Source organism: Diaphorobacter sp. JS3050, from assembly GCF_013154915.1.
GTDB classification, from domain to species: Bacteria; Pseudomonadota; Gammaproteobacteria; order Burkholderiales; family Burkholderiaceae_C; genus Diaphorobacter; species Diaphorobacter nitroreducens.
This window is the reverse complement of sequence record NZ_CP053553.1, coordinates 837,897-950,002: the sequence shown is the minus strand read 5'-3', so window position 1 is coordinate 950,002 and position 112,106 is coordinate 837,897. Positions and strand designations below refer to the sequence as shown.

The following is a 112,106-nucleotide window of genomic DNA, read 5'->3' as shown; positions in this document are numbered from 1 at the left end:
CGTTGAAGCTCAACACGAAGAGCCTGTAGGTCTTGGCCGGATCGATCGGCCCCCAGGTGCCGGTGGCGGCGTTGCGCACTTCGAGTCCGGAGGCGCGCTGGCCGAAGGCGGCCGAGGCGTTCACGTCGAAGCGCAGGCCGCCGGTATAGGGATAGGGCCCGGTCGAGCCGCCCGCCTTGAACACGGCCTCCAGACCGTCTTCGAGCATGGATTTCACCTCCGCGCCGGTCACGTCCAGACGGAACAGCATGTTGCCGAAGGGCAGCACCTGGATCACCTGCGCTGCTGTCACCGTGCCGTCCAGCGCAATGCGCACACCGCCGCCGCTTTGCAGCGAGATGTCGGCGCCGCCGTACTTGGCATTGCCCTCGTCCACGTAGGCCTGCGCCACCAGCTGCTGGATGTCGCCACCGCGCAGATGCACGCTGCCCTCGGCGTTGCATGTGGGGCTGGAGCCGCCCGAGCCGGGATTGCCCGGCACGCGGCGGAAGCACAACTCCTTCGGCACCACCGCCACGTTGGTCTTGTTGAAAACGGCCACGCGGTCCTTGAACGGCTGCAGCGCCGTGGTGGCGGCGGCGGCTGGTTGCGTCACGCGCAGAAAGCCCTTGGCTGCCACGTCCGCATCGATGGCCTTCTTTTCGGCATCGGTCGGGGGCAATTTGTTGATGGTGAAGTCGCTACCGATCAGCACATGCGGCGTGCCGCTGCACTGCGTGACCTCACCCTTGCCGTCAAAACGCACCTTCAGCTCGCCCACCACCTGCGCGTATTCCCAGGCCTGCACCACGCAGACGTTCTTGCCGTCCTTGTCGGTCACGCGCGTGGGATAGGCGCCACTGGGCGTGCCCACGCCCGTGGTCTTGAGCGCGTCGGGGCCCAGCAGCGTGTGCGAATCGCCGCCCACGATCACGTCCACGCCGCTGAGCTTGGCGGCGATTTCCTTGTCGTAGCCATAGCCCACGTGGCTCATGACGATGATCTTGTTGATGCTCTGGGCGCGCAGCTTGTCGATCTCACGCTGCGCCGCCGTGACTTCGTCCTCGAAGGTGGTGTCCGCGTCGGGGCTGGACGAGGCCTTGGTCTTGCCCGCAATCGTCAGGCCGACGATGCCGATCTTCTGGCCGCTGCGCTCCACCACGGTGGAAGGCTGCACGTAACCGGGCGCCTTGGTGGCGTTGAGCGCCGAGCCGGCACCGAACTTCACGTTGGCGCTGAGCACCGCCGTCTTGCAGGACCCCTTCTTGAGCAGGTCCAGGAATCCCTTGAGGCCCGCGTCACCCTTGTCGAACTCGTGGTTGCCCAGCGTGAAGGCGTCGAAGCACACGGTGTTCATCAGCGCGGCATCGGCCTCGCCGTCCGCGCCCGCGCGGTTGAAGTACAGCGTGCCGGTGAGCGCGTCGCCCGCATGCAGCTTGAGCACGTTGGCGCCCGCGGCCTTGGCCAGGCTGTCGAAGGCCGCGGTGACGCGCGCAAAGCCACCGGCTTCGACGGCCACGTCCACAGGCGCGGCGCCGCCCGTGGACAGCTTCAGCGTCTTGGACTTGGCGTCCAGCGTGGAGTGGTGGTCGTTGATGTGCAGGACGGTCAGCTCCAGCGGCTGGGCCTCGTCGTCATCGTTGCCACCGCATGCCGCCAGCACGCCACACGCCGCCAGCGCCACCGCGCCCATCCGCACCCGCCGCCCGTAGGGCTTGTTGGCCCATTGCATCCACGAACCCATGTTCTCGCTCCCTGTTGAATCGTTACAGAGTGGAGATGGTGGGAAGCAAGGATGACAGCGCCGTGAAAGCCCCACACGCGCGCCCGTAGAACAGGGGGCTCGGCCCTTTTTTGCTCACATAAAAAGAGCATCTACCGCTTGCTGCACAAGCGTTAGGGCCGTTTTTTCTATCGAACCCTCATACCGCCAACTCCGCCAACGGGATGCGTTTTTCCTGCACGCCGTGGCAGGCCACGCGCGTGCCGCCGTCATCGATGAGCTGGGGGCGCTCGGTGCGGCAGCGGTCGTTGGCGTAGGGGCAGCGTGGGTTGAACGCGCAGCCCGGCGGCGGGTTGAGCGGGTTGGGCACCTCCCCTTGCACGGGCGTGCGCGCGCGGCCGGTGTCGTGCATCTTGGGGATGGCCTCCAGCAACATGCGCGTGTAAGGGTGGCGCGGGTTCTCGAACAGCACCTTCTTGTCGGCCAGCTCCACCAGCCGGCCCAGGTACATCACGCCCACCTGGTCGCTCACGTGGCGCACCACGGCCAGGTTGTGGCTGATGAACAGGTAGGTGAGCTGCCGCTGGCGCTGCAGGTCCTTCATGATGTTGAGCACCTGCGCCTGCACCGACACGTCCAGCGCGCTGGTGGGTTCGTCGCACACCAGGAACTCGGGCTCGGTGGCCAGGGCACGCGCAATCGAGATGCGCTGGCGCTGCCCGCCCGAGAACTGGTGCGGGTACTTGGCCATGTCCAGCGGCGACAGGCCCACGGACTGCAGCAGTTCGCCCACGCGCTTCTTGAGCTGTGCAGCGTCGGTGATGAGACCATGCTCGCGCAGGGGCTCGCCGATGATGTCCTCCACCAGCCAGCGCGGGTTCAGGCTGGCATAGGGGTCCTGGAAGATCATCTGGATGCGCCGGCGCATGGCGCGCGCATCCTTGCCCTTGAAAGCGGCGTGCGCGTCCTGCCCGTCGAAGGTGAGGCCGCCGCGCGTGGGCTCGTACAGCCCCACCAGCAGGCGCGCCACGGTGCTCTTGCCGCAGCCGGACTCGCCCACCAGGGCCAGCGTCTTGCCGCGCTCGATCGTGAATCCCACGCCGTCCACCGCATGCAGCAGCGCGCGCGGCTTGCGCTCGATGACGCGGTTGAGCCAGGGCGCGGAGACGTCGAACGTCTTGGCGAGGTCATGCGCCTGCACCAGCGGTGCGGTGGTGGTCGTCGTGGAGCTCATGCGGCCACCTCGCTCGTCACGTCGTGCAGCCAGCATGCGGCCTGCGTAGCGCCGGCGGGCATGAGGTCGGGGCGCGCCTGGCGGCAGCGGTCGAAGGCGCGCGGGCAGCGCGGATTGAAGGCACAGCCCTCGGGAATGGCGTTCAGGCGGGGCATGGCTCCGTCGATCTGGTTGAGGCGCTCGCGGTCCTGATCCATGTCGGGAATGGACGCCATGAGGCCGGCGGTGTAGGGGTGGGCGGGCTGGTTGATGACCTCGTGCACGGGGCCGATTTCGGCCACGCGGCCGGCGTACATCACGGCCACGCGGTCGCAGGTCTCGGCGATCACGCCCATGTCGTGGGTGATCAGCATCACGGCCGCGCCGCGCGTCTTGCAGATGCTCTTGAGCAACTGGATGATCTGCGCCTGGATGGACACGTCCAGCGCCGTGGTGGGCTCGTCCGCCACGATGAGCTGCGGCTCGGCCGCCAGCGCCAGGGCAATCACCACGCGCTGGCGCATGCCGCCCGAGAACTGGTGCGGGTAGTGGTCGATGCGCTGCTCGGCCGCGGGAATGCCGGTGTCCTTGAGCAGGTCGATGGCCCGCTGGCGCGCCTGCGCGGCGCTCATGGGCAGGTGGGTGAGGATGGTCTCCACCAGTTGCTGGCCCACGGTGTACAGCGGGTTGAGCGAAGTCAGCGGGTCCTGGAAGATCGCGCCGATCTTGCGCCCGCGGATGTGGCGCATCTGCTCGTGCGGCAGGTTGTCGATGCGCTGGCCCTGCAGCACGATCTGGCCCGAGGCCACGCGCCCCGGCGGCTCCAGCAGACCGATGATGGACGCGCCCGTGAGCGACTTGCCCGCGCCGGACTCGCCCACCACACCCAGGATCTCGCCCGGTGCGATGGAGAACGACACGTTGTCCAGCGCGCGCAGCGTGCCGCGGCGGCCAGGGAATTCGACGACGAGGTTGTGGACTTCGAGAAGTGACATATCAGTTATCCAGTGCGGTGCGCGCCGCCTGCATCGCATGAAACGGGCGCCCCCATAACGAGGGCAGCCGAGCAAGGGTCCGGGCCGGCCGCGCCGCAGCGAGGGCTGCGCCCCCCTGCCCGCATGGCGCAGCCATGCGAGAGCGGGGAGAAGGCGCAAAGCGACTCAGGAGGTGTTCCATTTCAGCGCAGGCGCGGGTTGAGTGCATCGCGCAGCCAGTCGCCCAGCAGGTTCACGGACAGCGCGATCAGCACCAGCATCACGCCGGGGAAGACAGTGATCCACCACTCGCCGGAGAACAGGTAGTCGTTGCCGATGCGGATCAGCGTGCCCAGCGAGGGCGACGTGGGCGGCGCGCCCACTCCCAGGAAGGACAGCGTGGCTTCGGTAATGATGGCCGTGGCCACCTGGATGGTGGCCAGCACCATGACCGGCCCCAGCACATTGGGCAGCACATGCTTGCGCATGATGCGCAGCGGCGAAACGCCGGTGACGCGCGCGGCCTGCACGTATTCCTTGTTGCGCTCCACCAGCGTGGAGCCGCGCACGGTGCGCGCGTACTGCACCCAGCCCGTGAGCGAGATCGACAGGATCAGCACGCCGAAGGCCAGCGAATCGGGCGCGTTGGGGAACACCGCACGCCCCACGCCGGCAATCAGCAGCGCGATCAGGATGGCGGGGAACGACAGCATCACGTCGCACAGGCGCATGAGCACGCCGTCCACCCATCCGCCGCGAAAGCCCGCCACCAACCCCAGCGCCACGCCCACGACGACCGACAGCGCCACGGAGGCCAGGCCCACCACCAGCGAGATGCGCGCGCCGTAGATCAGCGCCGAAAGGATGTCGCGGCCCTGGTCGTCGGTGCCCAGGGCGTACTTCCAGGTGCCTTCGGCCTGCCACACGGGCGGCAAGCGCGCGTCCGACAGCTCCAGCGTGCTCAGGTCGAACGGGTTGTGTGGCGCCACCCAGCCGGCAAAGATGGAGCAGAACACGCACACGGCGGCAATCAGCGCCGCGATGATGGCCACGGGCGAGGTGCGAAAGCTGTGGGCCACGTCGCTGTCGTACCAGCGCAAGAGCGTTTGTTTCATGGGCGAAGGGTCAGGGCAAAAAAGGGAGAAGGCGGCAAGGTCGTACGGTCAGGGGCCCACGCCCATCCACTTGAAAGGCATGGTGTTGTCGGCCATCTGCACCAGGCGGATCTTCTTGGACACGCCCCAGGCCAGGGCCTGCTGGTGCAGCGGGATGTAGGCAATGTCGGCGGCCTGCAGCAGCAAAGCCTCGCGCAGCAGCACATCGCGCCGGGTCTTGTCGGTCTGCGTCTGGACCTGCAGCAGCAGCGCGTCCAGCCGCGGGTTGCAATAGCCCCCCAGGTTGAAGTGGCCCGCGCCTTCGCCGCGCGGGCAGGCCGCCAGCGCGTTCAGCGCTCCGTGTGCGTCGTAGGTGGAGGGCGTCCAGCCCATCAGGTAGAAGCCCGCGTCGCGTCGCAGGATGCGCGGGTAGTACTGCGCCTTGGGCTCCGCGCGCACCGTCACGCGCACCTGCAGGGTCGCCAGCTGTGCAGCGATGGCGGTGCACAGTGCCGCGTCGTTCACATAGCGGTCGCTGGGGCAGTCCAGCGTGAGCGCGAAGCCCTCGCCATAGCCGGCCTGCGCCATGAGCGCGCGCGCGGCCGCCACGTCGTGCGGCAGCCGCTTGACGTCGGGCTGAAAGCCATTGACGCCCGGTCCCACGATGAGCGCGGCGGGCGTGGCAGCGCCGCGCATCACGTTCTTGATGAGCGCATCGATGTCGATGGCCTGGTAGAAGGCCTGGCGCACGCGCCGGTCCTTGAAGGGGTTGGCGCCGCGCACGCTGGCGTACGGCAGCTCGTCGCTGTGCTGGTCCATGCCCAGGAACAGCGAGCGCAACTCGGGCCCCGTGACCACGCGGACCAGTCCGGCGGCGCTCACGCGTTCGATGTCCTGTACCGGCACGGGCTCCATCACGTCCACGCGGCCGGCCAGCAGCGCGGCCACGCGCGCCTCGTTGTCCGGAATGGGCAGGAAGACGATTTGGCGTGCGTTGCTCTCGATGGTGCCCCAGTAGCGCATGTTGCGCTCGAACACGGTGCGCTGCTGCGGGCGGCGCTCGGCCAGGCGGAACGGCCCCGTGCCATTGGCGCGCAGCGCGGCGGCGTGCCCCGCGGCCCCGCGCGCCTCGCCTACCTGCGCGAGACCCTGCGCCTCGCTCCAGCGCTGGTTCATCAGGTAGACGTGCGACAGCAGGGCCGGCAGCAGCGGCGTGGGCTCGCGGGTTTCGATCTCGATGGTGTGCGCGTCCAGCTTGCGCACCTCGCGCACGCCGCTCAGGTAACTGCGCATGTCCGAGCCGTCGGACTGCGCGCGCCGCAGCGAAAACACCGCATCGTCGGCCGTGAAAAGCGCACCGTCGTGGAAGGACACGCCGCGGCGCAACTCGAAGCGCCACACGGTGGGGGTGGTCGCACGCCAGGCCAGCGCCAGCGCAGGCACCAGGCTCAGATCCTTGTTGCGTCCCACCAGAGGCTCGTACACATTGCCGGTCAGGCTGAGCTGCAGCGATTCATTGAGCGCATGGGGGTCCATCGACAGCGCATCGCCCTGGTTGGCCACACGGATGGTTTGCGCATTAGCTACCAAAAATATAGCTGCTAGCGCTTGCAGTACAAGCGCCAGGGCCATATTTCGCATCCAGATCGTGCTCCGCATCATGCTGCTGTACCGTGCGGTCTCACTGCGCTTGCCCCAGGGGCATGGCCTGCTCGACCAGGCCGGCATGCAGGGCCGCGCCCAGGGGCAGCACGTCGTCATTGAAGTCGTAGCGGCTGTTGTGCAAGGTGCTGTTGCCAGCGCCCATGCCCTGCCCCAGGCGCAGGTAGGCGCCGGGGCGGGCCTGCAGCATGAAGGAGAAGTCCTCCGCGCCCATGCTCGGCTCCAGGTCGCGGTCCACGTTTTCTTCGCCCACCAACGACGCAGCCACGTCGCCTGCGAAGCGCGCATCGCTCTCGGTGTTGATGGTGGCAGGGTAGATGCGCTCGTAGCGAACGGTGGCGGTAGCGCCAAAGCCCAGTGCGATGGCGTTGCACAGCTCCTTGATGCGGCGCTCCACCATCTCCTGCACGGCAGGGTCGAACGTGCGCACCGTACCCACCAGCGTGGCCGTGCCCGGCAGCACGCTGAACGCGCCCAGGTCGCCCGCCTGCACCGCGCACAGGCTGATGACTGCGCTCTCCAGCGGCCGCACGTTGCGCGAGACGATCCCCTGCACGGCGGTGACGATGTGCGCGGCTACCAGCACCACGTCCACCGTCTGGTACGCATGCGCACCGTGGCCGCCGCGCCCGGTCACTTCGATCGTGACGCGGTCGGCCGCCGCCATCATGGCGCCGCTGTTGATACCCACGGTGCCGGGCCGCATGGCCGGCCAGTTGTGCATGGCGTACACCGACTGCACGGGAAAGCGCTCGAAGAGCCCGTCCTCGATCATCACGCGCGCACCGCCCAGGCCTTCCTCGCCGGGCTGGAAGATCAGCACCGCCGTGCCGTCGAAATGGCGCGTGGCCGCCAGGTAGCGCGCTGCACCCACGAGCATGGCCGTGTGCCCATCATGGCCGCAGCCATGCATCAGGCCGCTCTTGCAGGACTTCCAGGCGAAATCGTTGTGCTCGGCCATGGGCAGCGCGTCCATGTCGGCCCGCAGACCGATCATGCTGCCGCTGCTGCGTCCCTGGCCGTGGATGATGCCCACCACGCCGGTACGGCCGATGCCTTCGTGCACCTCGTCCACGCCTGCGTGCCGCAGCGCCTCGCGCACACGGGCGCTGGTGTAGACCTCTTCAAAGCCCAGCTCGGGGTGGGCATGCAGGTCGCGGCGGAATGCGGTGAGCTCCGGGTGGTACTGCGCGATGTGCGCGAAAGCGCGTCCGCCTGCCTTCAAGCGCTGCTGCACGGCCTGCATGTCAGTGCCCTCCCGCCTTGCCACCCACGCGCAGGCGCGGGTCCACGGCGAAGTACAGCAGGTCCACCACCAGGTTGATGACCACGAAGATCAGCGCGATCAGGCAGAGGTAAGCGGCCATCACGGGGATGTCGGCAAAGGTCACGGCCTGGATGAACAGCAGGCCCATGCCGGGCCACTGGAACACCGTCTCGGTGATGATGGCAAACGCAATCAGGCCGCCCAGTTGCAGGCCGGTGATGGTCATCACCGGCACCAGCGTGTTCTTGAGCGCATGGCCAAAATGGATGGCGCGGTCGGTCAGGCCACGCGCACGGGCGAACTTGATGTAGTCGGTGCGCAGCACTTCCAGCATCTCGGCGCGCACCAGGCGCATGATCAGCGTGAGCTGGAAGATGGCGAGCGTGATGGCCGGCAGCGTGATGTGGTGCCAACCCTTGGCCGTGAGCAAACCCGTGCTCCACCAGCCCAGCTGCGTGACATCACCGCGCCCAAAGCTCGGGAACCACCCGAGCGTGACCGAGAACACCAGGATCAGCAAAATGCCGATCAGGAACGTAGGCAGCGACACACCCAGCAACGACAGCGTCATGAACACCTGGCTGGTGAAGGTGCCGCGCTTGAGCGCCGCATACACCCCCATGGGCATGCCCACCGCGAGGGCGATGAAGGCGGCCACCAGCGCCAGCTCCAGCGTGGCCGGGAAGCGCTCGGCGATCAGCCGCGAGACCTTGGCCCCCTGGCGCAGGGACAGCCCGAATTCGCCCTGCGCCGCATTCACCAGAAAGTGCCAGAACTGCACGATGAATGGCTGGTCCAACCCCAGGGCAGCACGCATCTCGGTGATCTGCTCGGGCGTGGCGTCCTGCCCCAGCAGGAAGACCACGGGGTCGCCCACGAACTGGAACAGCATGAACGAGATGAAGGCCACGGCGACCATGACGATCACGGCCTGGATAAGTCGACGCAGGATGAAGGCAAGCATTCTCGGGCTTTTGCAAGATGTCGGGCCATGCTAGCAGGCATCGGGGCGCGGCCAAGGCTCGTCCCCGCAGCGGCCGGGTGCTTAGCCTGGCCGTGGTTCGCCTGCGCGGGTGCTTTCCGCACGCAGGCGGTACGTTATGGCACGGCCGCTCACTGGACCTTGACGGTGCGCATGTCGATGCGGTTGTCGGCGCGATGCACCAGCTCCACATTCTTCTTCATGGCCCAGGGGATGACCTGGTCGTACAGCGGCAGATGCGAGACCGTGTCGTTGGAGAGCTGCAGCGCCTCGGTCAGCATGCGCGCGCGCACCGGAGCGTCCGTCTCGGCCTTGATACGGTCCACCAGGTAGTCCATGCGCTCATTGCGGTAGCGGCCCACGTTGTAGTTGCCATCGCCACCAGTGCCCACGCTGCGCACCAGCGATTGCAGGCTGTACAGCGCGTCAAAGGTCGGCACGCCCCAACCCAGCATGTAGATGCTCGCTTCGCTGCGCTGGATCATGGGAAAGTAGGTCACCAGCGGCAGCGTACGCAGCTTGGCTTTCACACCGATGCGCGCCCACATGGCGGTGACCGCCTGGCAGATGGCCTCGTCGTTGATGTAGCGGTTGTTGGGGCAGGCGAAGTCCACCTCGAAGCCGTCGGCATAGCCGGCCTCGGCCAGCAGCTTCTTCGCGGCCTCGACGTCGTAGGGCATGCGCTTGCCCACGGCCTCCGACCAGCCTGCGACCTGCGGCGCCACCAGGGTACCGGTCGGCTTGCCCAGGCCGCGCAGGATGTTGCGCGTGAGGGCATTGGCGTCGATGGACTGGTACAGCGCCTTGCGCACGCGCAGGTCCTTCAAGGGGTTCTTGCCCTTGATGTTGGAGCCCACGAGTTCATCCCGGAACTGGTCCATGCCCAGGAAGATGGTACGGTTCTCCAGCCCGTCCACCACCTTGATGGTGCCCGACGAGCGCAGGCGGGGCAGATCCTGCGGCGAGGGGTCCAGCACCAGGTCCACCTCACCCGACAGCAGGGCGGCAATGCGCGTGGCGGCCGACTTGATGGGGGTGTAGACGATCTCGGTCACGTTGCCTTCCATCTGGCCCCACCAGTTCGGATTGCGCTTGAAGACCATCTTCACGTCGGGCTGCCATGTCTCCAGCGTGTAGGGGCCCGTGCCCATGGCGTTGCGATGGGCAAAGTTCTCATCGGTGCCCTTGATGTCCTTGGGCTCCACCGATCGGTTCTTCTCGGCCCAGGCCTTGCTCATCATGCGCAACTCGGTCATCTGCCGCAGCAGCACGGGGTTGGGCGACTTGAGGAAGATGTCGATGGTCTGCGCATCCACCTTCACCACCTTGTCGATGCCTTGCACATACGGCGTGTAGTTCGAGGTCTTGGACATGGCGCGCTGCAGCGAGTACACGGCGTCATCGGCGGTGAAGGCGGAACCATCGTGGAACTTCACGCCCTGGCGCAGCGTGAAACGCACTTGTGTGGGGCTGACCTCTCGCCACGCCGTCGCCAGCATGGGCTCGACCTCGAAGGTACGGCTGTTGTAGTAGACCAGGCTTTCGTACACATACGAATGGATGGCGTTTTGCAGCGCGTTGTTTTGGGAGTGGATATCCCAGGTGGCGATTTCGCCCTGGCTGGCCCACTTGAAGGTCTTGGCATGCGCCGCTGGAACCACAGCCGCCGCGCAGACCGCCGCAAGAGAAAGGATCAAGGCATTGATTCGCATGGGAACCCTCTTTTATAGAAAGGAGCGACTATGGCAGCGTGGCCGTGGCCACTGGCAAAGGGAAATCCCTGAAATGGTGCATCGCAGATGCGCCGCCATTCATCCGCAGTGCTGATGCAAAACCAATGCCCGGACTGCGTATCTACGCTCGGCGGGGCAAGAACCGTACTTCGGGAAAAAAACAACCTCCCGAAGGAGGTTGTTTGAAATCGGGGCGGGCCCACAAGGGCCCTTCCCCTCCCCACTCAATGTGCCTTAGAAGCGATGGCGGACACCCACGGTGATGCCGGTACGGCTGCGTGCGCCGCTCGCCGCATCCAGCACGACCGCGCTGCCGCCGCTGATGCTGGTGTGGTCCACGCCAAAATAGGCATCGGTGCGCTTGCTGAAGGCATAGTCCGCCACGGCCACGTAGAAGTTGACATTGCCGTTGGAAGCACCCGTGGCCGAGCCCGATTGCTTACCGCGGAAGTAGTGCGCACCCAGGTTCAACTGAGGAGTCAGCTGATAGCCCACGCCCAGCTTGAACAGCTGGCGCTTGTTGGCGTCGCCCGGCTGGAAGCCGCCATTGGTCTGGCCGGCCCAGAATTGCCCCAGGATCGCTCCGTCTACGAGGTTACGGAAACCCTGGATCGGGTTGGTCACCGTAGCGTATTTCGCCTTGTTCAGGCCATAGCCTGCACTGAAGTACCACGGACCCGTGCGGTACGAACCGCCCAGAGTCCAGGCGTCTACGTCGGTGCCGCCTGGCAGCGTCGTGCGCATGTAGCCGCCGCCGACGGCAAACCCGCTCGCGGAGTAGCGCAGGTAGCCGCCAGCCGTCTTCCAGGCGCCACCGCCCAGGGTGCCTGCAACGTAGGCAGGCACTTGCGCCGCCGAGGCAGGCAGGCCAGCTTCCAATGCCTTGGTGTCGTTGTTCTCGTCAAACGAATATTGCAGCGAGCCTACGAAGCTGCGGTCCGGCGTTGCGAAGGTGTACTTCAGCATGTTGCTGGTACGCGCGCCCATGGCCATTCCCAACTCAGGCTTGTAGGCTTCCATGTAGGGGGAGTACGGGAACGAAGCGTAGGTGCTGGTCACCACGTCGAACAGGACGTTCCACTGACGTCCGGCAGTCAGGCGGCCATAAGGGCCTTGCAGACCCAGATAGGACCGTTGGAAGAAGGGGGTGGAAACACTGCCGTCATCGGCATTGAGACGGTTTTCCAGCACCACCAGGGCCTTGGACCCGCCACCCAGGTCCTCCTCCACATTGATGCCCCAGCGGCTTTGCGACATGCCGCCACCGATCATCTTCGTCAGGCCATCCTTGCCGGCACCTTCGTTGTTGGTGTGGCGCACGGCGGCATCCACGATACCCCACAGCTCACCTTGCTGGTACCGGCGGACTGGGCCATTGCCACGCCCGCGCCGCACAGCGCCAGGGCAGCCACAATTTTCTTTTGCATACAACAGACTCCTCTTGGATTGATAACCGGCTCACGATTCGCAGCCACGCCTTGATGAACTCGCTCACTGGACGTGCGCCACTCCCTTCACAACACTCGACTTCTCCTCCACCAGGGGCCCTGCGGCCAAATCGTGTTCTTGGCAGGAAGCGAGGAGGCTTCATTGTTGAAAACCCGCCGAGCAGGGGCAAGGGCCCATCGCTTTACAGCCACAGGGGTTAACCCGAAAAATCGTCGCACAAGAGACACCAAACCGCAGACGAAAAAAAACCGCTGCCCGAAGGCAGCGGTTTTGTCTTCTTTATCCAAGCTGGCCTCACGCCAGCCCGAGATTAGAAGGAGTGGCGGATACCCACTTGCACGCCAGTCTGGTTGTCGCCAACGGCGATGCCGGTGTTGCCCAGACCCTTGGCAACCAGACCCAGGCTGGAAGCGTCCTTGTTATTGATGTATGCCACGGTGCCGTACAGCGAGGTGCGCTTGGACAGGTTGTGGATATAGCCCAGGCTGATCTGGTGAGCCTTGGAGTCGATGACCTTCTGGTCGTACAGAGCGTACTGCAGCTTGACTTCGCCAGCGCCCACGGGAGCGGATGCGCCCAGCATGTAGGCGTTGTTCTTGCCCTTGGACAGGCCAGGACGGTCATCCTTGGTCTGCTGTGCAATACCGACCAGCTTCACTACGTTCAGGTTGTAGGAAGCGCCCAGCGTCAGGACATTACGATCCACGCCCTTCAGGCCATTCACGGTCAGGGCGCTCTTCTCGTCATAGGCCAGGGTCACGCTCAGAGGGCCATTGTCATAGGCCACGAAGCCACCAACGTAACGGCCCTTCTTGTCGTTGACCGCGTCAGACTTCTCGTCAAAGCCATAGCCCAGGCCGGCGGTGAAGCCGCTGAAGTTGGGGGTGTAGTAGCTGACCATGTTGCTCGAACGCACGCCGTTGGCGTCGTTGTTGCTGTTGGCGGCCGTCTGGTTGCTGCCGCCCCAGGCGCTCCAGCCCATGAACTGGCCAATGCCGGCCTGGTTGAACAGGTCGTACGAGCTAGCCTTGGTGTAGCTGGGAACCTGGTCACGGCCCAGGCGCACTTCACCGAAGCTGCCGGCCAGTTGCACCGTGCTGCGACGCTTGAAGTTGAAGCCGGACGCATTGCCGTCGTCGCCGAAGATTTCGCCTTCCAGCCAGAAGCCGGCCTTCAGACCGCCACCCAGGTCTTCCACGCCGCGGAAGCCCAGACGGCTCGTAGAAGCGCCGCTGGTGCCCAGGCCATACTTGTTGGTGTCGCCGCCGCCAGCGGTGGCGACGTTGTTCACGTAACCGACGTTCGTGTCGATGATACCGAACAGCGTCACGGAGGATTGGGCCATTGCGGCGCCGGAAGCAGCCAGCACTGCCAGGGCAATCAGGGATTTTTTCATTGCGAGTTACTCCAAGGTTAAACAGAGGGCCCCGGATCGTAGAGGACTTGGATGTGCGGCTCACGCACAGCCCCGCCGGTTCCCCGGGCCAACCTCCTGGTGGGGAAGTTGGCCCTATTGCAACAGAGCCCGCCAGGTTTCGCAAAGGAAATCCCTCAGAATCGGGCCAAAAGCGGGTTTTCGTTGCTGTACCGCAACATGGCCAAAACGGCAGCAAAACCGTCTTATTGTTGCTCCGAGTAAGCACTTACCGTACGGTTTTTGCGTTACCTGCGCCATTACGTGCGCGTAAACAACGTTTTTGTTACCCATGGACACACTCCTCGTTGCCGCAGATAGTGCCCTGCGAACCTTGTTCGCTCGTCCGAGAGCGGGAGAACCCTCACCGGCACGCTCTCTGCCTGCGGTGGACCTGTCCGTCGAGCAAAGGCGTCTCTCCAGCGCGTTGATGCGCGTCAACCATGTCGGGGAGGTGTGTGCCCAGGGCTTGTACATGGCCCAGTCGTGCGTGACCCGCGACCCCCAGTTGCGCAGCGATCTCCTGGCCGCGGCGCGCGAGGAGACCGACCACCTGGCCTGGACCCGCGAGCGGCTCGACGCCCTGGGGAGCCGGCCCAGTCTCCTCAACCCCTTGTGGTTCGCTGGCGCCTTCGCCATCGGCCTGGTGGCGGCCCGGGTCAGCGACCAGGCCAGTCTGGGTTTCGTGGTGGAGACGGAGCGGCAGGTATCCGCCCATCTGCAAGGGCACCTGCGCCGCCTGCCGGAGGCGGACCTGCCCTCGCGCGCCATCGTCGACCGCATGCAGCGGGATGAGGAACGCCACGCAGCCCAGGCGCAGGCGGCGGGCGCCCTTCCTCTACCGCCCGCGGCGCGTTGGCTGATGAAAGCCGCCGCCAAGGTCATGACGACGACTGCACATTACATCTAGGGCCTGTTCACACTATTTTTGCCAGTGCGAATGGCGTGAAAACCGCGCCAATCTAGGCGCGTGACGACGCCAAGGCCGGGGCCTTGGCTAGGAGGGCAACGACGAATGGCGCGGTTTTCACTCCGTTCCCTCCGGGTTGCGATCAAAAAGGGCCATTCGCGGCGTTGCCAAGCCTCGCTGGGGTAGCACCCCAGCTTCGTTTGGCGCCTTGCGCCTGGCCCTTTTTGATCGCAACGCATCTGGCAAAAATAGTGTGAACAGGCCCTAGTACGTCCCGCCGCGCCTCAGGCCTCGACGATCTCAAAGCCCGTCGTGATCTGCGCGGTCTTGCCCAGCATGATGCTGGCCGAGCAGTATTTCTCATGGCTCATGGCGATGGCACGCTCCACGGCCGCCGGCGGAATGCCGCGCCCGGTCACCGTGAACTGCATGTGGATCTTGGTGAACACCTTGGGATCGACCTGCGCCCGCTCGGAGGTGAGCTTCACGCTGCAGCCGCGCACATCGTGCCGGCCGCGCTTGAGGATCAGCACCACGTCGTAGGCCGTGCAGCCGCCCGTGCCGGCCAGCACGGTCTCCATGGGACGCGGGGCCAGGTTCTGGCCGCCGTTCTCGGGACGGTCGGCGTCGGGCGCCCCGTCCATGGCCAGCACATGGCCGCTGCCGGTCTCCGCAACAAAGCCCATGCCGGAGCGCGTGCCGGCGTTGCCGGTCCAGCTGACGGTGCATTCCATGTTGTTTTTCTCCAAAAAATCAGGGTGAATCTGTAGCAAATGATGAACGCAGGTGCGATTTTGCTGCAACGCAACAACCGCAGCGCTACAATGCGCCCATGCGTTACCCGCTTTGCACTGTTCGCACAGCGGGGTTCGCACCGATTGTCTCCTCCATCTCCTCAAAGGATGGATTCAGCCCCAGGCTTTACCGCTTGGGGCTTTTTTTTTGCCCTGCGGTGAGCCGTCCCTAACCCTGCGGGCGCGCCGTCCTATGATGTGCGCCCGGCTGAGCGCGCCCTGGACGCCCCGTCCACACCGCAGCGCCGCCCGCCGGTTTGCACCATGACCCAGCCTCTCACCCCGTTCGATTACCTGACAAAGATCCTCACCGCGCGTGTCTATGACGTGGCGGTGGAGTCCGACCTGCAGCCCGCCCGCGCGCTGTCGCGGCGGCTGCACAACAAGGTGCTGCTCAAGCGCGAGGACCAGCAGCCCGTCTTCAGCTTCAAGCTGCGCGGCGCCTACAACAAGATGGCGCAGCTCTCGCCCGAGCAGCTGGCGCGCGGCGTGATCTGCGCCTCGGCCGGCAACCACGCGCAGGGCGTGGCGATGAGCGCCAGCAAGCTGGGCACGCGCGCCGTGATCGTGATGCCCACCACCACGCCGCAGCTCAAGATCGATGCGGTGAAGACGCTGGGCGGCGAAGTGGTGCTGAGCGGCGAGAGCTATTCCGACGCCTACGAGCACGCCGCGCAGCTGCAAAAGGAAGAAGGCCTGACCTTCGTGCACCCCTTCGACGACCCGGACGTGATCGCCGGCCAGGGCACGATCGCCATGGAGATCCTGCGGCAGGTGCAGCAGCTGGGCGGCAAGCTGGATGCCGTGTTCGTCGCCATCGGCGGCGGCGGGCTGATCGCCGGCGTGTCCAACTACATCAAGGCCGTGTGCCCTGGCATCAAGGTCATCGGCGTGCAGATGAACGACTCGGACGCCATGGCGCAATCGGTCAAGGCGCATCAGCGCGTCACGCTGCCGGACGTGGGCCTGTTCTCCGACGGCACGGCCGTGAAACTGGTGGGCGAGGAAACCTTCCGCGTCGCGCAGAACCTGGTGGACGACTACGTGATCGTCGACACCGATGCCGTCTGCGCCGCGATCAAGGACATCTTCGTGGACACACGCAGCATCGTGGAGCCCGCGGGCGCCCTGGCCGTGGCCGCCATCAAGCAGTACGTGGCCAAGCACAAGACCAAGGGCGAAACCTACGCCGCCATCCTGTGCGGCGCCAACATGAACTTCGACCGGCTGCGCTTCGTGGCCGAGCGCGCCGAGGTGGGCGAGGAACGCGAAGCCCTGTTCGCCGTCACCATCCCCGAGGAGCGCGGCAGCTTCAAGCGCTTTTGCGAGGTGGTGGGGGCCCTGCCCGGCGGACCGCGCAACGTGACCGAGTTCAACTACCGCATCAGCCACGAGCGGCGCGCCCATGTGTTCGTGGGCCTGTCCACCACGGGCCGCGGCGAGTCCGAGAAGATCGCGCGCAACTTCCACAAGCATGGATTCGAGGCGCTGGACCTCACGCACGACGAGCTGGCCAAGGAGCACCTGCGCCACCTCGTCGGCGGCCATTCGGCGCTGGCGCGCGACGAGCGGCTGATGCGCTTCACCTTCCCCGAGCGCCCCGGCGCGCTGTTCAAGTTCCTGAGCCTGATGCAGCCCACCTGGAACATCTCGCTGTTCCACTACCGCAACCAGGGCGCGGACTATGGGCGCATCCTCGTGGGCATGCAGGTGCCGGCCGACGACGCAGCGCAGTTCGATGCCTTCCTGCAGACGCTGGGCTACCCCTATGTCGAGGAAACGCAGAACCCGGCCTACCGCCTGTTCCTGCAGGCCAACGGCGCATGATGCAAGCCATTTTGGCCTCCAGCGCCCACCCATCAAGCGCGAGCAGCTATTGATTCGATAGTATTCATGCAGACCCTGCGCCACTATCTGCTGGCCGTGCAGTTCTTCACGCGCATCCCCGTCACGGGCCGGCTGGCCACGTGGGTGGGCTACAGCCCTGCGATGCTGCGCGCCAGCAGTGCACATTTCCCCGGTGTGGGCTGGCTGGTGGCCGCCGTGGCGGTGGGCAGCTATGCGGCACTGTGGCTGGGGCTGGGCGGCGCGGGCTTTGCACCGCTGGCGGCGGCGGTGGGCTGCACCATCGCCACGGTGCTGGTGACCGGGGGCTTCCACGAGGACGGCCTGGCCGACGTGGCCGACGGACTGGGCGGCGCCTACCAGCCCGAGCGCGCGCTGGAGATCATGAAGGACTCGCGCATCGGCGCCTTCGGGGCCATGGCGCTGGTGCTGGCGCTGCAGGCCAAGGTGGCCCTGCTGGCGCAGCTCGGCCACCTCGGCTTGTCCAGCGCGCTGGCGGCATTGGCCGGGGGGCATGTGCTGTCGCGCCTGTGGCCGCTCGTCATCGTGCGCGCGCTGCCGCATGTGGGCGACACGGCCACGTCCAAGAGCAAGCCGCTGGCGGACCAGATCTCCGTACGCGCACTGGCAGCCGCGGCCTTGTGGTGTTTTCCGGCGCTAGCGCTTGTATATCAAGCGCTGGGCGCTTTGGTATTGATAGCAAGCCTGCTGGCCAGCGCCGCCGGTGCGGCCTGGATGCTGTGGCGCTTTGCGCGTCGACTGCAGGGCTTTACCGGCGACTGCCTGGGCGCCACGCAGCAGGTGGGCGAGATCGGCTTCTATCTGGGCGCGGCCATCGCGCTGGCGCAACGGGCGGCATGAGCGCGCCGCGCCTGTGGCTGGTGCGCCATGCGCGCCCCGAGGTGGCACCCGGCCTGTGCTACGGCCGCCTGGACGTTGCCGCCAACGTGCGCCATAGCCGCGAGAGCGCACGCCTGCTGGCACAGGCGCTGCCACCCCGTCTGGCCGCCCTGCACCACTCTCCGCTACAAAGATGTGAGCTGCTTGCGCAGGACCTGCTTGCCCTGCGGGCCGATTTGGCTTCAAAGGCTGAGCCCCGCATCACCGAGATGGACTTCGGCCAGTGGGAGGGCCGCGCGTGGAACGACATCGCCCGTGCGGACATCGACGCCTGGACCACGCGCTTCGGCCACCATGCGCCCGGCGGCGGCGAGCCCCTGGCGGCCATGCTCACACGCGTGTCCGCCGCGCTGGACGAGGCCGCGGCCCAGGCACACGCCGGCGGTGGCGATGTGGTCTGGATCACGCATGCCGGGGTGGCCCGCTGCGTGCACTGGCTGCTGACGCACGGCGCCGCGCGCATGCCGCTGTCCCATGAATGGCCGCAATCGGCTCCGGGCTACGGCGCCTGGACCACGGTACTTCTGCCACTGAAAGGCCGACCGCAGGCAGCACCGGCGCGCGGTTAGGTTATGGGCGCTCCCGTCGGATATGCAGTCCCCCGCCGGCGCGGGATCCCCGCCAGGTCAGGGCCGCTTGCGCGGCATCTCCAGCGCCAGCGTCGTGGCGCCGTCCATCGACGCCCCCAGCCGCGCGGCGCCCTTGCCCAGGGACTGCAGCACCAGCCCCGGCTCCACATTCGCGCCCACGCGGTAGGGCTTGGCCGGCTTGCCGTCCACCGCGATCAGCGCGGCGCCGCCGCCGCTGGCCGTGCCGGCCAGCACGCCCATGAGCACGAAGCGGCTGGCTGCGGAGGGTGCCGCCTCGGCGGCCGCCAGCACCGGGCTGGCCCCGAGCAGGCGCGCGAGCGCCTGCGTGTCGGTCACCACCGGCTCGGGCGCCGCGGCCGCCGGTGCCGTGCCGGCCGGGCTTGCGGACAGCTTCAACCCCCAATAGACAGCGGTCGCACCCGCCAGCGCCCAGAGCAGCAGCGTGGCCAGGCGCGGGGCCCAGCGGCCGTATGTGTTTGTCACCATTGCACGATTATGATTGACCGGATATGTCCATTCCGAGTCGCCGCTTCGAGATGCAGCCCAGCCCCTCCTCCCTCGCGCACCGCGCCCGCCGTCGCCTGTCCGCGGGCTTCACCCTGATCGAGCTCATGGTGGTGCTGGTCATCATCGGCGTGCTGGCCGCGCTGATCGTGCCCAACGTGCTGGACCGCGCCGACGACGCGCGCAGCACGGCCGCGCGCACCGACGTCACCAACATCATGCAGGCGCTCAAGCTCTATCGCCTGGACAACCAGCGCTACCCCACGGCCGAACAGGGCCTGCAGGCGCTGATCGCCAAACCGGGCGCCGGCCCGGTGCCGAACAACTGGCGCCCCTACCTGGAGAAGCTGCCCAACGACCCCTGGGGCCGCCCTTACCAGTACCTGAGCCCGGGCATCAAGGGTGAGGTGGACGTGATGTCCTTCGGCGCCGATGGCCAGTCCGGCGGCGAGGGCAAGGATGCCGACATCGGCAGCTGGCAGTAAGCCGCAGGGCCCGGCGCCGGCGCCATCCCACGCATGACACGGGTACACCCCAGCCCAGCGGACGCCGCGCAGGGGCCTCGGCCGGCCGCGCCACTACGCCGCGCAGGCTTCTTCTCCCCCCGCCCCTTGCGCAGCAGGCGAGACAGGCAAAGCCGCGCAGCCGTCGCCCAGCGGGGTTTTACGATCCTTGAATTGCTGGTGGTCATTTCCATCATCGCCCTGGCGACCGCCGGCGTGGGCCTGGCACTGCGCGACAGCGGCGCCACCCAACTGCAGCGCGAAGGCGAGCGGCTGGCAGCGCTGCTGGAGTCGGCGCGCGCGCAATCGCGCGCCTCCGGCGCGGCGGTGCGCTGGCGTGCCGATGCCCAGGGCTTTCGCTTCGAGGGCGTGCCGCCCGACACATTGCCCAACCGCTGGCTGGACAGCGCCACCGGCGTGCAGGGCCCTGCGGAACTGTGGCTGGGGCCGGAACCCCTCATCGGCCCGCAACAAGTGGTGATCGTGAGCGGCGCGCACCCCGACCGCGCGGTGCGCGTGGCCACCGACGGGCTGCGCCCGTTTGCCGTGCAGGCGCTGCCATGAGCCACCGCGCGCGAACGGGCACGGGGACGCGGCGCCGGCGCGGCGCGGCGCGCGGCTTCACGCTGGTGGAGGTGCTGGTGGCACTGGGCATCGTCGCCATCGCCCTCATGGCAGGACTGCAGGCCACCTCCGCCCTCACGCGCAACGCCGCGCGCCAGACCGACGTGGTGCTGGCCCACCTGTGCGCCGAGAACGAACTGAGCCGGGTACGCCTGTCGTCGCAGATGCCGTCCATCGGCGACACGCGCGTGGCCTGCGAACAGGCGGGTCGACGCTACGACGTGGCGGTGACGGTTTCGCCCACGCCCAATCCACAGTTCCGCCGCGTGGACGCGCAGGTCTTCGAGGCCGCGCTGCCCGTGCTGCGGCTGTCCACCATCGTGGGGCGGTATTGATATGCAACAACCCCCTGAGCGGCCACGCCGCTTCCCCCTTCTCTCGCGCTACGCGCGGGAAGTGGGACGCAGCCGGTGGCCGGGCCAAGCCCGCTCCACGGCTGCTGCTGAGCTGGGTAGCGCCCGTTGCGTAGCATGCGCCCTATGCGACAGACAGTACACGGCTAAGGTGCGCCACCGTAGGCTGCGCGGCTTCACGCTGGTGGAGCTGCTCGTGGCCATCGCGGTAATGGCGCTGCTCGCCATCGCCAGCTGGCGCGGGCTGGATGGCATGGCGCGCTCGCAGCAGCTCACGCGCGAGCGCACCGACGAGCTGCTGGTGCTGCAGACCGTGCTGGCCCAGTGGGCGGCCGACCTGGATGCCCTGCAGGCCATCGACCATACCGAACCCATCGCCTGGGACGGCCAGGTGCTGCGCCTCACGCGGCGCGGCACGCGCCAGCCCGACGAGGGGGCGCTGGTCGTCGCCTGGGCGCGGCGCAGCGTGGACGGCACCACCCGCTGGCTGCGCTGGCAATCTCCCCCGGTGCGCACCCGCGCGGAATGGAATGCCGCCTGGCAGCGCGCAGCCCAGTGGGCGCGCACACCCGGCGAGGCCGAGCGCCGGCAGGAAACCGTGCTGATGCCGCTGGCCAATTGGCAGCTGTACTACTACCGCAGCGGCGCCTGGGCCAATGCGCTGTCCACCGATACCAGCGCCAGCGCACCGCGCACGGTCGGCGGGCTGAGCAGCGCCGCCGCCAGCATCCCCGAGGGGGTGCGCCTGCAGCTCACGCTGCCGCCGGGTGGCGCACTCTCGGGCGTGGTCACGCGGGACTGGGCCAATCCGCTGCTGGGTGGAGGCAAGTCGTGACCGATTCCTGCCCGCTATCCGCCGCCCTGCCCGCCGCCTCCGACACACGCGACTGGCGCGCACCAGGCGAGGGCCGCCGTGCCAGGGCCCCGACACACTGGTGGCGCCGCCCCGCCCGCGTAACAGGAGCGGCGGGTGGACGCAAAGCCCCTCGGGGTGTTTTTCATCAAGCCGGCGCCGCGCTGCTGGCCGCCATGCTCACCGTGACGCTGGTCGCCACGTTCGCGGCCGCGGCCATGTGGCAGCAGTGGCGCGCCATCGAAGTCGAAACCGCCGAGCGCGCACGTATCCAGTCGGCGTGGATCCTGATCGGTGCGCTGGACTGGTCCCGCCTGATCCTGCGCGAAGACTCCATTGCCCGCAGCGGCGACGGCACCGACAACCTCTCCGAACCCTGGTCGGTGCCGCTGGAAGAAGCGCGCCTGTCCACGTTCCTCGCGGCCGACCGCAACGTGGCCCAGGTGGAAGACGCGAGCACCGACACCACCAACGCCTTCCTGTCGGGCCAGATCACCGACCTGCAGGCCCTGCTGAACCTGCGCAACCTGGCCAACGAGGGGCAGGTGGACGCCACGGCGCTGCGGCAATTCCAGCGGCTCTTCGAGTACCTCGGACTGCCGCGGGCACAGCTGGACATGCTGGCGCGGCAGATGCTGCGCGCCGAGGCCAAGGACAGTGACACCGCGAGCGCCGCGCCGCTGCTGCCGCAAAGCGTGGCGCAACTGGGGTGGTGGGGCCTGCCGCAGCGCAGCGTGGATGCGCTCGCGCCCTACGTCACGCTGCTGCCCGTGCGCACCAAGGTCAACCTCAACACCGCCAGCGCCGTGGTGCTGTGGGCCAGCGCCGACGGGCTGGACATGGCCGAGGCGCAGCGCCTGGTGCAGGCACGCGACTCCAACCACTTCCGCAGCGAGGCCGACGCCGCCAAGCTGCTGGGCAAACCCAGCCGCATCTCGGCCACGGTGCATACGGTGTCGTCCAGCTACTTCGAAGTGCGCGGGCGACTGCGCCTGGACATGGCCGTGGTCGAAGAGCGCTCGCTGGTCTACAAACAGCGCGGGGACGTGCGCACGCTGTGGCGCGAACGTGGCGGCCTCGTGCGCACGACGGCTCCCGGCACTGCGGCCACTGGCGCGCGGTGACCGGCCGCCTTGGCACAAAGCGTCAAATCACGCCCCTAAAATGGTCTGTTAACCCATTCATGAGCACCCTTGTCCTAACTCTGCCCCTGGGAACGCCGGGGCCCGCCGCCGAATACAGCTACACGCTCACGGCCGACGGCCACACCGCCACCCGCCACGCCAGCACCACCGCCGCCTTGCTGCCCGACCCGGGCCGCGCCGGCGAGATCGTGGCCGTGGTGCCTGCGCGCGCGCTGTCATGGCAGCAGGTAACGCTGCCGCAGGGTGCGACGGCCCAGGCCAGCCGGCTGCGCGCGGTCCTGGAAGGACTGCTCGAAGAACACCTGCTCGACGACCCCGCGCAACTGCACTTCGCGCTGCAGCCCGGCGCCCAGCCGGGCAGCCCTGCCTGGGTGGCCGTGTGCGACCGCGCCTGGCTGCGCGGCGCCCTGCAGGCGCTGGAAGCCGCGGGGCGGCCGGTGGACCGCGTGGTGCCCGAGTTCGCTCCCGGCCCCACCGCCAGCGGGCAAGAGGAATGCGACGTGCTGGGCACTCCCGAGGACGCCCAACTGGTACTGACCGGCCACGGGCCGCAACAGGCCGTGGCCGTGCTGCCGCTGGCCGCGGCCGCCGCGCTGGCGGCCCGCCCCGCCGATGATGCACCGCCCGCCGTGCGCGCCGAACCCGCCGTGGCCGCCCTGGCCGAGCGGCTGCTGAACCGCCCGGTGCAGCTGCACACCGCCAGCCAGCGCGCGCTGGTGGCCGCGCGTGGCGACTGGGACTTGGCGCAGTTCGACCTGGCCAGCACCGGCCACACGCGCGCGCTGCGCAAGCTGGGCAGCGGCGCCAGCGCCTTTGCGCGCGCACCCCAATGGCGGGCCGCGCGCTGGGCACTGGCCGTGGCCGTGGTGGTGCAGGTCGTGGGGCTCAATCTCTGGGCGTGGCAGGACCGCCAGGCGCTGGCGGCCAAACAGGCCGGCGTGCGCAACGCGCTGACCCAGACCTTCCCGCACGTCAAGGTCGTCGTGGATGCACCGGTGCAGATGGAGCGCGAACTGGCGCAGCTGCGCCAGGCCGCCGGCAGCGTGTCGCGGCGCGACCTGGAGCCGCTCATGGCCGCCGCAGGTGCCGCGCTGCCCCCGCCGCGCGTGCCCACGCAGATCGAATATGCCAATGGCGAGCTGCGCCTGCGGGGCCTGGAGCTGGCACCCGAGGAACTCACCGCCATGAACCAGCGCCTGGCCGCGGAAAGCCTGAGCGCGCAGCCGCGCGATGGCGCCCTGCTGGTGCGCGCCGAGGACCGCCCATGAACGCCCGCACCGCTTCGAACTCGCCCGCGCCGGTTCCCCCTGCGCTGGCCGCGCTGCGCGCCCACTGGGCCCGCATGGCGCCGCGCGAACAGTCCCTGGTGCTGGCCGCCGCGGCCGTGGTGGGGCTGGCCCTGCTGTGGTGGGTGCTGCTGGCGCCCGCACTGCAGCAGCTGCGCGGCTCGGGCGCACGCCACGCAGCCGTGGACGCGCAACTGCAGCGCATGCAGGCCCTGCAGGCCGAAGCGCTGCAGCTCAAGGACGCGCCCCGCCCACCCGGCGGCGAGGCCCTGCGCACGCTGCAGACCACGCTGGCGCAGCAATTGGGCGCAGCCGCGCAGATGAACGTCGCGGGCGACCGCGCCACCGTCACCCTCAAGGGCGCCCCCGCCGAGGCCCTTGCCCAGTGGCTGAACCAGGCGCGCAGCACCGCGCGCGCCGTGCCGCTGGAAGCCCGCCTGGTGCAAAGCGCCGCGCCCGCCAACGCCGCCGCGGCCGCCGTCCGCTGGGACGGCACGCTGGTGCTGGCGCTGCCCCCGCAATAGTCCACGCCCCCTGCCCGTGCCACGCTCCCTGCGCCCGACCCCTTCGCTGACACTGCCGCGCGCGCCCTGGCGCTGGGCCGTGGCCGGCGTGTGCCTGGGCGCGCTGCCCGCGCTGGTGCTATGGGCCCCGGCGCGCTGGCTGGCCACAGGCGTGCACCAGGCCAGCGGCGGGCAACTGCAGCTGCAGCAGGCACGCGGCACCGTCTGGAACGGCTCGGCCCGCCTGGTACTGACCGGTGGCGCCGACAGCCAGGACCAGGCCGCCCTGCCCGGCCGGCTGCAGTGGCAGCTGCGCCCCGCGTGGAACGGGCTCAGCGCCCGCCTGACGGCCGACTGCTGCATTCCCGCCACCGCGCCGCTGCAGGTGCAGGTGGCGCTGGGCCTGGGTGCCGTGCGCGCCCAGGTGGCCGATGGCCAGAGCCAGTGGCCGGCTGCGGCGCTCGCGGGCCTGGGCACCCCCTGGAACACCGTGCAGCCGCAGGGCCGCCTGCAGCTGCGCACCCAGGCGTTCGCGCTGCAATGGGCCGCGGGGCGCCTGCAAATGCAGGGCCAGGTGCAGCTGGATGCGCTGGGCCTGTCCTCGCGCCTGTCCACGCTGCGGCCCATGGGCAGCTACCGGCTGCAGGTGCAGGGCGGCGGCGCGCCCACGCTGCAGCTGTCCACCCTGGAGGGCGCGCTGCTGCTGTCGGGCAGCGGCCAGTGGGTGGGCAAACGCCTGCGCTTCACGGGCGAGGCCAGCGCCGCGCCCGGGCGGGAGGCGGCCCTGGCGAATCTACTGAATATCATCGGGCGGCGCAGTGGCGCGCGCTCCATCATCACCGTGGGTTGACCCTATGACCAACTTGCCCCGCCATTCCCTGCGGTTCACTCTTCATTTGATAGCTGCCAGCGCTTTATTGACGGGCGTTAGCAGCCAAATTCATGCACAAACCTCCGGGCAGCGCGCCGGCAGCGTGCGGCCCAGCGAGCCGGTGACGCTGAACTTTGCCAACGCCGACATCGAGGCCGTGGCGCGCACCATGGCCACCATCACCGGCAAGAACGTGGTGGTGGACCCGCGCGTGAAGGGCCAGATCACGCTGGTGACCGAGAACGCGGTGCAGCCCAACGCGGCCTTCCAGCAGTTCCTGGCCGCGCTGCGGCTGCAGGGCTTCACGGTGGTCGAGTCGGCGGGCCTGTACAAGGTCGTGCCCGAGGCCGATGCCAAGCTGCAGACCGGCAACGTGAGCGTGTCCCAGGGCGGCGCGGGCGGCACGCCCGCGGGCGGGCAGATCGTCACGCAGATCTTCAAGCTCAACTTCGAGAACGCGGCCAACCTGGTGCCGGTGCTGCGCCCGCTGATCAGCCCCAACAACACCATCAACGTGAACCCCGGCAACAACTCGCTGGTGATCACCGACTACGCCGACAACCTGCAGCGCCTGGCGCGCATCGTGGCGGCCATGGATGTGTCGAACGCCAGCGACCTGGAGGTGATCCCGCTGCAGCACGCCATTGCCACCGACCTGGCGCCGCTGGTGTCGCGCCTGATCGAGGGCGGCAGCGCCACTGCCACAGGCACTGCGCAGGGCGTGGCCCAGGGGCAGACCGACAATTCGTTCAAGACCACGCTGCTGGCCGAGCCGCGCAGCAATGCGCTGATCGTGCGCGCGGCCAACCCGGCGCGCGTGGCGCTGGTGCGCTCACTGGTGGCCAGGCTGGACCAGCCGGCCGCGCCGGGCAGCTCCGCTGCCAGCGGCAACATCCACGTGGTGTACCTGAAGAACGCCGACGCCGTGAAGCTGGCCACCACCCTGCGCGCAGCGCTGGGCAGCGCGGGGGGCAGCGGCACCAGCAGCGGCGGCGGCATGGGAGCCGGCAACCTGTCGGGTGGCCTCACGCGGACCGGCGCATCGGGCCTGGGCCAGACCAGCGGCCTGGGCAACAGCACCAATGCCAGCGGCAATGCCGGGGGCCTGGGCAGTTCGGGCCTGGGAACGGGCCAGGGCAGCAGTGGCAGCAGCGATGCCAACCAGCCGTCCACCGGCGGCATCATCCAGGCCGACCCGTCCACCAACTCGCTCATCATCACCGCGCCCGAGCCGCTGTACCGCGAGATCCGCGCCGTCATCGACAAGCTGGACGGCCGCCGCGCGCAGGTGCTCATCGAGAGCCTGATCGTCGAGGTCAGCGCCAACAAGGTGGCCGAGTTCGGCATCCAGTGGCAGGGCGTGATGGGCAACAACGGCAGCACCATGGGCGTGCTGGGCAGCAACTCCGGCGTGGGCGGCCAGAACATCCTGAACCTGGCGCTGGCGGCGGCCAGCGGCGACGTCAGCTCCATCGGCACGGCCCTGCCCTCGGCGGGCCTCAACCTGGCCGTGGCGCCGCGCGTCAACGGCAACTACTACCTGGGCGCGCTGGCCAACTTCCTGGAAAACACGGGCGACGCCAACGTGCTGTCCACCCCCAACCTGATGACGCTGGACAACGAAGAGGCCCAGATCATCATCGGCGACAACGTGCCCTTTCCCACCGGCTCGTATGCCAACACTGGCGGCAACAGCGGCGCCGTCAACCCCTTCACCACCGTGGAGCGCAAGGACGTGGGCCTGATGCTGCGCGTGCGCCCGCAGATCAACGAAAACGGCACCGTCAAGCTCACGCTGTACCAAGAGGTATCCAAGATCGCGGCGGGCACGCTCACCAACACCAACGGGCCGTCCACCAGCAAGCGCTCCATCGAATCCACCGTGCTGGTCGATGACGGCAGCGTGATCGTGATCGGCGGGCTGCTGGAAGACAACTACTCGCTGGGCCAGGACAAGGTGCCCGTGATGGGCGACCTGCCCGTGGTGGGCGGGCTGTTCCGCAATGAAAAGCGCACGCGCCAGAAGACCAACCTGATGGTCTTCCTGCGCCCCATGGTGATCCGCGACAGCGCCACCAGCGACGCGCTGATGGTGGACCGCTACGAGGCCATCCGCGCGCTGCAGCAAAGCACGCAGCCCGCGCCCAGCACGATGATGAGCGGTGTGTCCGAGGCGCCGGTGCTGCCGCCCCTGCCCGCCCCCGCCTCTCCCGCCGCGCCCGTGCAGCCCCCGGCCACACCTGCGCCGCTGGCGCCGCTCGCACCCCAGCCGCCCGCGCGCACCACCACGCCGCCCAGCATGGGCCAGTCGCCCTACAGCCCGCAGTAAGGGGCCCGCCGCATGCGCCACCCCCTGCCCTACGCATTTGCGCGCAGCAGCCAGCTGCTGCTGGAAGACGACGGCCAGCAGCTCGTGCTGTGGCACGGCCCGCAGCCGGACGCCGGCGCGCTGTCCGAAGTGCTGCGCAAGCATGCCGTGCACCAGTTCATGCCGCTGGACGCCCCCACGCTGGCGCAGCGCATCAGCGCGGCGTATTCGCAAAGCGAATCCAGCGCGGCCACGGTGGTGAGCGAGGTGGAGGAAGGCGCCGACCTCTCGCGCATGATGCAGGAGCTGCCCGCGGTGGAAGACCTGCTGGAGTCCGCGGGCGACGCGCCCATCATCCGCATGCTCAACGCCCTGCTCACGCAGGCCGTGCGCGACGGCGCGAGTGACATCCACATCGAGCCCTACGAGCGCCACTCCAGCGTGCGCTTTCGCGTGGACGGCACGCTGCGCGAGGTGGTGCAGCCCAACCGCGCGCTGCACGCCGCGCTGATCAGCCGCCTGAAGATCATGGCGGACCTGGACATCTCCGAAAAGCGCCTGCCGCAGGACGGGCGCATCAGCCTGCGCCTGGGCACCCGCGCCGTCGACGTGCGCGTATCCACGCTGCCCAACGCCCATGGCGAGCGCGCCGTGCTGCGCCTCTTGGACAAGAGCGAGAGCAAGCTGAACCTGGAGGCCGTGGGCATGCAGGGCGAGGTGCTGGCGCGGCTCGCGCACCTGATCCAGCAGCCGCACGGCATCATCCTCGTGACCGGCCCCACGGGCTCGGGCAAGACCACCACGCTGTACGCGGCGCTGGCGCGGCTGGACGCCGCGCGCAGCAACATCATGACGGTGGAAGACCCCATCGAGTACGAGTTGCCCGGTGTGGGCCAGACGCAGGTCAATGCCAAGATCGACCTGACGTTTGCCAAGGCCCTGCGCGCCATCCTGCGCCAGGACCCCGACGTGATCATGATCGGCGAGATCCGCGACTTCGAGACCGCGCAGATCGCCATCCAGGCCTCGCTCACCGGCCACCTGGTGCTCGCCACGCTGCACACCAACGACGCGGCCAGCGCCATCACGCGCCTGACCGACATGGGAGTGGAGCCGTTCCTGCTGTCCTCGTCGCTGCTGGGGGTGCTGGCGCAGCGCCTGGTGCGCAAATATTGCGGCGAGTGCCACGGTGCAGGCTGCGAGCACTGCGGCCATACCGGCTACGCGGGGCGCACCGGCGTGTTCGAACTGCTGGTGGTGGACGACGCCATCCGCGCACAGATCCACAACCAGGCCCCGGAGGCCGAGGTGCGCACCCAGGCCCTGGCCGGCGGCATGACGCTGATGCGCGACGATGGCGAGCGGCTGATCCACGCCGGCATCACCAGCCGCGAAGAAGTGCTGCGTGTGACGCGCGACTGAGCGGACAGGCCGCAGCGGCGCCTTTCAAAAACAGGAGCGCGGCGCGCTTGCCAAGACTAGGTTTTCAATACAAATTGCATTGAAAACCATTACAGACAAGCGCCAGTAGCTCCTATATCAATAGCGAATTTCAGCGTTCACCTGCGGCCATCGGCTGGGGGGGACGCTTCCCGTGGCCCAGCCCGCGCTGCAGCTCCTTGAGCAGCAGCACCACCTGGCGCGACGCATGCTGGCAGCTCTTGAACGCCTGCTCGGCCCGCAATTGATCGCCCTGCGCCAGATGCGTCAGCAGCACAGCCGCCTGGTGGTGAAAGTACTGGTGGCGGCGCATCAGCATGTCGAAAGCAGGAAAGTGCCCCAGCGCCACGCGCCCGCTGCCGTGCAGCCAGCGGCCCAGCTCGGAACAGGTGTCGTCCACCACCGTTTCGGGGCGCAGCTGTTCGTCGCGCGCGCCCGCCAGCGCTTGGGCCAGCCAGGGCAGCCAGCGCTCATGCATGACGATGGCAGCCTCGATGTCGAACGCCGCCAGGAGCCGCGAAGCCTCTTCGTCGTACAGCACCAGCGCGCTGGCCTCGCTCGCAGGCAGCGAAGTCCAGTCCTCAGGCGCGGCCAGGCCGTCGGCACGCGGCTGAAACAAACGGCTGAAGAACCCCATAGACACCCCCCGCACGCCCCGTGCATCACTTCCTGGCAGCGTCGCACAGGACGCTAAAAGTGACAATATGTTTCGTGTGTTGATTTAAAACAAATTCAGTATATCAATAGCAAAACGCTATGCACCATGCGGGAACCTCTGCCCACCATACCCACGGCGCAGCACGGATTTCACCCGCAGCTCACAATCGGTGCCATGACCACACATTCCCTGCCTTTACTTTCCATGCTTGATCTCGTGCCCGTGCGCGAGGGCGGCACCGTGGCCCAGGCACTGCAGGTCGCCGTGCAGACGGCGCAGCATGTGGAGGCGCTGGGCTTCAAGCGCTACTGGCTGGCCGAGCACCACAACATGCCGGGCATCGCCAGCTCTGCCACGGCCGTGCTGGTCGGCCACGTGGCCGGGGCCACGCAGACCATCCGCGTGGGCTCGGGCGGCATCATGCTGCCCAACCATGCGCCGCTGGTGGTGGCCGAGGCCTTCGGCACGCTGGCCGAGCTCTACCCCGGCCGTATCGACCTGGGGCTGGGCCGCGCACCCGGCACCGACGGCGCCACCATGCGCGCCCTGCGCCGCGACCGCGTGGAGACCGAGGCCGACTTCCCCCGCGACGTGGCCGAGCTGCAGCAGCTCTTGGCGCCCGCGCAGCCGGGCCAGCGCATCATCGCCGTGCCGGGCGCCGGCACGCAGGTGCCCCTCTGGCTGCTGGGCTCCAGCCTGTTCTCGGCGCAGCTGGCGGCGCAGATGGGCCTGCCCTACGCCTTCGCCTCGCACTTTGCGCCGCGCATGCTGCACGCGGCCATCGACATCTACCGCCGGCTGTTCCGCCCCTCGCCAGCCTGCGCCAAGCCCTACGTGGTGATCGGCGTGCCCGTGATCGCCGCACCCACCGATGACGAGGCGCAGTACCTGGCCAGCAGCACCTACCAGCGCGTGCTGGGCATTCTCACCGGCCAGCGCGGACTGCTGCAGCCGCCCGTAGAGGGTTATCTGCAGAGCCTCGCGCCGCAGGAGCGCGCCGCCGTGGCCGACTTCCTCGCGGTCGGCGTGGTCGGTGGCCCGCAGACCGTGCGCGCGGGCCTGCAGGCGCTGGTGGCCGCCACGCAGGCCAACGAATTCATGCTGGTGAGCGACGTCTACGACCCGGCGCTGCGCCTGCGCTCGCTGGAGATCACCGCCCAGGCGCACGCGGCACTGTCACCCGCAGCGGCTACCATGGCGGGCTGAACGGGTCGACTGCGGCCCGCCCAGTTTGCCCCTGCTCGCCCATCGCCGCTGACTTTCCCGCATGCCCGCCTATTCCTTCGAAGCCCTGGACGCCCAAGGCCATGTGCGCCGCGGCACCCTGGAGGCCGACAGCCCCAAGGCCGCCCGCAGCCTGCTGCGCGCCCAGGCCCTGGTGCCCCTGGATGTGGAGGTGCTGGCCGCTGGCACCGCCCCCGGAACACCCCCCACGCTGGCGCAGCGGCTGTTCACGCGGCCGGTGTTCAACGCCACGGGGCTGGGCGTGTGGACGCGGCAGCTCGCCGGGCTGGTGGGCTCGGGCCTGCCGCTGGAGCGTGCGCTGACCGCGCTCGCCGAAGAGGCGGACGACGAGCGCCAGCGCCACCTGCTGGCCGCGCTGCGCGCCGAGGTCAACGCCGGCTCCACCTTCGCACGCGCGCTGGCGCAGCACCCGCGCGAGTTCTCCGACATCTACTGCGCCGTGATCGGCGCGGGCGAGTCCAGCGGCGGCCTGGCCGAAGTGCTGGACAGCCTGGCGGACGATCTGGAGCAGCGCCAGGCCTTGCGCGCCAAGCTCATCGGCGCCGCGCTGTACCCGGCCATCGTCACCGTGATCGCGATCGTCATCGTGCTGTTCCTGGTGGGCTACGTGGTACCGCAGGTGGCCAGCGTGTTCGCGGGCACCAAGCGCGCCCTGCCCTTCCTCACGGTGGCCATGCTGGCCTTGAGCGACGTGGTGCGCAACTACGGCTGGGCGTTGCTGGGCGGGCTGGTCCTGCTGGCGTTCGGCGCCCGCGCCGCGCTGGCCCAGCCGCGGCTGCGCGAGAAATTCGACGCCGCCTGGTTGCGCCTGCCGCTCGTCGGCAAGCTGGCGCGCGGCTACAACGCGGCGCGTTTCGCCGGCACATTGGCCATGCTGGCAGGCGCGGGCGTGCCCATCCTCAAGGCGCTGCAGGCCGCAGCCGAGACGCTGAACAACCGCGCCCTGCGCGCGGACGCACTCGACGCCCTGGTGCTGGTGCGCGAGGGCGCGCCGCTGGCCTCGGCACTGGCGCAGAAAAAGCGGTTCCCCGGCCTGGTGGCCATGTTCGCGCGGCTGGGCGAACAGACGGGCCAGTTGCCCACCATGCTGCAGCGCGCCGCCACGCAATTGGGCACCGAGGTGCAGCGCCGCGCCATGCAACTGGCCACGGTGCTGGAGCCGCTGCTCATCGTGGCCATGGGCGGCATCGTGATGTTGATCGTGCTGGCGGTGCTCATGCCGATCATCCAGCTCAACCAGTTCGTCAAATGAGTGCCACCCTGCAGGACAAGCTCGTCGTCGCGATCTCCTCGCGCGCGCTGTTCGACTTCGAGGAAGAGAACCGCCTGTTCGAGGCCGGCGACGAGCAAGCCTACATGCGCCGCCAGCTGGAGCTGGTGCATGAGCCCGCGCGCCCTGGCATTGCCTTCCCTCTGGTGAGAAAGCTGCTGGCGTTCAACACGCCCGATGCCGCGCGCGTCGAGGTGGTCATGCTGTCGCGCAACGACCCTGCCAGCGGCATGCGCGTGTTCGCCTCGGCCAAGGCGGCGGGCATGCGCATCGAGCGCGGCGTGTTCACGCGCGGGCGCAACCCGTTTTCCTATCTGCGGCCGTTGGGCGCGCACCTCTTCCTTTCAGCCAACGAGACGGATGTGCGCGAGGCGCTGTCCATCGGCTTTCCCGCCGCGCGGGTGATGATCGACTCCACGCCCGCCGGGGACCGCTATCCGCGCGAAGTGCGCATCGCCTTCGACGGCGACGCGGTGCTGTTCTCCGACGAGGCCGAGCGCGTGTACCAGCAGGGCGGCCTGCCGGCCTTCCTGCAGCACGAGGTGTCCCATGCCGCCACGCCGCTGGCCGAAGGGCCTTTCAAGCCGCTGCTGGCCGCGCTGCACCGGCTGCAGCAGCAGGCGGACGCCTCGCAGATGCGCATCCGCACCGCGCTGGTCACCGCGCGCAGCGCGCCGGCGCACGAGCGCGCAATCCGCACGCTGCTCGACTGGGGCATCACCGTGGACGAGGCCATGTTCCTCGGCGGGCTGGAAAAAGGCCCCTTCCTGCGCGAGTTCGAGCCCGACTTCTTCTTCGATGACCAGACGGGCCACGTGGCGTCCGCCGCACGCCATGTTCCGGCGGGGCATGTCAGCAGCGGCATCGCCAACACAGCGGCTGCGCTACAGGGTGATACAGCCCGCCCCCCGCGGCGTTGAACCTGTGGCGGCGCGCCGGCTCTACTCCTGAATGTTGCCTTCACGCTCCTTCCGCCCCTTTACACGCCTGCTGACGGCCCCGGCAGCCTGCGCGTGGCTCATGGCCTGCGCGCTGGCGGCTCCGCTGGCCGCTCAGGCGCAGGGCGTGGCCCATGCCACCGCGCCCCGGCACAGCGCCAGTGCGCCCCTGACCAAGGGCGAGATCAAGGCGATCCGCCAGTTCGAGATGCTGGATTTCAACGGCGACGGCAAGCTCAGCCGTGCTGAAGTGGCCATCGTGCCCAAGGTGGCTGCGGCGTTCGATGATGCGGACACCAACCGCGACAACTACGTGACGCTGGACGAGGTGCGCGCCTTCGCCATCAAGTACCGCGCCGAGCGGGACGGCGCCCGCGCGGCGGCGCGCTGAGAGCGCCGGCGGACCCAAAAATACCAGTCCAATTGGCCTCCAGCGCTTTACCAATAAGCGCTAACAGCTACTTATCTGATAGCAACCGTCGTGACACCACTCACAAGCCACCCGTGCGCTTGACCTTGGGATCGGAGTACGTGAGCGACTGACGGTCCTGCACCTGCTGGGCCAGTCGCTCCTGGAGGGTGTTCTTGTTGATGTCTTGCGACAGCTCCACCGCACTGCCGCTGGCACGCCACATCGACTGTATGAATTCCAGCAGTTGCTTGTAGATGGGCTCCTTGGGCGGCTCCTCAGGCTCCTTCGGGGCTTCCTTCTTGGCCTCGGCCAGGGTCCAGTCGCGGTTGTTTTCGTCGGGCGCCGAGGGCTTGGTGGGCTCGCGCAGGCTGGCCCCCTCGCCCAGGCGGTCCGTGGACTCGACAGGATTGGCAGCGTTCACGGGCCGCACCGCCACGGCCCCCGAGGCGCCCGTGGAATACAAGTCCGCGCCCGTGGTACGCCACTGGGCGGGCGATCGGTCTACAGGTGGCAGTTGCATGGCATGGGTCCCCTCGTGAATGCGGCCGGCGGCAGTCGCAACTACCACCTCGTCGTACATTCATTACGGCAAACAAAAGGGGAAATTGAGGCCTTATTAGCCTTTTGTCACAAATTCATGCGACCACCATGTCTGATTGACGTGGGCTATGACAGGGACAAACGGGCACAGGCCGCGCCAGGCAAGCGCCAGACGCTATAAAAAACGCTCCAGCAACTTGCGCGATGCACGGTCGAGCGCCGTGACATCCGGCACATGGAACTGCAACCCGTCGCTGGCCGCGATGAGCAGCTTGGTGCGCCCCTCCAGCCGGCGGATGTCTTCCTCGCCCTTGAGCACCAACTGCGTGGCGCCGCGGTCGGTGTCCACCTCCCAGGTACTGGGGGTGGAAAAGCTCGACACGGAGCGGATGCGCGTGATGGTGGGCACAAACTCACGCGCGGCCAATTCCTCCTCGACCAGCGCACGCATGGCAGGAGCCAGTTGTTCCAGGCGGGGCACCCAGGCCAGTTCATGGCCGTCCGGCCCGACCAGCGACAGGCCTTCGCCGGGAGCGGCAATGGGAAAGGCGCGCACGGGCGTCACGCCCACATGCGCGGTGCCGTCGGCCGCGCGCAGCACCAGCCGGCCATGGGGATTACGGTGCAGGTCCCAGCCTGTCGCGAGTGCCGAAGCGGTGGAGAGGGATGTGTGAAGGGTCATCGCGTGTCTTTCTCGCTCAGGTGTTGCCCGCGGGGTGAGCGGAGTGCTCGCGCACTTCGATGCGCACGCCCGCGGCCTGGGCGTCTTCCTCGGCACGGCGCGCCTGCGCCTCGTACAGGCGCCAGTAGGCACCCTGCTTTTCCATCAGTTCGTCGTGCGGCCCCACTTCGACGACCTCGCCCCGGTCCATGACCACCAGGCGGTCGGCCTTGCGCAGCGTGGACAGGCGGTGGGCGATGGCGATGGTGGTGCGGCCCTGCACCAGGTTGTCCAGCGCCTTCTGGATTTCCTTTTCGGTTTCGGTGTCCACGGCGGAGGTCGCCTCGTCCAGGATCAGGATGCGCGGGTCGATGAGCAGCGCGCGCGCAATGGAGATGCGCTGGCGCTCGCCGCCCGACAGGCCCTGGCCGCGCTCGCCCACCAGGCTGTCGTAGCCATGCGGCAGGCGCAGGATGAACTCGTGCGCATGCGCGGCGCGCGCGGCGGCGACGATCTCCTCGCGCGTGGCGTCGGGCTTGCCGTAAGCAATGTTCTCGGCAATGGTGCCGAAGAACAGGAAAGGCTCCTGCAGCACCAGGCCGATGTGGCGGCGAAAATCCGCCACCGCCATGCGGCGTATGTCCACGTCGTCCACGAGGATGGCGCCGTCGCTCACGTCGTAGAAGCGGCTGATGAGGTTGACCAGGGTGCTCTTGCCAGAGCCGCTGTGGCCCACCAGGCCGATCATCTCGCCGGGGCGGATGGTGAGCGACAGGTTCTTGATGACCGTGCGGCTGCCGTAGCGAAAGCCCACGTCGCGCATCTCGATGGCGCCCTGCACGCGGTCCACCTTCACCGGGTTGACGGGGTCGGGCACGTTGCTCACATGGTCCAGGATGTCGAAGATGCGCTTGGCGCCGGCTGCCGCCTTTTGCGTGACGGAAACGATGCGGCTCATCGAATCCAGCCGTATGTAGAAGCGCCCGATGTAGGCGATGAAGGCCGCCAGCACGCCCACGGTGATCTGGTTGCGCGCCACCAGCCAGATGCCGAAGCCCCAGACCACCAGCAGCCCCACCTCCGTCATCAGCGAGACGGTGGGCGAGAACAGGCTCCAGGTCTTGTTGAGCTTGTCGTTCACCTCCAGGTTGTGCTGGTTGGCGGCACGGAAGCGGTCCGCCTCGCGCTTTTCCTGGGCGAAGGCCTTCACCACGCGGATGCCGGGGATGGTGTCGGCCAGCACGTTGGTCACTTCGGACCACACGCGGTCGATCTTCTCGAAGCCGGTGCGCAGCTTGTCGCGCACGGTGTGGATCAGCCAGGCGATGAAGGGCAGCGGCACCAGCGTGACCAGCGCCAGCCACGGGTTGATGGAGAACAGGATCGCCGCCGTCATCACGATCATCAGCACGTCGGTGGCGAAATCCAGCGCGTTGAGCGACAGAAAGACGTTGATGCGGTCGGTTTCGGAGCCGATGCGCGCCATCAGGTCTCCCGTGCGCTTGCTGCCGAAATAGTCCAGTGACAGCCGCATCAGGTGCTCGTAGGTGGTGGTGCGCAGGTCGGCGCCGATACGCTCGGACACCAGGGCCAGGATGTAAGTGCGCGCCCACCCCAGTGCCCAGGCCAGCAGCGCCGCCAACAGCAGCCCCCCCAGGTACAGCAGCACCATGCCGGTGGGGATCTGCTGGCCGCTCTGGTAGGGAATGAGAATGTCGTCCATGAGCGGGATGGTCATGTACGGCGGCACCAGCGAGGCGGCGGTGGAGGCCAGCGTGAGCGCGAAGCCCGCGGCCAGCTGCTTTTTGTAAGGCCTGGCGAAACGCCACAGGCGCAACAACACCCAGGTGGAGGTCTGCGGCGCCTGCTGGCGCGCACAGGCCGTGCACTCGTCGCTGTCGGGCGGCAGCGGCGTGCCGCACACGGCGCAGCGCGGCACGTCTTGCGCTTCGGGCGCGATGGCGCCTTGCAAGCTGTCCAGGCGCCGCACCTGGGCGTCCAGCCGCTGCTGCAGGTGCAGCGCCTGGGGATGGCGCCCCAGCGTGAAGCGCCACAGCGCCAGGCGCCGGTCGGTATCGTGCAGCTCCACCGTGCCCACGCCGCCATGGTCCAGCAGCCGCAGCGCCATGCCGGGCGCCAGCGGCCATTCCTGCGCCGGCGCGTCACCGGCGCGCGCCAGCAGGCGCCGCTCGGTCAGCACCAGCAGGCCGGGGGCAAAGCGCAGGTCGGGCGTCAGGTCAACCTCGAAGGCGGCCTGCACGTTTTCGTCAGGAGCGAGCAGTGCCCGCATCTCGGCCCCCCAGGGGCCAGACAAGACACCCGAGGCGTCCACAGAATGGTGATGTTGCATTTGGTTTTGTATGTCCACCCCCGCACGGACGGGGCGTTGGCGGGCCAGTCCGCGCCCATGGGGGGCATTGTCGGCCACCGGGCCCCAGGCCCTTGCGCCGCCGCGGTATCCCCTCGTAACGCACATCATCAGCCCGCGGCTGACACCCGCCAGTGCTGAGCTGCGCCAGTATCGGCGCACAATCTCTGCCCATGGGCATCGCCACATCCGCCGCAACCCGGCAGATATCCGAATCTTCCACGCTGCACTTCATGGCCAAATTCAACGATATCCAACTCCTGCGCACCACCTATCTGCGCGGCCCCAGTGTCTGGACCTACCGCCCGGTCCTCGAAGTCTGGCTGGACCTGGGGGAGCTGGAAGACTACCCCTCCAACAAGATTCCCGGCCTCAACGAGCGCCTGACCACCTGGCTGCCGGATCTGGTGGAGCACCACTGCGGCGTGGGCGAGCGCGGCGGCTTCCTGCTGCGCCTGAAGGAAGGCACCTGGATGGGGCACGTGCTGGAGCACGTGGTCATCGAGCTGCTCAACCTCTCGGGCATGCCGGCCGAGTTCGGCCAGACGCGCGAGATCTCCCGGCGCGGCGTGTACCGCATGGTGTTCCGCTGCCCCGAAGAGGCCGTGGCCCGCGTGGCGCTGGAGCATGGCCACCGTCTGCTGATGGCGGCCATCAATGACGAGGCATTCGACCTCAAGGCCGCCATCCACGCCATCAAGACCGCCATCAACGACCGCTACCTGGGCCCCAGCACCGGCTGCATCGTGGACGCCGCCAGCGCCCGGCGCATTCCGCACATCCGCCTGAACGACGGCAACCTGGTGCAACTGGGCTACGGCGCCGCGCAGCGCCGCATCTGGACCGCCGAGAGCGACCAGACCAGCGCCATCGCCGAGGGCATCGCCCAGGACAAGGATTTCACCAAGCGGCTGCTCGCCTCCTGCGGCGTGCCCGTGCCGGAGGGCCAGATCGTCCGCAACGCCGATGAGGCCTGGGAAGTGGCGCAGGAGATCGGCCTCCCCGTTACGGTGAAGCCCTCGGACGGCAACCACGCGCGCGGCGTGACGCTGGAGCTCTCGCGCGAGGCCGATATCAAGGCCGCCTTCGCGCTGGCCGAGCCCGAGGGCTCGGATGTCATCGTCGAGAAGTTCATCGACGGCGTGGAGCACCGCCTGCTGGTGGTCGGCGGCAAGGTGGTCGCCGCCACCAAGGGCGAGACGGTCAGCGTGCACGGCAATGGCCAGTCCACGCTGCGCGAGCTGGTGGCCGTGCTCAACGAAGACCCGCGCCGCGGCCCCGAGCAGGAGTACCCGCTGGACTGGATCGACGTGGAAAAAGGCGCCGTGCAGCTGGAGCTCAAGCGCCAAGGTGTGACGCCCGACACCGTGGTGCCGTCGGGCCAGGCCATCTTGCTGCAGCGCAACGGCAACATGGCCATCGACTGCACCGACGACGTGCACCCCGACGTGGCCTACTACGCCCAGTTGGCCGCGAAAATCGTGGGCCTGGACATCGCCGGCATGGACATGATCCTGCAGGATGTCTCCAAGCCCATGAAGGAACAGGGCGGCGCCATCCTCGAGGTGAACGCCGGCCCCGGCCTGCTGATGCACCTCAAGCCCACCAGCGGTGCGCCCCGCCCTGTGGGCCAGGCGATCGTGGAACACCTGTTCCCGGTCACCGACGAAGGCGCCGGCAGGGGCACGGGCGCGGGCCGCATCCCCATCGTGGGCATTGCGGGCACGCGCCACAACGCGTTCACCGCGCGCTTCGTGGGCTGGCTGCTGCAGCTGTCGGGCAAGCTCACGGGCGTGGCCAGCAGCGAAGGCATGTTCCTCAACAACCGCCGCACACAAAAGAGCGCCACCGCCCACTGGGCCGGCGCGCACCGCCTGCTGACCAACCGACTGGCACAGGCCGCCGTGATCCAGACCACTGCCCGCTCCATCCTGGAGGAAGGCCTGGCCTACGACCGCTGCCTGGTCGGCGTGGTGACCGACATGGACGGTTTCGAGACCCTGGCCGACCATGACGTGCTGGAGCAGGCCCAGATGACGCGCGTGCTGCGCACCCAGATCGACGTGGTGCTGGACGAGGGCGCAGGCGTGCTCAATGCCGACATCGAGCAGGTGGCCGACCTGGCGCGCCTGTGTGATGGCGAGGTCCTTCTGTATTCCCTGTCGCCAGACAACCCCTTCGTCGCCGCGCATCGGGCCGAGGGCGAAGGCCGCGCCGTGTTCGTGCGCGGCGAGCAGGTGGTGCTGGCCACGGGCGCCAGCGAACGCGTGCTGGGCACGCTGGACGCCCTGAGCCTGCCCGGCGGCCACCGCCCCGACACGGCCGCGATGCTGGCCGCGATTGCCGCGGCCTGGTCCATGGACATCGGGCCGGACCTGATCGCCGCGGGCATCAAGACCTTCGACTATGCCGCGTGACGCCGCCGTTGCTTTCAAAAGCATAGCTGCCACCGCTTATCCCACAAGCGCTACAGGCCAATTTGACTGAAAAATCGGGCTGAAAGAAAACACCATGCAGATCACCCGCATCCGCGCCCTGCGCGGCCCCAACCTCTGGAGCCGCAACACCGCCATCGAAGCCGTTGTGCACTGCGAGCCACAAGAGTGCGGCTACGCAGACATCGCGGGTTTTGAAGACCGCCTGCGCGCGCGCTTTCCCAAGATCGGCGCCCTGCAGCCCCATGGCGCCGAGCAGCGCTTGTCGCTGGCCCACGTGCTCGAAGTGGCCGCCCTGTCGCTGCAGGCCCAGGCCGGGTGCCCCGTGACCTTCAGCCGCACCCACGCCACGCTGGAAGAAGGCACCTACCAGGTGGTGGTGGAGTACACCGAGGAGGCCGTGGGTCGACTGGCCATGGAGCACGCCGGCGCCCTGCTGCAGTCCGCGCTGGCCGATACCCCCTTCGACGCCGACGCCGTGGTCGCCGAGCTGCGCGAGCTGGACGAGGACGAGCGCATCGGCCCGTCCACCGGCTCCATCGTCGACGCCGCCGTGGCGCGCGGCATCCCGTTCAGGCGCCTGACCAGCGGCTCGCTGGTACAGCTGGGCTGGGGCTCCAAGGCGCGCCGCATCCAGGCCGCCGAGCTGGACACCACCAGCGCCGTGGCCGAATCCATCGCCCAGGACAAGGACCTGACCAAGCGCCTGCTGCACGCCGCCGGCGTGCCCGTGCCGCTGGGGCGCCCGGTGGTCGACGTGGAGGACGCCTGGGTGGTGGCCCAGGAAGTGGGCCTGCCCGTGGTCGTGAAGCCCCAGGACGGCAACCAGGGCAAGGGCGTGGTGGTCAACATCACCACCCGCGAAGGGCTGGAGGCCGCCTACAAGACCGCCCGCGAATTCGGCGACGAGATCATGGTCGAACGCTTCCTGCCCGGCCACGACTTCCGCCTGCTGGTGGTGGGCCACCAGCTCGTGGCCGCCGCGCGCCGCGAGCCGCCCCAGGTGCTGGGCGACGGCCAGCACACCATTCGCGAGCTGGTGGACATCGTCAACCAGGACCCGCGCCGCGGCTCGGGCCACGGCACGGCGCTGACCAAGGTGCGCCTGGACGACATCGCCATCGCGCGCATCGCCTCCGAGGGCCTCACGCCCGACTCCGTGCCCGTGCAGGGCCAGCGCGTGGTGCTGCGCAACAACGCCAACCTGTCCACCGGCGGCAGTGCCACCGACGTGACCGACGACGTGCACCCCGAGATCGCCGCGCGCGCCATCGAGGCCGCGCAGACCATCGGCCTGCACATCTGCGGCGTGGACGTGGTCTGCGAAACCATGCTCAAACCCCTGGAAGAGCAAAACGGCGGCATCGTCGAGGTGAATGCCGCGCCGGGCCTGCGCATGCACCTGGCCCCGTCGTTCGGCAAGCCGCGCAACGTGGGCGTGCCGATGGTGGACGAGCTGTTCGCGCCCGGCCAGGACGGGCGCATCCCGCTGGTGGCCGTCACTGGGACCAATGGCAAGACCACCACCACGCGCCTGATCGGCCAGCTGTTCGCAGCGCACGGCCTGCGCGTGGGCATGACCAACACCGACGGCGTGTACGTGAACGGCCGCCAGATCGACAGCGGCGACTGCTCGGGCCCCAAGAGCGCGCGCAACGTGCTGTTCCACCCCGAGGTGGACGCGGCCGTGCTCGAATGCGCGCGCGGCGGCATCCTGCGTGAAGGCCTGGGCTTTGACCGCTGCCAGGTGGCCGTGGTCACCAACGTCGGCGCGGGCGACCACCTGGGGCTGAACTTCATCACCACCGTGGAAGACGTGGCCGTGCTCAAGCGCGTGATCGTGCAGAACGTGGCCGCCGATGGCTACGGCGTGCTCAACGCCGCCGACCCGCACGTGGCCGCCATGGCCAGCGTATGCCCGGGCAAGGTGATCTTCTTCGCCGCCGACCGCCACCACCCCGTCATGGCCACGCACCGCGCCCAGGGCAACCGAGTGGTCTACGTGGATGGGGACTCCATCGTGGCGGCCGAGGGCTCGTGGCGCGAGACCATCTCCTTGCGCGAGATCCCGATCACGCGCGGCGGCACCATCGGCTTCCAGGTCGAGAACGTCATGGCCGCGATCGGCGCGGCCTGGGGCGTGGGCCTGCCCTGGCAGACCATCCGCCGCGGCCTGGCCGGCTTCATGAACGACAGCGACAACGCGCCCGGCCGCTTCAACGTGATGGACTACCGCGGCGCCACCGTGATCGCCGACTATGGCCACAACCCTGACGCCATGCGCGCGCTGGTGCAGGCCGTGCAGGCCATGCCGGCCCAGCAGCGCAGCGTGGTGATCAGCGGTGCGGGCGACCGGCGCGACCAGGACATCGTCGAGCAGACCCAGATCCTGGGCCAGTCCTTTGACGACGTGGTGCTGTACCAGGACGCCTGCCAGCGCGGCCGTGCCGACGGCGAGGTGCTGGCGCTGCTGCGCCAGGGCCTGCAGGGCGCGCCGCGCACGCGCTACGTGACCGAGATCCACGGCGAGTTCCTCGCCATCGACCATGCGCTGGAGCGCCTGCAACCGGGCGACCTGTGCCTGGTGCTGGTGGACCAGGTGGAGGAAGCCCTGGCCCACTTGGCGCAGCGCTGCAGCGAAGCCTCGGCGGTTGCGCCATGAATGCGCGCGGCGGCCTGCGCGCGGGCATGGCAAGCCTGGCCCTGCTGGCATGCGCCCTGGGCTTGGCTGCCGGGCCGGCCGCGGCCCAGGCCGAGAAGATCGGCACCGTGGACACCGCCTTCCAGTGGATCGGCCGCGACCACGACATCATCGTGGAGGCCTATGACGACCCCGCCGTGCAGGGCGTGACCTGCTATGTGTCGCGTGCGCGCACCGGCGGCATCAAAGGCACGCTGGGCCTGGCCGAGGACCGCGCCGAGGCCTCCATCGCCTGCCGCCAGGTCGGGCCCATCACCTTCGTGCAGCCGCTCAAGGCGCAGCAGGAAGTGTTCAGCGAACGCATGTCCATCCTGTTCAAGCGCCTGCGCGTGGTGCGCATGGTGGACGCCAAGCGCAACACGCTGGTGTACCTGACCTACTCCGAGAAGCTCATCGACGGCTCGCCGCAAAACAGCGTGACGGCCGTGCCCGTGGACCGGGGCACGCCGATCCCGCTGCGCTGACAGGTTTCAAGCCAAAACAGGCTGCAGCGCTTGATGGGCAAGCGCTACCAGCTATCAATAAAAGAGCATCAAGCCTGCTGTGCGATCTGCCGCAGCGCCTGCTCGAACACCTCGACCGGCTGGCCGCCCTGGATCAAATGGCGGTCGTTGATGATCACCGCCGGCACCGAATGGATGCCGTGACCCTGGTAGAAGGCCTCGCGCTCGCGCACCGCCTCGGCATATTCCTGGGACGCCAGCACGGCGCGGGCGCGCGCCTCGTCCAGCCCCAGCTGCGCCACCAGCCGCAACAGCACGCCGTGGTCGCCAGGGTTCTCGCCCTGCGTGAAATACGCGGTGAACAGCGCATGCTTGAGCGCGCCCTGCTGCTCCGGCGTGCCCTCTTCCTCCAGCCAGTGCAGCAGGCGGTGCGCGTCGAAAGTGTTGTAGATGCGGCCGCGCCGGTCCATGTTGAAGGTAAAGCCCAACTGCGCGCCGCGCGCGGCGATGGCCTCGCGGTTTTGCTGTGATTGCTCCGGCGTGGCGCCGTACTTTTGCTGCAGGTGTTCGCCGATGTCCTGGCCCTCGGGGCCCATCTGCGGGTTCAGCTCGAAGGGCTGAAAGTGCAGATCCAGCGCCACCTCGCCGTCCAGCCGCTTCGCGGCCTGCTCCAGCGCGTGCAGGCCGATGGCGCACCAGGGGCAGGACACGTCGGAGACGAAGTCGATCTTGAGGGAGACGGGTTGGTTCATGGCAAGGGCTCCAGCCGGGGCAAAGCGCCCATGGTAGGGGCGGCGCAATGTCCGCGCCGGCCCCGGGTTTGTTACGCCCCGCGCCCCGCCCCTTCGGCCTGCAGCCATGCGCGCAATTCGGTCTTGAGTACCTTGCCATAGCTGTTCTTGGGCAGGGCCGGCACCCAGCGGTAGGCCTTGGGGCGCTTGAAGCGCGCGATGTGGTCCAGGCACAAAGCGTCAAGTTCCGCGTCAAGTTCCGCGTCGAGCTTCGCATGCAGCGCGGCATCGTCCACGGCGCCGCCCTCGCCCGCCACCAGGAAGGCCACCACCACCTCGCCCCAGTCGGCGTCGTGCTGGCCCACCACGGCCACCTCGCTCACGCGCGGGTGCAGCAGCAGCACCTCCTCCACCTCGCGCGGGTAGATGTTGGAGCCGCCCGAGATGATCACGTCCTTGCTGCGGTCGCGCAGGGTCAGGAACCCGTGCGCGTCCAGGCTGCCGACATCGCCCGTGTGCAACCAGCCGCCGCGCAGCGTCTGCGCCGTCGCCTCGGGATTGCGCCAGTAGCCGGCCATTACGGTGTCGCCGCGCACCACCACTTCGCCCAGTTCGCCCGTGGGCACGGGTCGGTCCTCGTCATCCACCACCCGCACCTGTACGCACGCATGCGCCACGCCGACCGAGGCGATGCGCTCGGCCCAGCGCGGGTGCGCCGTGTCGGCCAGGTGCTCGCGCGCCAGCGCGGTGATAGTCATGGGGCTTTCGCCCTGGCCATAGATCTGCACGAACTTCTGGCCCATGGTGTCGATGGCGCGGCGCAGGTCGTCCACATACATGGGACCGCCGCCGTAGACGATGGTCTTGAAGCCGTCCACATTGGCGCCCGTGCGGCGCACGTGCTCCACCAGCCGGTGCACCATGGTGGGCGCGGCAAACAGCGACAGGCGGCCCACGTCCGCGGCCAATTGCACCAGCTCGGCCGGGTCGAACCCACCGGACGCGGGCACCACGTGGCGCGCGCCGCGCAGCATGTGGGCGTAGTTGTACAAGCCCGCGCCATGCGACATGGGCGCGGCATAGACCATGGCGTCGCCGGGCTGCACGTCGTCCACGTCGGTGAAGTAGGCCATGGTCATGGCCAGCAGGTTGCGGTGCGTCTGCATCACGCCCTTGGGCCGCCCGGTGGTGCCCGAGGTGTAGAACAGCGAGGCCACGTCGTCGGGAGCGCGCTCCTGCAGCGCCAGCGGCGCGCCCTGCGCCGCCTGCTCCCAGGCGGATGCCCCCAACACCTGCACCGCCGCGGCGTCGGCGCCCGCAGCCAGCGCCGCATCGTGCAGCGCCGCAGACACGCACACCACGCGCGCGCCGCTGTCGGCAAGCACGTAAGCCAGCTCGCGCGCATGCAGCTTGTAGTTGACGGGCACCGAGATGGCGCCGCACCAGTGGATGGCGTGCAGCGCCTCCAGATACTGCGGACCATTGGCCGAGAAGATGGCCACGCATTCGCCCGGCTGCACGCCGCAATGCGCGCGCAGGTGTGCGGCCAGCGCGGCCACGCGCGCGGCAAGGGTACGGTAGTCGTGCAGCAGGCATGTGCCGGCCAGCAGCGCGGGCCGCTCGCCATGCACCATCGCGCTGCGCTGCAACAGGTGGGCAATGTTCATGGGGTTGTCGCGTTGTCTCCTGGTGCGACTATAGGCAAGCGCCGGCAGCGCGCACAGTCGCAGAAATACACAAGGGAAATCCCTGGCGGGGGATGAGCACCGACCAAACGATTGCTCCTTTATCAGTAGCACATTGCGCTGGATGGTTAAGCGCTGGGGGCCCTTTTGGCTCACACTACGGGCATGCCACCTGCGCCCTCCGACGACCTGTTTGCCGACGACCCCGCGGAGCCATCCACGCTGGCGTTGGGCATGCAGGCCGTGCTGCTGCGCGGCTTCGCGCTGGCACAGGCACCCCAGTTGCTGGAAGAAGTGCGACAGGTGGTGCGCCAAGCGCCGTGGCGCCACATGCAGACCCCTGGAGGCAAGGCGATGTCGGTAGCCACCACAGGCTGCGGGCCGTTGTCGTGGGTGAGTGACCGGCGCGGTTACCGCTACGCTGCGCTGGACCCGCTGACCGGCAAGCCCTGGCCCGCCCTGCCCGCGGACTTCGCGCAGCTGGCACATGCCGCAGCGCAGGAGGCCGGCTTTGCCGCTTTCGTGCCCGACGCCTGCCTGATCAACCGCTACGCCCCCGGTACGCGCCTGTCGCTGCACCAGGACCGCGACGAGCAGGACCTGGCAGCGCCCATCGTGTCCATCTCGCTGGGTCTGCCCGCCACCTTCTTGTGGGGTGGCGCCACACGTGGCGAGCGCGCCTTGCGCGTGCCGCTGCGCCATGGCGACACGGTGGTCTGGGGCGGGGTGGACCGACTGCGCTTTCACGGCGTGCTGCCGGTGGCGCCGGGCCAGCACCCGGCAACGGGCGAATGCCGCATCAACCTCACGCTGCGCAAGGCTACCTGACGCTACATGTTTGATAGCTACTTGCGCTTACTGGGCGGATCTTGTAGCCATTTTTAACGATAATTTCGCAGAACGGCACATTGTCTTACACCGGCGTAAGACGTTCCCCGCACAATGCCCCTTTGCCCTGCGGCAGAGCCCGCTTCCCAAGGACCTTACTTGCGCATCCTCTACGTCGAAGACAACTGCGAACTGCGAGACACCATCGGCCTGCTGATGGAGGGAGAAGGCCGCACCGTCGTCACCTGCGCCACGGCCGAGGAGGCCTTGCAGCGCGATGCGGCCCAGCCGCACGACGTGGTGGTTTCCGACGTGAGCCTGCCCGGCATGAGCGGGCTGGATCTGTGCCGTCACCTGCTGGCAAGCAACCCCCAGCGCTGGGTGGTGCTGTGCTCGGGCTATCCGCTGGAGCACGGGGTGGGCACGCTGGGCCCGCATGTGCGGTCCCTGCTCAAGCCGTTCGAGCTGGAAGAGCTGGAGGAGTTGCTGGACGTGATCGCCAGCCACCTGCAAAGCGCCAGCCCCGCCTGAGGCGGCACGCGCCGGGCCGCTGAAGGCCCGGCATCCCCCCGTCCCCTTCCTGTCAAGCCGCCACCGCGCGCCGCGGCAGCGTCACCGTGAAGCAGGTGCGCCCCGCCTGCGAGGCGGCATCGATCGTCCCGCCATGGGCCTGCACGATCTGGTGCACGATGAACAACCCCAGCCCCAATCCCTGGTGTTGACCGGCCCGGTTGCGCCGGCCCGTAAATGGCGCGAACAGCCGGGGCAGCAGTTCGGTGTCAATCCCGCCGCCATTGCTCACGCGCAGCACCACGGTATCGGCGGCGGCGCCGTCCAGTGACAACTCCACCGGCTGGTCGGGCGTGCCGTGGTGCATGGCGTTGCCCAGCAGGTTCGCCAGCATCTGGCCCAGGCGCTCTTCGTCCCACTCGCCGCGCAGATCCCCTTGCTGCTCAAGCCGCAGGTGGCGCTCGGGGTGGCCGGCACGGACTTCCTGCACCACGCGCTGCGCCTGCGGCCCCAGGTCCATGGGTGCAGGCTCGATGGCCAGCCCGCCATGCTGGCGGGCGCGCGTCACATCCAGCAGGTCCTCGATCATGCGGCCCATGCGCCGCCCAGCCTGCTGTACGTTGCACGCCAGAGCCTGCACCTTGGCGGGCTCGGGAGCGCGCTGCAGCACACTGGCCACGGCCATGATGGCGCTGAGCGGGCTGCGCAGATCGTGGCTGAGCACGGCCATGAACATCTCGTTGATGTACAACGCCTCGGTGCGCTCCTGCAGCTCGCGTGCCAGCGCATGCCGCTGGCGCTGCAGGTCGAAGAACACCCGGGCCTTGTTGACCAGCATGTGGGGGTCGACGGGTTTGTAGAGGAAGTCCACCGCACCTTTTTCGTAGCCGCGGAACTGCCAGCCCTGGTCCCGCGAGCCGGCGGTGATGAAGATCAGCGGGATGTGCCGCGTGCGCTCGCTGCCGCGGATCAACTCCGCCAGTTCGAAACCGTTCATCTCGGGCATTTGCACGTCCAGCAGCGCCAGCGCCACGTCGTTGTGGGCCAGCAGCAGTTCCAGCGCCTGGGCGCCGGAGCCGGCCATGAGGATCTCTACGTCCTCATCCTTCAACAGCGCCTGCAATGCGACAAGGTTTTCAGGAACGTCATCCACGATCAGGCATTTCACGCACGCGCCGGTTCGATGACTCGCGGCCTGTGCAGCCGGTGGGGCAAAAATCACGAAAGTCCCTCCTTATGCAAGGTGGTCAACAGCGCGGCGATGCGTGCCGGGGGCAGCACCTGATCGGGTTGGATCAGGGCCAGCGCCGCCTGCGGCATGGCCATGGACGAAGCGCTGTCGGGCGACTGCACCACCGTGGCGCCGCCAGCGGCCTGCACTGCGCGCAAGCCCCGCGCTCCGTCACTGTTCGCGCCCGACAGGAGCATGGCCATGAGCCGCGGCCCATATTCATCGGCGGCGGATTCGAACAACACGTCGATCGACGGGCGCGAGAAATTCAGCGGCGCATCCGCGGACAGGCACAGCCTCGGTCCCGAATCCACCAGCAAATGATAGTCAGGCGGCGCGAAATACACCGTGCCCGGCTCCACGGGCTCCTTGTCCTCGGCCTCGCGCACCGGCAGGGCGCAGCGCTGGCGGAAGATGTTGCACAGCAGGCTGGGCCGCTCGCGCGGCAGGTGCAGCACGACCAGCAGGGCCGCATGGAAACCCGCAGGCAGCGCGGGCAGCACCGCGCCCAGCGCTTCGATGCTGCCGGCCGACCCGCCAATGGCAATGGCGTCCAGGCGCACGCGTGGCGAAGCCACCTGCCTCATGCGTCACCTCTCTTCTGAAAGATGCGCTCGGGCGCCACGAAGTCCTCGAATGCCGGCGCGTGCGAGGAAAAGCGCAGGGATTCCTTGGCCCCCAGGCCCAGGAATCCACGCCGGCACAGCGCCTCGCGGAACAGGCCCAGGGCGCGGTCCTGCAGCGTACGGTCGAAGTAGATCAGCACGTTGCGGCAGGAGATGAGGTGCACCTCGGCAAATACACTGTCGGTCGCCAGACTGTGGTCGGAGAAAACGATATGCCGGCGCAGGCTCTTGTCGAACACCACGCGGCCATAGGCGGCGCTGTAGTGGTCGGACAGCGAGGAACGCCCGCCCGAGCGCGCATGGTTTTCGGTGAAGCCGGGCACGCGCTCAATGTCGTATACGCCCGCCTCGGCACGCTGCAGTGCCGTGCTGTTGATGTCGGTGGCGTAAATCAACGAGCGTTCCAGCAACCCCTCTTCACGCAGCAGGATGGCGAGCGAATACGCCTCCTCTCCCGTGCTGCAGCCCGCGACCCAGATCTTGAGCGAGGGGTAGGTACGCAACAGCGGCACCACCTTTTCGCGCAGCGCGCGAAAGTACTCCGGGTCGCGGAACACATCGCTGACCTGCACGGTGAGGTAGTCCAGCAGCGCGGGAAACACCCCGCGCTCGTGCAGCAGCCGATGCTGCAGTTGGGACAGCGTCTCGCAGTCGAACCGCGTGAGCGCGGCCTGGAGCCGGCGCTTGAGCGACGACTGCGCATACCCGCGGAAGTCGTAGTGGTAGCGCAGGTAAATGGCCTCGATCAGCAGCTGCTGCTCGATCTCTGCGGTCTTGCGTTGGTGCGGCAAGTGTTGGCTCCGATATCGTGGGTCCTCGCGCTGGCGCACGCTCACTTGGGCATCCACACCCTCATCAGCGACAGGAGTTTCTCCACGTCCAGCGGCTTGGCGATGTAATCGTTGGCGCCGGCGGCCAGGCATTTCTCCTGATCGTCCTTCATGGCCTTGGCGGTCAGGGCGATGATGGGCAGACGGCGCCACTCGGGGCGCCGGCGGATTTCCGCCATGGCGGCGAAGCCGTCCATCTCGGGCATCATGATGTCCATCAGCACCAGGTCCACGGCGCTCTCGCCGGCGGCGTTGGAACGCTCCAGCGCCTCCAGCGCCTCGCGTCCGTTGCGCGCGATCTCCACGCGCGCCCCCGTGGGCTCCAGCACGCTGGACAGCGCGAACACGTTGCGCACGTCGTCCTCCACCACCAAAATGGTGCGCCCCTCGAAAGTGGACTCACGGTCGCGCGCCAGCTGCAGCATGCGGCGCCGGTCGTCCGGCAAGGTGGATTCCACCTGGTGCAGGAACAGCGTGACCTCGTCCAGCAGGCGCTCGGGCGAGCGCGCGTCCTTGATGATGATGGACTTGGAGAAGCGTCGCAGTTGCTGTTCCTCGTCGCGCGACAAGTTGCGCCCGGTATAGACGATGACGGGCGGAAAGGACACCTCTTCCTGCTCGGCCATCTGCTGCAGCAGCTCGTACCCGTTCAGGTCGGGCAGGTGCAGGTCCATCACCATGCAATCGAACGTGCTGCCCTTGAGCAGGTCCAATGCCTGCCGCGCGGTGGCGGCGCCCACGATCTCCACGCCGTCGGTTGCCAGCAGGTGGCGCACGCTCTCGCGCTGGCGCGCGTCGTCCTCCACCACCAGCACGCGGCGCATGCTCTGGGTGAACTTGGCCTGCATGTGGCGTAGCGCCTGCTCCAGCTCCTCGCGCTTGACGGGCTTGAGCGCATAGCCGATGGCGCCGCGCTCCATGGCCTCCTGCATGTAGTCGGCCACCGAGACCACGTGCACGGGAATATGGCGCGTGGCCGGGTTGCGCTTGAGCTGGTCCAACACGCCCAGGCCGGAGAAATCCGGCAGGTTCATGTCCAGCACCACCGCGCTGGGGCCGTATTCCAGCGCCGCCGCCAGGCCGTCGCTGCCCGTCGAGGCGATGACGCACTGAAAACCCATCTCATGCGCGAGGTCGCAAAGGATGCGCGCAAACCGCGGGTCGTCCTCGATGACCAGGATGGTGTAACGCCCCTGTTCCAACTGCTCCCGGTCATCCGGCAGGACGTGCACGGGGGCGCATGGTTTTGCCGCCGGGGCCTCTGGCTGGCTCGCATGCGGTGGTTCGGCAGCGCGTGTGGCAAGCGCCGGCGCCACTGGCAGCTTTGCAGGACGCTCGCCCGGATCGCCGACAAGGGGCGCCGTGACGGGCAGGGTCAGCGTGAAGACGCTGCCTTCGCCCGGCGCACTCTGCACCGCGATGCTGCCGCCGAGCAACTGCGCCAGATCCCGGGAGATCGACAGGCCCAAGCCAGTGCCGCCGTATTTGCGATGGGTACTGCCATCGGCCTGGTGGAAGGCATCGAAGATGCGCTCTTGCTGGTCGGGTGCGATGCCGATGCCCGTATCCCGCACGGCAAAGCACAGCGTGTCGTTGTCTCCTGCGAAGACACGCATGGTCACTTCGCCGCGCGCGGTGAACTTGAGCGCATTGGAAAGCAGGTTTTTGAGAATCTGCGCCAGGCGCTGCGCGTCGGAGGTTATGAATGCCGGCACGCCCGGCTCCACCACCGCGTTGAATTGCAGGCCTTTGTCCTGCGCCTGGGCCCGCAGCGGCTCCATCACGCCCGCCACCACTTTGGCCACCGTCACCGGGCCAATCTCGACAGAGGTCTGCCCCGCCTCGATCTTTGACAGATCGAGGATGTCGTTGATGAGGTTCAGCAGATCGGTGCCAGCGTTGTGGATGGTCTGCGCATAGCGGACCTGTTCCGCCGTCAGGTTCTGCTGCTTGTTGTCGGCCAGCAGCTTGGCCAGGATCAGGCTGGAATTCAGCGGTGTGCGCAATTCATGGCTCATGTTGGCCAGAAACTCACTCTTGTACTGACTGGCCTGCGCCAAATCGCGCGCCTTGGCCTCCAGGGCGTCCTGTGCAGTCAGCAGGCGCTGCTTCTGGTACTGCAGCTGCTCGGTCTGCGCTTCCAGCTGGGCGTTGCTGTGCTCCAACTCCGCCTGCTGCGCCTGCATCAGGTTTTGGGACTCCTGCAGCATGCGGCTTTGCTGCTCCAGTTCCTCGTTGTTGACGCGCAGCTCTTCCTGCTGCGCCTGCAACTCCTCCGCCTGGCGCTGCGTCTCGTCCAGCAGACTCTCCAGGCGCGAGCGATCCAATGCGCCCCGAACGGCCTGGGCCAACTGCTCCCCGGCGCGCACAAGGAAGTCAACTTCGTGCGGAGCAACCGCGCGGAACCACCCCATTTCGACGACCGCGAGCGCTACGCCATTGAGCACGATGGGCATCATCACCAATTCGGCGGGCGTGGCCTGGCCCGTGCCGGAGGTCACTGGCAGATACCCGCTGGGCACGTGGCGCACATGCTGAAGAGTGCGGCTCTGCAACGCCTGGCCCAGCAGGCCCTCTCCCGCCCGCACGGCCCCAGGGCCGGTGTCGGGCGCCAGCGCATAGCCGCCCATGCGCTCGAAGATGCCGTGGCCTTGCGTCACGTAGATGGCCCCTACCCTGGCATCCAACTCCGTCGCCAGATAGCCGATGACAGCACCCGCCATGTCATGGATGCGCTGCTCACCTTGCAGCCGCGTGCCCAGCCCTACAAGGTTGCCTTTGATCCAGTTCTCGACCTCGCGGCTGCGGTACTCCGCCATGGTCATCACCGCAGACGCACAGGTCAGCAGCAACAGCACGGCGGCACTGCCCCACGTCAGGTAGGCCGAGATGGCAAACGCTCCTTCCCACACCTCCCGCTGGGCCTGCAGTTGCTGCTGTTCGGTGTTGAGCATCTCGCGCACCAGCGTGCGGGTGGTTTCCATGGTGGCTTGACCGTCGCCGCGCATGGCCTCCAGGGCCTCTTCGCGCCGGCCCTCGCGCTGTAGCGCAACGATGTGCGCAAGTTCGGTCATGCGCTTCGTGGCCAACCCCTGCAATTGGTCGAAGCGCTGCTGCTCCAAAAGGCTCCCGCGCGTCATCCCGCGCAGCTTTTCCAGGGCCACCGGCACGGCGGCCTGGGCTACGGTGAACAAGCCCAGCGTCTGCTCCTGCCCTGACAGCAGGTAGCCCCGCTTGGCGGATTCAGCGTCCTTCAAATGCGACCAGACCATCTGGATCTGCGTGATCCGTTCGACCGTCGCGTTGAGGTTGTCCACGGCTTTCGCGCGCTCGTCGTTGGACCGGTAGGTGAGCACGGCGATCAACAGGGCGGCAAATGCCGCCAAAGCAAATCCCACCATCAGGCGGACGGGCATGCCCCCTCGGATGGCCGCACGGGGCCGAGCATCGGAACTGGAGACAGTCATGTGTGACGTGGAGTAAACATTGCCGCGCGATGACAGGAGCAACGGGTCCCTTGCTCCTGTAGGGCAACGTCTTCACCGCAGCGTATCCCTCTAGCGATCTTATGTCGCACCTGCCGGCAGGGCCAATCCATCACTGGTCAGCAAGGTTTATGTAATTGTCCTAAACTCCCATCCTTTCCCGCGTTACGCGCGCCCGGGGGAGCAGATCCCCGCAGCGGCAAGCGCCGGCTTCCCACCCCTTCCCTCGGTGATCCGCCGCACTGTGCGTTCTACAGCGCGCTTACGGCCCTTCATTTCACTGCCGCAGGTGGCAACGCGCCAGCGCAGCAAAAGACGGGCAATACCTCGTCTATCGCGCCGGACGGCCGGCGCGTTCCGCAGCCTGTGCTCTCACAGGCCCCCAGGCAAGGGCATGCCCATGCTGGCTCTTGCCGTTGATCTCAAAGGAGTTCCGTGTCCAATAAAGAGCAGTTGATTGAAATGCAAGGCAAGGTAGACGAAGTGCTGCCGGATTCCCGTTTTCGCGTGGTCCTCGAGAACGGACACACCCTCATCGCCTATTCGGGCGGAAAGATGCGCAAGCACCGCATTCGAGTGCTTGCGGGCGACACCGTGTCTCTGGAGATGTCCCCCTACGACCTCACCAAGGGCCGTATCACCTTCCGCCACCTGGAGCCGCGTGCCGGCGGCGCACCGCGCCGCCCCTCGCCCCATCGCCGCTAGTGTAGTGTTTGATTCTTAATGAAACTTAATTGAGCAACCACGCTCCAATGCTCTACTACGGTTTGCATTGGAGTGAAAAATTGCGAGTTGCCCCGACGATTGTGTTGACGGATGAAGAGGAAAGCGAGCTGAGCCGGCTGGCGCGCTCCAAGCGCACCAGCGTCAGATTGGCCCAGCGCGCCCAGATCGTGCTGCTGGCCGCGCAGGGGCTGCAAAACAAGGATATTGCCGAGCAGCTTGGCATTGGGCGCGTGCAGGTGGCGCGCTGGCGTGAACGCTACCTGCAATTGGGGCTGCAAGGTATCGAGCGCGACTTGCCGCGCGGCGCACCGCCGGTGAAGGTGGATGTGGCCAAGCTTGTGAAGCTAACCACACAGACCAAGCCCGAGGCGGCCACGCACTGGAGCACGCGCACGATGGCCGCTGAGTTGGGCGTCAGCGCCAGCACCGTGATGCGCCATTGGCAGGCCCACGGTCTCAAGCCTCACATCGTGCGCGGCTTCAAGGTCTCGCGCGATCCGCAGTTCGTGCAAAAGCTCGAAGACATCGTGGGGCTTTACATGTCGCCGCCCGAGCATGCGCTGGTGCTGTGCTGCGACGAAAAGAGCCAGGTGCAGGCGCTGGACCGAACGCAGCCCGGGCTGCCGCTCAAGAAGGGGCGCGCGGCCACCATGACGCACGACTACAAGCGCAACGGCACAACCACCTTGTTCGCTGCGCTCAACGTGCTCAACGGTCAGGTCATCGGCCAGTGCCAGCAGCGCCACACCCACATCGAGTGGCTGAAGTTCCTGCGTCAAATCAATCGGGAGACGCCCAAGGACAAGACGCTGCATCTGATCGCCGACAACTACGCCACGCACAAGCATCCAGCTGTGCAGGAGTGGCTGGCCAAGCACCCCAGATTCAACATGCACTTCACGCCGACCTCGGCATCGTGGCTGAACATGGTCGAGCGCTTCTTTCGCGACATCTCCGAGAACCGGCTACGCCGCGGGGTGTTCACCAGCGTGCCCGAACTCGTCTCGGCCATCGATGAGTACATCGCGCATCACAACACCAACCCCAAGCCGTTCATCTGGACCAAGAACGCTCGCGACATCCTGCAAAAGGTCATCCGCGCCAATAGCCGATTAAGTTCCAAACAGAATGCAACACTACACTAGGCCCCGGCCGATTCGGCCAGCGTGGCAATATCGATGACGAAGCGGTATTGCACGTCGCCCTTCAACATGCGTTCATAGGCGGTATTGATCTCATCGGCGCGGATCAACTCGATATCCGCCACGATGCCATGCTCCGCGCAGAAATCGAGCATCTCCTGGGTCTCGGGAATGCCGCCGATCAAGGAGCCAGCCAGCGTGCGCCGCTTCATGATGAGGTTGAACACGTTGGGCGACGGATGGGGCGACGCTGGCGCACCCACCAGCGTCATCGCACCGTCGCGCCGCAGCAGGCGCAGGAAGGCATCCAGGTCGTGCGGCGCCGCCACCGTGTTGAGGATGAAGTCGAGACTGTTGGCATGCGCGGCCACCTCCTGCGGATGACGGGAAACCACCACTTCGTGCGCACCTAACGAGAGCGCCGCAGCGCGCTTGGATTCAGAGGTGGTGAATGCCACCACATGCGCCCCCATTGCGTGCGCCAGCTTGATGCCCATGTGGCCCAGCCCGCCGATGCCGACCACACCCACGCGATGCCCCGGACCCACCTTCCAATGGCGCAATGGCGAGTAGGTGGTAATGCCCGCGCACAGCAGCGGAGCAACCGCGGCCAACTGCCCTTGCGGATGGCGCACCCGCAGCACATAGCGCTCATGTACGACGATCTGTTGCGAGTATCCGCCCAGCGTGTGGCCGGGTGCGTCCTCGGTCGGGCCGTTGTAGGTGCCGACCATGTGGCCGCAATAGTTCTCCAGCCCTTCGTCGCAATCCTGGCAATGCCGGCAGCTGTCGACAATGCAGCCCACGCCGACCAGGTCGCCCGCCTGGAACGCCGACACCTGCGCGCCCACGGCCACTACGCGACCGACGATTTCATGCCCCGGCACGCACGGATACAGCGTGCCCGCCCATTCCGAACGCACCTGGTGCAGGTCGGAATGGCACACACCGCAATAGGCAATGCCAATCTGCACGTCGTGCGCGCCCGGCGCGCGCCGTGCGATCTCCAGGGGCTGCAATGGACGGTCGCTCGCGTGGGCGCCGTAGGCTTTGACGGTCATGGGGTTCTCCTGTGAATGGCTCACGCCCCTGTTGTACAGGTTCGGTCCGATGCGTTTCGGAACAGAATCCTATCGGTACTTCCGGCCTGAGGCAGGGCCTGCCTTCCTTCGGGCGTCGCTGGAAGGCAGGGCGTTGCTGGAGTAGAACCGCGTCAACGGCCCCTCAGCCTGGCCATGCCCCCGACCAAGGAGTTGACATGAAGGACACGATGACACCCCCACACCGTGCGGTGGTGAAACGGCTGCTTGCCCACCTCCGCACCGGCCCGGTGGCGTGAAACCGTGACGTCTATGCCAGCCTACTCGGGGTCGGCATCCCACAGCGCTCGCGTCCATATAGGTCGCCGCTGGACATGCCATGCGTCGTCGTTTGGGCCCGCTGACGATGCAACAAGCCACCACCCAGGCGCTGAAGGCGCCGTTGCCAGGAGCAGACATGAAAACAGCACAACGTGATGTCCTTGTCCAGACGCTGAAAAAGCGGTTCGAGAGCCACATGCACCGGCACCCCACCGTCGCCTGGGCCGATGTCCATGCACGCTTGAATGCCAACAAACTGGAGGCGCTGCAGGACATGGAGGCAACGGGCGGCGAGCCCGACATCGTCGGCAGTGCCACCGCGGACGGAACCTACCTTTTCTGCGATTGCACGGCGGAGAGCCCGAGCGGGCGCAGGAGCCTGTGCTACGACGCACAGGCCCTGCATGCCCGCAAGCTGCACAAGCCGCAGAACAGCGCCATCGAAGCGGCCGCGGCCATGGGCGTCACCCTGCTGACAGAGGCGCAGTACCGCGCACTACAGGAGGTAGAGGATTTCGACCAGAAGACTTCGAGTTGGATTTGGACCCCTGCATCAAGCCCTCCGGAGCATTTCGCCCTTCAAAAGCTCGACGAAGGCGCGCGCCGCAGGTGCAATGGCTGTGCCGGGCGGATACACGGCATAGACGCCTCCTTTGCGCAATGTCCATTCCGGGAGCAGCCGAACCAGCGTTCCACTGCGGATGTCACTCTCCAAGTGAAGCAAACTGCCAACCGAAACGCCTGCGCCATTGAGCAGCAAGGCGCGCAAGGCGACAGCGGAATCGGTGCGCAGCTTGGGCGCCATGCGCACCGTGATGTCCTTTGTCCCGTTGGTGAATGACCATGTGAGGGGCGCCGGCAGCAAGGTCAGCGCGATCCACCGGTGATGCGCCAGGTCCTCGGGAGCCTCCGGACGCGGACAGCGGGCCAGATACTCGGGTGACGCCAGGGCCGCCTGCCCAAATTCCCCCAGTTTCGCAACCCGCGCGCTTGAATTGCGCAACCACCCCACACGGATGCTCACGTCGATGCCCTCGCCAACGAGGTCTTGCACCTTGTCACTGACCACAAGTTCCAAACTGACCTCGGGATGGCGGACAGCGAACTCCGCCACCACCGGCGACATGACCTGAACGGCATATTCAACAGGCGCACTGACACGCAAGCGGCCACGCAGACCCGATCCACGCGATCCGGCGTGTTGCAGCACTTGCTCAAGCCCCTGCATGAGAGGCGCGCTTTCTTCGAACAACCGTTGCCCGGCATCGGTGAGCGTAACCGTGCGCGTCGTACGGTGGAACAGGGCAGCGCCCAGCACGTTTTCCAGACGGCGAATCTGAAGACTCACCTGCGGACGCGCAATGTGCAGACGTTCGGCGGCGGCCGTGAAGCTGCGCGCATCGGCGACGGCCAGGAAAGCGCGCAACAGGTTGAGATCGCCCACGGGGGATGGCATGATTGGTTCGAATTAGATACCAGTATTGTCCTTTTTGTCCTCTTTTTCTGACGATGCGGCAAGAGGATCATTGACCCCGCACCCCGAATCCGCGGGTCAAAGAAAGGAACATTCCATGCGTATCGCACTGATCGGCGCCACTGGCTTTATCGGCTCCGCCATCCGCCAAGAGGCGCTCTCGCGCGGTCATCACGTGACCGCCATCGTGTCCAACCCCGCAAGACTCCCCGCCGCGCAGGGCCTTGAGGTTCAGGGCGCAGATGCCCTGGACTCTCAGCAATTGCGCGCGGTTCTCCGTGGGCACGACGTGGTGATCAGCGCATTCAGTGGCCATGCCAACTCCGACGTATATGGCTATTACCTCAAAGGAATGCACTCCATCATCGATGCAGCGCGTGCCACGGGCGTCCGCCTGCTGGTCGTCGGCGGGGCGGGCAGTCTGGAGGTCGAGCCCGGCGTGCAATTGCTCGACGCACCGTCGTTCCCTGAACAATGGAAAGCGACGGCCGAGGGTGCCCGAGCAGCCCTGAAACTGCTGCGCGAAACACCCGATGTGGATTGGACGGTGCTGAGCCCCCCGCCCATGATCCACCCGGGAACCCGCACCGGACAGTACCGGACCGCGAACGATGCCGTGATCATGGGCGATAGCGGGCCCAGCGACATCTCGCTGGAGGACTATGCGGTCGCCATGGTGGATGAAGCAGAGTCCGCGAAACACCGCGGCCGGCGCTTCACTGTGGCGCACTGAGAACGAACCGAAAGCCCCGTGCCGGTTCGCGCCCGACCCGGGGCGATCCTCTGCCCCGGCTTTCGCTGCACCAATGAACCACCGATGCCGGCGATAGGCATCGTTGGAATACCGCAACCGGGCGGCGGCAACCGCGCCGCCGGCGTGCTTGGCCTTACTCCACCGTGACGCTCTTGGCCAGGTTACGGGGCTTGTCCACATCCGTTCCGCGCGCGCAGGCCGTGTGGTAGGCCAGCAGTTGCAGCGGCACCACGTGCAGCAGCGGCGACAGGGCGCCGTAGTGCTCTGGCATGCGGATGACGTGCAGACCTTCGCTGCTGTCGATATGGGTATCGGCATCAGCCAACACGTAGAGCACGCCGCCACGGGCGCGCACTTCTTCCATGTTGCTCTTGAGCTTCTCCAGCAGCGCATCGTTGGGCGCCACGGTCACCACCGGCATGCTGCTGGTGACGAGGGCCAGCGGGCCGTGCTTGAGTTCACCCGCGGGGTACGCCTCGGCGTGGATGTAGCTGATCTCCTTGAGCTTGAGGGCACCCTCCAGTGCAATGGGGTAGTGCAGTCCGCGGCCCAGGAACAGGGCGTTCTCCTTCTTCGCGAAGTCCTCGGACCAGCTGATGATCTGCGGCTCCAGCGCCAGCACGGCCTGCAGTGCGGCGGGCAGGTGGCGCATGGCTTTCAGGTAGTTGCCCTCGGCCTCCTCGGTCAGGCGCCCGCGCGACTGCGCCAGCGCCAGGGTCAACAGGAACAGTCCCGCCAGCTGCGCGGTGAAGGCTTTGGTCGACGCCACGCCAATCTCCACGCCGGCGCGGGTGACGTAGGCCAGCTCGCACTCGCGCACCATGGCGCTGGTGGCCACGTTGCAGATGGTGAGCGTGTGGCGCATGCCCAGGCTCTGCGCATGGCGCAGTGCGGCCAGGGTGTCGGCGGTTTCGCCGGATTGGCTGATGGTCACCACCAGCGTGCGCGGGTTGGGCACGCTGGTGCGGTAGCGGTATTCGCTGGCCACTTCCACCTGGGTGGGAATGCCCGCGATGCCCTCCAGCCAGTACTTGGCGGTGCAGCCGCTGTAGTAGCTGGTCCCGCAGGCGAGGATGAGCACGGAGTCGATCTCCTTGAACACACGCCAGGCTGCCGCGCCCTGCTGTCCGGGCTGGCCCACGCCGTCGAACAGCTCGGGCACGATGCCCTGCAGGCCGTGCAACGTGTCGGCAATGGCGCGCGGCTGCTCGAAAATTTCCTTTTGCATGTAGTGGCGATAGGGCCCCAGCTCCACCGCACCACTGTGTGCGTGCACGGTGCGCACGGGGCGGCTGCCGGCGTCCAGCGGCTGGCCATCGGCCGTGGTGATCCAGTAACGGCCCAGTTGCAGGTCCACCAGGTCGCCCTCTTCCAGGTACACGATCTGGTCGGTCACACCGGCCAGGGCCATGGCATCGCTGGCCAGGAAGTGCTCGCCCTCACCGACACCCAGCACCAGGGGCGAGCCCGCGCGCGCACCCACCACGCGGTGCGGCTCGTCCTTGTGGATCACGGCGATGGCGAATGCGCCGTGCAGCCGCGCAGTCGCGGCGCGCACGGCCTGGAACAGGTCGCCGTCGTACAGGCTGTCCACCAGATGCGCGATGACTTCGGTATCGGTCTGGCTGGAGAACACGTAGCCGCGCGCCTGCAACTCGGCGCGCAACTCCTCGTGGTTCTCGATGATGCCGTTGTGCACCAGCGCGACGCGGCCGGGGCGCTCTGCCTGCGCCGGCGCGGCACCGGGTCCATGGCTGAAATGGGGATGGGCGTTGTGCACGGCGGGGGCGCCGTGCGTGGCCCAGCGGGTGTGGGCGATGCCCGTGGCGCCTTGGAGGTGTTCATGGTTCACCTGCGCCAGCAATTCGGCCACGCGGGCAGTGCTGCGCGCACGGTACAGGCCACCCGCGGGCATTTCGCCCAGGCTCGCCTCGTGCACGGCGACGCCGCAGGAGTCATAGCCGCGGTACTCCAGCCGCTGCAGGCCCTGCACCAGGATGGGAACGATATTGCGGGTGGATACCGCGCCGACGATGCCGCACATAAATACTGCTCCAATGAAAGAATGGGCGAGATGCTAGGCGGCCTCTCAAGAAATTTTTGATCTGATTTTCATTACATATGAACAAAAATTTCTTCCGCCATAATCTAAGAAATATTTCTTCATAAAACACACTTTAATGGAATCTGATTCCTCGCTGGATGCCGTGGATTTGCAATTGCTGGACCTGCTGCAGCGCGACGCCTCCCTCAGCAACCAAGCTATGGCAGAACAAGTGCATGTCTCCCCACCCACCTGCCTGCGCCGCGTGCGGCGGCTGCACACCCTGGGCCTGATCGAGCGGCAGGTGGCGCTGTTGCAGCCCGACCGCCTGGCCGCGCTGCAGGGCCACGGGCTGGCTGCGATCGTCGAGGTTGCACTGGACCGCCAGGGTGCCGAGCACCTGGACGCGTTCGAGGCCCGCGCCGTCGCCGAAGACGAGGTCCAGCAATGCTGGCGCGTCTCGCCGGGGCCGGACTTCGTGCTCATCGTGCACACGCGCGACATGCCGGGCTACCTGGCCCTGTCGCAGCGGCTGTTCACGCAGGACGCCAATGTGCGCAACGTGAAGTCGTTCTTCTCGGTCCACCGTGCAAAGTTTGAAACAAAAGTACCTCTAGCGCTTATCTAGCAAGCATCAACAGCTATTGAATTTATAGCAATCCTGCACGACCTCTTGACCTTCCGGGACATCGACTCCACTCTGTGAACCTCAAGGCCGCGCCCACTGCGGGCCGGCCATGCATGGAGGGACGCATGGAGTTCAAGGACTACTACCAGATCCTCGGCGTGGCACGCGACGCCACTGCCGCCGACATCAAGAAGGCCTACCGCAAGCTCGCGCGCCGGTACCACCCCGACGTGAGCAAGGAGGCCGATGCCGCGGCCCGCATGGCCGAGGTGAATGAGGCCAATACCGTGTTGTCGGACCCGGAGAAGCGCGCCGCCTACGACGCGCTGGGCCGCGAGGCACCGCACCGCGCGGGGCAGGACTTCCGCCCGCCGCCGAACTGGGACGCAGGGTTCGAGTTCACCGGCACGCCCGGCGCCGAGGGCATGGACGCGGCGCAGTTCAGCGACTTTTTCGAGCAGCTCTTCGGCCGCGCCGCCCACGCCCAGCGCAGCCGGCACGCGGGCCCGTCGGCCCATGATGGAAGCGGCAGAACCTCACCGCAGCGCGGGCGCGACCACCACGCCAGCATCGAGCTGGACCTGCGCGATGCCTACCTGGGCGCCGAGCGCACGCTGACGCTGCGCGGTGCGCGGCTGGACGACAGCGGCCACCTGGTCAATGAAGAACGCCAGCTGCAGGTGAACATCCCCAAGGGGGTGCGGGAGGGCCAACTCATCCGCCTGGGCGGCCAGGGCGGCCCGGGCCTGGGCGGCGCGCCCGCGGGCGACCTGTTCCTGGAGGTGCATTTCAAGCCCGACGCACGCTGGCGCGCCGAAGACCGCGACGTGTACCAGTCCGTTACCCTCGCGCCCTGGGAGGCCGAACTGGGCGGCCCCGTCGAGGTGCAGACACCCGGCGGCGCCACCGTGGAAGTGACCGTGCCGCCGCGCTGGAAACCCGGCCGCAAGCTGCGCCTGAAGGAGCGCGGCATTCCCGCCGCCACGCCCGGCGACCTGTACCTGGAACTGCACGTGGCCCTGCCCCCCGCCACCAACGAGGCCCAGCAGCAGGCCTACCGCGCGTTCGCGCAGGCCTTCCCGCAATTCCAGCCCCGCAAGCCCTCTACGCAAGGAGCCTGAGCATGCCCACGCCCCCATTTGTTGATCATGCCCTGGCCGAGCTGCTGGACGAGCAGCCCCGCCTCACGCTGGAAGACCTGGCACGCACCTGCTGCATGGGCCCCGACTGGGTCGTGGAGCGCCTGGAGGCCGGCTTGCTGCAAGGCGAGCAGGCAGGCGGGCACTGGCGATTCAGCAGCGCAAGTGTGGTGCGCGCGCGGCGGCTGGCACGCCTGGAATCCACTTTTGACGCCGACCCCGAGCTGGCCGCACTGACGGCAGACCTGATCGAGGAAGTGACCGCGCTGCGCCAGCGCCTGCGCGAGCTGCAGACGCGCCTGGGCCTGCCTGCGGCGATGCCTTGAGCGCGGCGGCGGGAAGTGCGGCAAGCGCAGGCCGCTACCGCGCCGCAGCCGGCCACTCCAGCGCCACCGTGCAGCCCGCACCGGGCGCCGCGGTGGCCTGGATGTGGGCGCCATGGCGCTGCGCGATCGCCTGGCACAGCGCGAGACCCGCGCCCACGCCCTCGAATTCGGCTTCGCGGTGCATGCGCTGGAACACGCCAAAGAGCTGCTGCGCGCGCGTGCCATCAAAGCCCACGCCGTTGTCCCGCACGGTGATGCGCACACCGCCCTGGGCCGCAGGTTCGGCCTGCACCTGCACACGGGGCTGCGCCACGCCGCGCGAGAACTTCACCGCATTGCCCAGCAGTTGCACCAGCAACTGGGCCAACAGCTCGGCATCGGCCTGCACGACGGGCAGATCCGGCGCAATGTTCCATGCCGCGCCTTCGGCCGCCGCACCCAAAGCCTGCCGAGCCTCCTGCACAGCCACGGTCAGCGCAACGGCCCGGGGCCGCAGCGCAGCGCTGCGCGCGCGGGCGATGGCCTGCAGCCCGTCGATCATCTGCGCCATGCGGCGCGCGGACTGCTCCATCGTGGCCAGGAAACCCAGCGCCTCGTCCACCTGCGGCGGCTGCTCCTGCAGTACCTCGCGCACCAGCGCGCCATAGGAGGTGACGTGGCGCAGCGGCGCGCGCAGGTCGTGCGACACACCCCGTAGAAAGTCCTCCTGCGCCGCCGCCATATCGCTGATCTGCTGGCGCGCCTGGGCCAGTTCGCTGCGCAGCTGCGCCAGCGTGTCCGCAGGTGGAATGCCCTCGCCGGTCATGGCCTCAACCCTTGGCCTGTTTGGCGGGGCGCTTCCAGTTCGCGATGCTCACCTGCCGGCCACGCGCCACGCTCAACCCCCCGGGTGGCGTGTCCTTGGTGATGGTGGAGCCGCCACCCACCGTGCCGCCCGCCCCAATGGTGACGGGCGCCACCAGCACGCAGTTGCTGCCGATGTGCACGTCGGCCTCGATCACCGTACGGTGCTTGTTGGCACCGTCGTAATTGGCGGTGATGCTGCCGGCGCCGTAGTTCACGCGCTCGCCCACGCTGGCGTCGCCCAGGTAGGCCAGGTGGTTGGCCTTGGCGCCGTCGGCCAGCGTGCTGTTCTTCACCTCCACGAAGTTGCCAATGTGCACCTCACGCCCCAGTTGCGCGCCGGGCCGCAGGCGCGCGAAGGGACCAATCAGTGCGCCTTCGCCCACATGGGCGCCGGCCTTCTCGCCATCGATGTGGGTAAAGGGGTGGACCACAGCGCCCGCGGCGATGGTGGCGTTGCTGATGTGGCAATAGGCGCCGATGCGCGCACCCTCGCCCAGTTCCACGCGGCCGGTGAAGATGCAGCCCACGTCGATCTCCACATCCTGCGCACAGAGGATTTCGCCGCGCGCGCCGCTGCGCGCATCGTCGCGCAGGTCAAAGCGCGCGGGGTCTGCCAGGCGAACGCCCTGCTCCATGAGTGCCGCGGCCTGGGCGCGCTGGTGCGCGCGCTCCAGCTCGGCCAGTTGCGCGGGGCTGTTCACGCCCGCCACCTGCAGCGCATCGCCAATGCAGTGGGCCGCCACGGGCACGCCGTCCGCCACGGCCATGGACACGATGTCGGTCAGGTAGTACTCGCCCTGCGCGTTGTCGTTGGTCAGACGCGCCAGCCAGCCCGCCAGGCGCTGCGCGGGCACGGCCATGATGCCGCTGTAGACCTCGTCGATGGCGCGCTCGGCATCGTTCGCGTCCTTGTGCTCCACGATGCGCTGCACCGTTCCGCCCTCGCCGCGCACGATGCGGCCGTACCCTGTGGGATCGGGCAGGCGCACGGTGAGCAGCGCAAGGCGCTCGCCCGCCCCGGCCTCGACCAGCGCGCGCAGCGTCGCGGCCTGGGTCAACGGCACGTCGCCCGACAACACCACCACCGTGCCATCGCCCGCCAGCGCGGGCGTGGCCTGCTGCACCGCGTGGCCCGTGCCCAGCTGCGGCTCCTGGCGCACGAATTTCAAGTCAAAAGTGCCTCCAACGCCCGCCGATCCTGCGCAAGCAGCTTCTACTTCTGTAGCGCCGTGGCCCGTTACCACCACCACGCGGCGCGCCTGCAGGCTGGCGGCCTGGCCCAGCACATGGTGCAGCAGGGGCCGGCCGGCCAGGCGCTGCAAGACCTTGGGAATGCGGCTTTTCATGCGCGTGCCCTTGCCCGCGGCCATGATGATGATGTCCAGTGCTGTCATGAAGGTGTGGAGAGTGGAAGGTCGTCGTGTCCTGCCAGCCCAGGCCGGCAGCCCGCCGCCATTATCCCGCCGCCCATGCGCTGCCCCTCTGCGGCGCGGAGGCACCACCGCCTCTGATCGCTCCTAAAAAAATAGCTGCTAGCGCCCGAATGGCGGGCGCTAGCAGCCAGTTTGATGCGATAGCCGGACGGTCAGGCGCGGCAGACATCGCCCCGGGGGGCCGCGTGCTGCGGTGATGATGCGCGCACCGCGGCGGCGCTGCGCCACTGGAACTGCAGCGGCTCGCGGCCCATCGGCTCGACCACGGCGTGCTGGCCGGAGGCCACGCACACGCTCTGGCCCGCGTGCAGCATGAGGTCCCCCGAATCCTCGCGCCAGCCATGGGGGCCGTCGCTCAAGGTCATCCAGGCCAGGCCGCTGACCACGCGCAGTTGCATCGGCGCGCGGGGGTGCAGGCTGCGCGCCGCGCCCTGGGGAATGGTGCACAGTTCCGGTCCGGCAACGCCGGCGGGAACGCTGGAGGCTTGCGAATGCAGAACTTGCGAGGTGGTCACGGTCATCTCCTGGTAAACCCTTTGAAGTGACGTCAGTGTGCGACTGCGACCCGGGCACCGTCCAATGAAAACGGAAGGCCTCATCGATTACGGAACGGCATCAATCACCGTATCACCCCATGCCCCGGGGGGACGGCAACCGCCAGCGGTGCACCTGCTGCCTGAGCAGCCTGCTGCGCGATCGATGAAAAAGCGCTAGCATTTTGATTCCCAATGGTCATCAATCTGCCATGAACTCCCCCCTCTTGCCCGCCAGCGCTCCTCCCATCGCGCATCTGCGCACCCGGCCCGTGGCCGTAGGCCATTGGCGCGCATTTCTGGCTGTGGCGCGGCATTTGAACTTCCGCGCCGCGGCCGAGGAACTGGCCCTGACCCAGTCGGCGGTGAGCCGCCAGATCCAGGCGCTGGAGGACGAAGTGGGCGTGCCCCTGTTTCTGCGCCACACACGCGCCGTGGAGCTCACCAGCGCCGGCGGCCAGCTGCAGCGCGCCGTGGCGCCCGCGCTGGAGCGCATGGACGCGGCCGTGCGCCTGGTGCGCCAGACGGCGGGGCGCAAGAGCGTTGCCATCACCACCTGGGCCAGCTTTGCGTCCATGTGGCTGATCCCGCGCATGGAGGAATTCCAGCGCGACAACCCTGACATCGACATCCGCATCGACGCAACCGACACCATCGTGGACCTGGAGACGGCCGACGTGGACCTGGCCCTGCGCTCCAGCGTGCCCGGCACGCAGGCCGCGGGCGCGCAGCGGCTGTTTGGCGAGCAACTGGCGGTGGTGGCCAGCCCCTGGCTCCTCAACAGCATGCCGCCCATCCGCACGCCGGCCGACGTGGCGCAGTTCACGCTCATCGAGGCAGGCGACGCGCACCGCATGCCCTATTTCGAGTGGATCACCTGGCGGCGCTGGTTCGAACTGCACGGCCTGGGGCGGCTGCAGCCCAAGCGCTGGCTGTACTTCAACTACGCGCAGCAGATCGTGCAGGCCGCGCTGGCCGGACAGGGCCTGGCGCTGGCGCGCATGCCGCTGATCGCGGAAAGCCTCGCCTCGGGCGACCTGCAGGAGGTGCTGCCGGGCCACCGGCTGGACTCTCCGCTGGTGTACTGGCTGGTCGTCGGCCCGCGCAGCGGCCAGCGCCCCGAAATCCAGGCGTTCAGCGCCTGGCTGCTGCTGCAGGCCGAAGCCACGCGCCAAGCCGTCGGCGAAGTGCCGGACACAGATCTGAACGACGACATCTCCTGAGCGCGGCACGGTCGCTCCTCTATTTATAGCGTCTAGCGCGCGATGGGCGGGCGCGCTTGGCTTTTTTTGCTCAGGAATGCGTGGCAAACCGCTCACGCAGCCGGGCGCTTCGTGTGACAAAGATCAAGGCCCATGCAAATCCATGCGAATGACATGGTCTTCCCTTATGGGTTGTCACGCAAAGGTCTGCGACCGTCGGCAGGCTATGCCCCGCCCCCGACAACACCAATGGACAGAAGAGAAGACCCTGTATGCCTTTCATGCCCTGGACCGCGGAACTGGAACTTGGCCTGCCCGAAATCGACGACCAGCAATGGCTGGTGCACCACATCTGCAAGGTGGACCGCGCCTACCTGCCGTTCATGCGCGAGGCGCTGCAGGCGCAACGCACCGTCGCCCTGGCCTGAAAGGGCATGAAAAAAGCCACTGCGCGCAGTGGCTTGGCAAAGCGGGAGCGCGGTCGCGCCCCGCCGGGCGTCAGGCCAGGGTGACGCGCGCGAACTTGCGCTTGCCGACCTGCACCACGTAGCTGCCCGCTTCCAGCTTCAGGCCCTTGTCGCTGACCACGCCGCCGTCCACGCGCACGCCGCCGCCGTCGATGAGGCGGTTGGCCTCGCTGGTCGAGGGCGCAAGGTTGGCCTGCTTGAGCAGCGCACCGATGCCCAGGGGCGCGCCCGCCAGGCGGACTTCGGGAATGTCGTCGGGGATGCCGCCCTTGCTGCGGTTGACGAAATCCTGCTCGGCCGCGTCGGCCAGCGCGGCGCTGTGAAAGCGCGCGGTGATCTCCTTGGCCAGCATCACCTTGGCATCCTTGGGATTGCGGCCTGCCGCCACCTCGGCCTTGAGCGCAGCGATTTCGTCCAGGCTCCTGAACGACAGCAGCGTGTACCAGTCCCACATCAGGGTGTCCGAGATGGAGAGCACCTTGGCGAACATGGAGTTGGCGTCCTCCGTGATGCCGATGTAGTTGTTCTTGGACTTGGACATCTTGTCCACGCCATCCAGCCCCACCAGCAGCGGCATGGTGAGCACACACTGCGGCTCCTGCCCCCATTCTTGCTGCAGATGGCGTCCCATGAGCAGGTTGAACTTCTGGTCGGTGCCGCCCAGCTCCAGGTCGCTCCTGAGCGCTACCGAGTCATAGCCCTGCAGTAGCGGGTAGAGGAACTCGTGCAGGCTGATGGAGCTGCCGTCGGTGAAGCGCTGGTGGAAATCGTTGCGCTCCATCATGCGTGCCACGGTGTACTTGGCCGACAGCTGAATCATGCCGCGCGCACCCAACTGGTCGCACCACTCGCTGTTGTAGCGGATCTCGGTACGCGCTGGGTCCAGCACCTTGGCCGCCTGGGTGTAGTAGGTTTCGGCGTTGACCTTGATCTGCTCGGCCGTCAGGGGCGGGCGCGTGCTGTTGCGGCCCGACGGGTCGCCGATCAGCGTGGTGAAGTCGCCGATCAGGAAGATGACCTGGTGGCCCAGGTCCTGCAATTGGCGCATCTTGTTGAGCACCACCGTATGGCCCAGGTGGATGTCCGGCGCCGTGGGGTCCAGCCCGAGCTTGATGCGCAGCGGCTGGCCCGTGGCCTCCGAACGCGCCAGTTTCTGGGTCCATTCTTCTTGGGGCAGAAGCTCGTCGACCCCGCGCAGGGAGACTTCAAGCGCCCGTCCTACACCATCGGTCACCGGGAATGTTGTAACAGCAGATTGATTCATAAGGGTTTTTTGGGGTGCCGCCAGGGCCCCAACGACTATACTTCCGGGCACTTTCCAGCCGTGGATTCTAGTGGGCCACCCGTACGCCCGGCGTTTGCTCCCTTCCACTGCACTACGACATTGACAGTGCCTCCCGCCCTTTAAGACCCCTGGCCCGGGGCCTGGAAGCACACAGACGCCTGGGGTAAGACTCTTGAACAACGGCTTGACGACCGCCTGCCTGGTATTGCTCAACCAACTGAAGCAGTCCGTTCAGAAACATCCAAAACGCATCACCGCCGCCGTGGCCACCCTGCTGCTCACCGGCGGCGGCGGTGCCTTCGCAGTGGCTTCGTTCGCGCCCGACCCGGCCGACCTGCCCGTGCGCACCGTCACGCAGGCCGTGCAATCGCTGGCGGCAAACGAGCCGCTGTCGTCGCTGGTGGACATCCCGCAGTACGCGCTGTACCGCTCCGACGTCACCCGCAGCGCCGATACCGCCGAGAGCATCCTGCAGCGCCTGGGCGTGGCAGACCCCGCGGCTTCGGCCTTCCTGCGCAGTGACGCCAACGTGCGGCAGAACCTGCTGGGACGCGCCGGCCGCTCGATGTCCGCCGAGACGACCGACGACCACCGCCTCACCCGCCTGACGGCGCGCTGGGCCCCCGACGACAGCGGGAGCTTCAAGCGCCTGGTGGTCGAGCGCCAGCAGGACGGCAGCTTCGCCTCGCGCATCGAGACGGCGCCGCTGACGGTGGGCAGCCGCCTGGCGGGCGGCATCATCCGCAGTTCGCTGTTTGCGGCAACGGATGCCGCCAACATTCCCGACGCCGTCGCCGTGCAGCTGGCAGAGGTGTTCTCCGGTGACATCGATTTCCGGCGCGCCCTGCGCAAGGAAGACCGCTTCTCGGTGGTGTATGAAACCCTGGAGGCAGATGGCGAGCCCCTGCGCAGCGGCCGCGTGCTGAGCGCCGAGTTCCACAATGGCGACAAGACCCACAGCGCCGTCTGGTTCCAGGAGCCGGGAGCCACCAAGGGCTCGTACTACACACTGGACGGCGAGAGCATGCGCCGTGCCTACCTGTCGTCGCCGGTCGAGTTCTCCCGCGTCTCCAGCGGCTTTGCGATGCGGTTCCACCCCATCCACAAGACCTGGCGCGCGCACCTGGGTACCGATTTCGCGGCACCGACCGGTACTTCCGTACGCACGGTAGGCGACGGCGTGGTGGATTTCGCCGGCGTGCAGAACGGCTACGGCAACGTGGTGTACATCAAGCACCGCAACCAGCACGTCACCGTCTACGCGCACCTGAGCCGCATCGACGTGCGCAAGGGCGAAAGCGTGGAGCAGGGCCAGAAGATTGGCGCCGTGGGCTCCACCGGCTGGGCCACGGGCCCGCACCTGCACTTCGAATTCCGCGTCGCGGGCGAGCACAAGGACCCGATGGTTATTGCGCGCCAGAGCGAGGCAGCCCAGCCGGTCTCGGCCGCCGCACGCCCGGCATTCGACCGCCTGGCCGGCAACATGCGCGTGCAGCTGTCCTCCGCCGCACAGATCCTGCAAGCCAGCGCCGAGTAACGCCCTTCGCCCATGGATACGCCGCCACGGTGGTTCATCGGGCTGATGTCGGGCACGTCGCTGGACGGCGTGGATGGTGTGCTCGCGCATTTTTCAGGCCAAAAATGCACTGTAGCCCAGCATGCATCAGCGCCATTAGCTCCTGATTTAAGAGCAGAACTCCTCGCTCTCAACAGCACCGGCCACGACGAACTGCACCGCGCGGCGCTCGCCGCGAATGCGCTGGCGCGTACCTATGCGAAGGTAGTCCACCGTCTGCTGGACCAAGCGGGCCTCACGGCGGCCGCGGTGCAGGCCCTGGGCGCGCATGGGCAGACGGTGCGCCACCGGCCGCAGGCGTTCGATGGCACGGGCTACACGCTGCAACTCAACCAGCCCGCCTTGCTCGCTGAAATCACCGGCATCACCGTCGTGGCCGACTTCCGCAGCCGGGACGTGGCGGCGGGCGGCCAGGGCGCGCCGCTGGTGCCCGCCTTCCACCGCGGCGTGTTCGGCCAAGCCGGACGCACCGTGGCGGTGCTGAACCTGGGGGGCATTTCCAATCTGAGCATCCTGCGGGCCGACGGGACCACCGTGGGGTTTGACTGCGGCCCGGCCAACGCCCTTATGGATCACTGGTGCGAGCGGCATACGGGGCAGCCCTACGACCACGAAGGCGCCTGGGCACGCAGCGGCCATGTCCTGCCCGCCCTGCTGGAGGCGATGCTGGACGAGCCATTCCTCGCCCTTGCGCCCCCCAAGAGCACGGGGCGTGACCTGTTCCATCCGCAATGGCTGGCCACACGCCTTGCGGCCAGCGCCGTGGGCGCCGCGCCCCAGGATGTCCAGGCCACCCTTGCCGAGTACACGGCCCTTACGTGCGTCCAGGAGTTGTCACGGCACGCACGCGACTGCCGGCTGTTGATCGTCTGCGGCGGCGGGGCACTGAACCGCTATCTGATGGAGCGCCTGCGGCAATTGGCGCCGACGGTTCGCGTCGAAAGCTCGGATCACCACGGGCTGCCTCCCCTGCAGGTCGAAGCGGCTGCCTTCGCGTGGCTGGCGCATCAATGCGTCAGCGGCCAGACAGCCAGCTTGCCCGCGGTCACAGGCGCCCGCGGGGAGCGCATCCTCGGCGCCATCTACCCCGCCTGAGCGACCTGCCACGCAGCCATAAAAAAGCCGCCCGTAGGCGGCGGATTCTCATGGGCTGTGCGTCAGTGGTCTTCCACGGAGAAGCTGGAGCCGCAGCCGCATGTCGAGGCGGCATTCGGGTTTTTGATGACGAACTGCGCACCCTGCAGGTCTTCCTTGTAGTCGATCTCTGCACCCACCAAGTATTGGTAGCTCATGGCATCGATGAGCAGTGACACACCGTTCTTGGTCATGGTGGTGTCGTCTTCGTTCGTGATTTCATCAAATGTGAAACCATACTGGAAGCCCGAGCATCCCCCGCCCTGCACGAAGACCCGCAGCTTGAGGTCAGGATTGCCTTCTTCGGCAATCAACTCGGCCACCTTGGCGGCGGCGCTGTCGGTGAAAAGGATGGGGGCGGGCATCTCGGTCGTGGTGTTCTCGGCAACGGCGCTCATGAAGGGCTCCTTGGGTCAGTCTTTGTTTCGATGGTAAGGCATAGCCCCCCAGCGCTCCGTTCACTGTGCGTTTGACGCCAGTTTCAGTGTGGGCTTTTCTTCCAGCAGCAGCGGCGCGGCCGGGCAGAGCTGCCCGGCAATCACCGCGCCCTGGTGCATTTCAAGGGCCTTGTAATGCACGTTACCGGTGATCCGCGCCTTGGGCTGAACCTCCAGCAGCTCCGTGGCATGTACGGGCCCCTCCACCGTTCCGTTGACGATGACATGGGCGGCATGCACCGCACCTTCCACCTTTGCCGATTCGGACACCACCACAATGCTGGGTTCAGCCGAAGACCGCAGGTCGCCGATCACTTCGCCATCCACCCGCAATCCGTCAGCGAACAGCACATCGCCCTGCACGCGCGTTCCTTGCGCAATCAGGCTCTTGATCGGGGGTGGCTTCTTGCGCGAAAACATGTGGTATTCCCTCGGGGTGTAGTAGTCATTGCCATGCGGGTCCGCAGCCGGGCCCTATGGCTCTAGTGAAAAAGTCTGGGCCGCGCGCAACGAGGTTCCATCCATCAGGCGCGCGGTCACGGTTTTTACCATGGCGCCCGGCGGCAGGGCCGCCACGCCCTGAACCCGTCGGTACTGCCGGAACTGAAGCGGCTGGATGACCGCTGGAGACGTGGAGGACCACTCCGCCCCGTTCAGCGTGCCCGCCAGCAGCAGTTCCAGCCGACCCTTGAATTCCGGCGCATTGCGCATGGGCTGCATGGCCAGCACCTGCCAGCGCAACTGCCCACCTCCCTCCAAGGTCTCGGCGTGCAGCCCGCGGATGGTCAGGTTGCCAGGCTTGCCGGTGGGGGTCAGCTTCTCGAAGAAGCCCAGGTCCTCCCGCAGGCTGCGGTTGTCGGCTTCGAGTTGCCGCAGTTGCTCCAGCAGGCGATCCATGGCCGCCTGCTCGGCTATGCGCAGGCTGCCCGCGGCTTCCTGCTTTTCGTGCTGGAGACGGTTGTGCTCGCGCAACTGCGACACCTCTGCACGAAGGCGCTGCAATTCCTCCCGGCTGCCCGCGTCCAGCCCGGCGATCCGCTTGCCCAGGTCGAAGGCCCACAGCGTCATGGCCGCGCACAGGCCCAGGACGATGGCCACGGCCGCCCAGCGCAGCGGCCACGGAAGCGCGCTGCGCACGGTGACGCGCGGAGCGGAGATCGTGAGGCGGCGGCGCAGCAGTCGGTAACGCATGGGCAGTGCACGTTTCTTTCAGTGGGATGGTCGCCGCCCGCGGCAACGCCCAAAAACAAAAAAACCGCCCCGAAGGGCGGTTTCTGCAGTCTGCAGCACGCCGAGGGGCGCTGCAGCATAACGCAAGGCAGTGGCCGAGGCTTAGCGCTTCGAGAACTGCTTGGCGCGGCGTGCGGAGTGCAGACCGACCTTCTTACGTTCGACTTCACGAGCATCACGCGTCACGAAGCCGGCTTGGCTCAGTGCGGGCTTCAGCGTCGCGTCGTAGTCGATCAGAGCGCGGGTGATGCCGTGGCGGGCAGCGCCAGCCTGGCCGGATTCACCACCGCCGTGCACGTTGATCTGGATGTCGAAGGTTTCGACATGGTTGGTCAACGCCAGGGGTTGCTTGGCAATCATGATCGAGGTTTCGCGGCCGAAGTACTGCTGAATGTCTTTGCCATTCACAGTGATCTTGCCGGAACCCTTCTTCAGAAACACGCGGGCGACGCTGGACTTGCGACGGCCGGTGCCATTGTTCCATTCACCAATCATTCAAGGCTCCTTAGATTTCCAGCGCTTTAGGCTGCTGAGCGGTGTGCGGATGTTCCGCGCCGCCGTACACCTTGAGCTTCTTGATCATGGCGTAGCCGAGCGGGCCCTTGGGCAGCATGCCCTTGACGGCCTTTTCCAGCGCGCGGCCGGGGTGCTTGGCTTGCAGATCGCGGAAGTTCGTGGCCGTGATACCGCCGGGATAACCCGAGTGGCGGTAGTACACCTTGTCCAGGGACTTGGTGCCGGTGACCTTGAGCTTGGAGGCGTTGATGATGACGATGTAGTCGCCGGTATCAACGTGAGGCGTGTAAATGGCTTTGTGTTTGCCGCGCAGACGGAGGGCAACTTCGCTGGCTACCCGGCCGAGCACCTTGTCGGTGGCGTCAATCACAAACCACTCGTGCACGACCTCAGCGGGCTTTGCGCTGAATGTGGACATGAGTTTCTCTTTTCTAGAGGTGGTTTGGCGGTCCTTTTCCACGGTCGGTGCTTTTCTGATGAAAGCCTCTTAGGTGGGATGTGCGCTTCGCCGCGGGACCTAAAAATCGCTGCGAAGCCGGCCATTATACAAAATCGACCGCTGCGCAGTGCCCTACTGCGAGTAAAGCTGTCGCCTGTGCTCCTCGGCTTCCTGCCGGCGGCGGTTTTCCACGCAAACGGGATGGTTGGCCAGCCCCGGCTTCTGGCATTGCTCGTGAATGCACAAGGGGCGTGCAAAGAAACTGGATGCCTCGCAGGCCTCGTCAGGCCCGGGCACCCTTGCGGGCACCGCAGGGCGTGACGGCGCAGGGGGAGGTGGCGCCGGCTCGGGAGCCGGAACCACAGGGGCGGGCGCTGGGGCAGGCGCGGTCGCCTCGGCAGCCTTGCGCGCAAGCCGGGGTTTGGAGACGGCCGCCGGCCGGGCCTCAGCCACCGACGCAGCCTCTGGCTGCATTGCCATTGCCGCCGACGCGGGGTCCGCCGCCTCATGCGACACCATCACCACCTCTGCCGGCTCCGGTGCTGGCGCTGGTGACGCAAGTTCCGTGATGATCTCGTTTTCGGGGGTATACCGCGGCGCGCTCTCCCGGCCTCCCCACCACGGACTGCTGGCGATGACCAGCAGCGCCAGAGAGGCAGCCATACCCCACACCAGCCGTGCCCGTCCGCCATGACCTGCTCTGGCAACACGGGGGGCTGATGCATGGCGTGCAGCCTTCTGGGGGCGGGGTGCGCGCGCGCGCGTCGGGTGGCGTGTACCGGTCGGCGCGTCATGTTGCGGCATCTCGCGCGTATCTGCGAAGGCCTGCGTGTCGCCCGCATCGGCAACCGTTTCCGCAAACACGGTCGCAGGCTCCACGGTTGACACCATGAGGTCTGCCGGCGCGCTAGCCGACGCCGCCACAACGGTGGCGGCCTGCGGCCGGGAATCCTGCGGCTGCGACATCGCCGTGAGGTCGATCATCGGGACTGCCACGCCCTGCGCATCCTTGCTCGAGGGCTCCACCCAGATGGAGCCCAGTTCGGCACGGAAGTCGAACCCGTCCAGTCCCGCGGGCGCCGCCGTCATGCCCATCGTCTGCAGGAACGCGTCGATCGATTGCGGACGGTCTTGCGGCTGCAGCGCCAGGCATTGCGACACCGCATCGACGAACGGACGCGAGTATTCCACGCCGAACTGCTTGCGCACCGTGCGTGCTACGCGGGAGAACGACACCATGCGGTCACGTATGGCACGCAGAGTAGCGGGCAGCGGCGTGTCGTTGCACAGGCAGCCATGCACGACGGCGCCCAGCGAATACAGGTCGCTCCACGGCCCTTGGTGCAGGTGCGATGCCGCGTCCGTGTACTGCTCTATGGGCGCGTAGTTGACTTTGAGCACGGCCGTGTGCTTCTGGTCCCGGTCGCTGATCGCATGCCGCGCGGCGCCGAGGTCCAGCAGCACTGGTGGGCCATGGTCCTGCAGGAAGATGTTGTCCGGCGAGATGTCGCGGTGCAGCGTCTGTCCATCGTGCAGCACCCGCAACGCGCTGGTGACCGACCACAACACCTTGCGCAGCCATTCCTCGGGGGGCGGCGTGCGCATGTGCGCGCGCGCCTGCTTGAGGGTCAAGCCGCTGTACAGGGGCATGACCATGTAGGCCGTGTGATTGGCTTCCCAGAACCGGAAGACCTTCACCAGCGAGGGATGGTCGAACTGCGCCAGCAGGCGCGCCTCGTCCACGAACGAGGCCAGGCCCGCCTGGAAAGACTGCTCGTCCGACGAGGAACGCACCCAGAGCGAATGCCCGTCCGCGCGGCCCGCCAGGGCGGCAGGCATGTATTCCTTGATCGCGACGAAACGCAGCAGGGAATGGTCGAACGCCTGGTACACCATGCCGAAGCCACCCACGCCCAGCAGCGCCACGATCTCGAACTCTCCCAACCGGGTGCCCGCCGGGAGGGCGTCGACGTGGTGCGCGACGCTGGCGGGCGTGAAGCGGGGGGGGAGCGAAGACATGGAGTGCGTTGCGGACAAGGGATGCGGATCAGCGAGGGCAGCGAAGTCTAACGAGGAAGCGGAGGAAGCACCGCGGCACGCCGCAGCGGACGCCATGATGCGCCAGGCAGCCAGGCCGACGCGCAACAAAGCGCATCCTGTCTGCCAAAAACATCACTTCCCGTACCAGGCGGACCCGCATTGTGCCCGCGATGGCGCTGGTTACCATTGGGTGCATGTTCAGTTACCGCCACGCCTTCCACGCAGGCAACCACGCCGATGTGCTCAAGCACACGGTGCTCATTGCCACCTTGCAACACCTTCTACAGAAAGACGCGGCCCTGACCGTTCTGGACACCCACGCCGGCGCGGGCCTGTACCGGCTCGACGGAGACTATGCCTCCACCAGCGCCGAATCCGCGGACGGCATCCTGCGCCTCGTGCCGCCAGCGGCTCCTCCCGCCCTGGCACCCGCGCTGCAGGACTACGTGGACATGGTGCGCGCCTTCAACCAGGGCGATGCCACGCGCGTCTACCCCGGCTCGCCCTTCATCACGCAGCGCCTCTTGCGCGCCCAGGACAAGCTCAAACTGTTCGAGCTGCACCCCACCGACGCCCGCTCCCTCGCAGGCAACATAGCCCAGCTTGAAGCAGGCAGGCAGGTGGCCGTGCTGCAGGAGGACGGTTTTGAGGGTGTCAAGAAATTCATCCCCCCACCGGCCCGCCGCGCGCTTGTACTGTGCGATCCCAGCTATGAAATCAAGAGCGACTACCTGCGCGTGCAGGCGCTGTTGCAGGATGCGCTGAAGCGCTTTGCGACCGGCGTGTATGCCGTCTGGTACCCCATCATTCCGCGGGCGGAGGCGCACGATCTGCCGCGCCGGCTCAAGACGCTGGCCCAGAAGGCGGGCAAGCCCTGGCTGCATGCGACGCTGACCGTGAAATCCAGCAAACTGGCCTCCCCTGCGGCCGGCGAAGGCGCGCGCCGGCCCGGCCTGCCGGCCAGCGGCATGTTCGTGGTCAACCCTCCCTTCACGCTGCAGGGCGTGCTGCGCGAGGCGTTGCCGCAGATGGCACAACTGCTGGCCCAGGACCGCAACGCGTCCCACACGCTGGAGGTGGGTTAAGCCCCCGGCCAGCGGCGCCCGCACGATCCCTGGGACGCCGTGGTTTAGCGCCGCCGGGCCCGGCTCTTGCGGGGAGTAGTGCGCGCTGCGCCCTGATTTGTGCGCGCTTGCGCGGCGCCCGCTGGAGCAGCGGCCGGCGAGGCTGCGGGCGTGGACGACGGGTCCAGCTCCGGCAGATCTTCGGGGCAGCTGTCGTCGTCCGGCCCCATGTGCCAGATCTCCACGGGCTTGATGCCCAAGCCCACCATGCCCAGTTCCTGCGCCGCGGCCTGGCTCAGATCGATGACCCGGCCTGGCGCGAACGGTCCGCGATCATTGACGCGCACCACCACCACCTTGCCGTTGACCAGGCTGCGCACGCACACCCGCGCCCCGAAAGGCAGCGTGCGGTGCGCGGCGGTGAGTTCCCCACAGTCAAAACGCTCGCCGCTGGCCGTGCGCCGGCCATGCAGGCTGCCGCCGTACCAGGAGGCCAGCCCGCGCCCGAGCAGCACGCCGCTTTCTTCCTCGTCTTCGCGGCCGCGCTCGATGGCGGTATCGGCTTCACGCGGAGAAGACGGTGCCGAGCGCACCCTGCCCTCCTTGCGAGCCCGCGGCGGGGCCGATACACCGGAGTCGGGTGGGCTGTCCGCCTGCGCGCCCGCCGGTCCCGGCAGTGCCTGCGACGGGCCATGTGCTATTACAGGGGGCGCATCGGCGGGTGGCGCCGCGCAACCCGCCAGCACGGCCGCCAACAGCACGCCGGCCAACCACCGTCCCATGCGGCCGGGATGAAAAGGGTCAGAAGTCGCCGCAGCGGGTGATGACGTTGGTCTCAAAACGGCGCAGATCATTGCGTTCACCCGGTGTCAGGTCGGTGCGCGCTCTCTTGGCGGCCAGGATGCGTTTGGACTCCGCGCATTGCAGCGCCTTGCGGCTTTCCTGCTCCTCCTGCGCCAGTTGGGCTTGTTCCTCGCGCTCGCGCTCTGTGCGGCGCTGGCTGCGTGCCTCGCGGCGCTCGCGGTAGTAGCGCGAGGCGGCATCGCTCTCCTCGTCGCTGCAGTCGCGCCGGTATTCGCGCTGCATGCCTGCGATGACGTCGTAGCTGGAGCCGTTGGCCGATGCCCCGCGGATGCTGTTTTGCAGCGTGCGGCAGCGCCCGCTCATGTAGCTCTCGTATTCCGGCACCTCGCGCATCGCACTGCTGCGCCGGGACGGGGTGGGCGCGTAGCTGCGGGGCTCTGCACGCGGCTCCACCGGCCCCGCCGAGACGGCGCTGGTCACCATGCCTTTCGGGCACGGGCGCGCCAGGGTGTAGACGGCGCCCTGCTCGTCGCGGCAGGAATAGCGCGTCTGCGCCGACGCGGGCGATGCCATCGCAAGCGACAGCGTGGTGAACAGCAGGAAGGCAATGACGGGACTCATACCGCAAACGCGCAGGGGAAGGAGGAAGAGGACGGGAAAAAGCTGCCGATATTACCCACCCCCGCCGCTTCAGAGCCCCAGGCGGTCGCAGATTTCCAACGTGGCCGCGCTCTGGTTCATGGTGTAGAAGTGCAGGCCCGGCACGCCCTCGCGGCGCAGTTGCTCGCACAGGTGCGTGACGACATCCAGGCCGAAGGCGCGAATGCTCGCCACATCGTCACCATAGCCCTGCAGGCGCAGGCGGATCCAGCGCGGGATCTCGGCGCCGCAGGCGTCCGAAAAGCGCAGCAGCTGCGACGCGCCCATGATCGGCATGATGCCCGGCACCACGGGCACGTCCAGCCCCAGGCGGCGCACGTCCTGCACGAAGCGCAGGTAGGCGTCGGCATTGAAGAAGTACTGTGTGATGGCCGAGTCGGCGCCCGCGCGCACCTTGGTGGCAAAGGCCTGCAGGTCGGCATCCGACGAACGGGCCTGGGGATGGACCTCGGGGTAGGCAGCCACCTCGATGTGGAAGTCGCGCCCCGTCTCGGCGCGGATGAACGCCACCAGATCGCTCGCGTAATGGAACTCGCCCCCGATGCCATAGCCACTGGGCAGGTCGCCGCGCAGCGCAACCAGGCGCTTCACGCCCATGGCTTTCAGCTCGGCGAGCTGCGCGCGCACGCCGTCCTTGGTGGCGCCGATGCACGAGAAGTGCGAGGCCGCGCTCACGCCCTCGGCGAGGATTTCGCGCACCGTGCCGAAGGTGCCCGCCTGCGTGGAGCCCCCCGCGCCGTAGGTGACGGAGCAGAACTCGGGCCGGCGCGCATACAGCTGCTGGCGCACGGCGCGCAGCTTGTCGGCGCCTTCGGGCGTCTTGGGCGGAAAGAATTCAAAGCTGACCGGAAAGGCCGTGGAAAGGCTCATGCCTTCCTCCTTGCATGGATGAAGAACTCGCGATTGCCGTCGCCCCCCTCGATGGGGCTATCGATCCAGGCCACCACGTGCAGCCCCAGCTCCGTGCAGCAGTCGCGGATGCGCTGCTCGATCTGCGGATACAGCTGCGGGTCGCGCACGATGCCGCCCTTGCCCACTTGGCCGGGCTGCAACTCAAACTGCGGTTTGACCAGCATCAGCAGCTGGCCCTGCTCTTTCAGCAGGGGCACCAGCGCAGGCAGCACCAGCGTGAGCGAGATGAAGGACAGGTCGCCGGTGACGAGATCGAACGCTGGGGTGATATCCACACCCTCGCACTCGGGACGGCGGCGGCGCTGCACGGGCAAAGAGCCCTCGGCGCGTGCCTTGGCCTTGGCGGCGCGCTCGGCCTTGAAGCTCTCGATCTCATGCTCCTTGGCGTCGTCGCTGTCGTCGTACTCATCGTCCACCATGCCGCCGTTGCGCATCCAGGCGTAGGGGGCCTGGGGCTGGGTGTCGTTGTCTTCCGCGTCCTCGATGACTTCGGACAGCGCCACATCGCAGGCGTCGTGCAGCGCCTCGGGCGTGAGGGCACGGGCATTCAGGCCCTCCACACACACCACGCGCGGGTCGGCGCGCAGCCGCTCGTGCAACTGACCATGACCCACGTCCACGCCAATCACCTGGGCAGCGCCATGTGCCAGCAGGCAGTCGGTGAAACCGCCGGTGCTCTGCCCCACGTCCAGGCAGCGCAGGCCAGCCACTTGCATGCCCGTGGCCGCCAGCGCGCCTTCAAGCTTGAGGCCGCCGCGCGAGAGGTACTTGGCCTCCGCAGCGTCCAGCAGCTGCACCTCGACCCCCGCAGGAATGTCGTCGCCGTTCTTGGCCACCTTCTGCCACGGCAGCGTGGGCGCCAGGCGCCACTGCACGCCGGCGGCAATCAACCGCTGGGCCTGCGACCGGGTGGCCGCGTAGCCGCCTTCCACCAGAAATACGTCCGCGCGCATCGCGCTATCCTCTCATATCGATAGCTGGCAGCGCTTGCAGCGAGCCAATTTCAGCAATTTTTCATGCTGAAAACGACTACTGGCAAGCGCAAGCAGCTATGCTTTTTAACAATCAATAGCGGTAGGTGTCGGGCTTGTAGGGGCCCTGCTTCGGCACGCCGATGTAGGCGGCCTGCTCGTCGCTCAGCTCGGTCAGCATGGCGCCCACCTTCTTCAGGTGCAGGCGCGCCACCTTCTCGTCGAGGTGCTTGGGCAGCACGTAGACCTTGCCCACGTCGTAGCCCTCGGGGTGGGTGAACAACTCGATCTGCGCGATCGTCTGGTTGGCGAACGAGTTGGACATCACGAAGCTGGGGTGGCCCGTGCCGCAGCCCAGGTTCACCAGGCGGCCCTTGGCCAGCAGGATGATGCGCTTGCCGTCCGGGAAGATCACATGGTCGACCTGGGGCTTTATTTCTTCCCACTGGCAGTGCTCTTCGAGCTTGGCGACCTGGATCTCGTTATCGAAGTGGCCGATGTTGCAGACGATGGCCTGGTCCTTCATCGCCTTCATGTGCTCGAAGGTAATGACGTCGCGGTTGCCCGTGGTGGTGACGAAGATGTCGGCCTTGTCGGCGGCCCACTCCATGGTCACGACCTTGAAGCCTTCCATAGCGGCCTGCAGGGCATTGATGGGGTCGATCTCGGTCACCCACACCTGGGCGCTCAGGGCGCGCAGCGCCTGGGCCGAGCCCTTGCCCACGTCGCCATAGCCCGCCACCACGGCCACCTTGCCGGCGATCATCACGTCGGTGGCGCGCTTGATGCCGTCCACCAGCGACTCGCGGCAGCCGTACAGGTTGTCGAACTTGCTCTTGGTCACCGAATCGTTCACGTTGATCGCACGGAACAGTAGCGTGCCCTTGGCCGACATTTCCTTGAGGCGGTGCACGCCGGTGGTGGTCTCTTCGGTCACGCCGATGATCTGGGCGCTCTTGCGGCTGTACCAGGTGCTGTCCTCGGCCAGCTTGGCCTTGATGGCGGCGTACAGGATGCGCTCTTCCTCGCTGCCGGGGTTGGCCAGCACGGAGGCGTCCTTCTCGGCGCGCTTGCCCAGGTGCATCAGCAGCGTGGCGTCGCCGCCGTCGTCCAGGATCATGTTCGGGCCTTCGCCCTCGCTGCCCTTGGGACCGAAGTCGAAGATGCGGTGGGTGTAGTCCCAGTAGTCCACCAGGGTCTCGCCCTTGATGGCGAACACCGGCGTGCCGGTGGCGGCAATCGCGGCGGCGGCGTGGTCCTGGGTGGAGAAGATGTTGCACGAGGCCCAGCGCACGTCGGCGCCCAGGGCCTTGAGGGTCTCGATCAGCACGGCCGTCTGGATGGTCATGTGCAGCGAGCCGGTGATGCGTGCGCCCTTCAGGGGCTGCTTGGCCGCGAATTCCTCGCGGATGGCCATCAGGCCGGGCATCTCGGTCTCGGCAATGCGGATTTCCTTGCGGCCCCAGTCGGCCAGGGAGATATCGGCAATCGCGGAGTCGGCTGGGGACTTGAGAACAGCGCTCATGGTGGTTTCCTTGATGGGTATCTGAAAAAACCGCGCCTGGGGGATGGGGCTCACCGCACCGCAAGGCGTGGGTGAGCGTCGTTGCTGGGTATGACTTCCGAGCCTCGCGCCCCGCCGTGCTGGGGACGCTGCAACGCTCCTCGGAAAGTGCAAGATTATACCGGCGCCCCCGCACCACGCGCTGCGCCGTAGAATCCCCGCCCAATGCCAGGGCGCTCCCGCAGGGTGCGCCCGCCTCTTCTCGCACCGGCCGCAGCGTACCGCGCGGCCCTCACCCAGAATCACTGTGTCGTACGCCCCAGAAACCCGGCGCCGCCGGACTTTTGCCATCATCTCCCACCCCGACGCCGGCAAGACCACGCTGACGGAAAAGCTGCTGCTGTTCTCCGGCGCCATCCAGATCGCCGGCGCCGTGAAGGGCCGCAAGGCCAGCCGCCACGCCACGTCCGACTGGATGGAGATCGAGAAGCAGCGCGGCATCTCGGTGGCGTCGAGCGTGATGCAGATGAGCTACCGCGACCATGTCATCAACCTGCTGGACACGCCGGGCCACAAGGACTTCTCGGAAGACACCTACCGCGTGCTCACGGCCGTCGATTCGGCCCTGATGGTGATCGACGCGGCCAACGGCGTGGAGGCGCAGACGCGCCGCCTGATCGAGGTCTGCCGCCAGCGCGACACGCCCATCATCACCTTCGTCAACAAGATGGACCGCGAGGTGCGCGACCCGCTGGACATCCTCGACGAGGTGGAGCGTGAGCTGGGCATGCCCTGCTGCCCCATCACCTGGCCCGTGGGCCAGGGCAAGAGCTTCGGCGGCATCATCAACCTGCGCACGCAGACCATGACGGTGTTCGCCCCCGGCAGCGAAAAGCGCCCGCAGGACTTCGAGGTCATTCCGCTGGCCGATGCCGACAAGCTGCGCGCGCGCTTCGGTCAGGCCTTTGACGACGCACTGGAAAGCATGGAGCTGGCGCAAGGTGCCTCGGCGCCCTGGGACCATGAAGCCTTCCTGGCTGGCAAGCTCACACCGGTGTTCTTCGGCTCGGGCGTGAACAACTTCGGTGTGATGGAAGTGCTGGATGCGGTGGTGGACATGTCGCCCCCGCCCGGCCCGCGCAAGAGCTCGCTCGTCGTCAACAAGCAGACCGTCGAGAAGACCATCCTGCCCGAAGACAAAGGCTTTTCGGGCGTGGTGTTCAAGGTGCAGGCCAACATGGACGCCAACCACCGCGACCGCATCGCCTTCGTGCGCGTGGCCAGCGGCAAGTACACGCCCGGCATGAAGCTCAAGGTGCAGCGCACCGCCAAGGAACTGCGCCCCACCAGCGTGGTCACCTTCATGAGCCAGCGCCGCGAGGCGGTGGAAGAGGCCTACGCCGGCGACATCATCGGCTTCACCACGCACGGCGGCGTGCAGCTGGGCGACACCATCACCGACGGTGCCAACCTGCAGTTCACCGGCCTGCCGTTCTTCGCCCCCGAAATGTTCATGACCGTGGTGCTGAAGAACCCGCTGCGCACCAAGCAACTGCAGCAGGGCCTGATGCAACTGGGCGAGGAAGGCGCCATCCAGGTCTTCAAGCCCGAGGCCGGCGGCAACATGCTGCTGGGTGCCGTGGGCCAGCTGCAGTTCGAAGTGGTGCAGCACCGTCTGAACACCGAATACGACTGCGACATCCGTCTGGAAGCCTGCCAGTACACGGGAGCCCGCTGGATCACCGCCGACACGCCGGCCGAACTGCGCGAGTTCGAGAACGCCTACCCCATGCGCATGGCGCGCGATGCGGCGGACACGCTGGCCTATCTGTGCACGAGCCCATATGACGTACGGCTGGCGCAGGAGCGGTTCCCGAAGATTCACTTCCATCCGCTGCGGGAGCATGCGGGGTTGGCGTTGCAGAACAGTTGACGCGACCCCCATCCGCCATGCACCCTCTTGCCTCATGGGACGAGTTGGCGCGCACGTGCATCACCGGCGTGCTCACCGACATCGACGACACCCTGACCACCGATGGCGCCATCACCGCCGATGCCCTGCAGGCGCTGGCCGACCTGAAAGCCTCAGGGCTGCACGTCATTCCGATCACGGGCCGGCCGGTGGGCTGGAGCGAGCCTTTTGCCGCTGCCTGGCCGGTGGACAGCATCGTTGCTGAGAACGGTGCGGTGGCGCTGCTGCGGGCGTCCCGAAATTTTGCCCCAAATGGCCTACAGTCCCCGTGCGATAAGCGCGAGCAGCTATTAAAGTTGTATCAACAGGACGCCGCCACGCGCGCCTCCAACTTCGCGCGCATGCAACAGGTGCTGGCCGAGATTGAAGCCGCCGTGCCCGGCGCCCGGCGCGCCACCGACTCGCCGGGGCGCGAGACGGACATCGCCATCGACCACAGTGAATTCACGCACCTGCCCCAGGCGGCCATCGACCAGGCTGTCGCCCTGATGCATGCCGCGGGCATGAACGCCACCGTGAGCAGCATCCACATCAACGGCTGGTTTGGCGCGCACAACAAGCTGGAGGGTGCGCGATGGATCGTGCGCGAGCTGTTCGGGCGCGATCTGGACGCCGAGCTGGAGCGCTGGGTCTACATCGGTGACTCCACCAATGACCAGCTCATGTTTGCGCACTTCCCGCACAGCGTGGGTGTGGCCAATATTGCGCGTTTCGTGCCCCAACTGCAGCATCTGCCGCGCTATGTGACGCAGGGCGAGCGCGGGGCAGGGTTTGCAGAACTTGCGCAATCCTTGCTTGCCATCAACGATCGCTGACATCGACCGTCCAGGTGCGCGTTGCACTACCAAAACGCCACCGGGGCTTCACAACTCGCCTTCTAAAATGACCCTTTTCACAAAAAGGGTTACACCATGGCAAGGCGCATTCCCGCAATGCTGGCGCTGGCGTTGTTCGCCGGGCTGGCGTGGCAACCCGCGGCGATGGCCCAGGCCGGCCGCAGCAAGGTGGACATCGACACGCGCTTGCAGCAAGCCATGGCGGACCCCAAGCTGGCCGACGAGCTCTACAAGGTGGGCCGCAAGGTCTCGGCGGTGTGCGCCAACTGCCATGGCGACGGAGGCAACAGCACCAAACCCTCGGTACCCAACCTCGCGGGCCAGAACCCGGCCTATCTGTTGGAGCAGGTGCGGCAGTTCGCAGACGGGCGCCGCCGCTACGAGTTCATGGAAGGCATGATCCGCGCGATGAACAGCGACGAGAAGATCGGCATGGTGCTCTTCTACGCCGCGCAGCCCGTCACTCCCAAACCCGTGGCGGACGCAGCGCTGCTGGCCAAGGGGCAGGAGATCTTCGGCAAGAACTGTTTTCGCTGCCATGGCGACATGGGCCGGGGCAACGACCAGATCGCACGCATTGCCGGCCAGCAGACCGACTACCTGCGCAGCACTCTCAAGCGTTACCGCGACGGCCCAAACACGCGCGCCCATTCGATCATGACGCCCAACACCAAGCTCCTCACGGACGCCGACATCGAGTCGCTGGTGGCGTACGTCTCGTCGATGCAGTGAAGCACCGCCCGCTCGGGCGGGTCGATCACAGCTTGTACGTGGACAGCAGGATGCTGGTTTCGGTGCGCGCGATGCCCGGCGTGAGCCGAATGCGCGTGAGCGCCAGGTCGAATTCCTCCAGGCTCTGCGCGTGCAGTTCGGCCACGATGTCCCAGCGGCCGTTGGTACTGTGCAGCGCGCCGACCAGCGGCTCTCCACGCAGGGCGCGAATCACGTCAGGCGCCGCGTTCCCTTCCACTGCAATACTCATCCAGGCGCGGATCCGGTGGGGCTCCGACTCGGGGCGCAGCCGCACGGTGTAGCCGACGATGACGCCCTCTTCCTCCAGCCGGCGCAGGCGGTTCTGAACGGTGCCGCGGGCCACGCGCAGACGTGCGGCGAGCGCCGCCACCGGCATGCGGGCATCCGCACGCAGCAGGGCAATGATCTCGCGGTCGACGTCGTCCATGTTGCGCATAGTGCCACGGGTTGCTGGCGAAACGCCAGTTTTTTGCGCTTATTGAGCAGTTTGCAGGCTGGCACCAAGCGCAGGGCCTGTCCACAATGGGGAAACACGTTGGACCGACACCATGACACGCCTCATTGACTTGTCGACCCTTGCTGCCTTTGTGCATGAACGGGGCGCCGCACGCTGCATGACCGAGCTGGCGGCCGAGCTTCGCTCCGACTTCCTGCGCTGGGAGTCTTTTGACAAGTCCGCCCGCACGGCCAGCCACAGCCCGCGCGGCGTGATTGAGCTGATGCCCGTGGCTGACGATGCGCTCTACAGCTTCAAGTATGTGAACGGCCATCCCGGCAACCCTGCCAGCGGACTGCCCACAGTGATGGCCTTCGGCGTGCTGGCGGAGGTCCGTACCGGCTATCCGCTGCTGCTGTCGGAGCTGACGCTGACCACGGCGCTGCGCACCGCTGCCACGTCGGCGCTGGCGGCGCAGGCGCTTGCACGACCCGGCAGCCGCCGCATGGCGCTGATCGGCAACGGGGCGCAGGCGGAGTTCCAGGCCCTGGCCTTCCACGCGTTGCTGGGCATCCGCGAACTGCGGGTGTACGACACCGACCCCGCCGCCACCGACAAGCTGGTGCGCAACCTGGCGCACGTCGATGGCCTCACCGTGGAGCGCGCCGCCAGCACGGCCGAGGCCGTGCGCGGCGCGGACATCGTGACCACGGTCACCGCCGACAAGAGCCGCGCCACCATCCTCACTCCCGCGATGGTGGAACCCGGCATGCACCTGAATGCCGTGGGCGGCGACTGCCCCGGCAAAACGGAACTGCACCCCGATGTGCTGCGCGGGGCGCGCGTGGTCGTGGAATACGAGCCGCAAAGCCGCGTGGAGGGCGAGATCCAGCAATTGCCCGCGGACCATCCCGTTACCGAGCTTTGGCGGGTGCTGCGCGGCGACGCGCCGGGGCGCACGCGGGCCGACGAAGTCACGGTGTTTGATTCCGTGGGCTTTGCGCTGGAGGACTACTCCGCACTGCGCTACCTGTACCAGCAGGCCCAGGCGCGCGGCCTGGGCGTGGATGTGGAGCTGGTGCCCACAGACGACCCCAAGGACCTGTTCGGCCGCACGCGCGGTGCGAGCGTCCAAGGCCGCACGCGGCTGCGGCGCGTGGCTTGACCGCCTCAAGCCAAATCAGGCTCTAACGCCCATCCATCAAGCGCTAGCAGCTATCAAAATAAAAGCAAAAGGCGCCAATGGCGCCTTTTGCCCTTTTGCCCTTTTGCCCTTTTGCCCTTTTGCTTTTGTACGCCACCCGGGCAAGCCTGGGCCACGGCCCATCCCACTGGCGCGCCCCGGACCATGGCAGCCGTGGGCCGGGCTCTGCCCTGCCGCCGGCTGCGCCCCCCCCTCCTGCAGCGCAGCGCTGCGAGTGTGGGGGAAGGCGCGAAGCGCCTCAGGGGGTATGCGGAATCAATGCTGCAGGATCTTGTTGAGGAAGTCCTTGGTGCGCGGCTGGCGCGCCTCGGGGTTGCCGAAGAATTCCTCCTTCGAGCAGTCCTCCAGGATCTTGCCGCCCACGTCCATGAAGATCACGCGGTTGCTCACCTTGCGCGCGAAGCCCATCTCGTGGGTCACGCACATCATGGTCATGCCCTCCTGGGCCAGGCCCACCATGACATCCAACACCTCGCCCACCATTTCGGGGTCCAGCGCCGAGGTCGGCTCGTCGAACAGCATCACGATGGGGTCCATCGACAGTGCGCGTGCGATCGCCACGCGCTGCTGCTGACCGCCCGACAGCTGGCCGGGGAACTTGTCCTTGTGCGCCGTCAAGCCCACGCGCTCCAGCATCTTCAGGCCGCGCGCCTTGGCGTCGGTGGGGTTGCGGCCCAGCACCTTGATCTGCGCGATGGTCAGGTTCTCGGTCACCGACAGGTGGGGGAACAGCTCGAAGTGCTGGAACACCATGCCCACGCGGCTGCGCAGCTTGGGCAGGTCGGTCTTGGGGTCGTGCACGGCCACGCCGTCCACGAAGATCTCGCCCTTCTGGAAGGGCTCCAGCGCGTTGATGGTCTTGATGAGGGTGGACTTGCCGGAGCCGGAGGGCCCGCAGACCACCACCACCTCACCCTTCTGGATGTTCGTGGAGCAGTCCGTGAGCACCTGGAAGCTGCCGTACCACTTGGAAACGTTCTTCAGTTCAATCATTGCAATTCCTTGGAACGCCGCTTCAGCGAATGATGGCGATCTTCTTGTGCAGGCGCTTGACCAGCCAGGACAGCGCGTAGCAGAGGATGAAATAGACCACGGCCGCGGCCAGGTAGGCCTCGATCGGGCGGCCATAGTTCTTGCCCGCGATCTCGAAGCCCTTGAGCATGTCGTAGGCACCGATGGCGTACACCAGCGACGTGTCCTGGAACAGGATGATGGTCTGCGTGAGCAGCACCGGCAGCATGTTGCGGAAGGCCTGCGGCAGCACCACCAGGCGCATGTTCTGCCCGTAGGTCATGCCCAGCGCCTGCCCCGCGAACACCTGGCCGCGCGGGATGGACTGGATGCCTGCGCGCATGATTTCGCTGAAGTAGGCGGCTTCGAAGGCGATGAAGGTCACCACCGCCGACACCTCGGCGCCGATGGGGCGACCGATGATCATGGGCACCAGCAGGAAGAACCACAGGATCACCATCACCAGCGGAATCGAGCGCATGCCGTTGACATAGATGGTGGCCGGCACGTCCAGCCACTTCTTGCCCGACAGGCGCATGAGCGCCAGCACCGTGCCCAGCAGGATGCCGCCCACGGTGGCGATCACCGTCAGCACCAGGCTGAAGTACAGCCCCTTGATCACGAAGTTGCTGAACAGCTCCCAGGTGAAGAAGGACCAATCGATATTCAGGTTCATATCAGTGTCCTCCCCCGCCTGCGGCAATCAGGCCCGGCACCCGCGTGCGCTTTTCGATGAACGCCATGATGCGGTTGATGGCAAAGGCCGAGATGATGTACAGCGCCGTGACGGCCAGGTACACCTCGATGCCGCGTGAAGTCTCTTCCTGCGCCTGCATGGCGAACATGGTCAGCTCGGCCACCGAAACGGCAAACGCCACCGACGAGTTCTTGAACACGTTCATGGTCTCGCTGGTGAGCGGCGGGATGATGATGCGAAACGCCATCGGCAGCAGCACGTAGCGGTAGTACTGGAACGTGGTGAAGCCCAGCGCCATGCCCGCATAGCGCTGGCCGCGCGGCAGCGCCTGGATGCCCGAGCGCACCTGCTCGGCGATACGCGCCGAGGTGAAGAAGCCCAGCGCAAACACCACCAGCACGAAGCCCGGCAGCGACTTCATGGCCGGGAAGATCGACGGCACCACGTGGTACCACACAAAGATGTGCACCAGCAGCGGAATGTTGCGAAACAGCTCGACCCAGGCGTTGCCCAGGCGCACCGTCCATGGGCGGCCTTCCAGCGTGCGCAGCGTGCCGACCAGCGAACCGACCACCAGCGCAACGGCCAGCGACAGCAAGGAAACGGATACCGTCCAGCCCCAGGCCGACAGCATCCAGTCGAGGTAGGTGATGTCGCCGTTCTTGCCGAAGCAGCTTTGACCGACCTCTTGGGTAATGGTGTCCTGGCAGAACACCTGCCAATCCCAATTCATAGGAGCACCCCTTCTATTCTTCGATCCGTGTTGCCGCGGCGGCACATGGCGGCGCTGGCGCAACAACAAAAAACGCCCCTTCGGGCCCAGAGGCCGAAGGGGCGATGCAATGCAAGCCGATTACTTGACTTCGTACGACTCCATGGGCTTGTCGTTCGGATTCGCCCAGGCTTCCTTGGTGGCTTCAGACAGCGGCAGGCCGATCTTCACGTTGGCCGGCGGGATGGGCTGCATGAACCACTTGTCGTACAGCTTGGCCAGAGAGCCATCGGCAATCTGGCGCTTGATGGAGTCGTCCACGGCCTTCTTGAAGGCGGGATCGTCCTTGCGGATCATGCAGGCGATGGGCTCCACCGACAGCACTTCGCCCACGATCTTAAAGTCAGAGGGGTTCTTGGACTTGGAGATGTTGGCGGCCAGAATGGAGCCGTCCATGATGAAAGCGTCGGCACGGCCCGTTTCCAGCATCAGGAAGCTGTCGGCGTGGTCCTTGCCCATGACTTCCTTGAAGTTCAGGCCATCGGCGCGCTTGTGCTTGCGCAGCGTCTGCACGGAGGTCGTGCCCGTGGTGGTCACGATGGTCTTGCCGTTCAGGTCCTTGATGCCGGTAATGCCCGACTTGGCGTTCACGGCAATGCGCACCTCTTCCACATAGGTGGTCACGGCAAAGGCCACTTCCTTCTGGCGGGCGGTGTTGTTGGTGGTGGAGCCACACTCGATGTCCACCGTGCCGTTGGTCACCAGCGGAATGCGGTTCTGCGAAGTAACCGGCTGGTACTTGATCTCCATGTTGGCCAGGCCCAGCTGCTTCTGGATGTCGGCCAGGATGCGCTCACCCATCTCGGTGTGGAAGCCCACGTACTTGCCGTTGCCCAGGGTGTAGCCCAGGCCCGAGGACTCGCGCACGCCCAGCGTCACGGCACCCGTAGATTTGATCTTGGCCAGGGTGTCGTTGGCCTGTGCGAACGCGCTACCAGCGGCCAGGACGGTAATGGCTGCGGCCAGCAAATGCTTCTTCATGAATATCTCCTTGTGGGTGAAGCGAAAAGCGAAGTGTATTGAAATCGAACGACCGTTCTGAGGAACCGATGGCGGTCAAGCCACACCCTGCGGCACGTTCAAGACAGGGGCGTATTGTGGGTTCAGAAGGGGACCTGATCGGTAGGGTATTTCCAGAAGTCCCGCAGCAGGTAGCTCACGGGCAGGTTCAGCGCACGGTGGGTAGGCGCAATGGGCTGCATGAACCACTTGTTGTAGATGGCGTTGATCTCATTGCTCACGATCAGGCGGCGCATCTCCTCGTCCACCAACTTCTTGAACTCGGGATCGTTCTTGGGAAGCATGATCGCCAGCGGCTCAGTGGTGACGAAGCGGCCCACCACCTTCAGCGCCTTGGGGTCGGGGCGGTTGGCCGCCAAGCCATACAACAGCACATCGTCCATCACGAAGGCGTCGGCCTGGCCCTTCTCCACCATGACCACCGCGGCCTCATGGTCGGGCGCCTCCACCATCTGGATGCGCATCAGCCGTTCGCGGTTGGCCTGCTCGGCCGCTTTGTAGGGCGTCGTGCCTTTGGTGGACACGAGCTTCTTGCCTTCCAGATCCTCCATGCGCGTCACCGTGCTGGCCGCGGGCACCAGCAGGCGCGCACCCGTGATGAAGTGCGGAATGGTGAAGGCCACATCCTTGCGGCGCTCGGCGTTGTTGGTGGTGGAGCCGCATTCCATATCGGCCTTGCCGGTCTTCACCATCTCAATGCGATTGGCGGGTGTCACCTGCACCAACTGCACCGGCATGTTCTTCATGCCGGTCTTCTTGCGCACCACTTCGGCGATATGCAGGCACAGGTCCAGGGCGTAGCCCATGGGCTTGCCCTCGTGCACGTACGAAAACGGCACCGACGATTCACGGTGTGCCAGCACCAGCGGTCCGCCGCCGCGCACACGCTCCAGCACCCCTTGGGCTTGCGCGCCCACGGCGCAGCACAGCGCCACCGCGGCGCCCAGCGCCTTCCATCCTTGCTTGCAATTCATTCAGAGGATCTCCCTTGTGCATGGCTTAGCAATCTCCGCACCAGGTGCGCGCCATGTTTCGGTGCGACCGTGCGTTGCCACATTTAGTTTCAAAGACTGTAATGTCGCGTGACCACGCAATCCAATGCCAGGGATGTGGGTTTGCATGCAAGACTTGCATGCCAAGTGTGGTGCGCCCGCGTCAGATGGGGTTCTGTCCGGCGCGCGTCTGCAGGTACGTCCACAGGGACTGGGCCAGGCCCTTGGCCGGCTCCTTGCGCGAGGGCTTTTCGCGGTAAGCGCGCACTTCCATCACCATCTGCAGGTCCTGCGCGTCGGGCGGCGCCGCGCTCAGGAGCTTGCGCGAACGCAGTTCCTTCTTCACCGCGCTGTAGGGCAAGAAGGCGACGCCGTGCCCTTCCAGCGCCATGGCCTTCAGGCCTTCGGCCATATCCGTTTCGTACACGCGGTCCAAGTGGATGGCCGTCCCCGCCTGCTTGAGGATCAGCTCCGTCACGCGCCCCAAGTAGGCCCCCGGCGCATACCCCAGGTAGGGCAGCGGCTCGCCAGGCCGGCCCGGCAGGCAAAACAGCGGCTGACCATCAGCGCCCGCCTTGGCGTAGGGGGCCAGGACCTCCTGCCCCAGCGTCACCATCTCGTAGCGGTCCGGGTCCAGTTGCAGGGGCTGCGATGGGTGGTGGTAGGAGATGAGCAGATCGCAGCCGCCCTCCACGAGGCGCATCACCGCGTCGTGCACGTTCAGGGCGATCAGCCGGCTTTTGAGCGGGCCGAAGTCCGCCCGCAGCGCCGACACCCAGGCCGGGAAAAAAGTGAACGCCAGCGTATGCGGCACGGCGAACTCGATCATGTCGGTGCCCGCGCTGGTGTGCGCACGCAGCATGGCGCGCGTGTTCTGCAGCGCCTGCAGCACCTCCAGCGCCTGGTCGTACAGCGTGTTGCCCGCGGCCGTCAGCCGCGTGGGGTAGGAACTGCGGTCCACCAGATCGGTGCCGGCCCAGGCCTCCAGCGCCTGGATGCGCCGCGAAAAGGCGGGCTGTGTCACATGGCGCAATTGCGCCGAGCGGCTGAAGCTGCGCGTTTCTGCCAGGCTGACGAAGTCTTCGAGCCATTTGGTTTCCATGGCCCGCATTATCGATGCGCCCAGGCAGGCCTTCTCCCCCTGTTGAGCGCGACTGGCCCGCCCCAGCGCCCTCCTGGGGAACACCCTGCGGCGGAGCACCGTACGTTTGATTGCAAAATAGGCCCTCTCGCGCCCACAGCGCAATCCTTCGACCAGGCCCCTGGTGCACAACACCGGAGGGCAGAGCGGCCAGCCTTTCATGTTCGACTTTTCTGTTCTCTGCCCCCATGTCCTCCCTACCTACCCCCGGGCCGGCCGACGATGCCGCCCCGGATGGCGCGCGCGTCTCTAGCAGGCCGTTGAAAAATCCCCCGCCGACGCCCGCGTTGGCCGCTACGATCTGAAGCCATCGGTGAACGACCCAGACGAGGACGATGAGAGGCAGTCAAGATTTCCAGGGGGCGATGTTCAGCTACATCAGCCTTGAAGAGCGCGTGCCGCAGGCACACCCGCTGCGCAAGTTGCGCGCGGTGGTTGATGCGCTGCTGGCAACCATGAACCGCGAGTTCGAAGCGGTGTACGCCCGCCGTGGCCGCCCATCGGTGCCACCGGAGATGCTGCTCAAGGCCTTGCTGCTGCAGATCCTGTTCTCCATCCGCAGCGAGCGCCAGTTGGTCGAAGCGATCAACTACAACCTGCTGTACCGCTGGTTCGTGGGCCTGAACATCGAAGACAAGGTCTGGGACCACTCCACTTTCAGCGCCAACCGCGAACGTCTGTTCAACGAAGACCTCGCCCGCGCCTTCTTCGAGCGCGTCAAGCTCAGTGCCCAGTGGGGCAAGCTCGCCAGCGACGAGCACTTCAGCGTGGACGGCACGCTCATTGACGCCTGGGCCTCGCACAAGAGCTTCAAGCGCAAAGACGACGACAGCGGCACGCCGCCTGGGCGCAACCCCGAGGTGGACTTCAAGGGGCAGGAGCGCTGCAACGACACCCACGAGAGCACCACGGACGCCGATGCCCGGCTGTTCAAGAAGAGCCAGGGCGACAAATCCCGCCTGTGCCACATGGGGCACATCCTCATGGAGAACCGCAACGGGCTGATCGTGGATGTCGAGATCACCCACGCCAGCGGCACGGCCGAGCGCGAGGCGGCGCTGGCCATGTTGGAGCGTCGGGGCAACAGGAACAAACGGGCCACGGTCGGTGCCGACAAGGGCTACGACAGCAAGGCCTTCATCAAAGGCTGCAGAAAGCTCAAAGTCACGCCCCACGTGGCGGCCAAGGACAAACACTCGGCGGTGGATGCGCGAGTGACACGGCACGAGGGCTACAAGACCAGCCTGAAGGTGCGCAAGCGCATCGAAGAGGCCTTTGGCTGGATCAAGACCGTCGGTGGTCTGGCAAAGACCAAGCTGATCGGTCAGGCCAAGCTCACGGGCCAGGCGCTGCTGTGCTTTGCCACCTACAACCTTGTGCGAATGGGCAGCATCGGCGGCTGGTGGGACGCGCATCATGCGTGAGCCCAGGGATACGTGCGCCCGAAATGGGCGGGAGGGCCTGCAAACCGGCCAGATGGGCCGTTGCAATCGCTGCGCAGACGCGTCTGGGCAGCTCGTGTCTTCGCACTCAGCGTCCCTGATGCGTTCGAAAAGCACTTTTTCAACGGCCTGCTAGCGCCCCCGCCTCCAGCGAACCCCGTTCCCTGCGCATCGAGGACTGGCTCACCGTCATCGTCATGGCGCTGCTGGCGCTGATCACGTTTGCCAACGTGCTCGTGCGCTATTTCACCAATTCGTCCTTTGCCTGGACCGAGGAGCTCTCGGTCTTCCTGATGATCGTGCTGGCCCTGGTGGCTGGCTCTGCCGCGGTGGCGCGCGACCGCCACATCCGCATCGAATTCTTCTGCGACAGCGGCTCCGCAGCCCGCCGCCGCCGGTTGGCGCAACTTGGCGCACTGCTGGTGGCCGTGCTGTTCGCGGTGATCGCCGTGCTCAGCGTGCGCGTGGTCTGGGACGACTACCGCTTCGAAGAAACCTCGCCCGGCATCGGCGTGCCGCAGTGGTGGTACTCGGTCTGGCTGCCCATCCTCTCGCTGCTCATCACCTGGCGCGCCATTGGCCTGCTGATCCGCCGCACGCGCCAGCCGGACGTGGAGTTTCTCGGCAATGACGCAGACGACGACGGAGAGCGCCAGCCATGATCGCCACGCTGCTCTTCGTCGCCTTCCTGGTGCTGATGTTTGTGGGCGTTCCCATCGGCGCCGCCCTGGGGTTGGCCGGCGCCGCCGCCATTGCGCTGGCCAATGCCGAGACGCAATGGTTTGGCCTGCTCGCCGTACCGCAGAACTTCTACGCCGGGCTGGGCAAGTACCCGCTGCTGGCAATTCCCATGTTCGTGCTGGTGGGCTCGATCTTCGACCGTTCGGGCGTGGCGCTGCGCCTGGTGAACTTTGCCGTGGCGATCGTCGGGCGCGGACCGGGCATGCTGCCGCTGGTGGCGATTGCCGTGGCCATGTTCCTGGGCGGCATCTCCGGCTCGGGACCGGCCAACGCGGCCGCCGTGGGCGGGGTGATGATCGCGGCCATGAGCCGCGCGGGCTACCCCGGCAGCTTCTCGGCCAGTGTGGTGGGGGCGGCCGCAGCCACGGACATCCTCATCCCGCCTTCGGTGGCGTTCATCATCTATTCGGTGCTGGTGCCCGGGGCCTCGGTGCCGGCCTTGTTCGCGGCGGGCATGGTGCCGGGCGTGCTGGCGGGCATTGCACTCATCGTGCCGGCCGTGTGGATGGCGCGCCGCCACCGCATGGGCCACCTGGAAGCCGACATGCCCCGCCCGCCGTTCTGGCGCAGCCTGCGCGAAGCCTCCTGGGGCCTGGCCGCGCCGGTGCTGATCCTGGGCGGCATGCGCGCGGGCTGGTTCACACCCACCGAGGCCGCCGTGGTGGCCGTGTTCTACGGCCTGTTCGTGGGCATGGTGATCCACCGCACCATCCGGGTGCGCGACCTGTTCACCATCCTGCGCGAAGCGGGCGAGCTGTCGGCCGTGATCCTGATCGTGGTGTCGCTGGCGGGCATCTTCGCGTTCTCGCTGTCCACACTGGGCGTGATCGACCCGGTGGCCAACGCCATCGTGAACTCCGGCCTGGGCGAATACGGCGTGCTGGCGCTTTTGATCCTGCTGCTCATCACCGTGGGCATGTTCCTGGACGGCATCTCGATCTTCCTGATCTTCGTGCCGCTCTTGCTGCCCATCATGCAGCACTACCAGTGGGACCCGGTGTGGTTCGGCGTGATCCTCACCCTGAAGGTCGCACTGGGCCAGTTCACGCCGCCGCTGGCCGTGAACCTGATGGTCAGCTGCCGCATCGCAGGCGTGCGCATGGAGTCCACCGTGCGCTGGGTCGGCCCCATGCTGCTGGCCATGTTCCTGGTGATGGTGGCCGTGATCGCCTTCCCGCAGCTGGCCCTGTGGCTGCCTGCCCAGCTGGGCTACTGATTCGTTCGCATTTTTTCCAAGGAGACCTGTCCCATGAAACTTCGCACTTTCCTCACTTCCGCCGTCGCCGCTGCTGCGGCCCTTGCCTTCGGCACACCCGCGCTGGCGCAGAACTACAAGAGCGAATACCGCATGTCGCTGGTACTGGGCACCGCCTTCCCGTGGGGCAAGGGCGGCGAGATCTGGGCACAGAAGGTCAAGGAGAAAACCCAGGGCCGCATCAACATCAAACTCTACCCGGGCGTGTCGCTGATCCAGGGCGACCAGACGCGTGAGTTTTCCGCGCTGCGCCAGGGCGTGATCGACATGGCTGTGGGCTCCACCATCAACTGGTCGCCCCAGGTGAAGGCGCTGAACCTGTTCTCGCTGCCCTTCCTGTTCCCCGACTACGCGGCTGTCGATGCGGTCACACAGGGCGAAGTCGGCAAGAGCATCTTTCAGACGTTGGAAAAGGCCGGCGTGGTGCCACTGGCCTGGGGTGAGAACGGCTACCGCGAGATCAGCAACTCCAAGCACGCCATCAAGAGCCCCGCCGACCTCAAGGGTCTGAAGATCCGCGTGGTGGGCTCGCCCCTGTTCCTCGACACCTTCACCGCGCTGGGCGCCAACCCCACGCAGATGAGCTGGGCCGACGCGCAGCCCGCCATGGCCAGCGGCGCCGTGGACGGCCAGGAGAATCCCATCGCCGTGTACCAGGCCGCCAAGCTGCACAACGTCGCGCAGAAGCACCTGACGATGTGGGGCTACATGAACGACCCGCTGATCTTCGTGGTGAACAAGGACGTGTGGAACAGCTGGACGCCCGCCGACCGCGAGGCGGTGCGCCAGGCCGCCATCGAGGCCGGCAAGGAAGAAATCGCCATCGCGCGCAAGGGCGTGGTCGAGGCCGACAAGCCGCTGCTCAAGGACATCGCCGCCAATGGCGTGACCGTGACGCAGCTGAGCCCCGCCGAGCGCGACGCCTTCGTGAAGGCCACGCGCCCCGTGTTCGAGAAGTGGAAGGGCCAGATCGGCGCCGACCTGGTGAGCGCGGCCGAGAAGGCCATCGCCGCGCGCAAGCAGTAATGGGGCAGTAATGGGGCGCCTTGCCCCATAGCGCAGGCTCTGCCAGCGCTATCAAATCAAAAGCGGCTAACGCCCTAACCACGGGCGCTAGCCGCTTTTTTACGCCTCACGCATCAGGGAACGGGATGCTTGACGGCGTTCTTGGCCAGCTTGCGCCGCACGGCAACTTCCAGGTCCACGCCCGCGTGGTCCGCCAGCTGCAGCAGGTACAGCAGCACATCGGCCATCTCGTCGCCGACCCGCTCGTGGGCGGTGGCGTCCTGGGTGAAGGTGCGCGACTGCTCCGGCGTGAGCCACTGGAACAGCTCCTGCAGCTCGGCCGTCTCCACCATCAGCGCCATGGCCAGGTTCTTGGGCGTGTGAAAGGGCTGCCAGTCACGCGCGGCGGCGAAGGCGCGCAGTTCACGCTGCAGGGCGGCGATATCCATGCTCAACGCTCCGTGCTTTCATTTTGATAGCTGCTTGCGCTTGCCACATAAGCGCTACAGCCCATTTTGACCATCATTCTTCTGCAACGCCCACATGCGCGCGTAGTGCCCGCCGTGGGCCAGCAGCTGCGCGTGCGTGCCACGCTCGACGATACGGCCGGCCTCCATGACCAGGATTTCGTGCGCGTCCACCACGGTGGACAGGCGGTGGGCGATCACCAGGGTCGTCTTGTTCTGCGCGGCGCTGGCCAGCTCGGCCTGGATGGCACGCTCGTTGGCAGAGTCCAGGGCGCTGGTGGCCTCGTCGAAGATCAGGATGGGTGGGTTCTTGAGCAGCGTGCGCGCAATGGCCACGCGCTGCTTTTCGCCACCGCTGAGCTTCAGCCCACGCTCGCCCACCGTCGTCTCGTAGCCCCTGGGCTGGGCTGCGATGAAGGCATGGATGTGCGCAGCGCGCGCTGCCTGCTCGACCTCGGCCTGGCTGGCGCCGGTGCGGCCGTAGGCGATGTTGTAGGCCACGGTGTCGTTGAACAGCACCGTGTCCTGCGGCACGATGCCGATGGCGCGGCGCAGGCTGTCCTGCGTGACCGCCCGGATGTCCTGCCCCGCGACGGTGATGCGCCCGCCCTGCAGGTCATAGAAACGGTACAGCAGGCGGCTCAGGGTGCTCTTGCCTGCGCCCGAGGGGCCGACCACGGCAACGGTCTTGCCGGCGGGAATCGTGAAGCTCACCCCCTGCAATACGGGCCGTGCGGGGTCGTAGGCGAAGTGCACATCCTCGAAACGCACGGTGGGCGTGTGCAGGTCCGTCAGCGGCTGGGCGCCGGGCGCATCGGCCACCTCCTGCTCCCTGTCCATCAGCGTGAACATCTTGTCCAGGTCGGTCAGGTTCTGCCGGATCTCGCGGTAGATCACGCCCAGGAAGTTCAGCGGGATGTAGATCTGGATCATGAAGGCGTTGACCATGACCAGGTCGCCCAGCGTCATGCGCCCCGCGGCCACGCCCTCGGTGGCGCGCCACAGCATGGCCACCAGCCCCACGGCGATGATGAGCTGCTGCCCGCTGTTGAGCAGCCCCAGGGTGCTGCGGCTCTTGAGCTGGGCCTGCCGCAATTGCTCCAGGCTTTCGTCGTAGCGGCGCGCCTCGAACTGTTCGTTGTTGAAGTACTTGACGGTCTCGTAGTTCAGCAGCGAATCGATGGCCTTGCTGTGCGCGGCCGAGTCGAACTGGTTCGCCTGGCGCCGGAACTGGATGCGCCACTGCGTCACGCCCACGGTGAAGGCGACGTACAGCACCAGCGCGGTGAGCGTGATGACGGCAAACCAGACGTCGAACTGGCGCGCCAGGATGAACAGCACCAGCAGTACCTCGACCAGCGTGGCGGCCAGGTTGAACAGCGCGAACGACACCAGCGACTCGATGCCGCGCACGCCGCGCTCGATGTCGCGCGTCATGCCGCCGGTCTGGCGCTCCAGGTGAAAGCGCAGGGACAGCGCATGCAGGTGCTCGAAGGTCTTGAGCGCGATGGCGCGCGCCGCGCCATGCGTGGCCTTGGCGAACACCAGCTCGCGCAACTCGTTGAACACCGAGTTGGCCAGGCGCAGCGCCCCGTAGGCCAGCAGCAGCCCCACGGGCACCACCAGCAGCGCCGTGGTGCTGCCGGCGGGCAGCGTCATGGCATCGACGAGCCTCTTGAGCAGCAGCGGCACCCCCACGTTGGCCAGCTTGGCGCCGACCATGAAGGCCATGGCCGCGACCACGCGCCATTTGTACTGCCACAGATAGGGCAGCAGGCGCTGCAGGGTGGCCCGGTCGGAACGAACGCGTGGGCTGTCGGAGGCGATGGCTTCGCCGTAGCGGCGCATGATGGACAATCCGTGGAGTCAAGCAAAACCAAAGATTGTGCCCATGTCCCAGGATCGCCCCGCCTCCCACAGCCAGTTGCCCGCCGATAAGGAACTGGTACTCAAGGTGATACCCATGCCCGCCGACACCAACGGCAATGGCGACATCTTCGGCGGCTGGGTCATGGCGCAGGTGGATCTGGCCGGCTCCGTGCTGCCCGCGCGGTACATCCGCGGCCGCATGGCCACGGTGGCGGTGAACGAATTCATCTTCAAGCAGCCCGTGCGCGTGGGCGACCTGCTGTCGTTCTTTGCCGAAGTCACGCGCATCGGCAACACCTCCATGACCGTGCAGGTGGAGGTCTATGCCGAGCACATCCGCACCCAGGGCAGCTACGTGAAGGTGACCGAGGCGTCGCTGACCTATGTGGCCATCGACGAGAACGGCCGCCCGCGCCCCATTCGGAAGCCGGGCGACGAAAGCGTCGCGCCGTAAAAAAACGGGAGCGCCTCACGGCCTCCCGCTGGCGGCGATGGGTGTGCCGGCGTCAGGCCGCGGCCAGCGCGGCCGCGGATGCGGCAGACGACGAACCCGAGGCCGCGCTCATGCGCGCGCCACCACCCAGGCCCACCTCGATCTCGCCGGAGAGCTGGCCACCCTCTTCGATCACCACCTTGCCGTAGCGAATCTTGCCGCTCACCTTGCCGGTGCTGAAGATCACCAGCTTCTGGCGCACGGTGAGCGTGCCGTCGAACTCGCCGTGGATCTCGGCAATGTCGATCTCGGCGGAGCCGCGGAACGCGCCCTGCTCGGTGATCTGGATCACGCGCGAATCCATGGTGGCCTCCACCGTGCCTTCCACGACGAGGGTGTCGCAATCGGTGATCTCCACACCCTTGAGCTTGATGTTGGGGCCCACGGTCAGCTTGCTGCCGCTGCCCTCGGCCGTGGCGCTGGAGGCGGTGGACACAGCGGCTCTGGTTGCGGGAGCGGCGGTTGGGGTGCTTGCGGTGGTGGTGGTGCCGCCCAGCGCTGACGAAGGCTGGCGGGATTGGAAAGTGTCGGGTTCGCGTTTGCCAAAGAAGGGGTTTTGCACGGCCATCGGATCGGATCTCCTAGAAAAGACCCGTAGATGCTAGGAGTTGCCACAGATCAAAACCGCCCCTGTTACGCAAGAACGGTAACCAAACCGTTCGATGGTTGCATGCACTTGCAGGGCTTGCAGCAGCACACAGCGCGTATCCCCCAAACGGCGCGTGCCCGGCGCGGCCCGACCTGCACGGTCGCGCTAAGAGACGATGTACGCCGCGGCTCCCGCGGACATCAGCTCGCCCTGCGGGCCGAGGAACTCCATGCGCGTGGTGGCCACGCGCGAGCCCAGGCGCAGCACCTCGGCCCGCAGCTCGAAGTGGCTGCCGATGCCGGGACGCAGATAGTCGATGCGCAGGTCGATGGTGCCCAGCTTGGCGAAGCGGTGCAGGCGGTCCATGGGCGCCTCGTCCATGTGCTTGGCGCCGATGGCCGCCATCACCGCCAGACCGCCCATGGCATCCAGCCCCGCGCTGATGACGCCGCCGTGCAGCCGGTTGTAGGCAAAGTGCCCCACCAGATCGGGACGCATGTCGATGCGCGCAGCGACGGCCGCGGGCTCCAGGCGCGTGATCTTCAGGCCCAGCAAGTGGTTGAAGGGAATCTTCTCTTCAAAGATCTGGCGCAGGCCGGCGATGAACTCGGGCTCGAAGGCCACTGGCAGGCTGGCAGGTTTGCTCATGGAATTTTTTGCTCTCTTATCAGGAGCTGTTAGCGCTTATTGGACAAGCGCTAGAGCCATTTTTCATTCAAATGCACGGCCACCCTGTCCAGCAGACACGGTGATCACCCCGGCGCGTAGGGCGAACACGGCATGGATGCCGGCGTCGCCCCCCCGCCCCGTTCGGTGGCGGGGCGGATGTCAGCAGGCGCTGAAATCCGGGCGGCGTTTGTCCATGAACGCGGTGAAGGCCTCGCGGGCGGCGGGCTCGCGCAGCATGCGGCCAAAGCTCTGGCCCTCCTCGGCCATGCGCTCCAGCACGGCGGCGGTCTGGCTCTTCTTGAGCAGGCGCTTGGTCTCGATCAGGGCCGACAGCGGCTTGGCCGCGAGCTTGCGCGCCTGGGCCTGGGCCACCATGTTGCATTCGGTCGGCGGCACCACGCGGTTGACGAAGCCGACTTCCAGCGCCGCTTCGGCCATGAAGGGCTCGCCCAGCAGCAGCGCTTCGGCCGCGCGGTGGTAGCCCAGCATCTGCGGCGCGAACAGGCTGGAGGCTGCCTCGGGGCACAGGCCCAGGTTCACGAAGGGCATCGAGAACGCCGCGTTGTCCCCCGCATACACCAGATCGCAGTGGAACAGCAGGGTCGTGCCGATGCCCACCGCCGGGCCGCACACCGCAGCCAGCACGGGCTTGGGAAAGGTGGCGATGGCGCGCAGAAAGCGGAACACGGGCGCGTCCTGCGTGGCGGGCGGCTGCTGCAAAAAGTCGCCGATGTCGTTGCCCGCACTGAAGATGGCCACGTCGCCCTGCAGCACGACCACACGCACCGACGCGTCCTGCGCCGCGGCCTCGAACGCATCGGCCAGCTGCGCGTACATGGCCGTGGTGATGGAATTCTTCTTCTCCACGCGGTTGAAGGTGATGGTGGTCACGCCCTCTTCTGCGTGGACCAGGATGTCTGCTTTCGTTGTACTCATGGGTGTTGCTCCGGGGGTCATTCCTTGTAATAAACGATCTGGTGGCTGGTGGCCAGCATGGCGCCGGCCTCATTCCACAGCTGCACGGTCTGGTCGAAAAAGCCGTTGCGAAACTCCTGCGCGCGCGCCTGGCCCAGCAGGTAGCCCGTGCCGGTCTGCGCCAGCAGGTCCGCGCCCGCATGAAAGTACACCGTGATGGACACGGTGCCCGCGGGCACCTGGCGCGCGCGGCGCAGCCACACGCGAGGGAAGAACACATCGGCCAGCGCCGCCAGCGCGCAGAAGTCCAGCGCCCGCGCGGGCGCGTCGCGCATCCACAGCTGCGACAGGCTGGTGTCGCCGCTGTCGTCCCACTGTTCGGGCAGCGCGCCGGTCACCGGGCGCATCTCGTAGCGCTGCAGCCATTCCGAGCGGAACGCCGGCTGCACGGGTTTGCACTGCGCCGGCGCGGGGACCTGCGGCAGGGGCGTGTCGGCGGCACCCCAAGTCTCGCGCCGCGCGGCCGTGACCACGGTGGCCGTGGTGGTGACCACGGGCGCTCCGTCCGCCCCCGCCTGCAGGATGGACAGCGTCCAGTGCTGGGTGGAGCGGTTGGTGCGCACCGGTGTGGCCTGCAGCGTGAACGGCCCCTCGGCCAGAGCGCCCGCGTAGTTCACCGTGAGCGACAGGGGCTCGCCCAGGCGGTCGGGGTGCTGCATCACGGCCTGCAGCAGCGTGGCCGCGGTGATGCCGCCAAACGGCCCGACCATGTTCCAGTAAGCCGGCGAGGTGTGGCCGGTGTACTGCCCGGCCCCTTCGGAATGGCTGGACGAGAGCGCCAGCGCCGCGTCCAGGGGATGAATGCTGTGGTGCGTAGTCATGGGTGCGAGTGTGCCGTGATTCGGCTCAGCCTGCGGTGGCGGTGGCACCTGCGGTGCCCTGCGGCTGCGCCTGGGCCAACGCCTCCAGCTGCTGCAGGGCGCGGGGCCACAGCGTGTCGCGGAACTGTTCGCGGAAAAATCCAAAGTGCCCGATGCGCCGCGCCTGCGCCTCGTGCGGCGCGATGCGCTCCACGCTGCACGGCGCGTTCGCATACAGCGCCAACAGGCTTTGCGTGCCGCGCCAGGTCATGAGCTCATCGTCCTGCATGGACCAGGCGTGTACCGGAAAGCGCACCGCCGCGTAGCTGCGCTGGGCGGATTCTCCCTCCGCCCCCACGCTGTAGCGCGGGTGCAGGCACCAGCGGCGCCACTGCAGCATCACCCCCGCGGGCAGGTCGCCCACGGCGCGCAGGCGCCGCCCGGGGAAGTAGCCGCACAGCCGCACCGACAACGGCACCAGCACATGCCAGAACGCGGGCATGGCGCGGCGGATGCGGGGTGCGTTGTCGCGCCAGTAGCCGCTGCCCGCGGCGACGCTCAGCAGGCCGCTCACGCGCGCATGCTCGCGCAGCAGCCCGGGCAGCTGCGCGCCCAGGCTGTGCCCCAGCAGCAGCAGCGGCTGGCCAGGCAGCGCCTGGGCTGCATGGGCGATCACCGCGTCGTAGTCGCGCGCCCAGTCGAACAGGTTGGCCCGCACCTCGCGCATGCCACCACTCAGCGACTCGCCCTGCCCCCGGTAGTCGAAGGTGGTGACCCGCAGGCCCTGCTGCGCCAGCCAGGCGGCGAACGGCCCATAGAAGGCCTGGCGCACGCCCATGGCGCCGCCAATGACGACGCTGGCGCGCGCGGGGCCGGTCCGTGGCACGTACACGCGCAGCGCCAGCGGCACTGCGCCATCGACCATCAGGGTTTCACTCTGCATGGCTTGTCTCCATGAAGGCGGCCGGTCTGCGCCGGCTCGGCTGCAATCCCCGCGCGCTGCCGCGCGGCAGTGGCGCTTACTTACACGCGCTCGAAGATACCCGCCGCGCCCTGGCCCATGCCCACGCACATGGTGACCATGCCGTACTTGAGCTGCTTGCGGCGCAGCGCATGCACCACGGTGGCCGAGCGGATGGCGCCCGTCGCGCCCAACGGGTGGCCCAGCGCGATGGCGCCGCCCATGGGGTTGACCTTGGCCGTGTCCAGCCCCAGCGTGTTGATGACGGCCAGCGACTGGGCGGCGAAGGCTTCGTTGAGCTCGTACCAGCCGATGTCGTCCTGCTTCAGACCGGCATAGCGCAGCGCGGCGGGAATGGCCTCGATCGGGCCGATGCCCATGATGGACGGCGGCACGCCCTTGCTGGCGAAGCTGACGAAGCGCGCCAGCGGCGTGAGGCCGAAGCGCTTGACGGCGGATTCGCTGGCCAGGATCAGCGCGCCGGCGCCGTCGCTGGTCTGCGAGCTGTTGCCGGCCGTGACCGTGCCGCGCGCGGCAAACACGGTGCGCAGCTTGGCCAGACCTTCCAGGCTGGTGTCGGGGCGGGCGCCCTCGTCCAGGCTCACGGTGCGGGTGCTGGCAATGACTTCGCCCGTCTTCAGGTTGGCCGCGCGGTCGGTCACCTCGATGGGCGTGATCTCGTCGGCAAACTCGCCAGCCTGCTGCGCGGCGATGGCGCGGCGGTGCGACTCCAGCGCGAAGGCGTCCTGCGCCTCGCGGCTCACCTTCCACTGCTGGGCCACCTTCTCGGCGGTGAGGCCCATGCCGTAGGCGATGCCCACGTCGCCGTCACGCTCAAAGATGCTGGGCGACAGGCTGGGCGCGTTGCCCATCATGGGCACCATGCTCATGCTCTCCACGCCGGCGGCGATCATCACCTCGGCCTCGCCCACGCGGATGCGGTCGGCCGCCATGGCCACGGCCGACAGGCCCGAAGCGCAGAAGCGGTTCACCGTGATGCCGCCCACGCTGGTGGGCAGGCCCGCCAGCACGGCGCCGATGCGCGCCACGTTCAGGCCCTGCTGCGCCTCGGGGATGGCGCAGCCGCAGATGATGTCCTCGATCGAGGCGGGGTCCAGCCCCGGCACCTGGGCCAGCGCGCTCTTGAGCGTGGTGGCCAGCAGGTCGTCCGGGCGGTAGTTGCGGAAAAAGCCCTTGTGCGAACGGCCGATGGGCGTGCGCGTGGCGGCAACGATGTAGGCGTCTTGGATCTGTTTCATGGTTTCTCTCCTCGGGCGGCCTCAGTTACGCACCGGCTTGCCAGTGTTGAGCATGCCCAGGATGCGCTCCTGGGTCTTGGGGTGCTCGATCAGGGCGCAGAACGCCTTGCGCTCCAGCGCCATCAGGTATTCCTCGCTCACCAGCGTGCCGGCGTCCACGTCGCCGCCGCACACCACTTCGGCGATCAGCGTGGCGATGTGCTGGTCATGCTCGCTGATGAAGCCGCCGTCGCGCATGTTGACCAGCGAGCCGCGGATGGTGGCAATGCCGCTGCGCCCCGCCACGGGGAACAGGCGCTTGTGCGGCGCGCGCCAGCCGCCGGCGGCCATGGCCTTGGCTTCGTTGATGGCGACGAACAGCACCTCGTCCTTGTGCGGCACGATGAGGTCGCTGTCGAGCAGGTAGCCGAGCTTCTTCGACTCGATGGCGCTGGTGCCCACCTTGGCCATGGCCGCGGCGGTGAAGCCTTCGGTCAGGAAGGGCAAAAGGTCCTTGCCGGTGCTGGCGGCGGCGTTCTCGGCCGCGCGGCGGGCGATGTAGGTCAGGCCGCCGGCGCCGGGCACCAGGCCCACGCCCACTTCCACCAGGCCGATGTAGCTTTCCATGTGGGCCACGCGGCGTGCGCTGTGCACGGCCAGCTCGCAGCCGCCGCCCAGCGCCATGCCATGGATGGCCGAGACCACCGGCACCTGGGCGTAGCGCAGGCGCAGCATCAGGTTCTGCAGCTCATGCTCCACGCCCTCGATGGCGGCAATGCCGGCCACCACGTAGGCAGGCATGGTGGCCTGCAGGTCGGCGCCCACGCTGAACGGCGCGTCGCCCGACCAGATGACCATGCCGTCGTACTCGCGCTCGGCCAGGTCCACGGCCTCCATCAGGCCTTCCATCACGTCGGGGCTGATCGCGTGCATCTTGCTCTGGATGGAGGCGATCAATACCTTGCCATCGAGCGTCCAGGTGCGCAGCGCATCGGTCTCGCTGATGGTGGTGCCGGCCTTGCGCCAGTCGGGCAGGTTGTCCTCGCCCAGCAGTTTCTCGGGGAAGTACTGGCGCTCGTACACCGGCAACTGGCGGCGCGGCACGAACTTGCCTTGGCGCGCGCTCCACGAACCCTGCGCCGTGTGCACGCCGCCGGCGTCCGCCACCGGGCCCTTGAACACCCACTCGGGCAGCGGCGCCTTGGACAGTGCCTTGCCCGCGTCAATGTCCTCCTGGATCATCCTGGCCACCTCCAGCCAGCCCGCCTCCTGCCACAGCTCGAACGGCCCCTGGCTCATGCCGAAGCCCCAGCGCATGGCCTGGTCCACGTCGCGCGCGGTGTCGGCAATCGTGGCCAGATGCACCGCAGCGTAGTGGAAGCTGTTGCGCAGGATGGCCCACAGGAACCGGCCCTGCGCGCCCTCGGCGTTGCGCAGCAGCTTCAGGCGCTCGGCGGCGGGCTTCTTGAGCATGCGGCCGTACACCTCGTCGGCCTTGGCGCCAGCGGGCACATATTCCTCGCTCTCCAGCTCGAAGCGCAGGATGTCGCGGCCCACCTTCTTGTAGAAGCCCGCCTTGGCCTTCTGGCCCAGGTTGCCCAGCTCGATCAGCTTTTGCAGCACGGCGGGCGTGCCGAAGCTGCCGTAGAACGGGTCGGTCTGCTCGTTCAGGTTGTCCTGCAGCGTCTTGATGACGTGGGCCATGGTGTCCAGGCCCACCACGTCGGCGGTGCGGAAGGTGCCGCTGGAGGCACGGCCCAGCTTCTTGCCGGTGAGGTCGTCCACCACGTCGAAGGTCAGGCCGAAGTTCTCCACCTCCTTCATCGTGGAGAGCATGCCGGCGATGCCCACGCGGTTGGCGATGAAGTTGGGGGTGTCGTGCGCGCGCACCACGCCCTTGCCCAAGCCGCTGGTCACGAAGGCTTCGAGCTGGTCGAGCACCTCGGGACGGGTGGTGGGGGTGTTGATCAGCTCCACCAGCACCATGTAGCGCGGCGGGTTGAAGAAGTGGATGCCGCAAAAGCGCGGCTTGATGGCGTCGGGCAGCGCTTCGGACAGCTGGGTGATCGACAGGCCCGAGGTGTTGGACGCCACGATGGCGTGCGGTGCGACGTGCGGCGCGATCTTCTTGTACAGATCGAGCTTCCAGTCCATGCGCTCGGCGATGGCCTCGATGACGAGGTCGCACTCGCCCAGCAGCGCCATGTTCTCCTCGTAGTTCGCCTGCTGGATCAGCGCGGCGTCGTCCGCCACGCCCAGGGGCGAGGGCTTGAGCTTCTTGAGGTTCTCCACGGCCTTGGTGACGATGCCGTTCTTCGGACCTTCCTTGGCGGGGAGATCGAACAGCACCACCGGCACCTTCACATTGACGAGGTGGGCCGCGATCTGCGCGCCCATCACGCCCGCGCCGAGCACGGCGACTTTCTTCACTTGGAATCGGGACATTTGCTTGTTCCTTGGATGGTGGGATGCGCACGGGGCCGCGCGCCAGGCCCCGCGCCACGCGGGCGGGCCGGCTGCGGCGCCGTGGCGCTCACTGCTTTGCTTACTGCACGCGCTGCCAGGTCTGGGTGCGCCAGAACGGGCCCAGGAAGCCGCGCACCTCCAGCCGCTTGCCGCCCTCGATGGGGGTCAGGCTGGCGCGGTATTCCTTGCCGTTTTCGGGGTCGAGGATCTTGCCGCCCTCCCAGACCTCGCGGTCATCGGCCTTCTTGACGCCGCGGATGATCTCCAGCCCCGCGATCGCCTTGCCCTTGCGGTCGTCCTTGCACTCGGTGCAGGTGGCGGCAGGGTCGGCGTCCTTTTTGAGGGACTTCTCGATGCGGCCGTTCAGCACGCCGCTGGTTTCGGCAATACGGATCTCGGCCTTGGCCTCGCCCGTCTTGTCGTCCACGCTGCGCCACAGGCCCACGGGGGACATCTGGGCCCATGCAGGGGCCGCGATTGCTGCAAAAATAATAGCTGCTAGCGCTTGTCTCATAAGGCCTCCAGTGCAAAAACGTTCAAAATTGGCAATGCGTGCAATCGCTGGCTCAGGCCAGGGCGGCGTCGGTGTCCATGAGCACCTTGCTGCCGGCGCGGGCGGTGCGCATCAGCGTGTGGACTTCAGGGAACAGCTTGGCGAAGTAAAAACGCGCCGTCTGCAGCTTGGCCTGGTAGAACGGGTCGGTGTTGCCGGCGGCAATCTCGCGCAGCGCCACCTGGGCCATGCGGGCGAACATGTAGCCAAACACCAGGTGGCCGGCCACCCGCAGGTAGTCCACGGCGGCGGCGCCCACCTCATCGGGGTTCTGGAAGCCGCGGAAGCCGATCTCGGTGGTGAACTTGGTCATCTGGTCGCCCAGGTAGGCGATGGGGTTGATGAACTCGGCCATCTTCTCGTTCACGCCTTCTTCGGCCACCAGCTGCCCGACCAGCTTGCCGAACTTCTTCAGCGTGGCGCCGTTGTTGCCCAGCACCTTGCGGCCCAGCAGATCCAGCGACTGCACGGTGTTCGTGCCTTCATAGATCATGTTGATGCGGTTGTCGCGCACGAACTGCTCCATGCCCCATTCCTTGATGAAGCCATGGCCGCCGAAGACCTGCATGCAGTGGTTGGTGGCGATGTGGCCGTTGTCGGTCACGAAGGCCTTGACGATGGGGGTCAGCAGCGCCACCAGTTCGTCGGAATCCTTGCGCACCTTCTCGTCGGGGTGGCTGTGCGCCTTGTCCAGCAGCAGCGTGCAGAACACCTGCAGCGCGCGCGCGCCCTCGGCGTACGCCTTGGCGGTGAGCAGCATTTTGCGCACGTCGGGGTGCACGATGATGGGATCGGCTTCCTTGTCCTTGGCCTTGGTGCCCGACAGGCTGCGCATCTGGATGCGGTCCTTGGCGTAGGCCAGCGCGTTCTGGAAGGCCACTTCGGTCAGGCCCAGCGACTGGTTGCCCACGCCCAGGCGGGCGGCATTCATCATCACGAACATCGCGGCCAGGCCCTTGTTGGGCTGGCCCACCAGCGTGCCCACCGCGCCGTCCAGCGTCAGCTGGCAGGTGGCGTTGCCGTGGATGCCCATCTTGTGCTCCAGGCCGGTGCAGTAGATGGGGTTGCGCTCGCCCAGCGAGCCGTCGGCGTTCACCTTGAACTTGGGCACCACGAACAGACTGATGCCCTTCGATCCCTTGGGCGCGTCGGGCAGGCGGGCCAGCACCAGGTGCACGATGTTGGAGGTGAAGTTGTGCTCGCCGGCGCTGATGAAGATCTTGTTGCCGGTGATCTTGTAAGTGCCGTCGGCCTGGGGCTCGGCCTTGGTGCGCAACAGGCCCAGGTCGGTGCCGCAGTGCGGCTCGGTCAGGCACATGGTGCCGGTCCACTCGCCGCTGGTGAGCTTGGGCAGGTAGAGCTGCTTCTGCTCCTGCGTGCCGTGGGCGTGCAGTGCCTCATAGGCGCCGTGCGACAGGCCGGGGTACATGGTCCAGGCCTGGTTGGCGCTGTTGAGCATCTCGTACAGGCACTGGTTCACCGTGTGCGGCAGGCCCTGGCCGCCGTACTCGGGGTCGCACGACAGCGCCGGCCAGCCGCCCTCGACGTACTGGCGGTATGCCTCCTTGAAGCCCTTCGGCGGCGTGACCTCGTGCGTCTGCGGGTCCAGCTTGCAGCCCTCGGTGTCGCCGCTGATGTTCAGCGGGAAGGCGACGCCGGCGGCGAACTTGCCGGCCTCCTCCAGCACGGCGTTGATGGTGTCCGCGTCCACCTCGGCGTGCGCCGGCATGGCCTTGAATTCGTCGGTGACCTTGAAGACTTCATGCAGGACGAATTGCATGTCGCGCAGCGGAGGCGTGTAAGTAGGCATGTGGAGACTCCTGGGAAGAAGGAAGGGTGGAAAAGAAGAAAAACCGAAATACGGGTGGCAGGGCTCAACCGCGGTGGCCGGGCAGCGCGCTGTAGCGCGCCAGGATGTTGTCAAAGCCCGTGTTGGCCCGGTCGATGGAGCCAGGGGTGTGCAGGAAGCGCGCCTCATAGTGCAGCGCCAGGATCAGGCCGTGGATCTCGAACAGCATCTGGTCTTCGCTGACGTCGTCGCGGATCTCGCCGCACTCCTTGCACTGCTGGATGGCGCGCTTCATCGCGGCCTGCCAGGTCATCACCGAGTTGGCCAGCGCATCGCGCACGGGGCCCGTGCGGTCGTCGAACTCCACCGCGCCGCTGATGTAGATGCAGCCGGAATCGATCTCGATGGAGGTGCGCTTCATCCAATTGGCAAACAGGGCGCGCAGGCGCGACACGCCGCGAGGGGCCTGCATCGCGGGGTAGAACACTTCCTGCTCGAATCGCGTGTGGTACTCGCGGATCACCGAGATCTGCAGTTCCTCACGCGAGCCGAAGTGCGCGAACACGCCTGACTTGCTCATGCCCGTCACTTCGGCCAGCGCACCGATGGACAGCCCCTCCAGGCCGATGTGCGTGGCCAGGCCCAGGGCGGCATCGATGATGACGGCCTTGGTGTGTTGCCCCTTGTGCAGCGCCCGGCCCTCGCGGCGTGGCGCGCGAACCGTCTTGGTGGGGGAAGGAGAAAGAGACATGAAGCAAAATAAAACGAACGATCGTTCTATTTTGCATAAAACACGCAGGTAACGCCAGTATTTCCAGGCGCGCAGAACGCGCTTCGGGGTAAACCCCTAAGTGGATGATTTATCGAGCCCCACCATCGCGGGGGACCGTGCCAAGGGCGAAATGCTTACCGCACCTTTCGCGGGTGGTCATGCCATCACGCTTGCCTGCGCTGGCGTTACAGCCACAGTGCCAGAGTGGCGTCCAGGTGTTCCGTCGGCATGCGGCGAAAGCCTGTGCGTGCGTAGCGCTGCAAGCGTCCGCGGATCAGGTCGGACAGTGCGGCCGCCCGCACCTGTGTCTGCACCGTGGGTGTCGCCGAGCCGTCCGCGTCGGCCACGGGCCGTAGGCACTGGCGCAGCGTGGCCTCCACCTTGTCGAAGAACAGGTTCATGCGCTGCTGCAGGCGCTCGTTTTCGAAAACCAGCGCATCCCCCACCATCACGCGCACCATGCCGGGGTTGCGCTCGCCGAACTGCAGCACCATAGCCGTGATGCGCGCCGCGCGCTGCGCGCCCTCAGACTCGCCACCGCGCTCCATGATCTGGTGCACAAGGGTAAAGACGCTCTGCTCGATGAAATCGATGAGCCCCTCGAACATCTGTGCCTTGCTGGCAAAGTGCCGGTACAGCGCCGCCTCGCTCACCTGCAGGCGCGCCGCAAGCGCTGCCGTGGTGATGCGCTCGGCCCCGGGCTGCTCCAGCATGGCCGCCAGGGTCTGCAGGATCTGCTCACGCCGCTCGCCCGGCCGCGGCCGGCGGCGCGCGGCGGGCGCGTCGTCGGTGGAGGCTGGCGCGTCAGTAGCAGGCGTGAATTCAGTCATGGGGCATGGATCGGGGGAGAGCAACAAGTGTGTGCAATTGATTCTCGCACACCACGACTCCAGCGTCGTGACGGCTGCTCGCTGTGCCGCGACCCTTGGATCCGCTTCCAAAAAAATAGCTGCTAGCGCTTGCTGGACAAGCGCTGCAGTCATTTTTGACTCCAATACATCCGGGCCGTGCCCGAAAAGAGCCTAGTGACTCCGGATCATGGTGCCGTAGGCCTGGTCGGTCAGAATTTCCAACAACATCGAATGCGGTACGCGGCCATCAATGATGTGCACGGCATTCACGCCAGCCTTTGCCGCATCCAACGCCCCGCTGATCTTGGGCAGCATGCCGCCGGAGATGGTGCCATCACCGAACAATGCATCAATTTCGCGCGCCGTCAGGTCGGTGAGCAGCTTGCCTTCCTTGTCCAGCACACCAGGGGTGTTGGTGAGCAACACCAGTTTCTCTGCCTGCAGCACCGTAGCTAATTTACTCGCCACCACGTCGGCGTTGATGTTGTAGCTTTCGTTTTCCTCGCCAAACCCGATCGGGCTGATGACGGGAATGAAGGCATCGTCCTGCAGCGCCTTGACTACGCTCGGGTCGATCGCCACGATGTCACCGACCTGCCCCACGTCATGTTCGACGCTCGGGTCCTTGTTGTCCACCATCTTGAGCTTCTTGGCGCGGATCATGCCGCCATCGCGCCCCGTGAGGCCCACGGCCTTGCCACCCGCCTGGTGAATCAGGCCCACGATGTCCTGCTGCACCTCGCCTGCCAGCACCCATTCCACGACTTCCATGGTTTCCGCATCGGTCACGCGCATGCCCTGGATGAACTCACCCTTCTTGCCCAGACGGTTCAGGGCCTGCTCGATCTGCGGGCCGCCGCCGTGCACCACCACCGGGTTGATGCCCACCAGCTTGAGCAGCACCACGTCCTCGGCGAAGTCGGCCTGCAGTTCCGGGTCGGTCATGGCGTTGCCACCGTACTTGATGACCATGGTCTTGCCATGGAACTTGCGGATGTAGGGCAACGCCTGGGCCAGGATTTCGGCCTTGTCGCGCGGGGCAATCGAAAGAAGGTCGGTCATGTGAGCGGGTTGGGAGGGTGGAACACAAAGAGCGCGAATTGTGCCGCAACTGGCCACCACGCGCGGCGCTCAGAAACGCATCCAGCCCGGCACCTTGAAGCGCACGATGCCG

Annotated in this window: 103 protein-coding genes, 3 pseudogenes and 1 riboswitch (2 of these 107 cut by a window edge); of the genes and pseudogenes, 44 read left to right on the top strand and 62 right to left on the bottom strand. The window is 67.1% G+C overall.

The window, feature by feature from the left end:
* The 10 genes and pseudogenes from HND92_RS04690 to HND92_RS04645 form a co-directional block, all read right to left on the bottom strand.
* Positions 1-1,723, bottom strand: partial view of a bifunctional UDP-sugar hydrolase/5'-nucleotidase gene (locus HND92_RS04690; RefSeq protein ID WP_011804143.1) — the 5' portion only. It extends 191 nt beyond the left edge of the window; the window shows 1,723 of its 1,914 coding nt (coding positions 1-1,723); it begins with the start codon at positions 1,721-1,723; its stop codon lies beyond the left edge, outside the window.
* A gap of 178 nt (positions 1,724-1,901) precedes the next feature.
* On the bottom strand, positions 1,902-2,936 hold the full coding sequence (locus HND92_RS04685; protein ID WP_172206221.1) for an ABC transporter ATP-binding protein: 1,035 nt from the start codon (positions 2,934-2,936) through the stop codon (positions 1,902-1,904).
* Complete coding sequence (locus tag HND92_RS04680) at positions 2,933-3,910, bottom strand: ABC transporter ATP-binding protein (protein WP_172206219.1); 978 nt, start codon at positions 3,908-3,910, stop codon at positions 2,933-2,935. The genes HND92_RS04685 and HND92_RS04680 overlap by 4 nt, the downstream gene beginning before the upstream one ends.
* Positions 3,911-4,092: 182 nt before the next feature.
* Positions 4,093-5,004: an ABC transporter permease gene (locus HND92_RS04675; protein WP_011804140.1), complete on the bottom strand. Its 912-nt coding sequence runs from the start codon at positions 5,002-5,004 to the stop codon at positions 4,093-4,095.
* Positions 5,005-5,052: 48 nt separating this feature from the next.
* Positions 5,053-6,624 (bottom strand): ABC transporter substrate-binding protein, encoded by a 1,572-nt coding sequence (locus HND92_RS04670; RefSeq protein WP_172209152.1) that lies wholly within the window; start codon positions 6,622-6,624, stop codon positions 5,053-5,055.
* Between the two features lie 40 nt (positions 6,625-6,664).
* Positions 6,665-7,891, bottom strand: a complete 1,227-nt coding sequence (locus tag HND92_RS04665) for a M20 aminoacylase family protein (protein WP_088887584.1) — start codon at positions 7,889-7,891, stop codon at positions 6,665-6,667.
* Position 7,892: 1 nt separating this feature from the next.
* Positions 7,893-8,876, bottom strand: a complete 984-nt coding sequence (locus HND92_RS04660) for an ABC transporter permease (protein WP_012655668.1) — start codon at positions 8,874-8,876, stop codon at positions 7,893-7,895.
* A gap of 149 nt (positions 8,877-9,025) precedes the next feature.
* A complete protein-coding gene (locus tag HND92_RS04655) occupies positions 9,026-10,606 on the bottom strand; it encodes an ABC transporter substrate-binding protein (RefSeq protein WP_103738133.1) in 1,581 nt (526 codons plus the stop codon).
* A gap of 255 nt (positions 10,607-10,861) precedes the next feature.
* Positions 10,862-12,003, bottom strand: a pseudogene (locus tag HND92_RS04650) (porin).
* A gap of 383 nt (positions 12,004-12,386) precedes the next feature.
* On the bottom strand, positions 12,387-13,472 hold the full coding sequence (locus HND92_RS04645; protein ID WP_172206217.1) for a porin: 1,086 nt from the start codon (positions 13,470-13,472) through the stop codon (positions 12,387-12,389).
* A gap of 310 nt (positions 13,473-13,782) precedes the next feature.
* On the opposite strand from HND92_RS04645, the gene coq7 reads away from it, so the two are divergent.
* Entirely contained in the window at positions 13,783-14,400 is a 618-nt protein-coding gene (gene coq7 / locus HND92_RS04640; RefSeq protein WP_172206215.1) for a 2-polyprenyl-3-methyl-6-methoxy-1,4-benzoquinone monooxygenase, read from the top strand.
* A gap of 284 nt (positions 14,401-14,684) precedes the next feature.
* On the opposite strand, the gene HND92_RS04635 is transcribed toward coq7, so the two are convergent.
* The gene (locus tag HND92_RS04635) at positions 14,685-15,134 is read right to left on the bottom strand and encodes an OsmC family protein (RefSeq protein WP_011804132.1); all 450 of its coding nucleotides are present in this window, start codon (positions 15,132-15,134) and stop codon (positions 14,685-14,687) included.
* A 324-nt stretch (positions 15,135-15,458) separates the two neighbouring features.
* Here HND92_RS04635 and ilvA point away from each other — a divergent pair, with 324 nt between their 5' ends.
* The 3 genes from ilvA (at position 15,459) to HND92_RS04620 (ending at position 18,508) form a co-directional block, all read left to right on the top strand.
* The gene (gene ilvA, locus HND92_RS04630) at positions 15,459-17,021 is read left to right on the top strand and encodes a threonine ammonia-lyase, biosynthetic (RefSeq protein WP_011804131.1); all 1,563 of its coding nucleotides are present in this window, start codon (positions 15,459-15,461) and stop codon (positions 17,019-17,021) included.
* Between the two features lie 66 nt (positions 17,022-17,087).
* Positions 17,088-17,900 carry an adenosylcobinamide-GDP ribazoletransferase gene (locus HND92_RS04625; protein ID WP_172206213.1) on the top strand — a complete coding sequence of 271 codons (813 nt, stop codon included), beginning with the start codon at positions 17,088-17,090 and terminating at the stop codon, positions 17,898-17,900.
* Entirely contained in the window at positions 17,897-18,508 is a 612-nt protein-coding gene (locus tag HND92_RS04620; RefSeq protein WP_047349131.1) for a histidine phosphatase family protein, read from the top strand. The genes HND92_RS04625 and HND92_RS04620 overlap by 4 nt, the downstream gene beginning before the upstream one ends.
* A gap of 57 nt (positions 18,509-18,565) precedes the next feature.
* On the opposite strand, the gene HND92_RS04615 is transcribed toward HND92_RS04620, so the two are convergent.
* Positions 18,566-19,015, bottom strand: coding sequence for a type II secretion system protein N (locus tag HND92_RS04615; protein WP_011804128.1), 450 nt, complete (start codon positions 19,013-19,015; stop codon positions 18,566-18,568).
* A 50-nt stretch (positions 19,016-19,065) separates the two neighbouring features.
* Here HND92_RS04615 and gspG point away from each other — a divergent pair, with 50 nt between their 5' ends.
* The 10 genes from gspG (at position 19,066) to HND92_RS04565 (ending at position 28,901) form a co-directional block, all read left to right on the top strand.
* On the top strand, positions 19,066-19,518 hold the full coding sequence (gspG, locus tag HND92_RS04610) for a type II secretion system major pseudopilin GspG (RefSeq protein WP_172209150.1): 453 nt from the start codon (positions 19,066-19,068) through the stop codon (positions 19,516-19,518).
* A 33-nt stretch (positions 19,519-19,551) separates the two neighbouring features.
* A complete protein-coding gene (locus HND92_RS04605; RefSeq protein ID WP_012655660.1) occupies positions 19,552-20,100 on the top strand; it encodes a prepilin-type N-terminal cleavage/methylation domain-containing protein in 549 nt (182 codons plus the stop codon).
* Complete coding sequence (gspI, locus tag HND92_RS04600; protein ID WP_172206211.1) at positions 20,097-20,495, top strand: type II secretion system minor pseudopilin GspI; 399 nt, start codon at positions 20,097-20,099, stop codon at positions 20,493-20,495. The genes HND92_RS04605 and gspI overlap by 4 nt, the downstream gene beginning before the upstream one ends.
* A gap of 169 nt (positions 20,496-20,664) precedes the next feature.
* A complete protein-coding gene (locus HND92_RS04595; RefSeq protein ID WP_172206209.1) occupies positions 20,665-21,348 on the top strand; it encodes a type II secretion system protein J in 684 nt (227 codons plus the stop codon).
* The gene (gene gspK / locus HND92_RS04590) at positions 21,345-22,490 is read left to right on the top strand and encodes a type II secretion system minor pseudopilin GspK (RefSeq protein ID WP_172206207.1); all 1,146 of its coding nucleotides are present in this window, start codon (positions 21,345-21,347) and stop codon (positions 22,488-22,490) included. Before HND92_RS04595 ends, gspK begins: the two co-directional genes overlap by 4 nt.
* 59 nt (positions 22,491-22,549) lie before the next feature.
* Positions 22,550-23,779 carry a type II secretion system protein GspL gene (gene gspL, locus HND92_RS04585; protein WP_172206205.1) on the top strand — a complete coding sequence of 410 codons (1,230 nt, stop codon included), beginning with the start codon at positions 22,550-22,552 and terminating at the stop codon, positions 23,777-23,779.
* Entirely contained in the window at positions 23,776-24,321 is a 546-nt protein-coding gene (gene gspM / locus HND92_RS04580; protein WP_047349124.1) for a type II secretion system protein GspM, read from the top strand. Before gspL ends, gspM begins: the two co-directional genes overlap by 4 nt.
* 16 nt (positions 24,322-24,337) lie before the next feature.
* Positions 24,338-25,150 carry a type II secretion system protein N gene (gspN, locus tag HND92_RS04575; RefSeq protein ID WP_172206203.1) on the top strand — a complete coding sequence of 271 codons (813 nt, stop codon included), beginning with the start codon at positions 24,338-24,340 and terminating at the stop codon, positions 25,148-25,150.
* A 4-nt stretch (positions 25,151-25,154) separates the two neighbouring features.
* On the top strand, positions 25,155-27,500 hold the full coding sequence (gene gspD, locus HND92_RS04570) for a type II secretion system secretin GspD (RefSeq protein WP_172206191.1): 2,346 nt from the start codon (positions 25,155-25,157) through the stop codon (positions 27,498-27,500).
* Between the two features lie 12 nt (positions 27,501-27,512).
* Complete coding sequence (locus tag HND92_RS04565) at positions 27,513-28,901, top strand: GspE/PulE family protein (protein ID WP_011804118.1); 1,389 nt, start codon at positions 27,513-27,515, stop codon at positions 28,899-28,901.
* A gap of 130 nt (positions 28,902-29,031) precedes the next feature.
* On the opposite strand, the gene HND92_RS04560 is transcribed toward HND92_RS04565, so the two are convergent.
* The gene (locus tag HND92_RS04560) at positions 29,032-29,556 is read right to left on the bottom strand and encodes a CZB domain-containing protein (protein ID WP_172206189.1); all 525 of its coding nucleotides are present in this window, start codon (positions 29,554-29,556) and stop codon (positions 29,032-29,034) included.
* Between the two features lie 195 nt (positions 29,557-29,751).
* On the opposite strand from HND92_RS04560, the gene HND92_RS04555 reads away from it, so the two are divergent.
* The 4 genes from HND92_RS04555 (at position 29,752) to HND92_RS04540 (ending at position 33,421) form a co-directional block, all read left to right on the top strand.
* Positions 29,752-30,783, top strand: coding sequence for an LLM class flavin-dependent oxidoreductase (locus HND92_RS04555; protein WP_172206187.1), 1,032 nt, complete (start codon positions 29,752-29,754; stop codon positions 30,781-30,783).
* A 61-nt stretch (positions 30,784-30,844) separates the two neighbouring features.
* Positions 30,845-32,074 (top strand): type II secretion system inner membrane protein GspF, encoded by a 1,230-nt coding sequence (gspF, locus tag HND92_RS04550; RefSeq protein WP_172206185.1) that lies wholly within the window; start codon positions 30,845-30,847, stop codon positions 32,072-32,074.
* Positions 32,071-33,012: a 5'-nucleotidase gene (locus tag HND92_RS04545; protein WP_011804114.1), complete on the top strand. Its 942-nt coding sequence runs from the start codon at positions 32,071-32,073 to the stop codon at positions 33,010-33,012. Before gspF ends, HND92_RS04545 begins: the two co-directional genes overlap by 4 nt.
* Positions 33,013-33,043: 31 nt before the next feature.
* A complete protein-coding gene (locus HND92_RS04540; RefSeq protein WP_172206183.1) occupies positions 33,044-33,421 on the top strand; it encodes an EF-hand domain-containing protein in 378 nt (125 codons plus the stop codon).
* 100 nt (positions 33,422-33,521) lie between these two features.
* On the opposite strand, the gene HND92_RS04535 is transcribed toward HND92_RS04540, so the two are convergent.
* The 3 genes from HND92_RS04535 to HND92_RS04525 form a co-directional block, all read right to left on the bottom strand.
* Positions 33,522-33,962 carry a hypothetical protein gene (locus HND92_RS04535; protein ID WP_172206181.1) on the bottom strand — a complete coding sequence of 147 codons (441 nt, stop codon included), beginning with the start codon at positions 33,960-33,962 and terminating at the stop codon, positions 33,522-33,524.
* Between the two features lie 195 nt (positions 33,963-34,157).
* Positions 34,158-34,664: a DUF1854 domain-containing protein gene (locus tag HND92_RS04530; RefSeq protein ID WP_172206179.1), complete on the bottom strand. Its 507-nt coding sequence runs from the start codon at positions 34,662-34,664 to the stop codon at positions 34,158-34,160.
* 16 nt (positions 34,665-34,680) lie between these two features.
* On the bottom strand, positions 34,681-36,993 hold the full coding sequence (locus HND92_RS04525) for an ABC transporter ATP-binding protein (RefSeq protein ID WP_172206177.1): 2,313 nt from the start codon (positions 36,991-36,993) through the stop codon (positions 34,681-34,683).
* 251 nt (positions 36,994-37,244) lie between these two features.
* Between HND92_RS04525 and cphA (HND92_RS04520) the strand changes: the two genes are divergently transcribed.
* From cphA (HND92_RS04520) to HND92_RS04510, 3 genes are all read left to right on the top strand, one after another.
* Positions 37,245-39,428 carry a cyanophycin synthetase gene (gene cphA / locus HND92_RS04520; protein WP_135147760.1) on the top strand — a complete coding sequence of 728 codons (2,184 nt, stop codon included), beginning with the start codon at positions 37,245-37,247 and terminating at the stop codon, positions 39,426-39,428.
* A gap of 94 nt (positions 39,429-39,522) precedes the next feature.
* A complete protein-coding gene (gene cphA, locus HND92_RS04515; RefSeq protein ID WP_103738114.1) occupies positions 39,523-42,108 on the top strand; it encodes a cyanophycin synthetase in 2,586 nt (861 codons plus the stop codon).
* Positions 42,105-42,611 (top strand): CreA family protein, encoded by a 507-nt coding sequence (locus tag HND92_RS04510; protein ID WP_011804107.1) that lies wholly within the window; start codon positions 42,105-42,107, stop codon positions 42,609-42,611. Before cphA (HND92_RS04515) ends, HND92_RS04510 begins: the two co-directional genes overlap by 4 nt.
* 68 nt (positions 42,612-42,679) lie before the next feature.
* Here HND92_RS04510 and HND92_RS04505 read toward each other — a convergent pair whose 3' ends face one another.
* Positions 42,680-43,342, bottom strand: coding sequence for a DsbA family oxidoreductase (locus tag HND92_RS04505; RefSeq protein ID WP_103738113.1), 663 nt, complete (start codon positions 43,340-43,342; stop codon positions 42,680-42,682).
* 71 nt (positions 43,343-43,413) lie between these two features.
* Positions 43,414-44,988 (bottom strand): AMP-binding protein, encoded by a 1,575-nt coding sequence (locus tag HND92_RS04500; protein WP_172206175.1) that lies wholly within the window; start codon positions 44,986-44,988, stop codon positions 43,414-43,416.
* A 183-nt stretch (positions 44,989-45,171) separates the two neighbouring features.
* Here HND92_RS04500 and alkB point away from each other — a divergent pair, with 183 nt between their 5' ends.
* Together alkB and HND92_RS04490 are read left to right on the top strand one after the other, a co-directional pair.
* Complete coding sequence (alkB, locus tag HND92_RS04495; protein ID WP_047349112.1) at positions 45,172-45,834, top strand: DNA oxidative demethylase AlkB; 663 nt, start codon at positions 45,172-45,174, stop codon at positions 45,832-45,834.
* Between the two features lie 159 nt (positions 45,835-45,993).
* Positions 45,994-46,365: a response regulator gene (locus HND92_RS04490; RefSeq protein WP_012655640.1), complete on the top strand. Its 372-nt coding sequence runs from the start codon at positions 45,994-45,996 to the stop codon at positions 46,363-46,365.
* Positions 46,366-46,417: 52 nt separating this feature from the next.
* Here the strand turns inward: HND92_RS04490 and HND92_RS04485 are convergent, their stop codons facing one another.
* The 4 genes from HND92_RS04485 to HND92_RS04470 are packed head-to-tail and all read right to left on the bottom strand — an operon-like array spanning position 46,418 to position 52,447.
* A complete protein-coding gene (locus tag HND92_RS04485; RefSeq protein ID WP_172206173.1) occupies positions 46,418-47,566 on the bottom strand; it encodes a hybrid sensor histidine kinase/response regulator in 1,149 nt (382 codons plus the stop codon).
* On the bottom strand, positions 47,563-48,162 hold the full coding sequence (locus HND92_RS04480) for a chemotaxis protein CheB (protein WP_172206171.1): 600 nt from the start codon (positions 48,160-48,162) through the stop codon (positions 47,563-47,565). Before HND92_RS04480 ends, HND92_RS04485 begins: the two co-directional genes overlap by 4 nt.
* The gene (locus HND92_RS04475; protein ID WP_012655637.1) at positions 48,159-48,992 is read right to left on the bottom strand and encodes a protein-glutamate O-methyltransferase CheR; all 834 of its coding nucleotides are present in this window, start codon (positions 48,990-48,992) and stop codon (positions 48,159-48,161) included. Before HND92_RS04475 ends, HND92_RS04480 begins: the two co-directional genes overlap by 4 nt.
* Before the next feature lie 41 nt (positions 48,993-49,033).
* Positions 49,034-52,447, bottom strand: a complete 3,414-nt coding sequence (locus HND92_RS04470) for a response regulator (protein WP_172206169.1) — start codon at positions 52,445-52,447, stop codon at positions 49,034-49,036.
* 504 nt (positions 52,448-52,951) lie between these two features.
* On the opposite strand from HND92_RS04470, the gene infA reads away from it, so the two are divergent.
* Together infA and HND92_RS04460 are read left to right on the top strand one after the other, a co-directional pair.
* A complete protein-coding gene (gene infA, locus HND92_RS04465) occupies positions 52,952-53,221 on the top strand; it encodes a translation initiation factor IF-1 (protein WP_011804098.1) in 270 nt (89 codons plus the stop codon).
* A gap of 47 nt (positions 53,222-53,268) precedes the next feature.
* Positions 53,269-54,387, top strand: a complete 1,119-nt coding sequence (locus tag HND92_RS04460) for an IS630 family transposase (RefSeq protein WP_231403305.1) — start codon at positions 53,269-53,271, stop codon at positions 54,385-54,387.
* Here HND92_RS04460 and HND92_RS04455 read toward each other — a convergent pair.
* Positions 54,384-55,445 (bottom strand): NAD(P)-dependent alcohol dehydrogenase, encoded by a 1,062-nt coding sequence (locus tag HND92_RS04455; protein WP_103738107.1) that lies wholly within the window; start codon positions 55,443-55,445, stop codon positions 54,384-54,386. The genes HND92_RS04460 and HND92_RS04455 overlap by 4 nt on opposite strands.
* A 358-nt stretch (positions 55,446-55,803) precedes the next feature.
* Here HND92_RS04455 and HND92_RS19305 point away from each other — a divergent pair.
* Positions 55,804-56,286 (top strand): annotated as a pseudogene (locus HND92_RS19305) (DUF4256 domain-containing protein); the annotation flags it as partial.
* Between the two features lie 12 nt (positions 56,287-56,298).
* On the opposite strand, the gene HND92_RS04445 reads toward HND92_RS19305, so the two are convergent.
* On the bottom strand, positions 56,299-57,201 hold the full coding sequence (locus HND92_RS04445; RefSeq protein WP_172206167.1) for a LysR family transcriptional regulator: 903 nt from the start codon (positions 57,199-57,201) through the stop codon (positions 56,299-56,301).
* A gap of 115 nt (positions 57,202-57,316) precedes the next feature.
* Here HND92_RS04445 and HND92_RS04440 point away from each other — a divergent pair, with 115 nt between their 5' ends.
* The gene (locus HND92_RS04440; protein ID WP_172206165.1) at positions 57,317-57,952 is read left to right on the top strand and encodes an NAD(P)-dependent oxidoreductase; all 636 of its coding nucleotides are present in this window, start codon (positions 57,317-57,319) and stop codon (positions 57,950-57,952) included.
* 154 nt (positions 57,953-58,106) lie between these two features.
* On the opposite strand, the gene glmS is transcribed toward HND92_RS04440, so the two are convergent.
* Positions 58,107-60,017, bottom strand: a complete 1,911-nt coding sequence (gene glmS / locus HND92_RS04435) for a glutamine--fructose-6-phosphate transaminase (isomerizing) (RefSeq protein WP_172206162.1) — start codon at positions 60,015-60,017, stop codon at positions 58,107-58,109.
* A 136-nt stretch (positions 60,018-60,153) separates the two neighbouring features.
* Between glmS and HND92_RS04430 the strand changes: the two genes are divergently transcribed.
* The 3 genes from HND92_RS04430 (at position 60,154) to HND92_RS04420 (ending at position 62,110) form a co-directional block, all read left to right on the top strand.
* Positions 60,154-60,645 carry an Lrp/AsnC family transcriptional regulator gene (locus tag HND92_RS04430; protein ID WP_103738609.1) on the top strand — a complete coding sequence of 164 codons (492 nt, stop codon included), beginning with the start codon at positions 60,154-60,156 and terminating at the stop codon, positions 60,643-60,645.
* 125 nt (positions 60,646-60,770) lie between these two features.
* The gene (locus tag HND92_RS04425) at positions 60,771-61,766 is read left to right on the top strand and encodes a DnaJ C-terminal domain-containing protein (protein ID WP_172206160.1); all 996 of its coding nucleotides are present in this window, start codon (positions 60,771-60,773) and stop codon (positions 61,764-61,766) included.
* Between the two features lie 2 nt (positions 61,767-61,768).
* A complete protein-coding gene (locus HND92_RS04420; protein ID WP_011804091.1) occupies positions 61,769-62,110 on the top strand; it encodes a chaperone modulator CbpM in 342 nt (113 codons plus the stop codon).
* Positions 62,111-62,144: 34 nt separating this feature from the next.
* On the opposite strand, the gene HND92_RS04415 is transcribed toward HND92_RS04420, so the two are convergent.
* From HND92_RS04415 to HND92_RS04405, 3 genes are all read right to left on the bottom strand, one after another.
* Positions 62,145-62,915, bottom strand: coding sequence for an ATP-binding protein (locus HND92_RS04415; protein WP_172206150.1), 771 nt, complete (start codon positions 62,913-62,915; stop codon positions 62,145-62,147).
* 4 nt (positions 62,916-62,919) lie between these two features.
* Positions 62,920-64,350 carry a bifunctional UDP-N-acetylglucosamine diphosphorylase/glucosamine-1-phosphate N-acetyltransferase GlmU gene (gene glmU, locus HND92_RS04410; protein WP_172206148.1) on the bottom strand — a complete coding sequence of 477 codons (1,431 nt, stop codon included), beginning with the start codon at positions 64,348-64,350 and terminating at the stop codon, positions 62,920-62,922.
* A 191-nt stretch (positions 64,351-64,541) separates the two neighbouring features.
* Positions 64,542-64,910, bottom strand: a complete 369-nt coding sequence (locus HND92_RS04405; RefSeq protein WP_253940103.1) for a DUF2917 domain-containing protein — start codon at positions 64,908-64,910, stop codon at positions 64,542-64,544.
* Positions 64,911-65,134: 224 nt separating this feature from the next.
* On the opposite strand from HND92_RS04405, the gene HND92_RS04400 reads away from it, so the two are divergent.
* Both HND92_RS04400 and HND92_RS04395 read left to right on the top strand, forming a co-directional pair.
* On the top strand, positions 65,135-66,145 hold the full coding sequence (locus tag HND92_RS04400) for a LysR substrate-binding domain-containing protein (protein WP_011804087.1): 1,011 nt from the start codon (positions 65,135-65,137) through the stop codon (positions 66,143-66,145).
* Between the two features lie 251 nt (positions 66,146-66,396).
* Positions 66,397-66,552, top strand: coding sequence for a hypothetical protein (locus HND92_RS04395; RefSeq protein WP_172206144.1), 156 nt, complete (start codon positions 66,397-66,399; stop codon positions 66,550-66,552).
* Positions 66,553-66,622: 70 nt separating this feature from the next.
* Here HND92_RS04395 and tyrS read toward each other — a convergent pair whose 3' ends face one another.
* On the bottom strand, positions 66,623-67,855 hold the full coding sequence (tyrS, locus tag HND92_RS04390; RefSeq protein WP_172206142.1) for a tyrosine--tRNA ligase: 1,233 nt from the start codon (positions 67,853-67,855) through the stop codon (positions 66,623-66,625).
* 193 nt (positions 67,856-68,048) lie between these two features.
* Here tyrS and HND92_RS04385 point away from each other — a divergent pair, with 193 nt between their 5' ends.
* Positions 68,049-69,413 carry a M23 family metallopeptidase gene (locus tag HND92_RS04385; RefSeq protein ID WP_172206140.1) on the top strand — a complete coding sequence of 455 codons (1,365 nt, stop codon included), beginning with the start codon at positions 68,049-68,051 and terminating at the stop codon, positions 69,411-69,413.
* Between the two features lie 12 nt (positions 69,414-69,425).
* A complete protein-coding gene (locus HND92_RS04380; protein ID WP_172206138.1) occupies positions 69,426-70,547 on the top strand; it encodes an anhydro-N-acetylmuramic acid kinase in 1,122 nt (373 codons plus the stop codon).
* Between the two features lie 62 nt (positions 70,548-70,609).
* Here HND92_RS04380 and erpA read toward each other — a convergent pair whose 3' ends face one another.
* The 6 genes from erpA to HND92_RS04350 all read right to left on the bottom strand — a co-directional run bounded on the left by erpA (position 70,610) and on the right by HND92_RS04350 (position 75,227).
* On the bottom strand, positions 70,610-70,984 hold the full coding sequence (gene erpA, locus HND92_RS04375; RefSeq protein WP_011804082.1) for an iron-sulfur cluster insertion protein ErpA: 375 nt from the start codon (positions 70,982-70,984) through the stop codon (positions 70,610-70,612).
* Positions 70,985-71,044: 60 nt separating this feature from the next.
* Positions 71,045-71,443, bottom strand: coding sequence for a polymer-forming cytoskeletal protein (locus HND92_RS04370; RefSeq protein WP_011804081.1), 399 nt, complete (start codon positions 71,441-71,443; stop codon positions 71,045-71,047).
* A gap of 54 nt (positions 71,444-71,497) precedes the next feature.
* Positions 71,498-72,214, bottom strand: a complete 717-nt coding sequence (locus HND92_RS04365; RefSeq protein WP_012655620.1) for a DUF6776 family protein — start codon at positions 72,212-72,214, stop codon at positions 71,498-71,500.
* Positions 72,215-72,355: 141 nt separating this feature from the next.
* The gene (gene rpsI / locus HND92_RS04360) at positions 72,356-72,748 is read right to left on the bottom strand and encodes a 30S ribosomal protein S9 (protein WP_011804080.1); all 393 of its coding nucleotides are present in this window, start codon (positions 72,746-72,748) and stop codon (positions 72,356-72,358) included.
* Positions 72,749-72,758: 10 nt separating this feature from the next.
* Positions 72,759-73,187: a 50S ribosomal protein L13 gene (gene rplM, locus HND92_RS04355; RefSeq protein WP_011804079.1), complete on the bottom strand. Its 429-nt coding sequence runs from the start codon at positions 73,185-73,187 to the stop codon at positions 72,759-72,761.
* Between the two features lie 153 nt (positions 73,188-73,340).
* The gene (locus HND92_RS04350) at positions 73,341-75,227 is read right to left on the bottom strand and encodes a serine/threonine-protein kinase (protein WP_172206136.1); all 1,887 of its coding nucleotides are present in this window, start codon (positions 75,225-75,227) and stop codon (positions 73,341-73,343) included.
* A gap of 215 nt (positions 75,228-75,442) precedes the next feature.
* On the opposite strand from HND92_RS04350, the gene HND92_RS04345 reads away from it, so the two are divergent.
* Positions 75,443-76,333, top strand: coding sequence for a 23S rRNA (adenine(2030)-N(6))-methyltransferase RlmJ (locus HND92_RS04345; protein ID WP_012655618.1), 891 nt, complete (start codon positions 75,443-75,445; stop codon positions 76,331-76,333).
* 44 nt (positions 76,334-76,377) lie between these two features.
* Here the strand turns inward: HND92_RS04345 and HND92_RS04340 are convergent, their stop codons facing one another.
* From HND92_RS04340 to ahcY, 5 genes are all read right to left on the bottom strand, one after another.
* Positions 76,378-77,094 carry a septal ring lytic transglycosylase RlpA family protein gene (locus HND92_RS04340; RefSeq protein WP_253940102.1) on the bottom strand — a complete coding sequence of 239 codons (717 nt, stop codon included), beginning with the start codon at positions 77,092-77,094 and terminating at the stop codon, positions 76,378-76,380.
* A gap of 19 nt (positions 77,095-77,113) precedes the next feature.
* Positions 77,114-77,737 carry a DUF4124 domain-containing protein gene (locus HND92_RS04335; protein WP_172206134.1) on the bottom strand — a complete coding sequence of 208 codons (624 nt, stop codon included), beginning with the start codon at positions 77,735-77,737 and terminating at the stop codon, positions 77,114-77,116.
* Positions 77,738-77,806: 69 nt separating this feature from the next.
* On the bottom strand, positions 77,807-78,646 hold the full coding sequence (metF, locus tag HND92_RS04330; protein WP_012655616.1) for a methylenetetrahydrofolate reductase [NAD(P)H]: 840 nt from the start codon (positions 78,644-78,646) through the stop codon (positions 77,807-77,809).
* Positions 78,643-79,641 (bottom strand): TlyA family RNA methyltransferase, encoded by a 999-nt coding sequence (locus HND92_RS04325; protein WP_172206132.1) that lies wholly within the window; start codon positions 79,639-79,641, stop codon positions 78,643-78,645. The genes metF and HND92_RS04325 overlap by 4 nt, the downstream gene beginning before the upstream one ends.
* Positions 79,642-79,753: 112 nt before the next feature.
* Positions 79,754-81,184, bottom strand: coding sequence for an adenosylhomocysteinase (ahcY, locus tag HND92_RS04320; protein WP_103738640.1), 1,431 nt, complete (start codon positions 81,182-81,184; stop codon positions 79,754-79,756).
* Positions 81,185-81,250: 66 nt separating this feature from the next.
* Positions 81,251-81,332, bottom strand: a riboswitch (S-adenosyl-L-homocysteine riboswitch).
* 138 nt (positions 81,333-81,470) lie between these two features.
* Here ahcY and HND92_RS04315 point away from each other — a divergent pair.
* From HND92_RS04315 to HND92_RS04305, 3 genes are all read left to right on the top strand, one after another.
* Positions 81,471-83,096 carry a peptide chain release factor 3 gene (locus tag HND92_RS04315; RefSeq protein WP_172206130.1) on the top strand — a complete coding sequence of 542 codons (1,626 nt, stop codon included), beginning with the start codon at positions 81,471-81,473 and terminating at the stop codon, positions 83,094-83,096.
* 17 nt (positions 83,097-83,113) lie between these two features.
* A complete protein-coding gene (locus HND92_RS04310) occupies positions 83,114-83,950 on the top strand; it encodes an HAD-IIB family hydrolase (RefSeq protein ID WP_103738624.1) in 837 nt (278 codons plus the stop codon).
* Between the two features lie 96 nt (positions 83,951-84,046).
* Positions 84,047-84,703, top strand: a complete 657-nt coding sequence (locus HND92_RS04305; RefSeq protein ID WP_135148817.1) for a c-type cytochrome — start codon at positions 84,047-84,049, stop codon at positions 84,701-84,703.
* 25 nt (positions 84,704-84,728) lie between these two features.
* Here the strand turns inward: HND92_RS04305 and HND92_RS04300 are convergent, their stop codons facing one another.
* Positions 84,729-85,160 carry an Lrp/AsnC family transcriptional regulator gene (locus HND92_RS04300; RefSeq protein ID WP_088887658.1) on the bottom strand — a complete coding sequence of 144 codons (432 nt, stop codon included), beginning with the start codon at positions 85,158-85,160 and terminating at the stop codon, positions 84,729-84,731.
* 112 nt (positions 85,161-85,272) lie between these two features.
* On the opposite strand from HND92_RS04300, the gene HND92_RS04295 reads away from it, so the two are divergent.
* The gene (locus tag HND92_RS04295) at positions 85,273-86,325 is read left to right on the top strand and encodes an ornithine cyclodeaminase (protein ID WP_172206128.1); all 1,053 of its coding nucleotides are present in this window, start codon (positions 85,273-85,275) and stop codon (positions 86,323-86,325) included.
* 294 nt (positions 86,326-86,619) lie between these two features.
* On the opposite strand, the gene HND92_RS04290 is transcribed toward HND92_RS04295, so the two are convergent.
* The 6 genes from HND92_RS04290 to HND92_RS04265 form a co-directional block, all read right to left on the bottom strand.
* Complete coding sequence (locus tag HND92_RS04290) at positions 86,620-87,357, bottom strand: amino acid ABC transporter ATP-binding protein (protein WP_011804066.1); 738 nt, start codon at positions 87,355-87,357, stop codon at positions 86,620-86,622.
* 22 nt (positions 87,358-87,379) lie between these two features.
* Positions 87,380-88,051, bottom strand: a complete 672-nt coding sequence (locus tag HND92_RS04285; protein WP_011804065.1) for an amino acid ABC transporter permease — start codon at positions 88,049-88,051, stop codon at positions 87,380-87,382.
* 1 nt (position 88,052) lies between these two features.
* A complete protein-coding gene (locus HND92_RS04280) occupies positions 88,053-88,805 on the bottom strand; it encodes an amino acid ABC transporter permease (protein ID WP_011804064.1) in 753 nt (250 codons plus the stop codon).
* Positions 88,806-88,925: 120 nt separating this feature from the next.
* The gene (locus HND92_RS04275) at positions 88,926-89,825 is read right to left on the bottom strand and encodes a transporter substrate-binding domain-containing protein (RefSeq protein WP_011804063.1); all 900 of its coding nucleotides are present in this window, start codon (positions 89,823-89,825) and stop codon (positions 88,926-88,928) included.
* 122 nt (positions 89,826-89,947) lie between these two features.
* Positions 89,948-90,838: an amino acid ABC transporter substrate-binding protein gene (locus HND92_RS04270; RefSeq protein ID WP_172206126.1), complete on the bottom strand. Its 891-nt coding sequence runs from the start codon at positions 90,836-90,838 to the stop codon at positions 89,948-89,950.
* A gap of 181 nt (positions 90,839-91,019) precedes the next feature.
* The gene (locus HND92_RS04265; RefSeq protein WP_011804061.1) at positions 91,020-91,958 is read right to left on the bottom strand and encodes a LysR family transcriptional regulator; all 939 of its coding nucleotides are present in this window, start codon (positions 91,956-91,958) and stop codon (positions 91,020-91,022) included.
* Between the two features lie 374 nt (positions 91,959-92,332).
* Between HND92_RS04265 and HND92_RS04260 the strand changes: the two genes are divergently transcribed.
* From HND92_RS04260 to HND92_RS04245, 4 genes and pseudogenes are all read left to right on the top strand, one after another.
* Positions 92,333-93,421: an IS5-like element ISDisp1 family transposase gene (locus tag HND92_RS04260; RefSeq protein ID WP_011803559.1), complete on the top strand. Its 1,089-nt coding sequence runs from the start codon at positions 92,333-92,335 to the stop codon at positions 93,419-93,421.
* 161 nt (positions 93,422-93,582) lie between these two features.
* Positions 93,583-94,101: pseudogene (locus tag HND92_RS04255) on the top strand (TRAP transporter small permease); the annotation flags it as partial.
* Positions 94,098-95,396, top strand: coding sequence for a TRAP transporter large permease (locus HND92_RS04250; RefSeq protein WP_011804059.1), 1,299 nt, complete (start codon positions 94,098-94,100; stop codon positions 95,394-95,396). The pseudogene HND92_RS04255 and the gene HND92_RS04250, both read left to right, overlap by 4 nt.
* Positions 95,397-95,429: 33 nt before the next feature.
* Entirely contained in the window at positions 95,430-96,461 is a 1,032-nt protein-coding gene (locus HND92_RS04245; RefSeq protein WP_172206124.1) for a DctP family TRAP transporter solute-binding subunit, read from the top strand.
* Between the two features lie 113 nt (positions 96,462-96,574).
* On the opposite strand, the gene HND92_RS04240 is transcribed toward HND92_RS04245, so the two are convergent.
* Complete coding sequence (locus tag HND92_RS04240) at positions 96,575-96,889, bottom strand: nucleotide pyrophosphohydrolase (protein WP_012655602.1); 315 nt, start codon at positions 96,887-96,889, stop codon at positions 96,575-96,577.
* Between the two features lie 54 nt (positions 96,890-96,943).
* Positions 96,944-98,755 carry an ABC transporter ATP-binding protein/permease gene (locus HND92_RS04235; protein ID WP_172206122.1) on the bottom strand — a complete coding sequence of 604 codons (1,812 nt, stop codon included), beginning with the start codon at positions 98,753-98,755 and terminating at the stop codon, positions 96,944-96,946.
* A gap of 43 nt (positions 98,756-98,798) precedes the next feature.
* On the opposite strand from HND92_RS04235, the gene HND92_RS04230 reads away from it, so the two are divergent.
* Positions 98,799-99,230: an acyl-CoA thioesterase gene (locus HND92_RS04230; protein ID WP_135148808.1), complete on the top strand. Its 432-nt coding sequence runs from the start codon at positions 98,799-98,801 to the stop codon at positions 99,228-99,230.
* Between the two features lie 52 nt (positions 99,231-99,282).
* On the opposite strand, the gene HND92_RS04225 is transcribed toward HND92_RS04230, so the two are convergent.
* From HND92_RS04225 to HND92_RS04165, 13 genes are all read right to left on the bottom strand, one after another.
* Positions 99,283-99,837 (bottom strand): polymer-forming cytoskeletal protein, encoded by a 555-nt coding sequence (locus HND92_RS04225; RefSeq protein WP_172206120.1) that lies wholly within the window; start codon positions 99,835-99,837, stop codon positions 99,283-99,285.
* Positions 99,838-100,023: 186 nt separating this feature from the next.
* Positions 100,024-100,506 (bottom strand): thioesterase family protein, encoded by a 483-nt coding sequence (locus HND92_RS04220; protein ID WP_088887663.1) that lies wholly within the window; start codon positions 100,504-100,506, stop codon positions 100,024-100,026.
* A 180-nt stretch (positions 100,507-100,686) separates the two neighbouring features.
* A complete protein-coding gene (locus tag HND92_RS04215) occupies positions 100,687-101,463 on the bottom strand; it encodes an enoyl-CoA hydratase (RefSeq protein WP_011804052.1) in 777 nt (258 codons plus the stop codon).
* Between the two features lie 17 nt (positions 101,464-101,480).
* Positions 101,481-102,323, bottom strand: coding sequence for an acyl-CoA thioesterase II (locus HND92_RS04210; RefSeq protein WP_172206118.1), 843 nt, complete (start codon positions 102,321-102,323; stop codon positions 101,481-101,483).
* A gap of 25 nt (positions 102,324-102,348) precedes the next feature.
* The gene (locus HND92_RS04205) at positions 102,349-103,245 is read right to left on the bottom strand and encodes an alpha/beta fold hydrolase (protein ID WP_172206116.1); all 897 of its coding nucleotides are present in this window, start codon (positions 103,243-103,245) and stop codon (positions 102,349-102,351) included.
* Positions 103,246-103,325: 80 nt separating this feature from the next.
* Positions 103,326-104,522, bottom strand: a complete 1,197-nt coding sequence (locus HND92_RS04200; protein WP_172206114.1) for an acetyl-CoA C-acyltransferase — start codon at positions 104,520-104,522, stop codon at positions 103,326-103,328.
* Between the two features lie 21 nt (positions 104,523-104,543).
* Complete coding sequence (locus HND92_RS04195; protein WP_172206112.1) at positions 104,544-106,946, bottom strand: 3-hydroxyacyl-CoA dehydrogenase/enoyl-CoA hydratase family protein; 2,403 nt, start codon at positions 106,944-106,946, stop codon at positions 104,544-104,546.
* Positions 106,947-107,046: 100 nt separating this feature from the next.
* Positions 107,047-107,481: a DUF2147 domain-containing protein gene (locus HND92_RS04190; RefSeq protein ID WP_011804047.1), complete on the bottom strand. Its 435-nt coding sequence runs from the start codon at positions 107,479-107,481 to the stop codon at positions 107,047-107,049.
* A gap of 52 nt (positions 107,482-107,533) precedes the next feature.
* Entirely contained in the window at positions 107,534-109,330 is a 1,797-nt protein-coding gene (locus HND92_RS04185) for an acyl-CoA dehydrogenase C-terminal domain-containing protein (RefSeq protein WP_172206110.1), read from the bottom strand.
* 64 nt (positions 109,331-109,394) lie between these two features.
* On the bottom strand, positions 109,395-110,060 hold the full coding sequence (locus HND92_RS04180; protein ID WP_011804045.1) for a TetR/AcrR family transcriptional regulator: 666 nt from the start codon (positions 110,058-110,060) through the stop codon (positions 109,395-109,397).
* 206 nt (positions 110,061-110,266) lie between these two features.
* Positions 110,267-110,911 carry a nucleoid occlusion factor SlmA gene (gene slmA / locus HND92_RS04175; RefSeq protein WP_088887668.1) on the bottom strand — a complete coding sequence of 215 codons (645 nt, stop codon included), beginning with the start codon at positions 110,909-110,911 and terminating at the stop codon, positions 110,267-110,269.
* Between the two features lie 192 nt (positions 110,912-111,103).
* Positions 111,104-111,994 (bottom strand): acetylglutamate kinase, encoded by an 891-nt coding sequence (argB, locus tag HND92_RS04170; protein ID WP_172206108.1) that lies wholly within the window; start codon positions 111,992-111,994, stop codon positions 111,104-111,106.
* A 69-nt stretch (positions 111,995-112,063) separates the two neighbouring features.
* A protein-coding gene (locus HND92_RS04165; RefSeq protein ID WP_011804041.1) for a glycosyltransferase crosses the window boundary here: on the bottom strand, positions 112,064-112,106 show its final stretch. The gene runs 1,058 nt beyond the window's last position; 43 of the gene's 1,101 nt are visible here — the last part of the coding sequence; its start codon lies beyond the right edge, outside the window; its stop codon occupies positions 112,064-112,066.

What these genes read in the sequence shown, in the direction of transcription:
- HND92_RS04280 (WP_011804064.1), bottom strand. Translation starts at nt 88,805, where the DNA reads ATGAATTGGGATTGGCAGGTGTTCTGCCAGGACACCATTACCCAAGAG.
- gspG (WP_172209150.1), top strand. Translation starts at nt 19,066, where the DNA reads ATGCAGCCCAGCCCCTCCTCCCTCGCGCACCGCGCCCGCCGTCGCCTG.
- HND92_RS04420 (WP_011804091.1), top strand. Translation starts at nt 61,769, where the DNA reads ATGCCCACGCCCCCATTTGTTGATCATGCCCTGGCCGAGCTGCTGGAC.
- HND92_RS04500 (WP_172206175.1), bottom strand. Translation starts at nt 44,988, where the DNA reads ATGAACATTGCCCACCTGTTGCAGCGCAGCGCGATGGTGCATGGCGAG.
- HND92_RS04565 (WP_011804118.1), top strand. Translation starts at nt 27,513, where the DNA reads ATGCGCCACCCCCTGCCCTACGCATTTGCGCGCAGCAGCCAGCTGCTG.
- HND92_RS04425 (WP_172206160.1), top strand. Translation starts at nt 60,771, where the DNA reads ATGGAGTTCAAGGACTACTACCAGATCCTCGGCGTGGCACGCGACGCC.
- argB (WP_172206108.1), bottom strand. Translation starts at nt 111,994, where the DNA reads ATGACCGACCTTCTTTCGATTGCCCCGCGCGACAAGGCCGAAATCCTG.
- HND92_RS04525 (WP_172206177.1), bottom strand. Translation starts at nt 36,993, where the DNA reads ATGCAACATCACCATTCTGTGGACGCCTCGGGTGTCTTGTCTGGCCCC.
- HND92_RS04625 (WP_172206213.1), top strand. Translation starts at nt 17,088, where the DNA reads ATGCAGACCCTGCGCCACTATCTGCTGGCCGTGCAGTTCTTCACGCGC.
- glmU (WP_172206148.1), bottom strand. Translation starts at nt 64,350, where the DNA reads ATGACAGCACTGGACATCATCATCATGGCCGCGGGCAAGGGCACGCGC.
- HND92_RS04230 (WP_135148808.1), top strand. Translation starts at nt 98,799, where the DNA reads ATGTCCCAGGATCGCCCCGCCTCCCACAGCCAGTTGCCCGCCGATAAG.
- metF (WP_012655616.1), bottom strand. Translation starts at nt 78,646, where the DNA reads ATGAGCCTTTCCACGGCCTTTCCGGTCAGCTTTGAATTCTTTCCGCCC.
- HND92_RS04530 (WP_172206179.1), bottom strand. Translation starts at nt 34,664, where the DNA reads ATGACCCTTCACACATCCCTCTCCACCGCTTCGGCACTCGCGACAGGC.
- HND92_RS04555 (WP_172206187.1), top strand. Translation starts at nt 29,752, where the DNA reads ATGACCACACATTCCCTGCCTTTACTTTCCATGCTTGATCTCGTGCCC.
- gspL (WP_172206205.1), top strand. Translation starts at nt 22,550, where the DNA reads ATGAGCACCCTTGTCCTAACTCTGCCCCTGGGAACGCCGGGGCCCGCC.
- rplM (WP_011804079.1), bottom strand. Translation starts at nt 73,187, where the DNA reads ATGTCCACATTCAGCGCAAAGCCCGCTGAGGTCGTGCACGAGTGGTTT.
- HND92_RS04370 (WP_011804081.1), bottom strand. Translation starts at nt 71,443, where the DNA reads ATGTTTTCGCGCAAGAAGCCACCCCCGATCAAGAGCCTGATTGCGCAA.
- slmA (WP_088887668.1), bottom strand. Translation starts at nt 110,911, where the DNA reads ATGACTGAATTCACGCCTGCTACTGACGCGCCAGCCTCCACCGACGAC.
- HND92_RS04205 (WP_172206116.1), bottom strand. Translation starts at nt 103,245, where the DNA reads ATGCAGAGTGAAACCCTGATGGTCGATGGCGCAGTGCCGCTGGCGCTG.
- HND92_RS04440 (WP_172206165.1), top strand. Translation starts at nt 57,317, where the DNA reads ATGCGTATCGCACTGATCGGCGCCACTGGCTTTATCGGCTCCGCCATC.
- HND92_RS04540 (WP_172206183.1), top strand. Translation starts at nt 33,044, where the DNA reads ATGTTGCCTTCACGCTCCTTCCGCCCCTTTACACGCCTGCTGACGGCC.
- HND92_RS04405 (WP_253940103.1), bottom strand. Translation starts at nt 64,910, where the DNA reads ATGACCGTGACCACCTCGCAAGTTCTGCATTCGCAAGCCTCCAGCGTT.
- ahcY (WP_103738640.1), bottom strand. Translation starts at nt 81,184, where the DNA reads ATGAGCGCTGTTCTCAAGTCCCCAGCCGACTCCGCGATTGCCGATATC.
- alkB (WP_047349112.1), top strand. Translation starts at nt 45,172, where the DNA reads ATGCCACCTGCGCCCTCCGACGACCTGTTTGCCGACGACCCCGCGGAG.
- gspD (WP_172206191.1), top strand. Translation starts at nt 25,155, where the DNA reads ATGACCAACTTGCCCCGCCATTCCCTGCGGTTCACTCTTCATTTGATA.
- HND92_RS04235 (WP_172206122.1), bottom strand. Translation starts at nt 98,755, where the DNA reads ATGCGCCGCTACGGCGAAGCCATCGCCTCCGACAGCCCACGCGTTCGT.
- HND92_RS04535 (WP_172206181.1), bottom strand. Translation starts at nt 33,962, where the DNA reads ATGCAACTGCCACCTGTAGACCGATCGCCCGCCCAGTGGCGTACCACG.
- HND92_RS04345 (WP_012655618.1), top strand. Translation starts at nt 75,443, where the DNA reads ATGTTCAGTTACCGCCACGCCTTCCACGCAGGCAACCACGCCGATGTG.
- HND92_RS04510 (WP_011804107.1), top strand. Translation starts at nt 42,105, where the DNA reads ATGAATGCGCGCGGCGGCCTGCGCGCGGGCATGGCAAGCCTGGCCCTG.
- HND92_RS04545 (WP_011804114.1), top strand. Translation starts at nt 32,071, where the DNA reads ATGAGTGCCACCCTGCAGGACAAGCTCGTCGTCGCGATCTCCTCGCGC.
- HND92_RS04310 (WP_103738624.1), top strand. Translation starts at nt 83,114, where the DNA reads ATGCACCCTCTTGCCTCATGGGACGAGTTGGCGCGCACGTGCATCACC.
- HND92_RS04210 (WP_172206118.1), bottom strand. Translation starts at nt 102,323, where the DNA reads ATGACTACGCACCACAGCATTCATCCCCTGGACGCGGCGCTGGCGCTC.
- HND92_RS04560 (WP_172206189.1), bottom strand. Translation starts at nt 29,556, where the DNA reads ATGGGGTTCTTCAGCCGTTTGTTTCAGCCGCGTGCCGACGGCCTGGCC.
- HND92_RS04350 (WP_172206136.1), bottom strand. Translation starts at nt 75,227, where the DNA reads ATGTCTTCGCTCCCCCCCCGCTTCACGCCCGCCAGCGTCGCGCACCAC.
- HND92_RS04250 (WP_011804059.1), top strand. Translation starts at nt 94,098, where the DNA reads ATGATCGCCACGCTGCTCTTCGTCGCCTTCCTGGTGCTGATGTTTGTG.
- HND92_RS04185 (WP_172206110.1), bottom strand. Translation starts at nt 109,330, where the DNA reads ATGCCTACTTACACGCCTCCGCTGCGCGACATGCAATTCGTCCTGCAT.
- HND92_RS04195 (WP_172206112.1), bottom strand. Translation starts at nt 106,946, where the DNA reads ATGTCCCGATTCCAAGTGAAGAAAGTCGCCGTGCTCGGCGCGGGCGTG.
- HND92_RS04470 (WP_172206169.1), bottom strand. Translation starts at nt 52,447, where the DNA reads ATGCCCGTCCGCCTGATGGTGGGATTTGCTTTGGCGGCATTTGCCGCC.
- HND92_RS04300 (WP_088887658.1), bottom strand. Translation starts at nt 85,160, where the DNA reads ATGCGCAACATGGACGACGTCGACCGCGAGATCATTGCCCTGCTGCGT.
- HND92_RS04615 (WP_011804128.1), bottom strand. Translation starts at nt 19,015, where the DNA reads ATGGTGACAAACACATACGGCCGCTGGGCCCCGCGCCTGGCCACGCTG.
- HND92_RS04685 (WP_172206221.1), bottom strand. Translation starts at nt 2,936, where the DNA reads ATGAGCTCCACGACGACCACCACCGCACCGCTGGTGCAGGCGCATGAC.
- HND92_RS04225 (WP_172206120.1), bottom strand. Translation starts at nt 99,837, where the DNA reads ATGGCCGTGCAAAACCCCTTCTTTGGCAAACGCGAACCCGACACTTTC.
- HND92_RS04415 (WP_172206150.1), bottom strand. Translation starts at nt 62,915, where the DNA reads ATGACCGGCGAGGGCATTCCACCTGCGGACACGCTGGCGCAGCTGCGC.
- HND92_RS04635 (WP_011804132.1), bottom strand. Translation starts at nt 15,134, where the DNA reads ATGGAATGCACCGTCAGCTGGACCGGCAACGCCGGCACGCGCTCCGGC.
- HND92_RS04655 (WP_103738133.1), bottom strand. Translation starts at nt 10,606, where the DNA reads ATGCGAATCAATGCCTTGATCCTTTCTCTTGCGGCGGTCTGCGCGGCG.
- rpsI (WP_011804080.1), bottom strand. Translation starts at nt 72,748, where the DNA reads ATGATTGGTGAATGGAACAATGGCACCGGCCGTCGCAAGTCCAGCGTC.
- HND92_RS04290 (WP_011804066.1), bottom strand. Translation starts at nt 87,357, where the DNA reads ATGATTGAACTGAAGAACGTTTCCAAGTGGTACGGCAGCTTCCAGGTG.
- HND92_RS04260 (WP_011803559.1), top strand. Translation starts at nt 92,333, where the DNA reads ATGAGAGGCAGTCAAGATTTCCAGGGGGCGATGTTCAGCTACATCAGC.
- HND92_RS04670 (WP_172209152.1), bottom strand. Translation starts at nt 6,624, where the DNA reads ATGCGAAATATGGCCCTGGCGCTTGTACTGCAAGCGCTAGCAGCTATA.
- HND92_RS04365 (WP_012655620.1), bottom strand. Translation starts at nt 72,214, where the DNA reads ATGCGTTACCGACTGCTGCGCCGCCGCCTCACGATCTCCGCTCCGCGC.
- HND92_RS04395 (WP_172206144.1), top strand. Translation starts at nt 66,397, where the DNA reads ATGCCTTTCATGCCCTGGACCGCGGAACTGGAACTTGGCCTGCCCGAA.
- cphA (WP_103738114.1), top strand. Translation starts at nt 39,523, where the DNA reads ATGCAGATCACCCGCATCCGCGCCCTGCGCGGCCCCAACCTCTGGAGC.
- HND92_RS04460 (WP_231403305.1), top strand. Translation starts at nt 53,269, where the DNA reads ATGCTCTACTACGGTTTGCATTGGAGTGAAAAATTGCGAGTTGCCCCG.
- HND92_RS04605 (WP_012655660.1), top strand. Translation starts at nt 19,552, where the DNA reads ATGACACGGGTACACCCCAGCCCAGCGGACGCCGCGCAGGGGCCTCGG.
- HND92_RS04455 (WP_103738107.1), bottom strand. Translation starts at nt 55,445, where the DNA reads ATGACCGTCAAAGCCTACGGCGCCCACGCGAGCGACCGTCCATTGCAG.
- ilvA (WP_011804131.1), top strand. Translation starts at nt 15,459, where the DNA reads ATGACCCAGCCTCTCACCCCGTTCGATTACCTGACAAAGATCCTCACC.
- gspF (WP_172206185.1), top strand. Translation starts at nt 30,845, where the DNA reads ATGCCCGCCTATTCCTTCGAAGCCCTGGACGCCCAAGGCCATGTGCGC.
- HND92_RS04620 (WP_047349131.1), top strand. Translation starts at nt 17,897, where the DNA reads ATGAGCGCGCCGCGCCTGTGGCTGGTGCGCCATGCGCGCCCCGAGGTG.
- HND92_RS04285 (WP_011804065.1), bottom strand. Translation starts at nt 88,051, where the DNA reads ATGAACCTGAATATCGATTGGTCCTTCTTCACCTGGGAGCTGTTCAGC.
- HND92_RS04675 (WP_011804140.1), bottom strand. Translation starts at nt 5,004, where the DNA reads ATGAAACAAACGCTCTTGCGCTGGTACGACAGCGACGTGGCCCACAGC.
- HND92_RS04400 (WP_011804087.1), top strand. Translation starts at nt 65,135, where the DNA reads ATGAACTCCCCCCTCTTGCCCGCCAGCGCTCCTCCCATCGCGCATCTG.
- HND92_RS04220 (WP_088887663.1), bottom strand. Translation starts at nt 100,506, where the DNA reads ATGAGCAAACCTGCCAGCCTGCCAGTGGCCTTCGAGCCCGAGTTCATC.
- HND92_RS04430 (WP_103738609.1), top strand. Translation starts at nt 60,154, where the DNA reads ATGGAATCTGATTCCTCGCTGGATGCCGTGGATTTGCAATTGCTGGAC.
- HND92_RS04270 (WP_172206126.1), bottom strand. Translation starts at nt 90,838, where the DNA reads ATGAATTGCAAGCAAGGATGGAAGGCGCTGGGCGCCGCGGTGGCGCTG.
- HND92_RS04240 (WP_012655602.1), bottom strand. Translation starts at nt 96,889, where the DNA reads ATGGATATCGCCGCCCTGCAGCGTGAACTGCGCGCCTTCGCCGCCGCG.
- HND92_RS04325 (WP_172206132.1), bottom strand. Translation starts at nt 79,641, where the DNA reads ATGCGCGCGGACGTATTTCTGGTGGAAGGCGGCTACGCGGCCACCCGG.
- HND92_RS04200 (WP_172206114.1), bottom strand. Translation starts at nt 104,522, where the DNA reads ATGAAACAGATCCAAGACGCCTACATCGTTGCCGCCACGCGCACGCCC.
- HND92_RS04680 (WP_172206219.1), bottom strand. Translation starts at nt 3,910, where the DNA reads ATGTCACTTCTCGAAGTCCACAACCTCGTCGTCGAATTCCCTGGCCGC.
- cphA (WP_135147760.1), top strand. Translation starts at nt 37,245, where the DNA reads ATGGCCAAATTCAACGATATCCAACTCCTGCGCACCACCTATCTGCGC.
- HND92_RS04505 (WP_103738113.1), bottom strand. Translation starts at nt 43,342, where the DNA reads ATGAACCAACCCGTCTCCCTCAAGATCGACTTCGTCTCCGACGTGTCC.
- HND92_RS04335 (WP_172206134.1), bottom strand. Translation starts at nt 77,737, where the DNA reads ATGAGTCCCGTCATTGCCTTCCTGCTGTTCACCACGCTGTCGCTTGCG.
- HND92_RS04265 (WP_011804061.1), bottom strand. Translation starts at nt 91,958, where the DNA reads ATGGAAACCAAATGGCTCGAAGACTTCGTCAGCCTGGCAGAAACGCGC.
- HND92_RS04190 (WP_011804047.1), bottom strand. Translation starts at nt 107,481, where the DNA reads ATGAGACAAGCGCTAGCAGCTATTATTTTTGCAGCAATCGCGGCCCCT.
- HND92_RS04295 (WP_172206128.1), top strand. Translation starts at nt 85,273, where the DNA reads ATGACACGCCTCATTGACTTGTCGACCCTTGCTGCCTTTGTGCATGAA.
- HND92_RS04665 (WP_088887584.1), bottom strand. Translation starts at nt 7,891, where the DNA reads ATGCAGGCCGTGCAGCAGCGCTTGAAGGCAGGCGGACGCGCTTTCGCG.
- erpA (WP_011804082.1), bottom strand. Translation starts at nt 70,984, where the DNA reads ATGAGCGCCGTTGCCGAGAACACCACGACCGAGATGCCCGCCCCCATC.
- tyrS (WP_172206142.1), bottom strand. Translation starts at nt 67,855, where the DNA reads ATGAATCAATCTGCTGTTACAACATTCCCGGTGACCGATGGTGTAGGA.
- HND92_RS04380 (WP_172206138.1), top strand. Translation starts at nt 69,426, where the DNA reads ATGGATACGCCGCCACGGTGGTTCATCGGGCTGATGTCGGGCACGTCG.
- HND92_RS04645 (WP_172206217.1), bottom strand. Translation starts at nt 13,472, where the DNA reads ATGAAAAAATCCCTGATTGCCCTGGCAGTGCTGGCTGCTTCCGGCGCC.
- HND92_RS04245 (WP_172206124.1), top strand. Translation starts at nt 95,430, where the DNA reads ATGAAACTTCGCACTTTCCTCACTTCCGCCGTCGCCGCTGCTGCGGCC.
- gspM (WP_047349124.1), top strand. Translation starts at nt 23,776, where the DNA reads ATGAACGCCCGCACCGCTTCGAACTCGCCCGCGCCGGTTCCCCCTGCG.
- HND92_RS04480 (WP_172206171.1), bottom strand. Translation starts at nt 48,162, where the DNA reads ATGAGGCAGGTGGCTTCGCCACGCGTGCGCCTGGACGCCATTGCCATT.
- HND92_RS04180 (WP_011804045.1), bottom strand. Translation starts at nt 110,060, where the DNA reads ATGTCTCTTTCTCCTTCCCCCACCAAGACGGTTCGCGCGCCACGCCGC.
- gspI (WP_172206211.1), top strand. Translation starts at nt 20,097, where the DNA reads ATGAGCCACCGCGCGCGAACGGGCACGGGGACGCGGCGCCGGCGCGGC.
- HND92_RS04215 (WP_011804052.1), bottom strand. Translation starts at nt 101,463, where the DNA reads ATGAGTACAACGAAAGCAGACATCCTGGTCCACGCAGAAGAGGGCGTG.
- glmS (WP_172206162.1), bottom strand. Translation starts at nt 60,017, where the DNA reads ATGTGCGGCATCGTCGGCGCGGTATCCACCCGCAATATCGTTCCCATC.
- HND92_RS04445 (WP_172206167.1), bottom strand. Translation starts at nt 57,201, where the DNA reads ATGCCATCCCCCGTGGGCGATCTCAACCTGTTGCGCGCTTTCCTGGCC.
- HND92_RS04305 (WP_135148817.1), top strand. Translation starts at nt 84,047, where the DNA reads ATGGCAAGGCGCATTCCCGCAATGCTGGCGCTGGCGTTGTTCGCCGGG.
- HND92_RS04275 (WP_011804063.1), bottom strand. Translation starts at nt 89,825, where the DNA reads ATGAAGAAGCATTTGCTGGCCGCAGCCATTACCGTCCTGGCCGCTGGT.
- coq7 (WP_172206215.1), top strand. Translation starts at nt 13,783, where the DNA reads ATGGACACACTCCTCGTTGCCGCAGATAGTGCCCTGCGAACCTTGTTC.
- HND92_RS04340 (WP_253940102.1), bottom strand. Translation starts at nt 77,094, where the DNA reads ATGGGACGGTGGTTGGCCGGCGTGCTGTTGGCGGCCGTGCTGGCGGGT.
- HND92_RS04660 (WP_012655668.1), bottom strand. Translation starts at nt 8,876, where the DNA reads ATGCTTGCCTTCATCCTGCGTCGACTTATCCAGGCCGTGATCGTCATG.